We start from the raw sequence: 82268 nt of genomic DNA, 5'->3' as shown, positions 1-82268 counted from the left end.
TCATCGCGGGCGGTGCCGGTGACGACATCATCCGCGGCGATGCCGGCCAGGATCGGGTCGATGGCGGCCTTGGCGACGACATATTGACCGGTGGTGCCGGCAAGGATGTCTTCGTATTCAAGGCGAATTTCGGCCATGACACGATCGAGGATTTCCGCACCTGCGGGTTCAGCGGCGATCATATCGAGTTTGACCACTCGCTGTTCGCCAATTTCTCTGCCGTGCTCGCCGCCAGCGAGCAAGATGGAGATGATGTCGTCATCACTCTCGACAATGACAACAGCGTCGTTATCAAAGATGTCGTCCTCACGCATCTTCATGAGAGCGATTTCCGCTTTGTTTAACGCATGACAAGCAACACCAAGCCGCCGCGGTCACCAGCCGCGGCGGCACTCTCTTCGGCCCGCGGTGCATTTCTGGCCACTGCGGGCTTCAGTGGCGCCATCAATGTCTTGATGTTGAGCGGCTCTCTTTTCATGCTCCAGGTCTATGACAGGGTGCTCGCCAGTCGCAGCGTGCCCACGCTGTTGGCACTCGTCATCTTGATCGTCATACTTTACTGCTTTCAAGGTGCTTTGGAGATGCTGCGATCCCGCATCTTCGCAAGGATCGGCCGTTCGATCGACAGCCGGCTCAGCGCGTGTGCCTTCGATGCCTATGTCGAACGAGGGATGCCGGGCGGTGCCAAGGCATCATCCCACTCGCCCTTTCGCGACATCGAACAATTGCGCGGCTTTCTCTCGAGCGGCGGCCCATCGGCGCTGTTCGACCTGCCCTGGATGCCGCTCTATGCCGCATTGCTGTTCGGGCTGCATGCCTGGCTTGGCTATATCGGGCTCGCCGGCATCGTGACTTTGTCGATGCTGACATATCTGACCGACCGCTTCAGCGCTGAGCACCAGCGCCATGCAACACTCAAGAGCAACGAGGCAACTCAGCTGGCGGAGGCGGCGCGGCGCAATGCGGAAGCGGTGCTGCCGCTCGGTATGGCGGCTCACCTGCTGCAACGTTGGCATGGCGTCGCCCAGGAGGCGGCGGTCGCCCAATTGTCCAGCAGTGACGTGACGTCGCTCTTTGCCTCGCTGTCGCGATTTGCCCGCATGTCCCTGCAATCTCTCGTCCTGGCGCTGGGGGCCTATCTCGTCATCGTGGGCGAGGTGACCGGCGGCGTGATGATCGCCTCGTCCATTCTGCTCGGGCGTGCCCTGGCGCCGGTCGAATTGGCGATCGCGAACTGGAAAGGCTTCATCGGCGCCCGACAGAGCTATCGTCGGCTGCAGAATGACCTCAAGGCACCCGCACCTGCAGCCATGGTAGCTCTGCCGACCCCTACCCAACGCCTGGAAATCGACAAGCTGACGGTGACGGCAGAGGGCGTTGCTGAGCCAATTCTGCGCGATATCGGCTTCGCTCTCGCGGCAGGCGACGGGCTCGGCATCATTGGGCCGAGCGGATCCGGAAAGTCGACGCTGGCGCGCGCCCTCATCGGCATGTGGGCGCCGGCGCGCGGGACGATCCGACTGGATGGCGCCACCCTCGACCAATGGACGCGGGCGCAGGCCGGGCGATTCCTGGGTTACCTGCCCCAGCAGATCGAATTGCTGGCCGGCACGGTCGCCCAGAACATCGCCCGGTTCGACCCCACGGCCAGTTCCGAGGAGGTGTTGCGGGCGGCCGAGCTGGCCGGCGTCGATGATCTCGTTCGCCGGCTGCCCCAGGGCTTCGACACCCAGGTAGGGGACGGAGGCCAGCGTCTTTCTGCCGGTCAACGGCAACGTATCGCACTTGCAAGGGCTCTCTTTCGCGACCCCTTCCTGGTGGTCATGGACGAACCGAATTCCAACCTCGATACCGCTGGCGATGAGGCCTTGAGCCGCGCCGTCGCGTCGGTACGTCGGCGCGGGGGCATTGTCATCGTCATCGCTCACAGGCCGAGCGCCTTGGCCGAAGTCTCTCTCGTCCTGACCCTCGTTGACGGTCGTGGGCAGGCATTCGGCCCGAAAGACGAGGTCCTGCGCCAAGTGTTGGCGCAGCCCGTTCCCGGCAAGGCCAAAGCCGTGCAGGCGGCGGAGTAGCAACCATGATGGACCAATCCACCCAAGCCACGCGAAAGGCCAGCTCGGATGACCCATGGGCTATTCGCCGTCACGTGATCGCTGGCGTCGCGCTGATCTGCCTGCTGTTTGGCGTCATCGGCGGCTGGGCGGTTGCCAGCGACATTGCCGGCGCTGTCGTCGCGGCCGGGCAAGTGGTGGTGGAATCCAACACCAAGAAGGTTCAACACCGCGAAGGCGGCGTTGTGGCGGCATTGCTGGTGCGCGAAGGCGACAGGGTTGCCGCCGGACAGATCTTGTTGCGCATGGACGATACCTTGCCGCGCGCCAATCTGGAGGTTATCCGCAACCAGATCATCGAGTTGACTGCCCGCCGCCTGCGATTGGAAGCGATGCGGGACCGCATGGCAGAGATAGCTCTTCCGGACGGATTCTCGGTCCCGGGAGATCGCCCGAAGTTCGATGTCGCTCTGCACGCCGAGCAGATTCTGCTGGCTGCCCAACGCGATTTACGGGCCCAGAAACAGAAGCAGCTCAGGGAGCAAGTGGCTCAGATCCGCCAGGAAATGAAGGGATTGACGGCTCAGTCCGCATCACGCGATGCGCAATTGCAACTGATCAGCCAGGAGCTCGTCGGCGTGCAGCAGCTGGCGACCAAGAAGCTGGTGCCATTGACCCGCGTCATGGCGCTGGAGCGGGACGCTGAACGCCTCAATGGCGAAGGCGGCGAATTGACCGCCTCGATCGCGCAGTCCAGAAACAAAATCGCCGAAATCGAGATGCAGATGACGCAGATCGATGCCGACATGCTGGCGGAAACCCTGAGTGAACTGCGCGATGTGTCTGCCAAACTGTCCGAACTGGCGGAACGCCATGTCGCTGCCGAAGACCAGCTGCGCCATATCGACGTGCTGGCGCCCCGGGCTGGCTTCGTACAGGAATTGGCCGTGCACACGATCGGCGGTGTCGTCAATCCGGGCGAAACCATGATGCTGATCGTACCTGAGGAAGACCGTCTCATTGTCGAGGCGCGGATCGACCCTCAGCATATCGACCAGGTCGGATTGGGGCGCGAAGCCTTCGTGCGTTTCAGTTCATTCAGCCAGAAGACGACGCCCGAGCTGGTCGGCAAGATCTACAGTCTCTCTGCAGATGCCACGGTCGACCAGAAGACGGGGGCCAGTTTCTATCTTGCCCGCCTGCAGTTCGACCGCGACGCTTTGCCCGCCGACTTACGCGATCGCCTCGTGCCCGGCATGCCGGCCGAAGTCTATGTGCAAACAGGCCAGCGCTCTGTCCTGAGCTATTTTCTGAAGCCGCTCACAGACCAATTGGCGCGTACGTTCAGAGAAGAATGATATTGCGAGATCCGGTCAGCCGATCACTCTGCGTCCAATCTGTCTAACCCAAGTGCGCCCATCGGCTGCGTTATGAATATGTGCGAGCCATTTTTGGTTCTCTCGTACTCGCGGATTCGCACAATGTGGAAATGGACGAACAGTTTCGCAGGTCAATTTCGAGGGATCGGTCGACCGTGATTGGTCAAGTTGTCTTGTGTGCGGGGTCGGCGCGCAATTGTCCTGGTCGTACCCCGAATTGCCGAAGAAAGGCCCGGCTGAAGGCGCCTTCGGACTGGTAGCCGATGCCGGCCGCGATGCGGGCGATGGGCTCCGTGGTGTTGCGAAGCTTTTTTGCGGCCAGCCCGAGACGCAGCTCGGTCAGGAATTCAAGCGGCGCCATTCCCCCGTTGCGCCGAAAGGCACGGACCAGGGTGGCCCTCGACGTGCCGCCATGCGCTGCCAGACTGTCCAACGTCCACTCCGCCATTGGGTCCTGGATCAGGGCGCTGACCACGCGCCCTGTCGTCGGCTGGCTCAAGAGGGCGAGCATACCCTGTGCCGACGGTTGTCCCTCGATGTGATTGCGCAGCAGCATAGTGAACAAGGCGCTGGCAAGATCGCTGGCTATGGCCAGGGGACCGGGGCGCCCGGCGTCAAGCTCATCGCGAATGGCGCATACCATCTCATGAAGAAAGGGCAGTGCAGATTTCGCCTCAAGATTTATGACGATCGTTTCCGGCAGGGTCGCCAAAATCATATTTCTTGAAGTATTCTCGAAGTGAAGCAGGCCGCAGACGAGTTCCGTATCGACCGTCTCGCCGGCCGTTTCCTTCAACCGAACGGTATTCTGAAAGCTGGTCGAGATTTGGCTGAGCGACGATCCTTGCTTGCGGGCCCGCACGACATGCCTGTCGCCATGAGGCAGCAACAGGATGTTGCCGGCACGCAAAGGCAGAGATTTCTGGCCGGCAAGGTCGATGACGCATCCCCCGCGGGTCACGATATGAAACTGAGCCGTATTGCCTGCTGTCGGCGCGTGCGACGACTGCCATGATCCGCCGAAACGGCAAAACTCCTGAAGCTCCGGCCGTACACGCAGCAAAGGAGCCAAGCCGCTCAGCGCATCCACGAAACCGTTCTCCCCAAGGCAGATCCCAAAAATGATCCGTTCGGTTATAGCATTGCGCCGGACGGGCATCAACGAAGGGCAGTGCGCGTTCCAAATCCGGTATATCAGCAATGAGCTGATCCAACCAACCGGAGACAACATCATGTCAATGCTCGACTGGAACACCTATCGAAAGCAGATCTTTGCTGGTGTGGGCGAGATCAGCAAGCTCAGCCCCGATACCGTCAAGGGCTATATGACCCTTAGCGGAGCGGGCGCCAAGACCGGCCATCTCGATGCCAAGACCCGGGAGCTGATCGCCTTGGCTGTCGCCATCAGTCTTCGTTGCGATGGGTGTATCACCGTTCATAGCGAAGAAGCGCGAAAGCTCGGCGCTACCAAAGAGGAAATCAGCGAAGCGCTCTCTGTGGCCGTCACTATCAATGCAGGAGCGGCCATTGTCTACTCGACGCGGACTCTCGATGCATTCGCTGCCGCGAGCGAAGCGTGATCGAGATATATGGAGATCGTCATGAGGAACCTGACTCACCGCGCTCTCACGCTGATTGCCGATCCGGCCTCTGGCCGGGTCGGCGTGGGAGCCATGAAAATCGCTATCGCACTGATCTTTCTGTGGATTGGCGCCCTTAAATTCGTACCCTACGAAGCCGACAGCATCACGCCCTTTGTGGCCAACAGCCCTCTGATGTCGTTTTTCTATGCACATCCGACTGAATACAAGGCTCACCTCACGCGCGAAGGCGAGCTCAAACCGGAGCAGCGCGCTTGGCAGACGGCAAATAACACTTACGGCTTTTCTAACGGCCTTGGTGCGGTGGAACTCGTCATCGGCGGGCTCGTGTTGTCCGGCCTCGTGTCGCGGAAGCTCGGTTTCTTGGGCGCGCTGTTCGCATTCGCGACGCCCTTAGTAACCCTGTCATTTCTTGTGACGACACCAGAGGCCTGGGTGCCGGCTTTAGGTGACACGCAGCATGGAATTCCTTTTTTGTCCGGGGCAGGGCGATTGGTACTGAAGGATACGGCCATTCTGGCCGGCGCGTGGTGGATTCTCGTCGATACCGCACGCGGACTATTGGGCAAATCGGTCTAATGCTGCAGAAGGAGCCTGCTGGTGGCCACCTTGAAGTGGCCACCAGCGAAATTCCCGGCAGAGGTCTATCCGCGCGACGGCTTCTTGATTGCCATGGCCGAGAACATGCTGACCAGGGCGGCGAAGACGACATAGGCACAGAGATAGTCGGGACTGCCTTCTTTGGCCGTGATCAGGTAGGTCGCGATGATCGGCGTAATACCACTCGCGAAGATTCCTGAGAATTGATAGACGAAGGAAATGCCCGTGTAGCGCACGCGCGCATCGAAGAGATCCGAAAAGAGAGCTGCCTCGGGCGCATAGCACATGGCGTAGATGATGCCCAAGGGTATCACCAGCGCCAGGCCGATGATGACCGGCTCACCCGTGCTCATCATCCAGAAGGCCGGGAAGGTGCTGATCGCCAGCAGCAGGGCGCCGATCGCATAGGTCTTCGGCCGTCCCCAATGATCCGACAAGCGGCCGAAGATGGGTATGGCGATGATCATGACGAAAGCCGCACTCGTCACCAGCCACAAGGCCGTCGTGCGGGGCACCTCGACATATTTCGACAGATAGACGATCGAGAAGACCGCAAAGACGTTAAAGAACACACCGTCGATATAGCGCGCACCCATGCCCAGCAGGATGTTCTTCGGATAGTCGCGGATGAGTTCAAGAAACGGAATTTTTGCTTCCGTCTGGCTGGCTTTGACCTTGGTGAATTCGGGGGTCTCCATGATCTTCAGGCGGATATAGAGGCCGACGGCAACCAGCAGAACACTGGCCAGGAAGGCCACGCGCCAGCCCCAGGACATGAATTGCTCGTCGGGCAGCAAGGAGGCGATGGCCGTCACCCCTGAAGACAGGCAGAGGCCGATCGCCAGGCCAATTTGCGGCAGGCTCGCGTAGAAGCCCCGTTTATGCGCCGGTGCATATTCATAGGCCATGAGAACGGCGCCGCCCCATTCGCCGCCGATGCCGATGCCCTGGGCAATGCGCAACAGCAGAAGCAGGATGGGTGCCGCGACGCCGATCTGTTCATAGGTCGGCAGCAGGCCGATGAGGACCGTGGCGACGCCCATGATCATGAGCGTCATGACAAGCATGTTCTTGCGTCCGATCCGGTCGCCAAAATGACCGAAAATGACGCCGCCGAGCGGGCGTGCAACAAAGCCGATGGCGAAGGTCGTGTAGGCGAGCAAGGTCGAAACGACGGGATCGTCGGCCGGAAAGAACAGCTTGTTGAAAACGATGCCGGCGACAATGCCGTACAGAAAGAAATCGTACCATTCGATGGTGGCGCCGATGACGCTAGCAAATACCACCCGCCTCAATTGGCCGGGTGTCGGTTCATTGGTCTGCATGTTCCCCTCCCATACGTTTCATTGTTTGATGGCGTCTTGGTCGATATCCTCTTGAATGAGATCGGCAGCCTTTTCGGCGATCATGATCGTGGGAATGTTCGTGTTGCCTGAAACAAGGGTCGGCATGATCGAGCAGTCGGCGATCCACAGATTGGGGATGCCTTTGACCCGCAGCCGCGGGTCGACGACCGTCATCGCGTCCCCGGCAGGGCCCATGCGGCATGTGCCGGCCGGATGGAAAATAGTGGCGCCATGATTGCGGGCGAAGTCCAGCAGGTCGCCATCGGTCGCGCGGGGCGAGCCCGGCAGGACTTCCTCTGCAATGTAATCCGAAAGCGGTGCCGTGCCGGACAGCCGGCGTGCAAACTTCATCGCGGCGACGGCGCAGCGCTGGTCGTCTGCCGCGGTCAGATAGTTTGCCAAGATGCGTGGGGGCTGCAGCGGATCGGCAGAGGCAAGTGCAATTGTGCCGGTGCTTTGCGGGCGCAGCTGGCATACCGACAATGTGATGCCGGGAAAGTCGTGAACCTTGCCGCCCGCCATGTCCGCCGACAGGGTCGCAATATGGAACTGGATGTCGGGCGTGTGCGATTCCGGCAGCACCCGCGTGAACAGGCCGCACTGATTGATGCCGATGGCCAAAGGACCGCTACGATGGAGAAGCCATTCCAGCCCGATACGCATACGCCCGCCGAGGGATCGCAAGGCATCGTTGGTGGATATCGGCCGTTTCAGCCGATAGATAAGGCGGATCTGCAGATGGTCCTGAAGGTTGCCGCCGACACCCGGCAGATCCGCCAGCACGGGTAAGCCGAGCCCTGAAAGCTGCCCGGCCGGGCCGATTCCGGAGAGCATGAGTAGCTGCGGCGATTGCACAGCGCCCGCCGACAGGACAACACCGCGTCGCGCCCGAAGCGAATGCCGCCGGCCTTGCGAGATATATTCGACACCATTCGCACGCCGGCCGTCGAAAAGAATGCGAGTCGCCTGGGCATTGCAGTGAATAGATAGATTGTGACGATTGCGCGCCGGCCGCAGATAAGCCACGGCGCTGCTCATGCGCCAGCCATTGCGGGTGGTGAGTTGGTAGTAGCCCACACCTTCCTGACGCGCGCCGTTGAAATCCGCAGTGCGCGGCACGCCGCATTGGCCGGCGGCATCTATGACGGCTTCGACGATTTCATGCTTCTGCTTTATGCCGCTCACATGCAGGGGCCCGTCCTGCCCATGCAGCGGGTCATTTGGGAATGTCGGGTTTGTTTCGAGCCTCCGGAAGTAGGGCAGGACGCCATCCCATCCCCAGCCCGGATTGCCCAGGCTTTCCCAATGTGCGTAGTCTTCGCGTTGCCCGCGGACGACGATCAAGCCATTGATGGAAGACGAACCGCCGAGCACACGCCCGCGCGGCCAGTAGATGCGCCGGCCGGCCATGGTCTGCTCGGGTTCCGTATAGAACTGCCAATTTACCCGGGGGTCCCACATCGTCTTGCCGTAACCGATCGGCAAATGGATCCAGAAGTTTCGATCCGGCGGACCGGCTTCCAGCAAGGCGACCGTGTGCCGCCCGTTCTGCGACAGGCGATTGGCCAGCACGCATCCGGCCGATCCGGCCCCGACGACGATGAAATCGACTTCGTTCGCGACACTCATGGCGGTGTCTTCTCCCCTGACCTAAAACGCTGAAGAAGATCCTAAGCCGTGTCAACATAAAATGAGACAAATTGTCTCAATAAATGAGATTTTATTGCGCTAGCAGCGACAAAACTGGTCGGCAGGGCTATCCTGCGGGAAAATATCAATAAGGACCGGGGGAGATGCGTGGTCGAGAAGACACCTGAAATGCGCGAAGGTGGTTCTGCCGTGGACCGCGGCCTGGATCTGATCGAGGCGGTCGCCATGGCCGGCCGGGCGCTGACCGTCGCAGAACTGTGCGGCCTGCTAGATCTGCCCAAGCCCACGGTGCACCGACTTTGCCAGCGTCTCGCCGGGACCGGCTATCTGGCGCGCGAACCTGGCGGGCATCATTACGGTGTCGGGCCGCGGCTGATGCGGGTCGGGCTAGCCGTACAGCGGGGCGGGGCAGGGCCGGAACGTCGCGCCATTCTGAAAAGCGTCGTCGACGAGATCGGCGAGACCTGCAATTTCACAGCCCTGGCTGGTGACGAGGTCATTTATCTCGACCGCGTCGAGGCGCGCTGGCCACTGCGCCTCCACCTCGAACCCGGTTCGCGCGTGCCCTTGCATTGTACGGCGAGCGGCAAGCTGCTGCTGGCCTACCTTCCGGAACCGCGCCGGGCGCGGATATTGCGAGCCATCGATTTCTCGCCTTTCACGCCGGGGACGATCACCAGCCCGTCGGCTTTTGCCGCTGAGTTGGCGAGTATTCGCCGGCAGGGGTACAGCCTTGATCGCGAGGAGTTTCTGCTCGGCCTGGTCGCGATCGCCGTTCCCGTCAGTGATTCAAGAGGCGAAGTCCTGGCGGCCCTGGCCTGTCACGCGCCCAGCGCTCGCTTCAGTCTCGCCAGAGCGGTCGAGTGTTTGCCCATCCTGCGCCGCGCTTCTGCGCAACTGGCGGATACCTTGCCGGCATAGGGCGGAGCGCCATGGTGCGGCTCAGCATCCGGTCGCGACGGCAATCGCGTCGGCGGCTGCCTGCAAGGGTGCCAGATAGCGCTTCACCGCTTCTTTTTCCGATACGGCTTCAAGGAAGAAGGAGATGTTGAGCGCAGCGATCGGTTCGTTGCCAGCGCGCACGGGCACGGCAATCGCCGACACCATGCCGTCATAGGCGCTGCGGCAATAATCGGGATGCATGCTGCCATATCCGCGCCTGGCAACGTTCCGAAAGTAGGAATCGGCCGATTTCGGGTCGCGCGCCAGATCGTTCCAAGATTCCGGCTGATCGCTTAGCCGGGCAAGGATCTCGGCGCGCTTGGCGGGATCGATGAAGGCGAGATAGACCGTGCCGAGTGAGGTGCCGAGCAGCGGCGCGCGGAAGCCGCTGCGGCGATTGAAGGACAGGCGGCCATTGCCGCGGCTGGTCTCAACCACCACCATGCCGTCATTGTCGTAGATGGCAAGATCAGATGGCCAGACCACCTGCCGTTGCAGCGTCGCAAGAATGGGTGTTGCTGCCATGGCAAGGGATCTGCGCTGATCATAGCCCCGGCTGAGTTCAAGTGTCCGGCTGGTCGGCAGATAGAACGCGCGGCTTTCGTCTTTCACGATCATGCCGGCATGCTCAAGTGTTTCCAGCATGCGGACGACCGTGGCCGAACTTAGGCCGGATGTCTTGTGAATGCGGGCGAAAGTCGGCTGCTCCAGTCGATTGACGATTCCAAGTATGTCGAAAGCCCTGAGAACCGCCGTCACCGGCCTGAATGACGTCATCGTCCTCGTTTCCTTTTGCTCGCGCCCCACATCACCATCGACCGCCCGAGATTGACAGTCTTGGGCGGCTGGTGTTACCTCGATCTTCAAATAATGAACTATAACTTCACTAGATGAAGTAAACAAGTGCGACGCGGTGCTCGGCCGTCAGGGGGCGAATTTGGGAGATACAGCAGCACCGTTGGCCGGCATTACGGTCCTCGACCTCAGCCGGGTATTGGCTGGTCCCTGGGCCACGCAGATGCTGGGCGATCTTGGCGCCACCGTTATCAAAGTAGAGCGACCGGACGGCGGCGATGATACGCGCCTCTGGGGCCCACCCTTCCTGCAGGATGGGCGAGACGACAGCGACGCCGCCTATTACCTCTGCGCCAACCGTAACAAGTCGGCCATTGCCATAGATTTCTCGACTCCGGAAGGCGCTGCCCTGGTGGCCGACCTGGCCAAGCGGGCCGATATTCTGGTCGAGAATTTCAAATGCGGCACGCTCGCGAAGTATGGCCTGCACTATGCCGCCATGCAGGCGGTCAACCCGCGCCTGATCTATTGCTCCATCACAGGCTTCGGCCAGACCGGCCCCTATGCCCGGCGCGGGGGCTATGACTTTCTGATCCAGGCAATGAGCGGCCTGATGAGCGTCACCGGACGTGCGGACGGCGAAACCGGTGATGGCCCGTTGAAGGTCGGCATTCCGGTCTCGGACCTATTCACCGGCATATATGCGGCAAACGCGATATTGGCGGCGTTGCATCATCGACACAGCACTGGTTTGGGGCAGTTCATCGATTGCGCTCTCCTCGATTCCCAGCTTGCGGTCCTGGCCAATCAGGGGGCCAATTTTCTGCTGGGTGGGCAGGTGCCGATAAGACGCGGCAACGCGCATCCGAATGTCGTGCCCTACCGGGACTTTCCGACCGGCGACGGCACGATCGTCATCGCCGTCGGCAATGACGCGCAATTCCTCGCCCTTTGTCGATTGCTCGATCTCTCCGACATCGCGGCCGATCCGCGCTTTACGTCCAATGCGAAGCGCTTGCTGCATCGTGACGAGCTTGAGCTCCGCCTGCGGCGGGCAACCGCTTCCCGCTCGAGTGCCGATCTGCTGGCCGCCATGGAGGCGCATGGTGTGCCGGGCGGTCCGATAAACACGCTGAATGAGGTGGCGCGCGATCCGCAGGTAAAGGCGCGCGGAATCATCAAGGAGATGACGCGGGATGACGGCACAAAGATTCGTGCCTTCGGCTATCCGGTGCAGTTTTCACGGTCACAACCCGTCCATGACAAGGCGCCACCGCGTTTTGCTCAAGATACGGCCGACGTCCTCACGCGTCTGCTTGGGCTCAGCAAGGACGAGGTCGACGCCCTTGGCGCCAAGGGCGTGATCGCCATGGAACGTGACGCGAGGAATAAGGAATGAGCACCAAGCTGCTGATGCCGGGCTATTTCTGGCAGGATCTTGCCATCGGCGACCGCTTCCAAACTCTCAAGCGGACCGTGACGGAAGCCGATCTGGTCAATTTCATATCGGCGACCGGAATGCTCGAGGCAATTTTCATTGATGCGCATTACGACGGCGGGGCCATTGCCGGTCGGCCGGTTCCCGGTGCACTGACCTGCGCGCTGATTGAAGGAATGCAATTCCAGACCCTCTTGCAGGGGACCGGTCTCGCGATGCTCGAGATGAGCGTGAAGGCGACCAGTCCGGTCTGCGTTGGCGATACGATCGATGCCGTCATCGAAATCACAGACGTCCGCCCGACCTCCAAAGGCGGCCGGGCGGTGGTGAAATCCAAGGTCGAAATCTTCAATCAGCACCGCACCTTGGCAATGGTCTACGAAGTCGCGCGCTTGCTGATGGGGCGCGAATAGCATGGCCGGCAACGGCCCCAATCCACAGATTCCGCCGCGGGATGAAGCGCTGCGCGCCGACCTGCGTGCCTTTCTGGCTGAGTATCTTGCCGAAATTCCGCTGCCGCGGCGTGCCCGCTCCTGGATGGGTTTTGACGCCGACTTTACCCGGGAGCTGGGTGCCCGCGGCTATATCGGGCTTACATTGCCAAAAACCTATGGCGGCGGCGGTCGCTCTGCCTTCGCCCGCTTCGTCGTGGTCGAAGAGTTGCTGATCGCCGGCGCTCCTGTGATCGCCCATTGGATCGCAGATCGGCAGACGGCACCTTGCCTGCTGCGCTTCGGAACGGAAGAACAGCGACGGCGATTCATTCCCCCAATTTGCCGGGGCGAGCTTTTCTCCTGTATCGGCATGAGCGAGCCGGATACCGGGTCGGATCTCGCCAGCGTGCGCACAAGGGCCGAGCGCATGAATAAAGGATGGCGGCTCAATGGCCGCAAGATATGGACAACCAATGCGCATCGATCACATGTCATGCTGGCCCTCGTCCGTACCGCCGGTACGCGCGAAGATCGACACAAGGGACTGTCGCAGTTCCTGATCGACCTCAGCCTCCCCGGTATCTCCATCCGGCCCATTCGCGACCTGGCCGGCGACGATCATTTCAGCGAGGTGTTGTTCGACGACGTTCTCCTGCCGGATGACGCGTTGGTCGGACGGGAAGGTGCCGGCTGGGAGCAGGTCAATGCCGAACTGGCCTTCGAGCGGAGCGGGCCAGAGCGGTTCCTATCTTCCATGATTCTGGCGGATCAATGGCTGGCTCATCTAAGGTCAGTTAGCCGTGCGGATGCTTACGCCGAGCAGATTGTGGGCCGGATCGCCAGTCGGCTGGCGGCGTTGCGAACCCTTTCCCTCGCCGTCACGGCAAAGCTGGATCAGGGCGAAAGCCCGCTCGGCGATGCGGCGATCGTCAAGGATCTCGGCACCAGCTTTGAGCAATGGCTGCCCGAGGCAATCGCCAATGTGATCGGATCAGCGCCCGACGAACCCGCGCCGCACACACTCCTGCAGACCCTAGCCTATATGCAAAGCATGTCGCCCTCCTTTTCCCTGCGCGGTGGCACGCGTGAGATCCTGCGCGGCATGATCGCGCGTGACGCGGGGCTGCGCTGATGCACGACCTTGTGGCCGCCATCGCCGATCGATTGTTTTCGGCCTACACGCCGTCACTGGTGCGCGCCTTGCAAGGCGGTATCAAGGATCCGCTTTGGGCAGAGGTCGAATCTTCCGGCTTTCTTGACCTGCTGACCGGCGAGACTGTCGATGGCGAGGCTTTCTCTGCCCTCCTGCCTCTCCTACGCGCTGCCGGCTATCATGGCGTGCCGGCGCCCATTGGCGATACGGTCTTGCTGCGCGGAGCGCTGGGTGGCAAGGCGCCGGCAGGTTCAATCGCCATCGAGCGCCCGGGGCAGGCTTGCGGGTATTGCCCGGACTGGCTCGCCACAAGAGATGATGTCGGAATGTTTCTGAGATCGGCCGATGCGCAGGCGCTGGGCGGGCGACTCTCTCCCGGCATCGACTGTTTTGCGCTCGGTGCCCTGGCAAGCGCCATTAAGATGGCTGGAGCGATGGGTCGGATCCGCGACATGACCATCCAATATGCCAAAGACCGTCAGCAATTCGGTCGGCCGATCGCCGCCTTTCAGGCTATTCAGCAGATGATCAGCCGCATGATTGAGCAAGTGACCCTCGCTGAGGCGGCTGCCGGAATTGCCTGCAGCGCGCGGAACAGCGTGATAGATCTCGACCGAACCCGTATTGGTGTCGCCAAGACCGTCATTGGCGAGGCCGCGGTCTGTGTCGCAGAGATTGCCCATGCGGTGCATGGCGCGATCGGCATGGCGGATGAATGCGATCTCCATATTTACACGCATATTCTGCAGCGGGAGCGCTTGGCATTCGGCGGCGAACTCTATTGGGCGCGTTTGATCGGGCGTACCGTTCTCGCAGCGGATCAGCCCTACCTGCTTGATTTTGCCAGAAGACTTGAGGCGAGCCATGATGCCGGGGTTTGAATCGGGCAAAGAAGCATGTATGCAGTTGTTATCGTGGTGTGGCTGGCAGCGCTGTGGCGAGGAGACTTGAATGGATTTGCGCCAATTGCGCTATTTTGTTGCGATCGTGGAGCATGGTTCTTTTTCCAAGGCGGCCAATCAGCTGCGCGTGGCGCAACCGGCCCTCAGCCAGCATTTGCGGCATATGGAGGAAGAGCTCGGCGTGACCTTGCTGCATCGGGGCACGCGCGGTGTATTGCCAACCGAAGCGGGGGAGCGGCTGTTGCAGCGCGCCAAGGCGATCCTCACCGAATTCGGTGAACTGCGCGATACGGTGCGCGGCGAGAAAAGCGCTCCCGTCGGCGAAGTCTGCTTCGGCATACCCGGCACAGTCAGCGAGTTGCTCAGCGTGCCGCTGATCGAAGCCGCCCAGGCGCGCTATCCGACCGTGCGTATCCGCATCGCCGAGGCGATGAGCGGGTATATCCTGGACTGGCTGCGGCGCGGTGAGGTCGATCTCGCCATGATCTACAGCACATCGAACCCGGGCGGCCTTGCCATTCATCATGCCTTGACCGAGGAACTATGCCTTTTCGGCTCGACCGAGCTTGAGACTTGTCAGGTCGCGACCGGCAATCCGGTGACATTGGCCGAAGCCGCAAACCTAGATCTCATCCTTCCCGGCCCGGCGCACGGCCTGCGTGATCTCATTGAAGAGGCTGCCCTTTCCATCAATGCGCCGATCTGGCCGGCGATCGAGATCGATTCCTATGGGCAGATCAAGCAATTGGTGCAGCGGGGCCGCGGCTTCGGCATCCTGCCGCGCACGGCCATCGCGCGCGAAGTGAAGGCAGGCATGTTCAACAGCTGGCCGCTGACGGCACCGCCGCTGACACGCAAGGTGTTTCTTGCTTATTCGACTGAGCGACCTTTACCGGCGGCCGTCCGCGCCATCGGGCAGCTTGCCTGGGAAACATTGCGTCAATTGGTGCAGGACGGTGCCTGGGCCGCCAATCTTGCCGACGAGAGTAATCGGCCCTCGCTCTATCTGTGATTTAGATGTGCGGATAGTGGCGCCGGCGCAACCATCAGTACGCCACCATGTCTGCGGCCGTCCCGCCTGCACATAGAGCCATAATTTTGGCTTATGTGCCTTAGAACAAATCTGTTCATTTTCCTATTCCGGCCCGGTGTTATCGTGCCGGCAACAAAAAGTCAGTCCAAAAGGACGGCGATGTCAGGGGAGTTCAAGAGAATGCAGGGTTGGGCCGTCGTCGAGATTGGTGCGCCGCTCAAAGAGATCAGTGCGCCCACGCCTGAACCGCAGGGCAGCGAAATCCTGGTCGAGGTGACGCATTGCGGCGTGTGCCATTCGGACCTCTATTTCCAGGATGGCTACTACAATCTGGGTGGTGGCAAGCGTCTATCACTGGAAGATCGCGGCGTGAAGTTGCCGCTGGTTCTGGGGCATGAGACCGTCGGCCGCGTCGCCAAGCTGGGGCCGGATGCCAAGGGTGTCGCCGTCGGCGACCAGCGTATCGTCTATCCTTGGATCGGTTGCGGTGCCTGCAAGCGTTGCAGCAGTGGCAATGGCCATATCTGCCTGACACCCCGCACGATCGGCGTCTTTCGTGCCGGCGGCTACGGAACTCATGTGATGGTGCCGAGCAGCGAATTCCTGGTCGATCTCGGCGGCGTGGACCCGGCCGTGGCCGCGACCTACGCCTGTTCCGGCGTCACCGCCTATTCCGCCATCGCCAAGGTTATGCCGCTGGAGGCCGACGAACCGATCGTCCTCATCGGCGGCGGCGGGCTCGGCATTGCCGCCATCAAGATTCTGAAGGCGTTGAAGCATAAGGCCATCATCGTGGTCGATCAGGACAAGGCCAAGCAGCAGATTGCCTTGCAGGCCGGGGCCAGCGCTGCCGTCGGCGGCAAGGGTACGGATATCACGGCCGATGTCATCAAGGCAGCCGGCGGTTCAGTCATGGGCGTCATCGATTTCGTCAACAGCACGGATACCGCGCGGGTCGGCGTCGACGTCCTCAACAAGGGCGGAACGCTGGTTCTGGTCGGCCTCTATGGCGGTGATATCACCTTGTCCTTGCCGATGCTGCCGTTGAAGGCTCAATCGATCCGCGGCAGTTACGTCGGTAGCCTGCAGGAATTGCGTGAACTGGTCGAACTGGCCAAGACCGGCGGACTAGAACCGCTGCCGGTCGAACGGGTCGATCGGGCGCTTGCCAATGACGCCATTGATCGTGTTCGCCGGGGAGATGTCAAAGGGCGCCTTGTGCTTGCATCGGCACCCTTCTGAGCGCCTGACGGCCAAGTGAAAGCGATCGTAATGAACCTCCGCGGCAGCCTCAGGAAATTCAACCAGGAACGGATCGTCTTCAGTCTGGCGATCATCCTTTTCGTGACCTTTTCCCTCAGTCTCGATCGATTTCTGACGCCGGAGAACATCGTCTCGCTGCTGCGCAGCGTCGCCGTGCTGGGTGTGCTTGGGCTGGCCATGGTTATCGTCGTGCTGGGGCGCGGCATCGACCTTTCCTTGGTGGCAAACATGGCGATCTCGGTCGCCTGGACGTTCCAGCTGATCAATACCGGCATGGCGCTTGGCCCCGCCATGGCCATCGGTCTTGCCTTTGCCGTCGGCATGGGGTTGGCGAGCGGCATTCTGGTGGCTTATGCCGAGATTCCGGCGCTCTTCGCCACCCTGGCGATGGCGACTTTCATCTATGGCTTCGGCCGTGCCCATCTCATCACCGGCACCGACGTCGTCTACATGCCGCGCGATATCGGCTGGATCGCTGCCGTTGGGCAGGGCGGGCTGTTCAGCATCCCCATGCCGATCATCGTTGCTGCAGCCACGGCGCTCATTGCCTTCGGATTCCTGCGCTATACGAAGCACGGCCGCTTCATCTATGCGATGGGCGACAATTTCGCGGCAGCCCGGATCGGCGGCATCGCGGTCCGACCCATGCTCGTCTTCCAATATGTGCTGGCCGGCGGCATCGCCTATCTTGCCGGCATCATCACCGCGACTTCGGTCGAGGCGATGAACACGCGCATCGTCAATTCCAACATGATCTATGACGTCATCCTGGTGGTCGTGCTGGGCGGCGTCGGCCTCAGCGGCGGCAAGGGCGGGGTTCGCAACGTCATCGTCGGCACGCTGCTCATCGGCACGCTGCTCAATGGCATGACGATCATGGACATTCAATACACCGTTCAAAACGTCATCAAGAGTCTCATCCTGCTGCTCGCCATCATAACCGACAGTGTCGTCAATCCGCGTGACGAGCAGACAGGACAACAAGGGGATATCTAGCCCCAAATCTCGATCGCGGCATAAGCCGGCGATCAACAACTGGGAGGTTGCAATGGGTAGCTTCAAGTTCGCGCGCTTTGTCACCACGGCCTTGTTCGCGTCATTCCTCGGTTCCGCCGCCGCCATGGCGGACGATATGAATGATCCGTTCCGCCAGCCGGCGCTGGATGCGCTGAAGGGCAAGACGATCGCCTATCTGCCGATCTCGGCCGGTTTCGATCTTGCGCAGGCCTGGGGCGGCGTCACCAAGCTCGGCGCCGACCGGCACGGCATGAACTTCTCGGTGCAGGATCCCAACTGGAACACGGATGCGATGGCGCAGGCATTCACCTCGCTGATCGCCGATCATCCCGACGTCATCGTCACCCAGAATCCCGATCTGCAATCGCTGGCGCGCCTCCTGAAACAGGCCAATGCCGAAGGCATCTACGTCATTCAGGTGAACATGCAGGGTGCGGTGCAGACCGACGCCTTTGTCGGTCCCGACTTTATTGCCATGGGCGAGCAGGAAGCGAATCTGATGATCAAGGCCTGCGGCAAGGACAGCGGCAAGTCGGGCAAGATTTCCATCGTGCAGGGCGTCCTCACCGGCGGCGTCAGCTATTACCAGGTGCAGGGCATCATGAATGTGCTCAAGGATCATCCGGAGATTGAAGTCGTCTCCAGCCAGGCAGCTGATTGGGATGCCAGCAAGGCGCGCGCCATCACCGAAACCGTACTGCAGCAGCATCCGGATCTCTGCGGCGTCATCGACGTCTGGGACGGACAGGGCATCGGCACGGGCGCCGCGATCAAGCAGGCCGGCAAGCAAGGCCAGGTCTATTTCCTGACCTCGGGCGGCGGTGCGCAGAGCATGTGCGACGGCCTGGCGGATGGCACCTATTCCGCGGCGATCAACTACAATGCCGAAGGCATGGGTCGCGACATCTTCACGGCGATCAGCACCCTGCTGCAGGCCAAGCAGGAGCCGGGCGCCTTCAAGGCCCAGATCTATTCGCCGACGCGTCTGATGACCAAGGATGACGTGAAGCCCGGCACCTGCTGGGATCCCGAACAGTATGCCAAGCTCCTGCGCTAACTGTCCTGCGGGCGGCCGTCTCTGGCGGCCGCCCCTCTTTTCTATCCCGCCTTGGTACCGTTAGAAGAATAAGGGAAAGTCCGCTTTGGCCGCTTCCAGCAGTCTGGTGAAATGGCGCTATCGCCTGATCCCGGACCATATCATCGGTGAAATTCTGTCGAAGAAATGGATCGATAACGCGATTCCATTCATGGTTCTCCTGCTGGTGATCGCCGTCTTCGGCAGTCTCATTCCCAATTTCTTCACGGCCGGCAATCTCGCGATCAATGCGCGCCAGCTCGGCGAATTCGCCCTGGTCTGCCTCGCCATGATGACGGTCCTGATCGGCGGCGGTATCGACCTCAGCGTCGGTTCGAATTTCGCGCTGGGAAATTTCGTGGCTCTGGCCTTGCTCAATCTGGCTGGCTGGCCGATCGGATTTGTCATCCCCGTCGTCATCCTCATCTGCGGCACGGTCGGGCTGGTCAACGGCATCCTGGTCGGCTATCTGCGCCTGCGTGCGTTTCTGACGACTCTGGTGACGCTCATCATCGTCCGCGCCATCGTCGACATGCTGCTGCTGCGCTATGCCCAGGACATGTCCGTGGCCTTCGTCCAGTCCGATACCTGGGATTACATGGGGATGGGCAGCATCCTTGGCTTCCCATTCAGCTTCATCGTCCTCGTCGTCCTGACCCTCATCGGCCATATCCTGCTCACGCGCAGCCGGCCCGGCTGGCGCGCCATGGCCATCGGCGGGTCGCGGCGCTCGGCGCACAATATCGGTATCTCGGTGCGTCGCACCGTCTGCGCCACTTATGTGATATCCGGCATGCTGTGCGGCCTCGGTGGCCTCCTCTATGCAGCACGCCTGGGCGGCGCGGGCACAGATACCGGCATGGGTCTTGAAATCGCGGCACTCACGGCCGTGGTTCTGGGCGGTAACAGCCTGGGCGGCGGTCGTGGGTCGATTGCCAAGGCGATGATCGGCGCCGTTACGGTCCTGCTGATGACCAATGGCGTGATCAGGCTCGGCCTCAACAGCGGCTCAGGCCCGATGGTCCTGGGGCTGACGCTGATCTTCGCCGTCTTTGTTGATGTGAGGTGGCTGAAGAATCGCGACAAGATCCTGTCCAAGGTCTATGTCTCGCCGGCCTATATCGAATTGCCCAAGCCGGCCTCCACCGTGCCCGGGTCGGGATCGCCCTTTGCAGTCAATGACCGGCTGCGTCAGGTCGAAATCATCGGCTTGGGCCAGGTCGAGGCGCCGGAGGATGTGATCCTCGACGCCGATGACAATCTCTATTGCGGCACCCGGCATGGTGACATAGTCCGCTTCTTTGCGCCGACCTATGAGAAGCATGAAATCTATGCGCATATCGGCGGCCAGCCACTCGGCATGTCGATCGATCGCGATCAGAATCTGCTCGTTTGTGTGGGCGGAATGGGTCTCTACAAGGTGGCGCGTGACCGGACGGTCAGCAAGGTCACGGACGAGACGAACCGCTCGCTCCTTTCCATCATCGACGATTCACGGCTGCGGCTCGCTGACGATCTCGACATCGCGCCGGACGGCCGCATCTTCTTCAGTGAAGCGACTATCCGCTATGAAATGCATAGCTGGCCGGTCGATGCCCTGGAAAGCCGCGGCAATGGTCGCATCATCTGCTATGACCCGCGCAACGGCCAGACGAAGACGGTCCTCCGTGGCCTGATCTTCCCCAACGGCATTTGCCTGTCCTACGATAAGCAGTCGATCCTGTTTGCGGAGAGCTGGGCCTGCCGCGTCAGCCGCTACTGGTTTGACGGGCCGAAAGCGGGCAAGGTCGAAGTAGTGCTCGACAATCTGCCGGGCTATCCGGACAACATCAACCGTGGCTCCGACGGGACCTACTGGCTGGCCTTGCTCGGCATGCGCTCGCCGGCCCTGGACGTTGCCCTGCGCATGCCGGATTTCCGCCGTCGCATGGCACGCCGAATCGCGCCGGATGAATGGCTCTATCCCAACCTCAATACCGGCTGTGTTGTCCGTTTCAACGACAAGGGCGAGGTGCTTGAATCGCTCTGGGATATTGGCGGCGCCAATCATCCGATGATCACCTCAATGCGCGAGCATCGCGGCTGGCTCTATCTGGGTGGTATCGCCAACAATCGCATTGGTCGCTATCGCCTGCCCGATGCCGATCCGAACTGGACCGGCCCGCAGACCTATTGGGGGCAGCCATGATCGTCCAAGCTCTCAACGCTTGTCTTGATCGCTTCCTCGGGCGCGGCGATGCCTCGGTGACCGTGCCGCCGATGGACGGCGCGCTGAAACCGAACAATCTGCTCGACGAAGCGCAATCCGTCGCCATGTTGACCGAGCCGGACAATCTGTTGTTCCACGATGGCGCACTTGTCTGCTCCAGCGGCGCCGAATTGCTCAAGATCGATCCGGCCGCCGGTCGAACCGAGGTCCTGCAACGTTTCGATGGACCGGTCACGGCTATGGCCACGGGCGGCGCCGAACATTTGGCGGTAGCGACCGCCAGCGGTGAGATCCGGTTCTTCGGCGGCGCGGTGGGGCGCGTGCTCGGCAAGGCCGGCGAACAGCCACGGGCCTCTGTCACAGCCCTGGCGTTCCTCGATCCCTTGACCCTGCTGGTCTGTATCGGCTCTGCCGAAAATCCGATCGCCGCGTGGCAGCGTGACCTGCTGATGGGCGGGCGGTCTGGCTCGCTCTGGCGCTTTGATCTTGCGACCGGCCATGCCAAGAAGGTTGCCGGCAATCTGGCCTATCCAAATGGGATCTTTATCGAGTCCGGCGGACGACATGTTGTGATCAGCGAAAGCTGGGGGAAGCGCCTCCTCCGCATCGATATCGCCAACGGCCGCTCCGAGGTCGTGCTTGACGATCTTCCGGGCTATCCCTCCCGTATCTCTTCCTCCAGTCGTGGCGGTGCCTGGCTTACCGTCTTTGCGCCGCGCAGCCAGCTGATCGAATTCGTTCTGCGGGAACGAAAATATCGCAATGCCATGATGGCGGAAGTGCCGTCGGAGCTGTGGATCGCCCCGGCCTTGCGCAGTGGCATCTCTTTCCAGGAACCGATGCAGGGCGGCGCGCTTAAGCAGATGGGCATCCTCAAGCCATGGGCGCCGACGCGCTCCTACGGACTGGTCGTCGAACTCGATAGGCAATTTGAAGCGCTCCGCAGCCTCCATAGCCGCGCCGCGGGCCGACGGCACGGAATCACCAGCGCGGTTGAAATGGGTGGCGCCCTATGGCTGTCGAGCAAAGGCGGTGACGAAGTATTGAAATGCGATGTCGCGACGGTGCAGCCATGAACATGCAGCCATTGCTTGAGATGAAGGCTGTCTCCAAGGAATACCATGGTGTTCCAGCCCTGCGGGACGTGAGCTTTTCACTGATGCCGGGCGAGGTGCACGCGCTTCTTGGTGAGAACGGCGCGGGGAAATCGACCCTCACCAAGATGATCGCCGGCGTCACCGAGATCACCAGAGGCGAGATGATGTTCGGCGGCCGGGCTGTTTCCTTCGCCAACCCTGCCGAAGCACTCCGCCACGGCATTGCCATGGTGTTCCAGGAAACGAGCCTCATTCCCTCATTGACCGTAGCGCAGAATATCTATCTGGGGAATGAGAAGTTTCTCAACAGATTGCGCGGCATTTACATCGCGGCGCAGCAATTTCTGCAATCGCTGAACTTCGCCGTCGATCCGACCATGAACGTCTCAGCGCTGGGTGCGGCGCAGAAGCAGATGGTCGAAATCGCCCGTGCCGTTCATCACAAGGCCAAGGTCATCATCTTCGATGAACCGACGGCAACATTGACGCCGGAGGAGAAACACCATTTCTTCGCGCTGGTCGACCGCCTGAAGAAGAGCGGCGTCTCGATCATCTTCATTTCCCATGCGCTGGAAGAGGCGTTGGCGATCTCTGACCGCATCACCATTCTGCGCGACGGGCAGCATATCATTACCGATGATGCCAAGAAATTCGACCGCGACATGATCATTCGCGCCATGGTCGGACGCACTTTGTCCGACGAACTCTATGGTGGCGGCGCAGGCAAGCGGCAGGCGCGTCCCTATGGCCGCAAGGTGTTGAGCATCCAGAACCTGTCGATGGGGCGGATGGTGCGCAACACCTCCTTCTCCATCTATAGCGGGCAGATCACCGGCATCTTCGGTCTTATCGGTTCGGGCCGTACGGAAACGGCCAAGATCATCGCCGGTGTCGTCAAGCGCGACCTGTTTCATGGCGGAGAGGTGCGGCTGGACGGCAAGGCCGTGCGTTTCCGTGTGCCGCGCCCGGCGGTCAAAAGTGGCATCGTCTATGTGACTGAAGATCGCAAAATCGAAGGTTTCTTCGAAACCATGTCGATTGCTGAGAACATCTATACGAGCCTGCTGTCCGCAGACCTCAACAAAAGCATGATCGTCAGCCGCTCAGAAATGCTCAATCTTGCCAAGGAATGGACAACGACCCTGAAAGTGCGGGCGATCGACAGTTCGGCCCGGGTCATCGAACTCTCCGGCGGAAATCAGCAGAAAGTGGTGATTGCCCGCTCGCTGGTGCAAAAGCCGCGCGTCGTCATCTTTGATGAACCGACGCGCGGTGTCGATGTGGGTGCGATTGCCGAACTTCACCAGATCATCAAGGATCTCGCGGAATCGGGCATCGCCGTCGTCGTGATTTCGTCTTATCTGCCGGAAATCCTCAATCTGGCGGACCGCATCCTCGTGTCGCGCCAGGGCCGCATCGTGGAGGAATTCGCCGTTGAGGAAGCGACTGAAGAAAACATCATGTATGCCGCGGTGCACTGATGAAGGGGGAGCGGCACATCCGGCCGCTCCCGCGCCATGGCTCAGCCGTGCCGATTGACGATCGTCTTGGTCGCTGCGAATTCGTGCAGCGCCAGGAAGCCCTTCTCGCGACCATGACCGCTCTTGCCGGTACCGCCGAAGGGAAGCTCGACACCACCACCGGCACCATAGCCGTTGATATAGACCTGGCCGGCGCGGATTTTCCTGGCCATGCGCTGCTGGCGGCCACCATCGCGAGTCCAAACGCCGGCGAGGAGGCCATAATCGGTGCCGTTGGCAAGAGCCACCGCATCAGCCTCATCCTTGAACGGCAGGGCGGCGAGGACCGGACCGAATACTTCATCGCAGGCCAGACGATTGGCCCTCGGCACCGGGCCGAACAAGGTCGGTTTGATGTAGAAACCACCCTTGGGCGCGTCAGCGGCGATGCTGCCCTCAGCGATCACGGCGATGCCGTCCTGGCGGGCGAGGTCGATGAAGCGCTGGACGCGCTGCTGCTGCCTGGCATTGATGACGGGTCCGCAGTCGAGATCCATTTCCGGCGTGCCGGCGCGCAATTGTGCGAACCTCTCGGCGAGTGCGCTTATGAAGCGGTCGTAGATGCTCTCTTGCACCAGTACTCGGCTGCCGGCCGAACAGGTCTGGCCGGTATTCTGCACGATGGCCTTGCAGACGACTGGGATCGCAGCGTCGAAATCGGCATCTTCGAAGACGATCTGGGGCGATTTGCCACCCAGTTCCAAAGTGCAGGGCACATAGTTGTTGGCGGCCGCCTGCTGTACCAGCCGGCCGATTTCGGGCGACCCGGTGAAGGAGAGGAAGCCGATGCCGGGATGACCGGCAAGTGCCGCGCCTGCCTCGCTGCCGCGTCCGGTCACGATATTGATGCTGCCATCCGGAAACCCGATCTCGGTCGCCAATTCCGCAATACGCAGTGCCGAAAGGCACCCGTCTTCGGCCGGTTTCAGCACAACCGCGTTGCCCATCGCGAGCGACGGTGCCAGCGAGCGCCCGAACATCTGCGCCGGATAGTTCCAGGGCAGGATATGCCCGGTGACGCCAAAGGGCTCATGAACCACCGTCACCGTATAGCCGGCCATGAACGGAATGACCTCGCCATGCACCTTGTCGGCGGCAGTGCCGTAGAACTCGAAATAGCGAGCCGTCGTCTCGATATCAACGCGCGCCGTCGTCATCGGTTTGCCGGTATCTGTCGCCTCGGTCCGGGCGAGTTCATCGAGATGGTCAAGAATGCGCACGCCCAGGCGCGTGAGAAGACGACCGCGTTCGGTTGCGGTCAGGCGGCCCCAGGGGCCGTCGAACGCGCCCCGTGCGGCAGCGACGGCACGGTCGACATCGGTGGCTTTGCCGCAGCTGATGGTTTCGATGATCTCTCCGGTCGCAGGTGCCAGGACCGGCATGCTGTCGCCATCGGCGCTGGCAAGGCTGGTGCCGTTGATGAAGTGTTGTTTCATGGATGTTTCCTCGATGATCGAAGCAGTTGCCGCGGCGCATCCACGCTGCCGGACCTGTCTCGATGCTTGTTGGTCGTAACAGACGAGCGACAGAATGGACCGCATCCGCGCGTGGCGACAATGAACAAATTGCTATGCCTGCTAGAGCAGGGCGCTATGGCGCTGGGTGCAGCTCAGAACCTATCGAGTTAACGTTTCCATATATGTTTTATCGCGAAATCCTATTTGACTTCATGGGCGGATCAGCGAGTTTCAGGAGCGAAAATGGTAGCCGGATCTCTTATGACTCACGCTCTGAAAGACGTACTTGTTGTTGCGCTGGAACAGGCGGTGGCAGCCCCGATTGCGACCTCGCGCCTGGCGGATGCCGGTGCGCGGGTAATCAAGCTGGAACGGCCCGAAGGTGATTTCGCGCGCGGCTATGACGATTATGCGTTGGGCCAGTCTTCGTATTTTGTCTGGATGAACCGTGGCAAGGAATCCTGCCGCGTCGACCTCACCAAGGCCGAGGATCTGGCTCTGGTCGAGGCGATGATCGCCAAGGCGGATATCTTCATTCAGAACTTGGCGCCCGGTGCCACCGACCGGTTAGGCCTTGGCAGCAAGGATCTGCGTACACGCTTTCCGCGCCTGATCGTCTGCGACGTCAGTGGCTACGCGCCGGGCACGCCGAGCTATTTCAGAAAGGCCTATGATCTGCTGGTGCAGGCTGAAGTGGGCCTCGCTTATGTTACCGGCACGGATCTTTCCGGCCCCAGCCGTGTCGGCATTTCGATCTGCGATATCACCACGGGACAGGCTGCCTATGCCGCGATCCTCGAAGCGCTGATCAAGCGTGGCCATACCGGTCAGGGATCGCATTTGCAGGTGTCGCTGTTCGACACGATCGCCGACTATATGAATGTGCCTTATCTCACCCGACGCTATGGCGGACGCGAACCGTCGCGTCTTGGTCTGGCGCATCCATCGATCGCACCATATGGCAGCTTCCATCTGCAGAACGGTAACATCCTGCTGTCGATTCAGAGCGAGCGGGAGTGGAAGACGTTTTGCCTTGAGGTGCTGGGGGATGAAGCGCTCTACCGGGACGATCGCTTTGACAGCAACGTCAAGCGCGTGTGCAACCGGACGGAGCTTGATAGCCGCATCCAGGAGACCCTGTCGCAGCAATCGGCCGAGCATGTGACGAAGAAGTTGGCGGAAGCGAAGATCGCCTTCGGCATGGTCTCGACTATGGGCGATCTGCTGAAGCATGAAAGCGCCACCTTCCTGTCTATTGCGACACCGGCCGGCGAGGTCGAAGTGCTGGCGCCACCTGTGATCGTGGACGGTGGCAGGCCGGTGTTGGGCCGTGTGCCGGAACTGGGCGAGCACGATTTGCCCTTGCGGCGCGAGTTTACCCCGGCTGCTGTGGCGAACGTATCATGAGCGACGCAATGACCCTGACGGAAGGCCTTGTCGACTTGATCAGGAGCAAGCCGATCAAGCCTCGCGATCTCGACCAGGCGGCCTTGTTCGTCCTCGATACACTGGCCTGCGCTATCGGCGCGCGCAATTCGGTGCCGGCCAAAATCCTCGCCAAGGTCTCGCCACTTCGGCTCGATGATGTCGACAAGATGTCATTCTATCTGGGCGGCGTGTCGCATATCCTGGAGATGGACGACCTCCATCGCGCGTCGGTGACGCATCCGGGCAGCGTCGTCATACCGGCGGCCTGGGCCTATGCGCATCTCTCGGACATGAACGGGCGGGCATTTCTGCAAGCAATCCTTGCGGGCTATGAAGCCTGTTGCCGAATCGGCATGGCGGTCGGGAAGGAGCATTACCGCGTCTGGCACAATACGGCGACCTGTGGCCCCTTCGGGTCGGCGATGGCCGTGGCGCAACTGGCCGACCTCAACCGCGAGCAGACCGTCTGGGCGCTCGGCAATGCCGGAACCCAATCCGCCGGTTTGTGGGAATTCCTCGCCGCCGGTGCGATGAGCAAGCATCTCCATACCGCGCGCGGCGCCCAAGCCGGATTGATGGCCGCGCGGCTGGCGAAAGAGGGGTTTACCGGACCGGCCCGCATTCTTGAAGGTGAGAAGGGGTTCTTCAAGGGTCTGTGCTCCGATCCGGATCCGGATGCAGTGCTGCGTGATCCGGCGGCGGATTGGCAATTGGTGCAGACTTCGATCAAGCCCTGGCCCTGCTGTCGGCATACGCACCCCACGATCGACGCCGCCATTGCTCTCCACCACGAAATCGGCGGGCGAGAACTGGCACGGATTGAGGTTGGGACCTATCAGGCGGCCATTGATGTCTGCGATCGCCCGGAGCCGACCGAACCTTACGGCGCCCGATTTTCCCTTCAGCATTGCGTGGCGATTGCCCTGGCGACCGGCAAGGTCGATCCGTCATCTTTCGAACCTGCCGGCCGTGACTCGGTCAAGGATCTGCGCAATCGCGTGACGTTGCATGCCGATGCGCAGGTCGATGCTGCCTATCCGGATTCCTGGGGCACCATTGTCAGCGTCGAAACGACGGATGGCCAGCGCCTGCGGACGGCGCGTCGCGAATGCAAAGGTGATCCGGGCAATCCGGTCACGCCAGCTGATCTCAAGGAGAAGGCGTTGGGCCTGATGGAGACGGCCGACATTTCCACGGCGCAGGCCGAGGCCTTCATCGGAGCGGTGTTCGGATTGGTCGACGATCGCCCTGTCCGGCAACTGAGGTTGGAGGAATTGATCGTTTAGACCGCCGCTTTCTCGTTAACGGCCGCACATTCAAAGGGTCTCTCTCTTGGTACAGAACGAAGTAAATCACAGTGACATTCGCGCTTCGGTCCGCAAGCTGTGCGAACAGTTCCCGGGCGAATACTGGCGCCGTTTGGATCGCGACGCGGCCTATCCGAAGGAATTCATCGGCGCCCTGACGGAATCTGGCTTTCTGGCAGCGCTCATTCCGGAGGAGTTCGGCGGTGCTGGCCTGCCACTATCCGCAGCGGCAGCAATTCTGGAAGAAATCCAGCACGCTGGCTGCAATGGCGCCACATGTCACGCGCAGATGTACATCATGGGAACCGTCCTGCGGCACGGGTCGGACGCGCAGAAGGCGGCCTATCTGCCGCCCATCGCAGCGGGTGAATTGCGATTGCAGGCCTTTGGCGTGACGGAGCCGACCAGCGGATCGGACACCACCTCCCTGCGCACGACCGCCGTCCGCGACGGTGACCACTATGTCATCAACGGCCAGAAGATCTGGACCAGCCGCGCCGAGTATTCCGATCTGATGCTGCTGCTGGCGCGGACGACGCCAAAGGACAAGGTGGAAAAGCGCACGGAAGGGCTCTCGGTCTTCATCCTCGATATGCGCACGGCGCGGCAGCAGGGCCTGACGATCCGCCCGATCCGCACGATGATGAATCATTCGACCACCGAAGTCTTCTTCGACAATGTCCGCGTGCCCGCCGCCAATCTGGTGGGTGAGGAAGGGAAAGGATTCCGCTACATTCTTTCCGGTATGAACGCCGAGCGCCTGCTGATTGCAGCCGAATGCGTCGGCGACGCCAAGTGGTTCCTCGACAAGGCGACCGCCTATGCGCGGGAGCGCACTCTCTTTGGCCGGCCGATCGGTCAGAACCAGGGCATTCAATTCCCGCTGGCGCGTGCCTACGCCAATATGCGGGCGGCCGAATTGATGGTTCATGAGGGCATCCGCCTCTATGAAACCGGTGCCAATTGCGGCGCCGAAGCCAATATGGCCAAGATGTTGGCGGCAGATGCCTCGTTTGAGGCAGCCAACGCTTGCATCCAGACTTTCGGCGGCTTCGGCTTTGCCGAGGAGTACGATGTCGAGCGCAAGTTCCGCGAAACCCGGCTCTATCAGGTGGCGCCGATTTCAACGAATCTCATCCTCTCTTATCTCTCGGAACATGTGCTGCAATTGCCGCGGTCGTTCTGAGAAGTATGGGGGCGTACCGACATGTCATTGGACAGCATTGATTTCACGCCCTGGATCGGCAGATCCGTCGAGGAAACGGACATCATCACCCCGCGCCTCTTGGACGAGTACCGGGTGACATTCGATCCTCATCTCGCCAAGCTGCCGGGCCAGGAAGTGCCGCTTGGCTTTCACTGGTGCCTGTCGCCGTTCCTGGCACCTGCCGGTGATTTAGGTCCTGATGGCCATCCGGCCAAAGGCGGCTTCCTGCCGCCTGTGCCGCTGCCGCGTCGCATGTGGGCCGGCGGTCATGTCGATTTCCTGGCGCCATTGCGCAGCGGTGACCATGTCCGCCGCCGCTCGACCATTGCCAGCATCGATTTCAAGCAAGGCCGCAGCGGTGCGCTGTGCTTTGTCGGTGTACAGCACGAATATTTCACCGATCGCGGCCTTGCCATCTCGGAGCAGCACAATATCGTCTACCGCGAGGCCCCGTCGCCGGCCGCCAAGTCACTTGAACCATCGCTTCCCATGGCAAAGGCAGAACCGGTCCGTGGCGAAAGCCATGAATCCTGGCTGATCGAGCCGACGACAACTCTGCTGTTCCGCTATTCCGCCATCACCTTCAACGGGCACCGCATTCATTATGATCAACCCTATGCGACCACCGTTGAGGGCTATGCGGGGCTGGTCGTCCATGGGCCCATGCAGGCGACCCTGATGCTCAATCTCGCGGCATCGCAGCGACCGGCTCCGCCGCGCCATTTCAGCTATCGCGGCCTGGCGCCGCTGGTGGCTGGCAGGGCGTTCGACGTGAGGGCCGTATTTGATGGGGAGAAGGCGGATTGCCTGACGCAGGTGCCGGGTGGTCCGATCAATATGCAGGGAGAGGTCAAATGGTAGCCAACTTCCACCCCCCGATCGTCCCCCTGTTCGTGCCGGGCGACCGGCCGGAACGCTTTGCCAAGGCCGCGCAAAGTGGTGCCGATGCGGTGATCCTCGATCTGGAAGATGCGGTATCGCCGGATCACAAAGCCTTGGCACGGGCCAACCTCAGCAGGCATGACATTCGTGGCCTGCCGGTGATCGTCCGCATCAATGCCTGCGATTCCCCGTGTTTCGATGAGGATTTGGCAGCTCTAGGCGGCGTGCCCTTCTCGGCGATCATGTTGCCAAAGACGAATGGAGCGGTCGATGTGAGAGCCGTCCATGAAGGGCTCGGCCGCATCGTGCCAATCATTCCATTGATCGAAACAGCAGCAGGCCTGGCGAGTTTGCCGGAAATCATGGGCGCTTCGGGCGTGGCGATCGTCGCCTTCGGCGCCCTGGACTACGCTGTGGATCTTGGCTGCAATCCAAGCTGGGATTCACTGCTGATGGCGCGCAGCGAAATCGTCTTCAGGTCGCGACTTGCCGGCCTCGCTGCGCCCATCGACGGCGTCACCACTGTGCTGGATGATCCAGATGTCGTGCAGGCAGATGCCGAACGGGCCATCTCGCTTGGATTTGGTGGCAAGCTGATGATTCATCCACGTCAGATCGCGCCGGCCTTGAAGGCCTTCCTGCCCGATCAACAGGCCCTGGCGTGGGCGCGCCAAGTCATTGAATTGGCGGGCGAGGGCGGTGCCGTGCAGATGAATGGCATGATGATCGATCGGCCGGTACTGGAACGGGCCCGCCGCATCGTTTCTCTCTCATACAATTTCGGCGATCGCAGCTGAGCAGTTGGGCCGAAGCTCCAGCTATCCTCGCGTCAAGGTCGCGGATGCATTCCGGCGCACGGCCGGGCCGCATTCGTACCAATTCTTGCTGGCATTGGCGATCTTGACGACCGACAGCATCACCGGCACTTCAATCAACACGCCGACGACGGTCGCCAGCGCGGCACCTGAATGGAAGCCGAACAGGCTGATGGCAGTTGCCACGGCAAGCTCGAAGAAATTGCTGGCTCCGATCAACGCCGAAGGTGCGGCCACACAATGCGCCTCGCCGCTCCATCGGTTGAGGAGATAGGCAAGGCCGGCGTTGAAATAGACCTGGATGAGAATGGGGATTGCCAGCAAGGCGATGATTGCCGGCTGTGCAATGATCTGCTCACCCTGAAAACCGAACAGCAGGACAAGTGTCGTCAGGAGCGCCAGCAGCGAGATCGGCTGCAACACCGCCAACATGCGTTGCAGAGCCGGATCGCCGCCAGTGCCGAGCAGAGCGCGGCGGAGCAACTGGGCGATCGCTACCGGAATGACGATATAAAGGACGACCGAGAGCAGCAAGGTATCCCAGGGCACCGTGATCGCTGACAGGCCGAGGAGCAGCCCGACAATGGGTGCAAAGGCGAGAACCATGATGGTGTCATTGAGCGCCACCTGACTCAGCGTGAAATGCGGCTCGCCTTGGGAGAGATTGCTCCAGACGAAGACCATGGCCGTGCAGGGCGCCGCCGCCAGCAGAATCAGCCCGGCGACATAGCTGTCGATCTGATCGGCGGGAAGATAGGGCCGGAATAGCCAACTGATGAAGAGCCAGCCGAGGGCTGCCATGGAGAATGGCTTGACTGCCCAGTTGATGAACAGGGTGACGCCGATGCCGCGCCAATGTTCGCGTACGCGAGCGAGGGCCGCAAAGTCGATCTTCATCAGCATCGGAATGATCATCAGCCAAATCAGGAGTGCGACCGGCAGGTTGACCTTGGCGATCTCGGCCGACCCGATAGCCTGGAAAGCCGTCGGCAGAAAATGGCCGAGGGCAATTCCGGCGATGATGCATAGACCGACCCAGAGCGTCAGATAGCGTTCAAACAGGTTCACAGGCAGATCTTCCAATTGCCCCGAAGGGTCAGGCTGTTTGGGTGAAATTCCGGCCGATTTCGCTGAGGCGCTTCTGCAGGCTGAGCCTGTCCAGCGATTTCATCGGCAGGCTGGTAAAGATGCCGATCCGATTGGCCAGCAGTCGATAGGTGTCGGCAAAAGCAAGATGCCGCTCGGCCTCGCTGCCTTCTACTGCCGCCGGATCCGGCAACCCCCAATGGGCACTCATCGGCTGACCAGGCCAAACGGGGCAGACCTCATTGGCCGCGTTGTCGCAAACCGTAAAGACGAAGTCCATGATCGGCGCGCCGTCGGCGGCAAATTCATCCCAGCTCTTGGAACGCAATCCGTCGATCGGATGGTTCATCTTCCTGAGGAGGCTAATGGCGAATGGGTGCACCTCACCCTTCGGCTGGCTGCCGGCGCTGAAGGCCCTGAAACGGCCCTGGCCATCGCGGTTGAGAATGCTCTCAGCCAGAATGCTGCGGGCCGAATTGCCCGTGCAAAGAAAGAGTACGTTATAGACGCGCTCGGCCATATGGCACCTCAAAGATCGGATGGTTCAGGAACAGCAGGGCGACAGGGCTGCCGCTAGAAGCTTGTTGCAGTCTCTGGACTTGCCGTTGCAGCAATCCTTGACCAGGAACTCGAGCAGGCTCTTGATGCCGTCCAATTCGGCTGCGTAATAGATGGTGCGGCCGTCACGATCAGACCGCGTCAGACCCGCTCGCGTCAGAATGGCGAGATGCGTGGACATGGTACTGGCCGGTACGCCGAATTTCTCCGCCAAATCGCCGGCCGGCATGCCGTCCGGCAGGCACTGCATGAGCAGGCGAAACACGTCTAGCCGCGTTTCCTGGGCGAGGGCGGACAGGGCGGAAATTGCATTTTTCGTTTCCATAATTCGATAATCATAGAAATGTTGATATTCTGTCAAGGCGATCAATGTGAAGATTCCGTGACTGCCGGAAACGACAGGCGGTTATTTCGAAAATTATTGAAATACGTCTTGACGGACGCGCGTCGGATGGCCACTCTATTTCCATGAAAATCGAAATAGCAGCTCAGCAATTATCGTCCCTCGGCAACCCGATCCGGCTCGAACTTTATCGCGCCTTGGTTCGGGCCGGCGCTGATGGTCTCTCCTGCGGCGATCTCCAGGAAAAACTGGAGATTGCGGCATCGACCCTGTCGCATCATATCCGCCATCTGATGTCGGCCGGGCTCATCTATCAGGAGCGACAAGGGACGACCTTGGTATGTCATGCGCACTATCCGACCATGCAAAACCTAGTCGGCTACCTGGTCGACGAATGCTGCATGGACGCTAAGTGCAAGCCGAAAGGCAAGGCTGCCTGATCGGCTTTTTTTTACCCAGATATTTCGAATAAGTTGGAAATAGAGGAGATGCGAGATGACCACTCTCGAGAAACTTCCGGTCGCGATCATTGGTGCGGGCCCGATTGGCTTGGCCGCCGCGGCGCATCTTGCGGAACGTGGCCTTCCCTTCAAGGTCTACGAGGCCGGCGCGAGCGTCGGCGCCAACATCCGCAATTGGGGCCATGTCCGCGTCTTCACGACTTGGGAGCAGAATGTCGATACGGCATCTCGCCGGCTGCTGGAGCGCCATGGCTGGAACGTGAAGCGACCTGACGCGCTCCCCACGGGAGAAGAGATTGTGCGCGACTATCTGCAGCCCTTAGCTGATTTGCCCGAGCTCAAAGGCCAGATAGAAACGGGCGCCAGAATCGTCGCAATTTCGCGCGCCGGGCTCGATAAGGTGACGAGCAAAGGGCGCGAGACCAAGCCGTTCGAATTGCGTGTCGAGACGACGACCGGCAAACTGCGGGTTGATCTCGCCAGAGCCGTCATCGATGCATCCGGCACTTGGCAGAACCCGAACCCGCTCGGTGCCTCGGGCCTCAAGATCCAGGGTGAGGCGGCCTTTGCGGAGCGCATCGCCTATGGCATGCCGGACGTGCTTGGCGCTGGCAGAGCAGAATATGCCGGCCGGCGCGTGGCCGTGGTCGGTGGTGGCTATTCGGCGATCAATGTGTTGCTCGATCTCGTCCGGCTGGCGGAGGCCGAATCGGCAACGAAGGCGGTCTGGGTCGTGCGCGGCACGAACATGGACCGCATCTATGGCGGCGGCTCGGCCGATGAACTTGAAGCACGAGGCGCCCTTGGGACCAGGCTGAAGCAATTGGTTGACCAGGGGCGAATCGAGCTCATAACGGATTTTTCCGCGACGGCGCTTCGCGAACAAGCAGGTGGCTTGCAGCTGGTCGGAACCACAAGCAGCGGGGAACGGGCATTGGCGCCAGTGGACAGGATCATTGTCGCAACAGGACAGAGGCCAGACCTGGAAATCACGCGCGAACTTCGTCTGGAACTTGATCCATGGCTGGAAGGGGTGAAGGCTTTGGGACCGCTGATCGATCCCAATCTGCATTCCTGCGGATCAGTGCCGCCACATGGGCATAAGGAAACATCGCATCCCGAACCCGGCTTCTACACGATCGGTGTCAAAAGCTATGGCCGGGCCCCAACTTTCCTGTTGCTGACCGGCTATGAACAGGCGCGCTCCGTGGCGGCGGCTCTTGCCGGCGATATGAAAGCGGCGGACGACGTCCATCTTGTGCTGCCCGAGACCGGGATCTGTTCGACCGACAGTGCCGCCGACGCTAGCGGCTGCTGCGGCGGGCCGGCGCCGCTAGAAAGCAATGCCTGCTGTGTTGCCGACGTCGTCGCCAAATCGGCCGGCAAGGCCGGATGCGGTTGCGGTGCGGTTGCTTGAATAGGGACATCACAGACGCGGCGCGCATAAAGACCTCACCACGTCTGGTCGTACCGGTTCTCGGCGTGACCCAGATCATCGCTTGGGGTTCCTCCTATTATCTTCCCGCGGTTCTCGCAGAGCCCATCGCCAACGATACGGGGTGGTCCCTGTCCTGGGTTGTCGGCGGGCTTTCGCTGGGCCTGCTGACGGCTGGTCTGGCGTCGCCTTTCATCGGCCGGAAGATCAGGCAATATGGCGGGCGTCCGATCCTTGCCGTCAGCGCAACCCTGCTGGCTGTTGGCCTGTTCGGCCTGTCTGTTGCCCCAAGCTTGCCGGTGTTCCTCATAGCCTGGCTGATCATCGGCCTTGGCATGGGTGCCGGGCTCTATGATCCGGCCTTTTCTACCTTGGGTCATATTTACGGCCAGGGTGCGCGACCGATGATCGCGAGCCTCACTCTCTTCGGCGGCTTTGCCAGCACCGCCTGCTGGCCCTTTTCGGCCTTTCTGGTCTCGGAACTCGGTTGGCGAGGAGCTTGCGCGACCTATGCGCTCATTCACCTCGGCCTCTGCCTGCCGCTCTATCTTTTCGCCCTGCCGCATGGATCGGCCAGGCGCAACCTCTCAATGCATGCTGCCGATGCAACGGTCGTAGATGTTCCCGCATATCGGCCGACCCGCTCGACTTTCCTTCTGCTGGCGGCGACCATCATGATCGGCTCGACGGTATCGACCGTGATTTCAGTGCATCTGCTCACTATCCTGCAGGCGCGGGATATCACGCTCGCTGCCGCGGTTGCCTTGGGCACCTTGGTCGGTCCGTCGCAGGTCGGGGCTCGCTTCGTCGAGATGCTGATCGGGAAATACCATCACCCGATCTGGACCAAGCTGGCCTCGGTCTCGGCGGTGGCGATCGGTCTTGGACTGCTATGGGGCGGGCTGCCCTTTATCTTCCTGACCCTGATCTTCTACGGTGCCGGCATCGGCCTGGAATCCATTGCGCGCGCAACCTTGCCGCTGGTCCTATTCGGCCCTGACGACTATGCGCCGATCATGGGCAAATTGGCCCGCCCCAGCCTGATGGCCCAGGCCGCGGCGCCTTCGGTCGGTGCCCTGATGATCGAATATTGGGGCGCCCATACGGCACTCGGGATCGTCGTCGGCTTGGCGCTCTTCAATGTCCTGCTGGCGGGCGCTCTATTCGTTCGCACGCGGCGATAGGTCCTTTCACTCAGAGCCGGCCGCCTCTGCCACGATGATCGAGACATTGGCCTGTTCCAGCGCATCGCGCAGGGCAGCAGGCGGCTGCGCGTCGGTGATGAGGGTATCGATTTCCTCCAGCGTGCCGACACGCGCCATGGAAAGGCGGCCGAACTTCGAGGAATCGCACAGCGCCACGATCTGGGCGGCGCGCTCGATATAGACGCGCTTGATCTCGGTATCTTCCAGCGAATAGTCGAACAGGCCCTGGTCGGTCAGGCCTGAAAAGCCGATGAATGCCTGATCAAACCAGTAATGCCGCAACTGAGCGATGGCGATTGAGCCGTGGACCGACAGTTCTTTGGCACGCAACTGGCCGCCTGGCAGGTAGACTGCGGCCGGTCCCTCGGCCAGCAAAGTCGCAGCGCGGACATTGTTGGTGAAGATCTTGATATCGGCACGCGTCGCCAACTGGCGCGCCAGTTCCAAGGTCGTTGTGCCGACATCGATGCCGATCGTGGCGCCCGGGCGTACCAGCGCGGCGGCGGCGACGCCGATCCGGGTCTTGGCGTCGGCATTGCGCCGGCGTCTTGCCTCGAAGGTCGGTTCGTCGCTGTCGAAGCTCTCGGCGGAACTGAGCTTGCCGGCCAGCGCTCCGCCATGGGTCCGCACCAGCAGGCCCTGGCTTTCCAGCCGGGTCAGGTCGCGCCGCACGGTGATCTCCGACACGCCCAGTTCAGCCGCAATCTCACTGACGGTCGCAAATCCCCGGCGTTCGACAAAGTCGCGCAGCAATCCATCGCGGATTGTTATCTGCGCGCGCGCTGGGGCAGCAGTTTTAGCGGTCATTCGAATCGGGCACCAACATGATCATTTTCGATCATAGTAGCGGCGATTGTTGAAAAATCCAGTCTCGGGACTTGCCAAGGCGGACTCGCTTCAGTATTAATGATCGAAATCGATCTATAATGATCGAAAACGAAAGGCGTGATAGGGATGCTGAAGGAGTTGGCGGGCAAGCGTGCCATCGTCACCGGCGGTGCTACGGGTATCGGGCTGGCGATCGCGCGCCAGTTTCATGCTGCCGGCATGCGTGTGGCGATCGCCGATCTTGATGAAACCGGTGCCGTTGCCGCCGCAAGGGGGCTGGGTGACCAGCATATCGGTCTCAAGATCGACGTCCGCGACCGCGCCAGTGTGACCGCCGCCTTCGTAACCGTCATTGAGCGTTTTGGTGGTTACGATGTCCTTGCGGCGAATGCCGGCGTCTCGTCGATGAAACTCGTCACCGACCTCACGGACGAGGATTGGGACTTCAATTTCGACGTCAACGCCAAGGGCATCTTCCTCACGAACCAGGCAGCGGTGCGGCATTTCCTGGCCGAGAAGCGCCAGGGCGTCATCGTCAATACCGCGTCCCTTGCCGGCAAATGGGGTGCGCCATGGCTGGCGCACTATTCGGCCAGCAAGTTCGCGGTGGTCGGCTTCACCCAGGCCCTGGCGCGCGAGATGGCGCCGCATGGCATCCGCGTCAATTGCGTGTGCCCCGGTTTCGTCAAGACCGGCATGCAATCCCGCGAAGTCGAGTGGGAGGCCAAGCTGCGGCAGATGTCGCCCCAGGCGGTGATCGACGACTATATCAACCAGACACCGATGGGCCGCCTGGAGCAGCCGGAAGACGTCGCCAAGACCGTGCTTTTCCTGGCCAGCGATCTCGCCGGCTTCGTCACGGGCGAGGCGCTCAATGTCACCGGCGGCGTCAGGATGGATTGAGGCACATCATGCGACGGGGCTGGCGCCATATCGTTCCGCATATCGTGCTTTCGATCTTCTCGCTGTGCATTCTGCTGCCGCTGATCTGGATTTTGCGCGTCAGCCTCACCGACAAGCTCACCGCCTATAAGATTCCGCCCGAAATCGGTCATCTGGGGCTCGAAAACTATGTCGAAATCTTCTCGAAATATCCGTTTGAGCGCTGGTTTCTGAACAGTCTGATCGTGGCACTGGCTTCGACGGCCATTGCTTTGCCGCTGGCCACGGCCATGGCCTATGCCTTCGCGCGCTTCAATACGGGCGGCGCTTTCCTGCGTCTCGGTGTGTTGGCCAGCCAGATGCTGCCGCCGATCATCCTGGTCCTGCCGCTCTTCACCCTGTTTTTCAGTACCGGCCTGATGCAGACCCATTTGGGTCTCATCTTGTCGCATCTCACCATCAGCTTGCCGTTCCTTGCCTGGATGCTGGTCTCGTTCTTTGAAGGGGATTCGGCGAGTCTTGAAGAAGCGGCGCGCATCGACGGCGCCACGCGCTGGCAGGCCTTCATCAAGATTGCTGTGCCGGTGGCGGCACCCGGCATCCTCGCTGCCGGTCTCCTCGGTTTCATCCTCAGCTGGAATGAGTTCCTCTTCGCGCTTGTCTTGAGCGGTGCCGACAGCCAGACCCTGCCGATCGGTCTTGCCAGCATGGAAACCCATGCCGGCGTCGAGATCGCGCCGCTCGCCGCGGCGACCGTAGTCTCGTTGCTGCCGATCTTCGCGCTGCTGCCGTTCCTGCGCAAATATCTGATCAAAGGCTTGTCATTGGGTGCCCTGAAATGACGAGCCTGCGCGCCTTGTCGTGGGGCCTATAAAAGGGAGGTTGGATCATGCTCAAGAAACTGCTTCTGGGCTCGGTAATGGCCCTGAGCTTTGTCGGATCGGCCGCGGCCGAGACAGTGAACATCCTGATGGAAGGTGTCCCGGACACTGAATACGTCAAGGCGCTGGTGCCCGAATTCACCAAGGAGACCGGCATCGACGTCAATCTTGAAGTGGTCAACTATGCCGAAATGCACACCAAACTGGTGCCGCAGTTGGTGGCGCCCAAGGGCAGCTATTCAGCCATCGTGGTCGATTTCTATTGGGTCGGCGAGTTTGCCAAGGCGGGCTGGATGCAGCCGCTCGACGAGCGCATCAAGGCCGACAACTTCGACACGTCCGTCTATGTGCCGGCGTTGATGGACCTGGTCGGCAAGGTCGACGGCACCACCTATATGCTGCCTTTCTACAATTACGCGATGGGTCTCACCTATCGCACCGATCTTCTGGCCGATGCGAAGAACCAGGCCGGCTTCAAGGCCAAATACAATATGGACCTGCGCGTCCCCCAGACCTGGGACGAGTATCTCAAACAGGTCGAGTTCTTCACCAAGGATGGCTTTTACGGCGTGGTCAACCAGGGCCTGCGCCCTGATCCGATCGCCATGGAATGGTCGAACTATCTCTTTGCCAATGGCGGCGAGTATCACGACGCCAATTGGAAGCCTACGCTCAACACCGAGGCCGGTGTTAAGGCGCTGGAACAATACACCACCGCCATCAACAAATACGGTCCCGTCGGCTCGGCAAGCTTCGGCTTCGACGAGGCTTTCAACGTGATGGCCCAGGGCAAGGCCTATAGCTACATCACCTACAACTTCTTCCGCACATCCTATGACGACCCCAAGAAATCGGCCGTTGTCGGCAAGGTCGAAATCATGCCGGTGCCGGGCGTCTCGCCTGACAAAGGCGGCAGCTTGAACGGTGCCTGGGGCTGGGCCATTCCGAAATCGAGCCCGAATCCGGATGCGGCCTGGACCTTCCTGAAATGGGTCGAGTCGAAGGAGACCGCCAAGAAGCGCGCGCTTGCCGGCGGTTCGCCGACCCGCACGGACGTGTTCGACGATCCGGACGTGTTGGCCAAGTACCCCTATTATCCGGCGCTGAAGAAACTCCTGCTCACCAGCCACAATTTCGCGGTCTTCACCTACACCCCGCAACTGGTGGAAGTGCTTGGCCGCGAACTGAGCCTTGCCGTGGCCGGCGAGAAGAGCCCGCAAGACGCCTTGGCCGCGATCGAGGTCGAGTTCACCGAACTCGCCAAGAAAGACGGCAAGTTGCAGTAACGAGACGAAACGGGGAAGCAGGCATGATGGGCAGGATGGGACAAGCAGCCACCGCAGCCGACCGGCGTGACCGCCGGTTCGGCTACGCCATGGCGAGCCCCAGTCTGATCGTGCTGTTTCTCATCATCCTCTTTCCCGTTCTTTCGGCTCTGTTCACGTCTCTCCACGAATACACGCTGATTGCGCCGAACTTCGATACCTTCACCGGACTGACGAATTTCAAGCTGGCCTTGGCCGATGCCGAATTCCGTCACTCCGCCTGGCTGACCATGCGTTTCGTCATTGGCGTGGTGGTGCTGGAATTCATCATCGGCTTCGCCGTCGCTCTGATGCTCAACAAGGTCGAGCGCTTCAAGCCGGTCTATTACGCCATCCTGCTCTGTCCGTTGTTGATGAACCCAGTGATCGTCGGCCTCATCTGGCGCATGTTCCTGCATCCGAATCTCGGTATCGTGAACTATCTGCTGGGTACGATCGGCATCAGCCCGGTCAATTGGCTGGGCGACACCAAGGTCGCGATCTGGACGGTGATTCTGGTCGATATCTGGCACCAGGTCTCGTTCATGATCGTGCTGCTGTTGGCGGGCCTCTCCTCGCTCCCGAAAGAGCCCTACGAGGCGGCACGAATCGACGGCGCCAATGCCTTCCAGTGCTTCATCCATATCACCCTGCCGATGATGCGGACGGTGATCGTGGTGACGCTGCTCATCCGCCTCATCTTCGCAGTGAAGACCTACGATCTCATCTACATCATGACGCGCGGCGGCCCGGGCACGGCGACTGATTTCGTCAGCTATTTCATCTATCGGACGGCCTTCGTCAGCCTCAACATCGGCGAAGCATCCGCCATGTCGATCATCCTGCTGACGGCCATTCTCGGCCTCACGGCCTACCTCTATCGCTACATGCGTTCGCTGAATTAAGGATACGCTGTCCATGGCCGGCATTGAGCTAAAGAACATCAGCAAGGTCTATGGCGGCTCGGTCGTCGCCGTCGACGATATCAGTCTGGAGATCAAGGACGGCGAGTTCATGATCTTCCTGGGACCGTCGGGTTGCGGAAAATCCACCACCTTGCGCATGATCGGCGGGCTCGAATCCATTTCGAAGGGCGATCTCCTCATCGGTGGAAAGCGGATGAATGATGTCGACCCGGCCGACCGCGACATCGCCATCGTTTTCCAGAACTATGCGCTCTATCCCCACATGACGGTGGCTGGCAATCTCGGCTTCGGCCTGAAGCTGCGCGGCGTCGAAAGGGGCGAGATCGAGCGTCGCATCAAGGCGATTTCCACCATGATGGGCATCGAACCGCTGCTCGAACGCAAGCCGGCGCAGCTCTCCGGCGGCCAGCGCCAGCGCGTCGCTTTGGGGCGGGCCCTGGTGCGCGAACCGCAGGCCTTCCTGCTCGACGAACCGCTCTCCAATCTCGACGCCAAATTGCGCGCCGCCATGCGTACCGAGCTCATCAAGCTGCATCACAAGGTGGGTACGACCATCATCCATGTTACCCATGACCAGATCGAGGCCATGACCATGGGCCAGCGCATCTGCATCATGAAGGATGGCCATATCATCCAGGTGGGCGCTCCCTTGGAGGTCTATCGCAATCCAGCCAATACCTTCGTTGCGGGATTCCTGGCCAGCCCACCCATGAATCTGGTGACGGGCGGCCTGGAAAGCGCAGGGCAGGGTGGGCTCGACGCCATCGTTGGAACGGCCCGTTTTCCAATCCCACAGGCCTTCCGGCAGGGCTATGCTGGCCATGCCGGGAAGGCGGTAACCGTCGGCCTGCGCCCCGAGGATTTCCACCTCGTCCCCATGGGTGAACGGTCGACACCTGTCGCCGTCCAGGCCGTCGCCGTGGAATTGCTGGGTCCCGAAGTGATCCTGGTTGCGGAACTTGGTGGCGCGGGCGGACCGGAGATCATGGCCCGCATGCCGCGCGACTTCCTGGCGCGTCCGGGCGCTGCCCTCACGCTCCATTACGACCTCACCCAAATGCATCTCTTCGACGCGCAGACCGGCAATGTTCTGGCCCGTCCGCAAATTGCCTGACATTTTTTGAAAGCAGAGAGTCCAGCATGATCAAGACAACCTTCGGCAGTCATAAGCCTATCATCGCCATGATTCATTTCGGCCCCCTGCCGGGCTCGCCGCTCTATGACAAGGATGGCGGCATGCAGAAGCTGATCGATCTGGCGGCAGCGGATATTGCCGCCCTGCAGGATGGCGGCGTCGATGCCGTCATGTTTGGCAACGAAGGCGACCGGCCCTATCTTCTCAAGGCCTCGCCGCAATCCTTGGCGGCCATGTCCTTTGCCGTGGGGGAACTGAAGCGGACGATCAGGATCCCCTTCGGCGTCAACTACCTGTGGGACCCGGTCGCCAGCGTCGCCTTGGGCGTTGCCAGCGGCGCCCGCTTCGTGCGCGAGATCTTCACCGGTGTCTATGATTCCGACATGGGGCTGTGGGCGCCGGATGCGGCCAGCGCCGTGCGACTGCGCGCCGATTGCAATCGTGCCGATCTGAAGCTGATGTACAATATCAATGCGGAATTTGCCTCGCCCATCGGCGACCGGTCCATCGCCGCCCGTGCCAAGAGCGCCGTTTTTTCATCCCTTGCCGATATAGTGCTTGTTTCCGGCCCGATGACCGGTGAAGCGGTCGAAACCGGCAATCTGAAGAAGGTAAAGGACGTCCTGCCCGATACCCCCGTCTTTGCCAATACCGGCGTCAATATCGACAATGTGGCGGACATCATGAGCATCGCCGACGGCGCCGTGATCGGCACGCATTTCAAGGTTGATGGCGATACCTGGAAGGCGGTCGACAAGGCGCGCGTCAGTCGCTTCATGGACAAGGTGCGCAAGATCCGCTGAGATACCGGCATGACCTATCTCCTCGGCCTCGACATCGGCACGACGTCGACCATCGGCATCATCATCGATACCGACGGCAACTCACTGGCCGTCGAAAGCCGGCCGGTGACGCTTCATGCCGATCATGCCAATTGGTCCGAGGAAGATCCGGCACAATGGTGGGCGAATGTCGGCGAGATCTGCCGTGCTCTCCTCGCCAAGACCGGCATCGCTGCCGCCGATATCGCCGGAATCGGCGTCACCGGCATGCTGCCGACGGTGATCCTGCTGGATGAGGCCGGCCGGCCCCTGCGCCGCAGCATCCAGCAGAACGATGCCCGCGCCACCAGGCAGCTGGATCAGTTCCGCCAGGGCATGGATGAGGCGAGGTTCCTCGCGCTCTCCGGCACGGGCTACAGCCAGCAATTGGTCGGGCCCAAACTGATGTGGCTGCGCGAGCACGAGCCGCAGCATTTCGCCGGCACCCGTCAGGTCGTCGGGGCGTCCGACTACGTCACCAGCCAGCTTACGGGCACGATCCAGGTCGAGCATAATTGGGCGCTGGAATCAGGCTTTGTGGAAGTGGCAACCGGGCAATATCACCCCGACCTGATCAGCTTGTGCGGGATCGATCCCGCTCTGCTGGCACCGATCCGCAAGAGCCACGAGGTGGTGGGGAAGGTCACGCCATCAGCTGCTTCTCATACCGGTCTGAAGGCCGGAACGCCGGTCGTGGCGGGCTGTGCCGATCACGTCGCCTCGGCCTTCGTCTGCGGCGCTTCCCGCAATGGCGATCTGGTGCTGAAATTCGGCGGGGCCGGCGACATTCTCCTCTCTTCCGACAAACCGGTGGCGGATCGGCGCCTCTTCCTCGACTATCACATTGTTCCCGGGCTCTATTTCCCGAATGGCTGCATGGCATCGAGCGGCAGCTTCCTCAATTGGGTCGTAGCCAATTGGGGTGGCGGTGCCCGCAATGAGGCAAAGGCCGCTGGCCTTTCGACCCATCAATGGCTCGACCGGCAATCGGCCGAAATCGGCGCCGAGAGCAGCATTCTGTTCCTGCCCTATTTCCTGGGCGAAAAGACACCGCTCAACGATCCGCATGCGCGCGGTACATTGGTGGGGCTGGGGCTCAACCATGACATCCGGCATGTCTGGCGCGCCGCTCTTGAAGGTGTCGTCTTTGGTTTCCGCCATCATGTCGAGACCTTCCACGAACTCGGCCTTGCGACACATCGGATTTTTGCCGCCGATGGTGGTGCCGCCAGCGACCTGTGGCTGCAGATCGCGGCAGACAGCTTAGGGATGCCGGTGACGCGCATCGACCGCCACCCAGGGTCGTCGCTGGGTGCTGCCTTCGTCGCTGGGTATGGCGTTGGTCTCATCAAGGAATGGTCGGCGATCGAGCGTTACGTGGCACCCGGCCGCACTTTCATGCCGATGCCTGCCAGCCAATCCGTGCTCAATCGGAAATATCTGCTGTGGCGCGACCTCTATCGCCGCCTGCAGCCCTTCTACCCGGCCTTGGCGGACATCGCCCCGGCCTGATCTCGTGGCAGATCAAGCCGGGCGCAGATGTTTATAGATCGTCGTCCGTGACACGCCGAGGATGCGCGCCGCCTCGGCGATATTGGCGCCGCTCGTTTCATAGGTGTCGCGAATCTGCTGGCAGCGCAGGCTCTTGAGGGCATGGCCGGCGCAATCCGGGCAGACATCCTGCAACGGCGCCAAATCACCCAGGACGTTCGTCTCATCCAGATAATCGGAATCGGCCTGCACGACCGCCCGCTGCAAGGCGGCATTGAGCTCGCGGATGTTGCCTGGCCAAGGCAGCGCCCGCAGGCGTTCAATCGCAGCATCGGTGATCGCAACTTCCGGCGCAATCTTTTGCAGCAATTGATGCACGATGGCCGCGAAATCGGCACGCTGACGCAAGGCCGGCAGCTTCACTTCGATCGCATTGAGCCGATAGAGCAGATCGGCGCGGAACTGCCGCTGCGTCACCATTTCCTGGAGATTGCGGTTGGTGGCCGAGACGATCTGGACATCGACCGTGTGCACATTCTGCCCACCTACGGGCCGCACTTCCATCAGATCGAGGAAGCGCAGCAGCGAGGTTTGCGCCGCCAGCGGGATATCGGCCACTTCGTCGAGGAACAAGGTGCCCTTATGTGCCTGCCGGGCAAGGCCGATGGATCCTTCCGACCGCGCATTGGTGAAGGCGCCGCGCTCATGGCCGAACAGTTCCGCGATAAAGAGGCTTTCGCTGATGGCCCCGCAATTCACTGCGACGAACTCGCCCTTGCGCTCGCTTAAGGAATGAACATGGCGGGCCATCAGTTCCTTGCCCGTGCCGGTCTCGCCGCTGATATGGACCGGCATGCGTCTTTTGACGCTGGTTGCCAGCGTCGTCACCTGCCGACGCAGGCCCGGATCTTCCAGCACGAAGCCGATATCCGCGCTGGAGGGGACCGTTTCGGCCACGGCGCGCTTCTGGGCAAAGGCATGCACGACGCCGTTGCGGTTACCGATCTGGCGGCACACCATGAAGACCGTGCTGCCGGACCGGTCGCGCAAGCGAACGGTGCCGCCACGCAGCAGGCTGTCGAAGGCACTCCCTTGCTTGGCGTCGAACAGATCCTCGAACTTCTTGCCGACATTGGCGCCGAGGCCTGCCAGCAGCGCCTGGCTGGGCCGATTGAGCGAGCGGACGATGCCGTCGCGCGACAGCGCCAGCAGTCCGGCCGACAATGTGTCCAGATACTCGACGCGCGGATGGAAGGCGACGATCAGCAGATTTGATTGCTGTTGATAGATAAGGCTGTTCTCGATCTGCGCCGCCGCCATCCGCACCAGGGCGTGGGTATGCTGCTGCCTGGCATCATTGGCGCAAGAGGCATCCAGCAGGCCCACGATCTCGCCAGTGGAGTCGAGAATAGGCGCCGCCATGCAGCTCAGATGACCGTGATTGGTGAAATAGTGTTCGCGCCCATAGATGGCGATCGGCGCCCGTTCCAGCAGGGTCAGTCCCAGTGCATTGGTGCCGCGATTGCCTTCACACCAGATGCTGCCGGGAATGATCGAACGGCCAGCATCGCTTTCGGCGAATTGATGATCGCTGATCGTGTCCAGGACCACGCCCTCAGCATCGCCGAAGGCGATCATGAAGTTCGACCCGGCGATCTGCGAGTGCAGCAACTGCATTTCGGCGATGGCCATGCGCCGCAGCAGGGCGTTCCGGTCGCGCCGAAGCTGCAGGTCCTCGGCGGTCACGACAACCCCTTCGGGTTCCCGGCGCGGGTCAAGCCCGCTTTCCACGCAGCGTTCCCAACTGCGCGCTACCTGATCGGTAAGGACGCCGTTGGGGAATCGCTTCCCCTGTTCGAGGGCGCTCCGCGCGCGCTCGATGCCGGACATGATCGCCATTGACCCTCCCAGGGGGCATATGAAGGCTTCTTTGTTAGACTCAGGATCGGCTGAAAGCGGTCCTGGCGCAATATTCAGATTCTGAACACTTGTACGCTTGGCCTGTTCAGCAGCTGAGCGTGAGCAGTCGCGAAAAAACGCTCTATCCAATTGAAAATAATCGTAATTCATTGCTGGCACAGAGCGTGCTCTTAGGCTCCCGCCAAAATCCTGCAAGGGGATCAAGGAGGAGCATATGAAGGCACAGGTTCTAAGAGCGTATGACGACAATCTGACGGCGCCCAACTGGGTGAGCTACGAGGATGTGGCGGACCCGAAGCTGGTGAAGTCGACCGATGTCATCGTGCGCATCGGCGGCGCGGGCGTTTGCCGCACCGATCTGCACATCATCGAGGGCGTCTGGCGCCCGCACATGGACCCCAATGGCGACAAATTGCTGCCGCTCATCATGGGCCATGAAAATGCCGGCTGGATCGAGGAAATCGGCAAGGAAGTCGAAGGCTTCAAGAAGGGCGATCCCGTCATCGTCCATCCGAAGATCAGCAACGGCACCTGCCTCGCCTGCCGGCGCGGGCACGACATGCACGGGCCTGGTAAGTTCCCGGGCCTCGATTGCAATGGCGGCTATGCCGAATATCTGGCGACGTCGGAACGCAATATCATCCCATTGCCGCGCAGCCTGGCACCCAAGGAAGTGGCGCCTTATGCGGATGCGGGCCTTACCGCCTATCGCGCGGTGAAGAAGGCGGCGCAGCAGCTTCTGCCCGGCGAACGTTGCGTCATCATCGGTGCCGGCGGCCTCGGCCATATCGGCATTCAGTGCATGCGCGCCATGTGTGCAGCCGACATCATCGTCGTCGATCTCTCCGACGATTCCCTGCAGCTGGCCAAGAAATGCGGTGCCGACCATCTGGTCAAAGCCGACGGCAATGAGGTCGAGGCTGTGCTGGCTCTGACCGATGGCAAGGGTGCCGAAGCGGTGCTCGATTTCGTCGGAGAAAAGGGGACGACCACCAAGGGCCTCGCCATGACCCGGCCGATGGGCAGCTACTATGTCATCGGTTATGGCGAAGACATTCGCGTGCCCACCGTCGACATGGTCATCACCGAACGCAACATCATCGGCAATCTGGTCGGCACCTGGGCCGAGTTGACCGAGTTGATGGCCTTGGCCGATCGCGGCCTCGTCGAATTGGCGACGGCCGAGTATCGCCTCGCCGATGCCAACAAGGCCCTGCAGGACCTGCATCACGGCCGCATCCATGGACGGGCGGTGCTTATCCCCTGAGCCCGCCGGTAACAGACGACCCAACAACAAGAAGCAAAACTTGGAGGAAAAGTAATGAAGACGATTGCGCGACTGCTTTCGACGACATGCGCCTTTGCCTTGCTCGCCGGGACCCTGGCTCCGGCAATGGCAGACGATATCGATTACACCCCCTATGGCGATTACGGCGCCTATGGCAAGGCGGCGGATGTGCCTGGCGCCTGCTCCTATGCCGATACGGATAAGAAGGATTATTCCGGCCGCAGCCTGAAGATCATCACCCATGCCGTGCCGGTCATCGGCGAACCGACCGATCTGCATGCCAAGCAGTTCGAAGCTTTGACCGGCGCCAAGGTCGACGTGGTCCACGTCCCCTTCGGCGACCTCTATCAGCGTATCATGATCCCGTTCCAGACCCATCAGGCGGCTTATGACGTGATGTTCTATGCCTCGCTCTGGATCGGCGATCTGCACAACTTCCTGGCCCCCGTGCCGGACAGCTACAAAGAAGTCAGCGGCCTTAAGGACGTCACCAAGAATTACCAGGACGTGGCGACCTGGGGCGACCAGATGGTGCAGTACCCGATGGATGGCGACCGCCACTATCTCAAATATCGCGCCGATATCTTCAGCAATCCGGAATTCCAGGCCAAGTTCAAGAAGGATACCGGCAAGGACCTCGCCGTTCCCACCACCTGGGAAGAATACAACGAAGTCGCCAAATACTTCTCCGGCTGGGATTGGGCCGGCGATGGCAAGGACCATTTCGGGTCGGCCGAAGTGACCAAGCGCGACGATCTCATGTTCTCGGCCTTCATCAGCCGCGTTGCTGCCTTTGCCAAGAACCCGAACGTGAAGGGCGGCTTCTTCTTCGATCTCGCGACGATGGAACCGCAGGTCAACAATCCGGGCTGGGTCAAGGGCCTGGAGATGTTTATCGACGCGCAGAAGAGCTTTCCGCCGGGCGGCGCCAATTTCGGCCTCGGCGACGAAATCTTCTCCTTCGGCGGCGGCCAGACCTTGATGAGCTACAGCTGGGACGATGCCTTCATCCAGGCCCAGGAAGCGAAGAGTCCGATCCGCAACAAAGTGATGGCGGCACCGCTGCCCGGCTCCCATGAGGTATGGAACCGCACGACGAAGAAGTGGGACCATTTCGATGAAGCCAACCGCCCGCCTTACATCACCTGGGGCTGGACTTCGGCGGTGAACAAGGAATCGAAGAACCAGGACATCGCCTTCGACTTCCTGTGCTTCTTCTCCAACGAAGCCAATGCCAATCTCGATCTCCAGATCGGCCGCTTCGGCGTCAATCCCTATCGCAACGGCCATTTCGACGCCAAATTCTGGCAGGAAAAGCTTGGCTGGGACGAGAAGGTGGCGACCGGCTATGTCGAAACTCTGTCCAGTATGGACGACAGCACCAACCGCGTCTTCGACCTGCGCGTGCCCGGCGTGAACCAGTTCATGTCGACACTTGCCAACGGCGTCGCCGAAGCCATGGCCGGCCAGAAGTCCGCCCAGGAGGCGCTCGACGGTGTTGCGGCACAGTGGCGGGAAATCGTCGAGAAGATCGGCACCGACAAGGTCCGCGAGGCTTATGCCAACGTTGTCGCCCTGGAAGACAACGGTCGTTGATGTCTCGGGCCGGGTGCCTTCGGGCACCCGGCCCATACTTTTCCTGACAAGGTTCCCTCTATGACCGGTACCTGGTTCCGTGGATACAAACTGGCCTTTCTTCTCCCCGGCCTGTTGATCCTGCTGGCGATCATTCTATTTCCGTTGCTGTTCACGATCCGCGTCAGCCTGTCCGGTTGGGACGCAATCACGCCCGAACTCAATTTCGTCGGCGGCAAGAACTACGCCAATGTCTTTGGTGACGTCCGCTATTGGCAGGCGCTCGGTCGCCTCGGCCTCATGGCCACGGGTACGGTGCTCATTGAATATGTGCTGGGCTTTGCCATGGCCTTGCTGGTCTGGCGCAATATCCGAGGTCAACGCCTGTTTCGCGTTCTTTTCCTGATGCCGATGATGACGACGCCGGTGGTGATGTCGGTCGTTTGGCGCACGATCTTTCATGAATCGCTGGGGCCAGCCAACGACCTCCTCGGCCTCATCGGCCTTGGCCCCTATCAGTGGCTGACTTCCAGCGCCATGGCTGTTGTCAGCGTGATGGTGGTTGAAGTCTGGCAATGGACGCCGTTCATTTTCCTGCTGCTGCTGGCCGGCCTGCTGAGCCTGCCGCGCGAGCCGTTCCTGGCCGCCGCGATCGACGGTGCCGGCCCGGTGCGCACCTTTTTCAATGTCACCCTTCCCATGCTGATGCCGGTCTCGGTCGGCGCCATCATCATCCGCCTCATCGAGGCTTCGAAGTTGATGGAAACGGTCTATGTGCTGACCTCCGGCGGACCGGGCACGGCAACCGAGACGTCCGGCTACTACATTTATATCCGCGGCCTGCGCGATTTCGAGATCGGCTATGCCTCGGCCCTCTCCATCACCTATCTCGTCATCATGATCATCACCTTGACCATCGCCACCAAGCTGCTGGTGCGCTTTGTCTTGGAGGGGCGCAAATAATGCCGATGCTCTATCGCCTGATTAAATACACAGCTATCTTCGCCTGGTCGGCCTTCGTGGTGGCGCCGTTCTTTTGGGCGCTCAGCACCAGTTTCAAGACGGCCAATGGCGTCACCGGCGGTCCCACCTATATACCCTGGATGCAATTCGAGCCATCAACGGAAGGCTGGCGCAATCTTTTCGGCGGCGCTGGCGGCATCGACATCGTCGACCCCTATTGGGACAGCGTCGTCGTGACTCTGGGCGCCAGTGTCATCAGCCTTGTCCTCGGCACTTTCGCGGCTTATGGCCTGTCGCGTTTCCAGTATCGCTGGGGCTTCGTGCGCAATGCCGACTTGACCTTCTTCTTCATCTCTCAGCGCATCATGCCGCCCATCGTGCTGGCAATTCCCTTCTTCCTGATGCTGCAATTCCTGGGCCTGCTCGATTCCAAGCTTGGCCTCATCATCGTCTATATCGCCTTGTTGCTACCGATCGCCGTCTGGGTGTTGATCGATTTCTTCAACAATATCCCGCGCGCCATCGACGAAATGGCGATGCTCGACGGCTGCACGCCCTTCGGCGCTTTCTTCCGCGTCATTCTGCCCAACAGCATTCCGGGCCTGGTCGTCGCTGGCATGTTCTGCATCATCTTCGGCTGGAACGATTTCTTCTTCGCCTTCACGCTGACCTTCACGGATACGCAGATTCTCCCCGTTGCGGTGGTGGCGCTCAATTCCTCAGTGACACCGTGGTGGAGTCTTTCGGCATCGGCCCTCATCTCGGTGGCGCCACTGGTACTTATCGCCTTCCTGGTTGAACGCTTCCTGTCCCACGGCAGTCTTGCCGGCGCCATTCGCTGAAGGTTGGCTCGCATGTCGCTGAAGATCACTGATCTCACCGTTATCCAGGATAACGTCACTTTTCTGGGCGGGATCTCCACCAGCTTTCCGCGCGGTCGTCTGACCACGATCCTGGGGCGGACACTCGCCGGCAAGACCACTTTGTTGCGCAGCCTGGCCGGGCTGCAAATGCCTGATCGGGGCCACATTGAGCTTGACGCAAAGTCGATCGACAAGCTGCCTGTCTGGCAACGCGATGTGGCCATGGTCTACCAGCAATTCATCAACTATCCGCACCTCACCGTTTTCGACAACGTGGCATTCCCCCTGCGTCGCAAGGGTGTGGCGACAGGAGAAATCCGGTCACGGGTGGCGGCGGCGCTGGAGCGCGTCGGCCTCAGCGATTTCAGCGAGCGGCGACCGTCGCAGATGTCGGGCGGCCAGCAGCAACGGGTGGCGCTTGCCCGCGCGCTGGTCCGCCGCAGCAATGTCCTGCTCCTTGATGAGCCGCTGGCCAACCTCGACTACAAGCTGCGCGAACAGTTACGCGAGGATTTCCGCAGCCTGTTCGCCGACCAGCAGGATGCCATCATCGTCTATGCGACCACCGAACCTGCCGAAGCGATGATGCTTGGCGATCAGGTCGTTGTCATGCATGAGGGACGGGTCCTCCAGATCGGCGCCCCGCATGAGATCTACGAAAGACCAGCCACGGTTGACGTCGCACGCATTGTCGACGATCCGCCGATGAACATCGTTCCGGCCGTGGTCCGGCAGGGCCGGCTGTGGCTTGGAACCGAATTCGCCCTGCCCCTGCCGACGCATATGGGTGGCCTTAGCGACGGCGTTTATAAACTCGGCATCCGCGCGCAAGATGTCTATCTGGTTTCGGAAGGGGGTGTCGGGGCCAGCCTTGCCTTCTCGGAAATTTCCGGCTCTGAGACATTTCTCTATGTCGACAGCGCTTTTGGGGAACTCGCCGTCCAGATGGCGGGCATTCACGACTTGACCCTGGGCGCCGGCTTGCGGGTCGGTTTCGCGCCGGAGCGTCTGCTCCTCTTCTCTGCAGACGGGAAGTTGCTGACAGGCGTGCCAGGAGGACATCATGGCTGAAATCTCTCTGGCCGGCATCGGGCACCGCTATGCCTTGCGCAACTATGCGCTGGCGCCCCTCGACATGATTTTCGAGCATGGCCGGACCTATGCGCTGTTGGGACCATCCGGTTGCGGCAAGACGACCATGCTCAACATCATCTCTGGGCTTCTCAAGCCCAGCGACGGTCGGGTCCTGATTGACGGTCGCGACGTTACGCGCACGGAAACTGCTGCGCGCAATATCGCCCAGGTCTTCCAGTTTCCAGTCATCTATAGCGCCAAGAGTGTTGCCGAGAATCTGGCCTTTCCCCTGGTTTGCCGGGGTTGGGCATCCGACCGGATCCGCGCGCGGGTAGGCGAGATTGCCGAACTGCTGGGCCTGACCGCCACGCTCGGTAAGCGCGCCAATAACCTCACCGCCGATCAGAAGCAGCTTATTTCGCTGGGACGCGGGCTGGTTCGCGATGATGTCGCAGCTTTGCTGATGGACGAACCGTTGACGGTGATCGATCCGCAGAGCAAATTTGCCCTCAGGCGCAAGATAAAATCGATCATCGAGCAGGCGAGGCTGACGGTCATCTATGTCACCCATGACCAGAACGAGGCCATGACCTTTGCTCATGAAGTTCTGGTGATGAAGGATGGTGCGGTCGTCCAGCGTGGCACGCCAGACGAACTGTTCGAACGGCCGCGCACGGCCTATGTCGGCTATTTCATCGGCTCTCCGGCGATGAATTTCCTGGAAATTGAGAATGTGGCGGGTCGCCTTTCCGTCAGCGGGCTTGCCTTGCCGGCGGTGCCGAGCCTGATCGAGGCCCAGCGCCAGGCGGCGGGCTGCAAGCTGCAATTGGGGCTGCGACCAGAGCATATCCAATTGGCTGATGCCGCCGAGACCGGGCAGTTCCCGGCCGAAATCGTCGCCGTGCGCGACCATGGCAGCAATCGGGTCGTCCTCCTGCGTGTTGGAAAATCGACCGCCAGCATGAAGGTCGGTCGGGATGTCGATTTGCCGGTGGGCAAGGTCTGGCTGAAGGTGGCGCCGGAAAAGATGCGCATTTATGCCGACGGCATTCTGCTCGCTTGAGCCGGCGGGGGTAGGGCATTGGCCAGCCGGTGGAATGCGCTATAGTCTCGCCCGCATAGAATGGGGCGGGCGGCATGCATGGGTTGGACTTGCTGTGGCATGAAATTGACCGATTTCTCGGCGGTTTAGCGGATGCCGATGGCGGCGTTGCACGGACACGCATGCGCTTGGGCGAAATGGCGGACCTGCGCAGATTGCCGGCGACCATACCACCTGCGTCGCCCACATGCGGATCTTACAAGGAAGCTCTGGCGGCGGCTGTTATCGGACCGGCGGCAGAACTGGCGCAGGCTCTGGGCAACATCGACCTTCATTGGATCAGCTATAACGCCTATGCGGCGGATACGATCGGAACGCTCTTCCCCCGCCGCCACGCCTATACCAGCCTGATCGCGGCGGCCGATCCGGATTGGGCCCGTGACTTCGATATCGGCTTCCTGCTCATCGCCCCGGGCACGCTCTACCGCGATCATCACCATCTGGCGTCGGAACTCTATGTGCCCTTAACGGGTCCGACCTATTGGCGGTTCGGCACCACGGCTCCGTGGGCTGAGAAGATGCCGGGCGAGACCGTCTGGAACCCGCCGCACCGTGTTCACGCAACCTTGGTGCGCGACATGCCGTTGCTGTGCCTTTACGCCTGGACCGAGAATGTCCATGCACCGGCAAAGGTCGAGTTTTCACCCGACTGGCGGGAAATCGAAGCGGCGCTGGCTCATCAGGAAGGGGTGATCCTGTGAAGACCGTCACCGATTCGGTGTCGCACGGCCGATTCCGGCGGTTTTTTGAACGTGCAGCACCATTTTTCGCCTATGCTGCCCTGCGCTTGCGCGCGTCACGATAGATACGAGGTTTCAACTCAATGCATATTCTCATTATCGGCGCCGCCGGTATGGTCGGGCGCAAGCTGACCGACCAGCTCGCCGCCAGTGGCGGCCTGGATGGCAAGGCGGTCGAGAAGCTGACCTTGGTCGATGTCGTTCCACCCAGCATGCCGGAAGGCTTCACCGGCACGACAAGGACGCTGACGGCGGATCTCTCGCGGCCGGGGGAAGCGGAGAAGCTGATCGCTGAACGCCCGGACGCCATCTTCCACCTCGCCGCTATCGTTTCAGGTGAGGCGGAGGCAGATTTCGAGAAAGGCTATCGCATCAATCTCGACGGCACGCGCTATCTCTTTGAAGCGATCCGCTTGCAAGGTGCGCGCCAGCCCTATCGCCCGCGTCTGGTCTTTACCTCCTCGATCGCTGTCTTCGGCGCACCCTTTGCCGACAAGATCGACGATACGTTCCTTAGCGCGCCGCTGACCTCCTATGGCACGCAGAAGGCAATCGGCGAATTGCTGTTATCGGATTATTCGCGCCGCGGCTTCTTCGACGGCATCGGCATTCGCTTGCCCACCATCTGCATCCGACCCGGCAAGCCCAACAAAGCCGCCTCCGGCTTCTTCTCGAACATTCTGCGAGAACCCCTGTCGGGCCAGGAAGCAATCCTGCCGGTGGCCGATTCCGTCCGCCATTGGCACGCCAGCCCCCGCGCGGCGGTTGGTTTCCTGCTGCATGCGGCCACACTCGATCTTGAGCGCGTTGGCCCCCGGCGCAACCTTAGTCTGCCGGGTCTCTCGGCTACGGTCGGCGAGCAGATCGAGGCCCTGCGCCGCGTCGCCGGTGAGAAGGCGGTGAAGCTCATTCGCCGCGAGGCGGATCCGACGATCCAGAAAATTGTCGCCGGCTGGCCCAGCGATTTCAACCCGGCCCGCGCACTGGCCCTTGGCTTCCGTGCCGAAAGCTCGTTTGATGAGATCATCCGCGTGCATATCGAGGATGAACTCGGCGGCAAGCTCGTCTGAAATCCAATACCAAGAGGATCGTTATGACCATCAAGACGGCAATCGTCACCGGGGCCGGAACAGGTGTCGGCAAGGCCATCGTCAAAGCGCTGCTCGGGCAAGGCTACAAGGTCGCCATGATCGGCCGCCGGCGCGACGTGATCGAAGCTGCGGCAAAGGAACTGGATCCGACCGGCGCCAATACCATGACCGTCCCGACAGATATCGGCGACCCGGTCGCGGTTGCCGGCATGTTCGATCAGGTCAAGGCGAGTTGGGGCCGGCTGGATCTGCTGGTCAACAATGCCGGCATTGGCGCCCCCGCGATCCCGCTCGAGGAATTGTCGGCCGAGCAATGGCTGGCGGTGGTGGCGGCCAATCTCAACGGGGCCTTCTTCTGCACCCAGCAGGCCTTCAAGATCATGAAGGCGCAGTCTCCGCGCGGTGGCCGCATTATCAATAATGGCTCGATTTCGGCCACCACGCCGCGCCCCCATTCGGCGCCCTATACGGCGACCAAGCATGCGATCACCGGGCTCACCAAATCCACGGCGCTCGACGGCAGGCCTTTTGATATCGCCTGCGGCCAGATCGACATCGGCAATGCGGCGACCGAGATGACACGGAAGATGGCAACAGGCGTGCTGCAGGCCAATGGCTCGACGGCGATCGAAGCCACGATGGATGCCAAACATGTCGGCGATGCCGTCGCCTATATGGCGAGCCTGCCGCTAGATGCCAATGTCCTCACCATGACGGTGATGGCGACGCAGATGCCCTTCGTCGGTCGCGGCTAGAGCCAGCCGCTAGACTCTGGCTCGCCAGCCGAGGCCGGCGAGCGTGCCGGCCGCCGGCCGGTATTCGCAGCCGACGAAGCCGGCATAGCCCAGCCCGTCCAGCTCACGCAGCACGCGGAAATCGTCGAGTTCACCGCTGCCGGGTTCATGACGCGTCGGCACGGCGGCGATCTGCACGTGACCAATGAGCGGGAATAGGCTCTTCATCCCGATCAGCACATCGCCATGCATGATCTGGCGGTGATAGATGTCGAATTGCAGGCGCAGATTGGGACGCCTGAGCTCGCCGATCAGCTCGGCGGCAAGATTGAAATCATTGAGAAAATAGCCCGGCATGTCGCGCTGGTTGATCGGCTCGATGAGAATATCGATGCCTTGCGGTCCCGCTTGATCGCAGGCAAAGCGCAAGGCATCGGCGTATGCCGACCGCGCATCCGGGGCCTTGCGATCGGCAATGCCGCTCATCATGTGCAACCGCTTCACGCCGGTCGCCGCTGCATAGCGCAAGGCGAGGGCGACACTGGCACGAAATTCATCGCTGCGCGCCGGAATCGCGGCCATGCCGCGATCGCCCGCGACCCAATCGCCGGGCGGCAGGTTGAACAGCGCCTGGGCAAGCCCATTCTTGTGCAACATTGCGCCGATCGCCTCGGCTGAGTGCTCGTAGGGAAAGAGGTACTCGACCGCCTCGAAACCGGCGTCGGCTGCGACCTGGAAACGGTCCATGAAGGACCATTCGTTGAACATCATGCTGAGATTGGCGGCGAGCCGGATCATGCGGAAGAATCCATCAGTCCAGGGTCGATTCTATATCGCCCAGACTATATCACTCGCATGTGGCGCGGCGGGAGAAAAGGGTCGCGTCGGTAGCCGCCCTACGCCTTCCCCGACCGCCCGATCACGGCACCCAGCACCTCATCGATGCGATCGCGGGCGCGTTCGCATTCCTTGCGTGTACCGGAAAGGAACAATCTCCCGCTGGCGCCGATCATCTGCACGTCAACGAGGGTGATGCCGGGCGCGACCTTCTCCGCCTCATTGGCAGCGACCGAGGCAAAGAGCGCCGGCTCCAACTCATAGAGCAGCAGAGATTTGCCCGGCAGCAGCATCGATGCCTCGCGCGTGCGATTGAGGATGATCGCATGCTGGTCCGACACATCGTCAATGATGTCGGCGTAGAGTGTCCGGGGTTTCAACTGGTCTTCGGGCTTGTGGCCGATGCCTTTGAGGATCGCCTCGCCGGCGAAGTTGAGATGCGCGAGATCCGCCGCATGCAGCTCCAGGATGCCGTATTGCCGCTCGGTATAGAGCAAGCCCGGCTCCATGTCCGGCGCGGTCTTTAGTGCCAGATCGCAGATCCGGTGAATGGCCAAAGCCGGCGCCACCTCGATGATCAAGCTATGCTCGCCCTGCATCGGCGGATAGCCGCGCGCCCGCGTGGGCGTCGACATATATGCCGCGAACTGGCGGGCCAGGTCTTTCACCAGCAGATAGACGCGAAGCTCGGTCATAAATTGATTCCGGAAGGCGTTAGAGCAACGTCAACACATCTGCCGTCATGCCCGCACTCAGTCGGGGCATGACGGTCAAGCTTGCGTCGATCAGTTACTTCCCGCTGGCGGTCGAGAAATGCTTGCCAAGGTCGGGATGCGGGCGCGGGATGACGTGGACGGAGACCAGCGTACCGACGCTGCTCGCTGCTTCGGCACCGGCTTCAGTCGCTGCCTTCACGGCACCGACATCGCCATTAATGATGACGGCAACGAGGCCGTCACCCACTTCTTCGCGGCCGACCACCGTGACATTGGCGGCTTTGACCATGGCATCGGCCGCGGCCAGGGCCGCGACGAAACCCTTGGTCTCGATCATTCCGATAGCGTTCGACATGGTTCTCTCCTTGCTTTCAACAGTGTTGGCTATTTCGATTTGGATTTCGACGTCTCGTCGAGCGAGCCGATGATGAGTGCGTCTATGGGTATCTTGCCGCCGCCCAGCCAGGAGGCGGCGGTGGAACCGGTGACGATGAGGACATCCTCGCCCTCGCCGCAGCCCAGCACGTCAAAGGCGATCATGCGCCCGCCGCCGGGGCTTTCCACTTCCAGGAACGCCCCCGAGGGGATGTGCTCGATTTTCTTGGTGGCCCAATATCGGCCCACGACCCGACCGCGAATCATTGCCCGATCCTTTCGACGCTGATGTTGCGCGCCTTGGCCTTGTCGCGGGCCAAGGGGGTGATACTGACGCCCGGCCCCAGCAGCAGGCGCGAGACATTCTTGCCGAGCTTGGCGATGGCGCCTTCCGTAACGACGCCCTTGTCGACGCGATGACTTTGCCCGGACGGCGCAGCCGTCGTTGGCGCAGCAGAGCTTGCCAGATGGAACGGATGCCGCCCGGCCAGAATGGCAGTGCGCACCTGCGGATCGTCAGCGAGGCGCAAGACGTCCTTGGCAAAAGTCGCGAGATCGGCATCCCCAGCAATGCGCACCGAGGAAGGTGTGGCGGCGGGCGACTTACCCGACTTCATCGCCTTCACTTCCTCGGCGATGACTTCTCGGATCAGGTTGCGGATGAGGCTCTTATCCATCTGGCTCATCCTTGCAAGGCGGCCAAGGCCGCTTCAGCGCCCATGCGCACATTGGATTCTTCACCGGAGAGGTAGACCCGGCCGGTGGCGCCGAACATGCGATAGTCGATCACTTTGATATCCGCCGTTTTTTCCGCCTCATTGGTGGCCAGGATGGCATAGGAGGCGGGCTGCATCTCGAGGACGAAGAGCGATTCGCCGGGCAGGATCATCGAACCCGATTTGTTGCGGTTGATGAGGAAAGCGTGGCCATTATCGATCCGGGTCACGATCTTGGAAGCGAGAATCTGCGGTTTCATCGCCTGTTCGGTTCGTGCCTCGAGCTCATCCAGCACAGCCTCGGCGGCCGACTTGACGGCGGCCGTCGAACGGGAATGGAATTCGAGATAGCCGAACTGGCGTTCCACCACCAGCATGCCACCGCTCACCTCGGCATGCTTGAGGGCGGTATCGGTCAGCGCCTCGATATCGAGCCCGGGGGCCACTTCGATGATCTGGGCGGCCATATGGGTGCGTGGCAAGCGCCCGCGCATGCCGCTCGCCATATAGCAGAGCGTCTGCGGCTGCAGCTGGTCGATGAAGATGAAGGAGCGCAGATCGGCCATGATATCAGTGCTGCCTTCTCATGACCGGAGCGCCCCGCGCAGTTCTTCAAGGACCATGCGCCGGATTTCTTCGCGCAAGATGGCGACCTCGTCGGTCGATCCACTGTTGGAAAGAGGCAAGGGCAGGGGATCCTGCGCCGCATCGGCCCCTTCCTGCAGGCGACCCAGTGAAATCGGCGCCTCCAGACCCAGTGCCAGAGCGGGGCCGCCGGCATTGGCGTCGAGTCCGCTGAAATCGCCGAACACTTCCTTGGGATCGTCGTTATAGGCGATCCGTGTCCAGTTGATGAGGTGTTGCGGTCCCACATTCTCGCCGATCGAGGAGGACCCGAAGAAGCCGGTGCCGATGGTGAAGGCCGGTGCCAGATGCGTGCCATAGCCGGCGGCACCCAGGCTGCATGGCGCGTTGACGGCGACGCGCAAAGCCTTCACCGCCGCGCCATATTTCAGGATGGTCGGTGCATGGCGGCTGTGGATGGCAGCGGAATGACCGGCACCTGACAGGCGGATGAGCGCGCGGGCCTGGGTAATGCCGGCATCGGCATGCGGCACTCGCAAGAAGCCCAGCACAGGGCAGAGCTTTTCCTTGGAAAGCGGCTCGTCGATCCCGACGCGGTCGATTTCGGCGACAATGATCTGCGTATTCGAAGGTAGGCGAATGCCAGCCTGCGCGCCGATTTCGACCGCAGACTTGCCCAGGACGGCCGTGTTGAACGAGCCCAGGCCGAACAGCAAGTCGCGCAAGGCCACGACTTCCTCGGGCTTCGCGATATAGGCGCTCGCCGATTTCAAGGATTGCAGCAGCCGGTCGGCGATGCTATCGATCGCAACGACGACGCTTTCATTCGTACAGAGGATCGAATTGTCGAATGCCTTCGACATGACGATACGCTTGGCCACTTCATTGAGGTCGGCGCTGTCGTCAACCAGGACCGGCGCATTGCCGGGACCGACGCCGATCGCCGGATTGCCGGAACTATAGGCCGAGCGCACCATGGGTGTGCCGCCGGTCGCCAGGATGACGCCGACGCGCGGGCTTTTCATCACATAGTCAATCAGCGGCAGATTTGGCTGCTCGATGATCTGGATGATGCCGGTGGGTGCACCGGCCTGTTCTGCGGCTTCGGCCATCAGTTTGGCAGCCTTCACCGAACAGCCCTTTGCCATCGGGTGCGGCGACAGGATGATGGCGTTGCGGGTGAAGAGCGCCATCAGCACCTTGTAATAGACGCTGCAGACCGGGTTGGTCGAGGGCGTCAGGGCGAAAATGACGCCGGCCGGCTTGGGCAGTTCGACCATCTTCAGCGCAGGATCGATCTTGGCCGAACAAAAATCCTCTTTCGAATAGAGCTCGAAAAGACCGCGTGAGGTCAGTTCGTTCTTGATCTTCTTATGGGCGGCGACACCGAAGCCGGTTTCCTTGACCGCCGCTTCGGCGAGTTCCCCGGCATGGGCATAGGCGACATCGGCGGCGGCGCGGGCGATCTTTTCGACCTTTGCTCGGTCGAAGCGCGCAAAGGCCGCCGCGGCCCATTCCGCCATTTGCAGCATGAGGTCGGCGGTACCGGTGGCGCGTTTGTCGCCGGCGAGGATTTCTTCAATGATGGCAGTCATATCGCGGCGCTCCTCAGGCGGCCCGATGGGCGCTGCGACCTTTGCCCATGCATTCGGCATAGGCGAGACCGATGCTGCGTTCGACCCGCTCCAGCACCTCGGCGCAGAGATCGGCGGTCATCAACACACCGGGCTTGAATTGCAGCACGCGCGGATCGAGCGTCGAGAAGATCGCCCAGACGCCGTTTTCATAGAGATGCTTCATCACCGGTTTGGCGCCCTCGGGGAAATCGAATTCCAGCCCCATGACGACGCCACATTGGCGCAAGCCCACGAAGAAGCTGGGATAAAGCCGCATGATCTCGTGAAGACCGTTGCGGAACGTCTCGGAGATATAGTTGACCATCGGCTTCACCATCGGACGTTCGAGGATTTCTAGCGTCTTCATGGCAACCAGGCAGCCGAGCTCGGCGCCGCCCATGGTCGACATATGGGCAAAACCGTCCTGTTTCAGCCAGCCGGCATAGGGCTCGCGCACCACGACGCAGGCGATCGGATACATACCGCCGGAAATGCCCTTGCCGGTCACCATGATGTCCGGCTGGATGCCATAGCGCTGATAGCCCCACATTTCGCCGCAGCGCATCAGGCCCGTCTGCACTTCATCCGCGACATAGAGTGCGCCATAACGCTCGCACAACTTCTTCACTTCCGTGAGGTAGCCGGGCAGCGGCATCGGAAAGCCGTAGGTCGCGGGAATCGTCTCCATGATGAGGCAGGCGACGTCTTTGCCTTTCAGCGCATCTTCCATCGCGTTGAGATCGTTGAAAGGCACATGCACGAAATCTTCCGGCTGGTCGGACAGAAAGATCTTCTTGAAGCGATCAGCGCCGGCGGCGACGGCGAGGCCGGTATGGCCATGATAGGCATTGATGATCGAGACGATCTTGCGCCGCTGTGTGGCGTGGCGCGCGGTCTTGAGGGCGATGTCGATGGCTTCGGCGCCGCCTGAGGCATACATGGTATAGTGCATGTCGCCGCCGCAGATGCGCGCCAGCCGCTCGGCCAAGGCCGTGCGGCCCATATTTGGGAAGTGGTGATTGCCCATGTCGAAGCGCTGCATGCCGCGATTGAGCACCTCGATCAGTTCCGGATGCCGATGACCGATATTGTAGGTGCCACCGTTGAGATGGAGATCAATAAGACGCCGCCCATCCATGTCCCAGAGCAGGTAGCCCTCACGCCGATCGATCACCAGATCGACGCCCATATCCTGCCAAGCCTGGGTCTTGCCTGGATTCCAGAATTGCTTCGACTTGGCGATGAACTCGCGCTTCTCGGGACTCTCTGGGTAATCGACCATCGGTAACTCCTGACCCGTCGGGGTTCAGCTGTATTGGCTCAGATAACGTTCAGCGAGTTCGCAGGTGCCGGTGCTGTAACCGGGGCCCTCGGTGCGGGCGAGATCCGTTTCGGCATGGCTCCCCATCCAGGCAAAGAGCGTCATGCGACGCAGCAGGATGAAGGTCCACAATTCGTCATCGTCCGTCTTCGGCAGCGCGCGCTGGCGGCGATAGCCTTCCTTCCAGGCTTCCATCAGTTCCGGCACATCGGCGCGGTCCTCGAAGAAACTCACCGCGCTTGCTGCGTCATAGAGAAACCAGCCGAGGCCGCAATCGTCGAAATCGATGACGCGCACATCGCCATTGTGAACAAGCAGGTTGGCGAGGCGGAAATCGGCATGGATGAGGCCGTAACGGTTCCGGGCCTGTCCGAAAGCCGTCAGCCGCTTCTCCATCAGATCGACCGCGCGCTGCAACAGCCGGGCGCGGTCCGGCGTGCAATCCGGCCCGTCCTGCCAGGCACCCCAATTGGCGGTCTTCCCCAGGGAATGTTCAAAGTCCCAGGAAAGGCGCTCGAAATAGGGGGGGCGCGTCCAGGTTTCGCTGTGATTGTGGCAGCGCGCCGTTACCTCGCCCAATTGACGGAAAGGCGGAATGAGATTGTCCTGCGGCGGCTCGGTCCCGTCGATGAATTCGAACAGCACGCAATTGCGCGGCGTGGCGAGGGCCGGATGCGCCACGGTCTGGATATCGGCGCCGTCGGTGCCGGGAATGGCCTGTGGCGTCTTCACACCCGCTTGCGATTGCAGGGCGCGCATCCAGGCAAGCTCGCTGCGGATGCCGTCGACGCTGTGATAGCCTTCCCGATGCACGCGCAGGATGACCGGACGCGCGGTGCCCCGGGGCGTCACGCGATAGGTCCAATTTTCCGAATGATTGATCAGCTTCAGCTCGGCGCCAGCCAACCCCCAGCGGGGCAAGGCGGCAGCAGCCAGCTCATCGATCGCGCGCAACAATTGTTCTGTCGTGAGCATGCCGCTCATTTATTTCCCTGCTCCCAGATGGTGGTCAGGCTCTTCACCCAGGATCGTTAACTAAAGTCCGGGCATGCCGCTTGACGGCGGCAGGCGCATTTCCATCCAAGTGCAGGCTAGGGTGCGGGCGCCAAGCCTCGCTTGACCCGTGACGGGGCGATCTTGACAGCTGATCAGCTTTGCACCCTTGAAGCCGCGCCATGCGCCATGCCATCATCAAGCATCCACAGTCTGGTGCGTGACGTTTAGCCGGGGATTTCCGATGGCTGCCGCTTTGCTGGATCACAAGACCGAGACGCGCGAAAGCGGGGCACCGATCGTCCTTGCCGCGGCTGCCACCGGCTTGGTGGACTTCATCGAGCGTCAGCGCGGTGATGTGGATTCGATCTTCGGCAATTCCGGCATTGCACCGGATATGGCCGGATCGCCCACCCTGAAACTAAAACTCGCTTCTTATTGCCGCCTCTTCGAGCAAGCGGCCAAGCAGATCCAGGGCGACAAGTTCAGCCCGGGCAATTTCGGTCTGCATTTCGGCCAGCAATTCCAGCCGCGCGACCTCGGCATGTGGGGCTATGCAGCGATCTCATCCCCAAATCTGGGGGCGGCTCTCGAAAATCTGGTGCGGCTTTTCCACTACCACCAGGAATCCTCAGGGATGCAGCTGGTGAAGGGCACCGACGGGCTGATGCGGCTCGAATACCAGATCTTTTCCTCGGAAATCGTCGAGCGCCGGCAGGATGCGGAACTCTCGCTCGGCATGTTCGCCAATGTCATCCGCGATTGCTGCGGGTCGAAATGGACGCCGGTCGAGGTGCATTTCGAGCATCCGCGCCCGGAATTCTGGAAGGAGCACGAGGCGGCCTTCGATGCGCCGGTCTATTTCAGCCAGCCGACCAATGCGCTGCTGTTCCGTCCCGAACTCCTCGAGCGGTCGATGCCGGGCCGCGATTTGCAGCTTCTGACCATGATGCAGACCTGCCTCGAATCTCTGGGTTCGCATCGGCAGGGGACCGACGGTATGGTCGACCGGGTCAAGACGGCGATCCGCGTGAGCCTGCCCGGCGGCTACCCCAGCCTCGATCAGATCGCTCATTCCCTGCGCGTGCCGGCCGCTGTGGTGCAGCGGGAACTCGCTGAACAGGGGCTCACCTATAAGGATGCGGTCGAAACGACACGGCAGAGCCTTGCCCAGATGTATCTCGATCAGCGCCAGCTACCGCTGACCGAGATCGCCCTGCTGCTCGGCTATTCGGAGCTCTCCGCCTTCACCCGCGCCTTCACCCGCTGGACGGGTGTCAGCCCGCGCGCCTATCGGAAGCAGGGGCACTGACCTTTACATCTGCGACAGCGCGTCCTGGCTCTCGGGCAGGATCTGGCCGCCATCGACGATGATCGTTTGCCCGGTGATGTAGCCGGCCTCGCGCGAGGCGAGGAAGAGGGCGGCATGGCCGATATCCTCGACATTGCCAAGCTTGCCCATCGGCACGGCCGCGGCCATGCCCTTCACATAATCCTCGCCAAGCTCGATGAGGCCTTCGGTCATCACATTGCCCGGCAGCACGGCATTGACCGTGATCCCATATTTGGCGACTTCCATGCAGGCCGTGCGCATGAAGCCCAATTGCCCGGCCTTGGTAGCGCCGTAATGGGTCCAGCCGGGAAAGCCGGTGACCGGCCCGGTGATAGAAGAGGTGATGACGATGCGTCCCTCGCCCGATTTCTTGAGGTAGGGGATACAGGCCTTCACGGAAAGAAACGTGCCCTTGAGATTGGTTGCCTGCACCTCATCCCAGGTCTCCGGGGACATATCCTCGATCTTCACCTGCGGGAAAACGCCGGCATTGGCGCAGAGCACATCGACGCCGCCGTAACGATCCGCTGCTGTCTTGGCCATCTTCTCCATGTCGGCAAGCTTGGTAACGTCGGCGGAAAAGCCACTTGCCGTCCAGCCGGAATCGACGAAATCCTTCGCCGTTGCTTCCGCCGATTTGAGGTCGCGTCCCACCACCAGCACCTTGGCACCGTGGCGCGCGAAGACGCGGGCGATGCCCTTGCCGATGCCCTTGCTGGCGCCGGTGACGATGACGGATTTCCCCTGGATTGATTGCCCCAACATGGCGTGTTTCCTCCGCTTTCTCTCAGGTCTCGGACGGCGCGCTGGCGCGGCGCCGGCGCAGGATCAGGATGATGGCATAGCCGGCGAGCAGCAGGGTCGCCGCACCGAAGGTCGAAACGGTACCGAGCACCGGCACGCCCGGGGTATAGCCGGCAACCATCTTCGCGTAGAGATATTCCGGAATCGTTGTGTCGGCGCCGGTCGTGTAAAGCGACAGCGGGAAATTGCCCCAACTCAGAAGGAACGCGAAGAGGGCACCCGAGAAGATGCCGGGGAACAGCACCGGCAAGGTCACTTCGCGGAACACCTGCCAGCGCGTGGCGCCGAGATCGAAAGCCGCTTCTTCCAAGGCCGGATCGAAGGAATAGACCTGAATCGAGATGACCAGCGTGCAGACGGGGATGATCCAGACGAGATGCGCAAAGACCGCCGTCTGCCACGACATGGTGAGGCCCAAGGCGTTGAACCAGAGCAGCAGCGCCAGCCCCAAGACCGATTGCGGGAAGAAGATCGGCAGCAACACGATTTTCTGATAGATCGACCGGCCCTTCCAGTCATAGCGCGCAAAGGCCAGCGCCCCGAAGAGCGCGATCACGACGGCAATCACCGTGACGCACAGCGCAATCGAGATCGAGGTCTTGAAAAGCTGATGAATTTCCAGCGAGTCGAAAGTCTTCTGCCACCAAGCGACACCCCATTTGTTGATGGGGAAGATGAAATAGCGGCTTGATGTAAGGGAGGCGAGCAACAGGCAGAGCCCCGGCAGATACATGAAGACGACGATCGCCGCCGTCCAGGCCCAGATCAGCGACGTCCGCCAGCGGGGGGTAAGACCATCCATCGCCTATCTCCGCCCCAGAATGGCATCGAGATCGAAGCGGCGCAGCACGAACAGCACCATGCTGCCCACCACCAGCATCAGCAGCACGGCAAGGGCGGCGCCCAGCGGCCAGTTCTGCGCATAGGTGAAGGCGATCTCGATATCATGGCTGATCGGTATGATTTGCTGCCCGCCCAGTACCTTGGCTTCGGCGATGGCGCCCACCGCCAGCACGAAGGACAGCAGGAAGCCGATCATGATGCCCGGCATGGAAAGCGGCAGTTCCACCTCTTTGAACACCTGCCAGCGCGTAGCGCCCAGATCGAAGGCGGCGTCCCGCGTCTGGTCCGGCACCATCGAGACGCCGAGCGTCATCGGGAACAGCATGAACGGCAGATAGACATAGACCATGCCGAAAACGATGATGCCGCTGGTGAAAAGCCAGCTATCCGGTTCGATGCCGAACCAAGCCTTGAGCGTGCCCAGCAGCACGCCGTTCTTGATAAAGAACAGGACCCAGCCGTAGAGACGGACATTTTCCGAGACGAACAGCGGAATGGTGAAGAGCAGCGTCACCAGCGTCGAATATTTGCCGAAGACGCGCGCCAGGCCATAGGCGATCGGATAGCAGATGAGGGCCAGGATCAGTACCGTGACAGCGGCGAGGCCCAGCGACCAAAGGAAGGAGAGATAGCTCGTCGAATTGAATATCTCGATATAATTGTCGAGGCTCCAGCTTTGCCAGATCGAGAAGGTTCGTGCCGGCGTGAAACTGAAGCCGATGACGGCCGCCAGGGGCGCGGCAAAGCCGATAAGCAGGAAGAGGATCAGCGGCAGAGCATGTCGCGTACCCGGTCCGAAAATCTTGAGCAGGGTCATGGCGAGGCCCCGCTCAATCCGTTACCAGGATGCCGTCCTTGGCATCCCAGCCGATGAGGACCTGGTCGTCGAGCTTGCCGCCGAATTGCTGCTGGCGCAGTTTTTCGACGATGAAGACATGCTCGCCCACGCGCACCTGGTATTGGATGCGCGAACCCAGCACATATTCATTATAGAGGCGACCTTCCAGGCAGTTCTGCGCCTCGGCCCGATGGCTCAGGAAGCGCAACGATTCCGGACGCACCACCAGATGCCCATTGGTGAAGCCCGCCGGCACAGTCTGGCTCACGAAATCCACGTCGAACTCCGCAGCATGGACGCCGCTGGCACCGTTTGCTGTTACGGCCATGACGTTCACATCCCCGATGAATTCGGAGACGAACTTGGTTTCCGGCGCGCTGTAGATCTGCTGTGGCGAACCGACCTGGACCAATTGCCCCGTGCGCATGACGCCGATGCGGTCGCTCATCACCATCGCCTCTTCCAGGCTGTGGGTGATGTAGATGAAGGTCTTGCCGGTTTCGCGGTGAATGTCCTTGAGTTCTTTTTCCAGTGTTTTCCGCAGCTTGTAATCGATGGCCGACAACGGCTCGTCGAAGAACAGGATGTCCGGGTCATAGGCCAGCGCCCGGGCGAGCGCCACGCGCTGCCTCTCGCCGCCAGAGCATTTGGTGACACTCTTGTCGTAGTAGTTTTCCGGCAAGCGCAGCTGCGCCATCAGCTGCAGGGCCCGCGTCTTGCGCTTATCGGGTGCCACGCCCTTGATCTTCTGGGAAAATTCGATGTTCTGCCCGACGGTACGATGTGGGAAGAGGGCCAGCGACTGGAACACCATGCAGGTCGGCCGCTTGTTGGCGGGCAGATCGTTGATGCGGGCGCCTCGCAGCAAGATGTCGCCGCCCGTGGCGCTTTCCATGCCCGTCAGCATGCGCAGCAAGGTTGTCTTGCCGCTGCCCGACGGGCCGACGATGGTGAAGAATTCGCCCTCGGAGATGTCGAGGCTGATTCCTTTGACGGCCGTGAAGTTGCCGAAGGTCTTGGTCAGATTGCGCAATTGCAGAATGGGCGATCGGCCGTTCATGGTCCTTGGGAATCCGGATCGTGATGAAATGGAGGGGGATCAAGACGGGATCGCCCGGCATCTACGCACCGGGCGATCCGACGTCGTGGTGGCAGCAGCCGATTGATCAGCCGCCCGAAGCTTCGCGCTTGGCAGCGGTCATGATGTCGAGCAGCTTGTCGTAGTCCGGCACAATGTCGTATTCGACCGAACGCGCCATTTCCTCTTCCAGGCTGTCATACTGGATCGCATCGAGTTCTTCCTTGGTGAAGAGACTGAAGCAATCCGGATTGCCCATCTGGGCCACCGGGTTGAACGTGCCCTCGGCGAAAGCGACCGTATGGGCGACTTTCGGGTCTTGGACATATTCCAGGAACTGCACGGCAAGCGGCGAGACGTCTGGATTGTTGACCACCGAGGTGATCTCGATCCAGGAAATGCCGCCCTTGCCGCCAGCGAGCGGCCCCTTTTTCGGCGTGATGGCGCGGATATTGCCGGCGCCATCGGCGCGGGCTGGCGAGGCGGAGTAGGTACCGCCGGTCATGTGGAAATCGATCTCGCCCGAGACAAGGGCCTGGTTCATGGTCGCGATGTCGCCCACCACCTTGGCGCCCTTGAAGACGCGCTTGGCGGTTTCCGTGAACTTGGCGATTTCCTCCGGCGTATGCTCCTTGAAGGGATCGAAGCCGGCGATGCAGCACAGGTTGAAGACGTTCCAATCATCGGATTCAAGCACGCCGTACTTGCCGGCATTGCCCGCGTCGTTCCACAGATCCCAGCCCTGATCCTCGGCGGTGGCGCGGCTCACTTTGTCGGTGTTGACGACGAAGCTGTAGGGACCGTAGCGCTGTGCCATGCCGATGAGCTGGCTGCCACTTTCGTCCATGGCCCACGCATAGGGCGGCTTGAAGGCGGGGGCCATCTTCTCGAAATAGGGTTCCATTTTGGCCCGGTCGAGCGGCTGGATCAGCTTCTCCGGAAACATGATCTTGCGTGCCCAGGGATTGTTGACGTTGATCAGGTCCCAGACATTGGTTTCGCCGGCACGCAGGCGGTTGATCATGGTGGGGTCGTTGGTGAGCGATTCCGCCTTCACCGTGGCGCCGTTGGATTCGCGGAATGGATCCAAGACTTGCGCCGAGTTATAGCCTTCCCAACACAGGATATTGAGTTCCTTGGAGCGATCGGCATAGGCCGAGCGCAGGCCCGCTACGCCGCTGGTGGCAAAGGCCGCGGCCATCAGGGCCGAATTCTGCATGAAGTTGCGACGTGACTGCTTGAAGCTGCTCATCTGTCCCTCTCCGTTGGCCCGGTCGATTGTTGCCGGTGCCGCTTCCCTGTTGACCAAGCTGGAGCACCGGTCCGCAAAACCCGGCCGGACTCCATCGAATGTGGTGTGCTCATTCTGTCGCTTGCTTGCCGCAAGTCGTCTTAAAGTCGGTCACGCTAGGGACGATAGGGCGCCCCTACCACCCGGTCTTGACATTTAGGCTGTTAATCTTGACAGCCTTGATTGCCGGCGGCCCTCAGTGTCGGCGCTGGCCTCAGCTTAACGCCAACCAATTCCGCGTGAGCGTATCGCAGGCGCGAACATAGTCGCCGAAATGGATCTCGAACTGGCGGTCGAGATCGGTCAGCAATCTTGGCTCATCCCGGCAGAAATCCGCGCCGAACATCCGGATCCAATCGCGCACGATGTCGATCGTGACCTCGACATGGAATTGCACGCCATAAGTCTTGGCGCCGACGCGGAAAGCCTGGATAGGACAGGCGCCGCCGGTCATCAGCGGTACAGCGCCCGGTGTGTTGCGTGTCGCTTCGTAATGGTTTTCAAAGACCGTTACCGGCTCGGCAAAGTCCCGGAACAGCGGGTCGCTGCGTCCTTCCGGCGTCAGCGCCAATTGATAGAAACCGGATTCCAGTTTTCCCATGCGATAGATCTCGCCACCGAAGGCATGGGCGATGATCTGGGCGCCCAGGCACACGCCCAGCACCGGCCGTTCCACCGCTGTGAAGGCCCGTATCAGGGCCATGGTCTCGGTGAGGAAGGGATAGAGATGCTCATCCTTGGCGCTCATCGGCCCGCCCAGCACGATCAGACCGGCATAATTGGCGGGACCCTGTGGCAAGCCGGGATAGTCCATCGGGGAATAGGTGGCAAAGCGGGCCACCGGGAAGACGGCGTCATAATGGACACCCTGTGCGATCAGCGCCTGGCCGAGAATACCCGGCGGGGCCACCAGTTCCGGAACGATGATCAGGATGCGTTTCATGTGAGTTTCATCATCGCTTTGAGTTCGTCGGCGGTCATGACATGGCAGTAGATCATGTTGATGATCGCCAGTTCCTGTTCGTGCAGCGTATCTGAGCCGGCGGCGCAGCAATCCTCCAGCACCACGACCTGGAAGCTTTCGTCGGCGAGGCTCCGCACGGTCGAGGAGACGCATTGGTCGGTGAAGATGCCGGCGCAGATGACGTTTCTGATGCCCAGATTGTGCAGGATTAGGCGCAGGTTGGTGCCCGTGAGCGCGCTGTCGGTTGTCTTGGTGACGACAATCTCGTCGCCTTGGGGCTCCAGTTGCGGCACCAGTTGCGACGCATGCTCGTTCTTGGGCAGCAGCAGATTGTTCCAGCCGGGCATCTTCTGGCTCAACGACCGGTCGCGGCCATCCTTGGTCCGGCAGGCGATGCGCGCAAACAGGCATTCGATACCGTGCTTGCGCGCCAGGCGCAGCAGTTCCGCCGTGCGCGGGATGACCATGCCGTTCATGCGTTCGTGAAACGGCGTCCAGGCGTCGAAATGCGCCTTGCCGGCAGCATCGAGCGTGGCTCGCTCCGGCCGTTCCAGATAGGTGTTCTGCACATCGATGACCAGGAGCGCCGTCTCGGCGGGCTTGAAGGCAAGATCGTCGGGCTCCGGCGCGCCTTGGTAATAGAAGGATCGGTGTCGCGTCTTCCAGTTCATGACTTTGCTCGTAGTAGAGCGGTGCTCAGCATGATCATTTTGGGCGATCGGCAATGTAGATCATGCTGAGCAGTCGCTTTTGGCTAATTGAGAAGACTAGACAATGCCCAGTGCAAGCGAGGTGCGGCACACATGGGTATCCGGGCCGCCGGGTCCTTTGAAGATGTCGTGACGGATTGCGGTAATTCTATAGTTGGGCGTACCGGCTGGATCGGCAACATCGAAATAGTCGCCTACATTTGCCGCCATGAAAGGCGATCCTTGTTTCAATGCGAGAACGGTGTGCCCAGGATGCCCCGGTCCCGCAGGAACCGCGGCAATCAACTCATATATTATCATCGAATGCCTCCATCCATGTATCCAATGCGTGCATGTGTGTTCAGTATGCACGTAAGAAGGATATCACGCGGAGAGGGGGCCGCATATCCATCAGCGTCGTTCAAAACCGGAAGGTAAAGAGGCCACGTTTTTCGTAAACTTCCGCTGCTTCCTCAACAAAGGTGGCCATCTTTTCCGCCTTATAGATCGTACGCAAGATCTTGGCGGCATCCAGCAGATCGGCCTTTGTCTTGGCGCGGCCCGGACGCAGCAGTTCGTAGACCTGCAGCAGGAACTCCTGCGGCACTGCCACCAGTTCGGCGGCGCGCTCGAAATTGCGCCCCAGGGTCGGCCGGCCGGCCAGGGTTGCCACGCGCGCCTGGTCCTTGAGTGCCTGGGGGGTGATGCGCAGATCTTCCAATGTCACCTCGCCGGCCATGACGGCATCGAGCGTGAGTTCTTCCAGCGCCTTGCCGCGCGCGGTTTTGACCAGGTCGGGCCGGTTCTCGGCGAGTGGATAATCGGCAACATCGTCGATCCGGGCCATTATTGAACCTCCAGGAAGGCGATCTCGATTTCCTCAGGCTTGGCGCCGTCCTGCGCGAGCGAGGTCTCGATCGCATAGATAAGGGCCACCTGGGCATGGAAGCGGGCTCCCATGGCCTCGCCCTCGGTCGGCACCACGACCGGCTCCGGCAATTCGCCCTTGGCGTAAGCGGTCGCGTTCTGCCCAAGCTTTCGGTAATGCGCAAGCGACGTGATCGGCGCGTTGGAGAACAGTTCCAGATTGTGATGGGGCAGGCGGTCGGCCTGGTGGATGACGGCGGTCCCCTTGGCCTGGATGCCGATGCCGATACCGGAGCCGGCGAGGCGCGCTGCACTCAGCCCCAGGAACGAGGTATCGGCCGTGTGTCGCATGCGCACGATGCGGGCAACGCCGCCCTTTTCGGCAATACCCTCGCTCATCGCCCGCAGCACGGCGGAAAGCGGATGGCCGGCCAATGTCCGGAAGAGCTTCAGACCGAAGGCTGGGCTGACGCCAATGACGATCTCGTTTTTCGGCCCGCTCGTTGCCGCATCGCCCAAGGCTCGGTAGCGGATGCGCCGGTTCTCGGCACCGGCGAAGGTGGCTTCTGTGCGCAAGACCTCCTCGCGCGTCAGCACATCGCGGATAGCGGCCAGTTCCTGGCGGCGCTGGCCGCTCAGCCGATAGCCGGTGCCGGGTCCGCCATAGTCGTTGGGATCGTTGACGGCGCTGATGACATGTCCCTGGCGTACCACCGCCGCCGTCTGCAGATAATCGCCCGACACCCGCAGGCGCACGACATTGAGGAGATTCTGTGCTTCCTCCCGGAAGCCGCGCACGGCCAGCGCCTTGATGACGTCGAGCACGTTGATCCCGCGCGCCTTGATTTTCTCGCTGATGAGGGTGACGTCGCGCGGCAGATAGCTCTCGGTCTCGTTGGAGCCGGAGGCCACAACGACGCTGCGCTTCATTGCAGCGCTCGGCGTGCCAAGGCCCAACTCCTCGAACACCGCGCCCAGCGCATCGGTCGCCCGCCGGCGCAGTTCCAGGGCGCGGGATTCGCCGACCGAGGTCAGCCCGCCATCGGCCTCGAAATCGCGCTGCAGCACCAGAAAATCCTCCATCTCCTCGCCATTGAAGGAGGAGGGGTTGAAGGAATTGTCATAGGCGAGGATCGACCCCATGCCGGAGCAGATGAAATCGGACCCGGCGATGAGGAAGGGCAGGATCTTGGCTCCCACCCGGATTTCCGATTCCGAATGCCGCGCATCATTGCCGGTGGCGCATTCGAGGTCGAGCCAGACAGCGATGAGATTTTCCGCCATCAGCTCCCGGACACCGCCCGGCATGGTCGAGGCCAGGGGGGCCCCATCGATGCCGCCATTCTGCGTCCCCTGCACGCCCATGGCACGCTGCAGGCACAGGCAGCGGGCTTCCAGATAAAGGAGGGACTTCGATTCATGGAATCCCATCAGCAGTTCGGATGCGGCCCCTGACGTGCAGCGCATCTTGATGCCGCGGCTGGCATAGGCAGCGGCCAGGAACGCTTTCGACCAGGGCGTGTCGTCGCCGTCGGTAAAAGCGCGCTCCGTCCCATAGACGGAAACCGTCTCGGCATAGGATGTGAAGCCCGCCATGCCGATCTGCAATTCCTCGGATTCTTCGCTGGAACATTGAAAAAGCGTGCCCCAACGGCCGACCGAGGCACCCACGGCGCAGGCCAGAGCGTTCGACCAGGCATTCCTCGCGACGCGCATGGTCGTCTCGACCTCGTCGAAGCCGAAAGCGACCGCCGTCGCGGCATCCGCCGCCAATTGCAGCGGGTCGTCCTTGGCATTGGTGACATGGCCCTGATTGCCGGGCGTCTTGCGGGTGCGCATCTTCGAGAAAGCGAAAGCGAGCTCGATCGCCGAGAGCTGTGCCACCACCTCGGCAAGCTTAGCGGGGGTGAGGCCATGGGCAAGGCGCGCCAGTTCGGTCCGTGGCACGGCAATGTCGACCAGCATGCGGGCGATGTCGGCAGAGGGGATCGCCATCGCTTGCGGGGCGAGGTCGAGATCGAGATGATGATGAGCGACGAAATGATCGATCATGTCGAATTCGGCCGCCGGGATGCCGTCCATCGACACCACCCTGCCCTCTGCAATGGCCAGGCCGGGCTTGGGGTCCTTGGCACCCTTGAAGGCGGCAAAGCCGTTCTCGGGGTCCTCCACCGCGAAACGATCGAGGCGCAGAGGCCGTTCGTCCCAATCGGCAAAGCGCCGCCAGCGATTGGCGTTCTGTTGCGGGCGCTCGCTCATGCTTTATTCTCCCAGCCTGTTCCTTGGGCAGATTTCTGTGATTTTACGGACAGGCTAATATCACGGCCCGCCGCCGGCTTGACCGAAAACCCACCATGTTTGACAGCGTCTTCTTCAGGAGAGCCTTGCTGCCTTGCAGCATGGCTGGCACCATGCCATCATTCCTGACCCTTATCGATGACAGCCAGCCATCAGGGACGGTTTCATGATCCAATTGGGCGGACGGGCGAATTCAGACGCGGGCAGTGCCGACAAGGCACCGGTCGTGCTCTCCGCCGCCGCCGCCGGTCTGGTGGAATTCATCGACGCCCAGGGCGGGGATGTGGATTCCATCTTCGGCAATTGCGGCCTGGCGCCGGAAATGACCGCGGCCCCGACCCTGCAATTGCGCCTTGCCGCCTATTGCGCCCTGTTCGAGGAGGCCGCCCGCCAGACCGGCCGTGACAATTTCGGCCTCTGGTTCGGCCAGCAATTCTCCCCGCGCGATCTGGGGATGTGGGGCTATGCCTCCTTGTCCTCGCCCACCCTCGGCAGCGCTCTCGAAAATCTGGTCGGCTTGTTCCGTTTCCAGCAAAGCTCGTCCGTGATGTCGCTGCGGCGCGATGGGGACAAGCGCATGCGCCTGGAATATCAGATTATTTCCCCCTCGATTGTGGCCCGGCGCCAGGATGCCGAGCTCTCTTTGGGGCAATTCACCAACATCATCCGCGAATGTTGCGGCAAGCATTGGTCGCCGCTGGAAATCCAGTTCGAGCATCCACGGCCCCCCGATTGGCGGCAGCATGAGATGGCGTTCGGCGCGCCGGTTTTCTTCGGCTGCGCCACCAATGCCATCATCTTCGATGCCGATCTGCTCAGCCGGCCGATGCCGGGCCGCGACCTCAAACTCCTCACCATGATGCAGACCTGCCTGGAATCGCTGGGGTCCCGCGATCGGCCGGATTCGCTCATAGACCGGGTGCGCGGTGCCGTGCGGCTGCGTCTGGCCGAAGGGGCGCCGACGCTGGAACAGGTGGCTCACACGCTGCGTCTCAGCCCGCATGCGATCCAGCGTGCCCTGGCCGATGCCGGCATGGGCTATCGCGAGGCCGTCGAAGTGACCCGTTTCGACCTCGCCCGGCATTATCTGCAGCAAAGCCAGCTGCCCTTGAGCGAGATTGCCTTATTGCTCGGCTATTCCGAGCTTTCCGCCTTCACCCGTGCCTTCACGCGCTGGGCCGGGACGAGCCCGCGCGTCTGGCGCCAGGCGATGTTGAAGCACTAACGCCCCAGCAGGTTGGCCTCGACCGTCTTCAGATGCGCCAGCGTCGCCGCGCGCGCCGCTTCCGGATCGCGGTTGAGGATCGCCGTCACGATCGCGTCGTGCTGCTGGCAGTAATTCTGCCGCCGCTCCTCCGAAAAGGAGCGCTTCTTCATGTCGAACCAGGGCGATTGATTGCGCAGGACATGGAGGAGATCATAGATGCCGCGCAGCAATTCGTTGCGTGAGCAGGCAAAGATGCGGTGGTGCAGGGCTGAATCCCACTGCTCGAACGTCATGATGTCGGTGGCGGCATTGGCCTCGCGGTGCGCTTCCTCGATGCCGGCGAGTTGTGCCGCGCTGGCATTGATCGCGGCATTGGCCGACGACAAGGGTTCCAGCAGCAGGCGCAGTTCCATCATGTCGGCGGGGCTCGCCCCTTCCATGCCGGCAACGATCTCGCTCAGGGAATGCTTGGCGCCGTTGGCGACGAAGGTGCCGCGCCCGACATGGCGCGAAATCGTTCCCTGATCGCGCAGCATGTCCATTGCGCGGCGGATCGTGTTCCGGGCTACGCCGAAATCGGCGGCGAGGTCGCGCTCCGGCGGTACCTGGCGCCCATCGGCCCATTCGCCGGCGTCGATGCGCTGCTGCAAGCTGCGGGCAATATCGGCGGCAATCGGTTTCGGCATGGTCTTGCTCGTTTGATCCAATGTTGAGCCAATTAGCATGATTCAGGCCACTCGTCCACGGAAAATGCGAATTGGTCTTGCCAGTGGCGCCTAAAAGCTCTTAACTTGAACCAATCAGACGCCGAATGGCTCAAATAGGTTCCGGGGAGGAATTCATGCGCATTGCCACATTCTCCGTGGGCGGTGAACGCCGCGTCGGTCTGGTCGATCTGGCCGCCGGCGAAGTCCGGCCGTTCGATCTGCCGGTCGATGCCGCGCGCGAAGGCATCCTGGCGCTCATCGAACGCGGCTCGGTCCCGGCAACCCTGTCGCCGATCGCCCTCGACCGGGTCGCATTGGAAGCGCCCATGCCGCGCCCGCGCCGCAACATCTTCTGCGTCGGCAAGAATTATCACGAACATGCCCACGAATTCGCCAAGAGCGGCTTCGATTCCAGTGCTGCGGCCGGCGCCGTGCCGAAGGAACCGATAATCTTCTCCAAGGTGCCGGAGACGGTCATTCCGAACCAGGCCAAAGTGCTGATCGATGCCAAGGTTTCGACCGCCATCGACTACGAGGCGGAACTGGCCGTCATCATCGGCAAAGGCGGGCGCGGGATCTCCAAGGAAAAGGCGCTCGACCATGTCTGGGGCTATACCATCGTCAACGATGTGACGGCGCGCGATCTCCAGGGACGCTACAGCCAGTGGCTGGTGGGCAAGTCGCAGGACACCTTCTGCCCGATGGGTCCCTGGGCCGTGACCAAGGACGAGATCGACATCGGCAATACGGCCATTCGCTGCTTCGTCAACGGGGATCTGCGGCAGAATTCCAATACCGGCCTGCTGATCTTCGACGTGCCGACCCTGATCGCCACCATTTCCGCCGGCTTGAGCCTGAAACCGGGCGATATCATCGCCACCGGCACGCCGGCCGGTGTCGGTATCGGCTTCAACCCGCCGCGTTACCTGAAATCCGGCGACGTCGTCCGGGTTGAAATCGATGGAATCGGCGCGCTCGAGAACCGTTTCGAGGATATTGCCGCATGAGCAGCGTCGATCTCGGCCAGATCACGGCGGAGGTGGCCGGCGAGGGTTTCCCCGTGGTGATGATCCACGGGCTTGGCGGCACCAGCAACACCTTCCAGCCCCTGATGAATGCGCTGGCCGGCTTTCGCGTCATCCGGGTCGATCTGCCAGGTGCCGGCCGGTCGCGTGTGCCGCATGACGATCTCAGTATTGAGAAATTCACCAACGCGGTGCTTTCGGCGGCGAAAACGCTGGGTGTCGAAAAGGCGCATTTCGTCGGCCATTCCATGGGTACGCTGATCTGCCAGCAGATTGCGGTCGAACATGGCGCCTGCGTGCAGTCGCTGTCCCTCTTCGGCGCCCTGGTGGAACCGCCGGAGGCCGCCCGCACCGGGCTGATGGCGCGGGCGTGGCTGGCACGCGAGCAGGGGATGGAGCCGATTGCCGAGCAGATCATTAACGCCACAGTCTCGGCGGAAACGAAAGCAACCCGGCCGGCCGCCATTGCCTTCGTGCGCGAGACCATCATGCGCCAGGACCCGCTGGGCTATGCCAAGCATTGCGAGGCGCTGTCTAAATTTCAGGCAGTCGATCACAAACGCATCAAGGCGCCGACTTTGCTGGTGACCGGCGATTCCGACGTGGTAGCGCCGCCCAGCATGGCGCAACTCATCGGCGACCGTGTTGCGGGGGCCAGCATGCATCTGCTCGACCGTTGTGGCCACTGGGCCACAGTCGAGAAACCCGCTGAATGCAGCGAAAAGATTGCTAATTTCCTGAGGCGCGTCTGACGGGAGATGTGCTTAACTTAAGTGCTTGCAGTTGATCCCTTAGAGAAGAGCATCCGGCGCCACAGCGCCGAGAGCCACGAGGGGCGACAACGAAAGTCTGGGAGGGCTTGATGGCGGACAATGGCAGCTCCAGCAATCGCTGGGGATCGAACGGGCGGGACTCTGACTCCGTTCTTTTCACGAATGTGCGCATCCTCGACGGGTCGGGTGACTATCCCTATACCGGCGAAGTGCTGGTGCAAGGCAACCGCATCAAGCAGGTGACGAAGGGCAGCTCGCGCTTCGGCAGCAGCGCCGGCGGCACGATCGGCGGCGGTAGCACCACCATCGACGGCATGGGCGCCACTTTGATGCCGGGTCTCATCGACGCACATCTCCATCTTTCCTGGAACAATGCGCCGGGCATTGATCCCATTCAGAAAATGCCGGTAGAGGAGCATACGCTCGTCACCGCTGAAATGGCCAAGGTGGTGCTCGATGCCGGCTTCACCGCCGGGCGCGGCGCCGCTGCGGCCAAGCCGCGCCTGGACGTCGCGGTGCGCGACTTCATCAATGCCGGGCGAATTCCCGGTCCGCGCTACACGGCATCCGGCCCTGAAATCACCACGGTCGGCGGTCTTGGCGACTTCACCTTGCCGCACATGCCGCATCCGGGCCTCAATCTCGGCATGGTGATCTCCGGGCCGGAAGAGGTGCGCGCCACCGTCCGCATGCTGATCAAATACGGCGTCGATACCATCAAGCTCAACCTCTCCGGCGAGGAGATCACCGGCATGGGCGCCGAGGAAACGCCGATGTCGGAAGAAGAGGTGGCGATGGCGGCGCAGGAAGCGCGCGCCCGCAACAAATGGCTCTCGGCGCATGCGCGCTCGTCGAAATCGGTGCAGCAATGCATCCGCCACGGCATCCAGATCATCTATCACGCCTCCTTCTGCGACGAGCAGACGCTCGACATGCTGGAAGCGGCCAGGGACAAGCATTTCGTGGCACCTGGAATCGCCTGGCTCATCGGCACGGCCAGGAATGCCGGCGAATATGGCATCAAGCCGGGTTCGGAAATCTCCATGCTCTATGAACGGGAGCTTGAGCGCGCGATCGACACGATGAAGAAGATGCATCGCCGCGGCATCCGCGTCCTCATCGGCGGCGATTACGGCTTTGCCTGGACGCCGCAAGGCACCAACGCCAAGGACCTCGAATATTTCGTCGACATGCTGGGCTTCTCGCCGATGGAAGCCATCATCGCCGGCACCCGCTATGGCGGCGAGATCATGGGCATGGGCCACGAATTGGGGCAGATCCGCGAAGGCTATCTGGCCGATCTGCTGCTGGTCGATGGCGATCCGGCCGCCAATGTCCGCGTGCTGCAGGACAAGGACCGGCTGCTTGCCATCATGAAGGACGGCAAGTTCCACAAGCGGCCGCAGACGCAGGAACAGCGTCGGCGCTTGACGGCCTGAGGCGTCCTTCGTGAAGCATCCCGTCGCCATCGTTCTCTATGTCGTGCTGGCAGCCCTGGTCCTGTGGCTGTTCCTGGCGCTGTGGCCGGCATGGCTGGTGGCGCTCATCGGGCCGAAGAAGGTGTTGGTCAACACCATCTTCAACGGTGTTACCGTGGCCGGCCTCTATTTTCTGGTAGCAAGCGGCTTCACTCTCGTCTTCGGGTTGATGCGCAACGTCAATCTGGCGCACGGCTCGCTTTATCTTTTTGGCGCCTATATCGGCTATGACGTGGCCGATTGGTCGGGGTCGTGGCTCCTGGGCGTCGCCGCCGGCTTCCTGGGGGCTGCCATAGCCGGCGTGCTCATGCAGGTCTTTGTCTTCCGCCGCATGGAAGGTGACGACCTCCGGCAGACGCTGGTGACGATCGGCATCTCCATTGTCGGGGCCGATCTGATGCTGGCGTTCTGGTCCGGCAACACCTACCAGTTCACTATTCCCGCCTGGATCGACGGCGCCGTGGCAACGCCGATCGTGACCGCCGTCAAGTCGAACGGCACCTCGGTCGTCATGATGTATCCGCTCTATCGGCTGGTCGTGCTGGCGGCGGCGGTGGCCATCGGCATTGCGCTGTGGCTGCTGCTCAACCGCACGCGCATCGGCATGATGATCCGCGCCGGTGTCGATGACCGCGCCATGCTCGCGGCCAATGGCGTTAATGTCCACATGGTCTTCGCCATCGTCTTTGCGATCGGGGCGGGGCTTGCCGGTTTTGCCGGTGTTGTCGGCGGCACGGCCCTTTCCATCGCCCCCGGTGAAGACGTGCGCTATCTGCTGGCTTCTCTGGTGGTGGTCATCGTCGGCGGCATGGGCTCGATCACGGGGGCGGCCATCGGTGCCCTCATCATCGGATTGGCCGAACAGATCGGCCTTGCCTATTTCCCGACCTATGGCGTCGTGCTCACCTTCGTCATCATGGTGCTGGTGCTGGCCGTGCGGCCGCAAGGCATCATGGGGCGGCCGGCATGAGGAATCTGGCCGGCATGAGGAATCTGGCCCGCATGAGGAATCTGGCATGAGCATTCTTGATGCGATTGCCGGCCCCGGTGCCGCGCCGACCGCGCGTTTCCGGCTCGATGCGGGTCATGTCCTCCTTGGCATCGCCTTGCTGCTCTATCCCTTCGTTGCCTCGCCCTTCTTCACCTTCCAGGTCGGCGCCTACACGCTCATCATGGGCACCATCGCCCTCTCCCTGATGGTGCTGGCCGGTTACGGGGGCATGGTCAGCCTCAGCCAGATGACCGTGGCCGGCATCGCCGGCTACACCTTTGCCATCTTCGGCATCAATTCGTCCGGTGTCATGGGCCTGGGCTGGCCCTGGTGGCTGGCGGCCCCCATCGCCATTGCCATGGGTGCCTTGGCCAGCACGCTGATCGGTGCGCTGGCCGTGCGCACCGCCGGCATCTACATGATCATGATCACGCTGGCCATCGCCACGGCCTTCTTCTATTTCGCGCGCCAGAACTATGCCCTGTTCAACGGCTTCAACGGTTTCCACGGAATTCCGGCGCCGGAATTCTGGGGCATCAACTGGCGCGATCCCATGCCCTTCTATTACCTGTCGCTGGCCGTCGCCGCCTTCTACTACACCGCCGTCATGTATGCGCACCGCTCGACCTTTGGACTCAGCCTGCAGGCTATCCGCGACAATCCGCGCCGCGTGCGCGCCATCGGTTTCGATGTCGCGGCGCACCGCATCTTCGCCTTCTTCCTGGCCGGGATCATCGCCGCCACCTCCGGCGTGCTGCTGGTCTGGTTCAACGGCCAGATCACACCCGGCACACTCGACGTCAATGCCGCCGTCAATGTGCTGGTCATCGCCGTCGTAGGCGGCATCCGCCGGCCGATCGGCCCCTATCTCGGTGCGCTGCTTTTCGTGCTGCTGCAGAACTTCGCCATCGACCTTCTCAATCCGGAACGGTTCAACACGGTGATCGGCCTCGTTTTCCTGGCGGTCATCTTCTTCTCACCCGACGGCATCCTGGGCCTGTGGGAAAGGCTCAAGGCTGTCGATGTCAACAGATCGCTGCGTCCATCCTCCCGGCGCAGCCAAGGGAACTGAAGCTGGGGGGACAAAAGACATGAAAAACAAACCAACTGGAGGAAACGCGATGCTTAGCAGAAGACATGTCCTGGCGGCGGCGGTGGCTCTCACCGCCCTGATGCCCCAGGCCCAGGCCGAAGATGTCATCAAGATGGGCGCCCTGGCGACCCTCGAAGGCCCCTTCACGGTGCTCGGCGAAGACGGCATGCGCGGGCTGAAGCTCGCCTTGCAGGAAGTGAACTACACCGTCGCGGGGAAGAAAATCGAGCTGCAGACCGGCTCGTCCGACGCCTCGCCGGAAAGCGCCTTGAAGGCCACCCGCAAGCTCGTCGAGCAGGGCGGCGTGCAGGTTCTGGTCGGGCCGCTCTCCGGTTCCGAAGGCATCGCGGTCAAGGATTACGCCAAGACCCAGCCCAACGTCACCTTCATCAACGGCTCGTCGGCGGCGCAGGACACCACTCTGTTCGGCCCGGCGGAGAACTTTTTCCGCTTCTCGACCGACGGCGTGCAGTGGATGGCGGGCCTTGGCGAATATGCCTACACCGAAAAGGGCTACAAGACGGTGGCCGTGGTGGCCGAGGATTATTCCTTCCCCTACAGCCAGGTCGAAGGCTTCATGCTGCCCTTCTGCAAGGCGGGCGGCAAGGTGCCGACCAAATTGTGGGTCCCCATCGGCAACAAGGATTTCTCCTCGGTCATTGCCTCGATCCCCGATGATGTCGACGCGATCTATGTGGCCCTCGGTGGGGCCGACGCCATCAACTTCCTCACCCAATACCAGCAATCGGGCGGGCAATCGCCGCTGATCGGCGGCTCGATCACCGTCGACCAGACGGTGCTCGGCTCCAAGGGCTCGATCCGCGACGCCGTGATCGGCACCATCGCGGCCGGCCCCACCGCCGATACCTGGGACGATCCGCGCTGGACCAAGTTCACCGAGGATTACAAGAAGGCGTTCCCGGACGGCTTCCCGGCGCCCTCGCTCTTCGCCCATGCCTATTACATCAACGCCAAGGCGGCGATCCTGGCGCTGGAGAAGGTCGGTGGCGATCTTTCCGACGGCGGCAAGAAGTTCCGCGAAGCCCTTGCCGGCCTCACTTTCGAGACGCCGACGGGTCCGGTGAAGCTCGACCATAACCGCAACGCCGTGGCCGACATCTTCGTTACCGAAGTGGTCGACGATGGCGGCACCTTGCGCAACAAGGTCATCAAGATCGCGCAGGGCGTCAATCAAACGCTGGGCGAGCCGGAGGAGGAATTCCTCAAGATCGGCCCGGCCACGCGCGACAACCCGGACTGCAAGTAAGACTGGACGGGTGAGGGCATCGAAGATGGCGGAACCTGCCGACAATCTGCTGGGAGAGAGCGGCGCTTATGCGCTGGAGCTCTTCGGCATCGGCCGCCGCTTCGGTGCCCTTGCGGCCCTGTCCGACATCACCATGACGGTGCGTGCGGGCGAGCGCCGCGCGGTGCTGGGCTCCAACGGGGCCGGCAAAACCACCTTGTTCAACGTCATCACCGGCGATTTTCCGCCTTCGGCCGGCTATATCCGCTTCTTC

The 82268-nt window shown here is 61.4% G+C and carries 79 protein-coding genes; 50 read left to right on the top strand and 29 right to left on the bottom strand.

The window, feature by feature from the left end:
* The first annotated feature begins 2 nt into the window (after nt 1-2).
* The 3 genes from ACE3OO_RS19525 to ACE3OO_RS19515 are packed head-to-tail and all read left to right on the top strand — an operon-like array spanning nt 3 to nt 3412.
* The gene (locus ACE3OO_RS19525; protein WP_374305605.1) at nt 3-344 is read left to right on the top strand and encodes a hypothetical protein; all 342 of its coding nucleotides are present in this window, start codon (nt 3-5) and stop codon (nt 342-344) included.
* Between the two features lie 3 nt (nt 345-347).
* The gene (locus ACE3OO_RS19520; protein ID WP_374305603.1) at nt 348-2075 is read left to right on the top strand and encodes a type I secretion system permease/ATPase; all 1728 of its coding nucleotides are present in this window, start codon (nt 348-350) and stop codon (nt 2073-2075) included.
* A gap of 5 nt (nt 2076-2080) precedes the next feature.
* The gene (locus tag ACE3OO_RS19515) at nt 2081-3412 is read left to right on the top strand and encodes an HlyD family type I secretion periplasmic adaptor subunit (protein WP_374305601.1); all 1332 of its coding nucleotides are present in this window, start codon (nt 2081-2083) and stop codon (nt 3410-3412) included.
* A 184-nt stretch (nt 3413-3596) separates the two neighbouring features.
* Here ACE3OO_RS19515 and ACE3OO_RS19510 read toward each other — a convergent pair whose 3' ends face one another.
* On the bottom strand, nt 3597-4523 hold the full coding sequence (locus tag ACE3OO_RS19510) for an AraC family transcriptional regulator (RefSeq protein ID WP_374305599.1): 927 nt from the start codon (nt 4521-4523) through the stop codon (nt 3597-3599).
* Between the two features lie 148 nt (nt 4524-4671).
* On the opposite strand from ACE3OO_RS19510, the gene ACE3OO_RS19505 reads away from it, so the two are divergent.
* Both ACE3OO_RS19505 and rclC read left to right on the top strand, forming a co-directional pair.
* On the top strand, nt 4672-5013 hold the full coding sequence (locus tag ACE3OO_RS19505) for a carboxymuconolactone decarboxylase family protein (RefSeq protein ID WP_374305609.1): 342 nt from the start codon (nt 4672-4674) through the stop codon (nt 5011-5013).
* Nucleotides 5014-5034: 21 nt separating this feature from the next.
* Nucleotides 5035-5613 carry a reactive chlorine resistance membrane protein RclC gene (gene rclC, locus ACE3OO_RS19500; RefSeq protein ID WP_374305597.1) on the top strand — a complete coding sequence of 193 codons (579 nt, stop codon included), beginning with the start codon at nt 5035-5037 and terminating at the stop codon, nt 5611-5613.
* 65 nt (nt 5614-5678) lie between these two features.
* On the opposite strand, the gene ACE3OO_RS19495 is transcribed toward rclC, so the two are convergent.
* Together ACE3OO_RS19495 and ACE3OO_RS19490 are read right to left on the bottom strand one after the other, a co-directional pair.
* Nucleotides 5679-6959 (bottom strand): MFS transporter, encoded by a 1281-nt coding sequence (locus ACE3OO_RS19495; protein WP_374305595.1) that lies wholly within the window; start codon nt 6957-6959, stop codon nt 5679-5681.
* Between the two features lie 18 nt (nt 6960-6977).
* Nucleotides 6978-8609, bottom strand: a complete 1632-nt coding sequence (locus tag ACE3OO_RS19490; protein WP_374305593.1) for a GMC family oxidoreductase — start codon at nt 8607-8609, stop codon at nt 6978-6980.
* Nucleotides 8610-8777: 168 nt separating this feature from the next.
* On the opposite strand from ACE3OO_RS19490, the gene ACE3OO_RS19485 reads away from it, so the two are divergent.
* Nucleotides 8778-9551, top strand: coding sequence for an IclR family transcriptional regulator (locus ACE3OO_RS19485; RefSeq protein ID WP_374305591.1), 774 nt, complete (start codon nt 8778-8780; stop codon nt 9549-9551).
* A 21-nt stretch (nt 9552-9572) separates the two neighbouring features.
* Here ACE3OO_RS19485 and ACE3OO_RS19480 read toward each other — a convergent pair whose 3' ends face one another.
* Nucleotides 9573-10439: a helix-turn-helix domain-containing protein gene (locus ACE3OO_RS19480; RefSeq protein ID WP_374305589.1), complete on the bottom strand. Its 867-nt coding sequence runs from the start codon at nt 10437-10439 to the stop codon at nt 9573-9575.
* A gap of 91 nt (nt 10440-10530) precedes the next feature.
* Here ACE3OO_RS19480 and ACE3OO_RS19475 point away from each other — a divergent pair, with 91 nt between their 5' ends.
* The 11 genes from ACE3OO_RS19475 to ACE3OO_RS19425 all read left to right on the top strand — a co-directional run bounded on the left by ACE3OO_RS19475 (nt 10531) and on the right by ACE3OO_RS19425 (nt 23469).
* Nucleotides 10531-11766 carry a CaiB/BaiF CoA transferase family protein gene (locus ACE3OO_RS19475; RefSeq protein ID WP_374305587.1) on the top strand — a complete coding sequence of 412 codons (1236 nt, stop codon included), beginning with the start codon at nt 10531-10533 and terminating at the stop codon, nt 11764-11766.
* Nucleotides 11763-12218 (top strand): MaoC family dehydratase, encoded by a 456-nt coding sequence (locus ACE3OO_RS19470; RefSeq protein WP_374305585.1) that lies wholly within the window; start codon nt 11763-11765, stop codon nt 12216-12218. The genes ACE3OO_RS19475 and ACE3OO_RS19470 overlap by 4 nt, the downstream gene beginning before the upstream one ends.
* Nucleotide 12219: 1 nt before the next feature.
* On the top strand, nt 12220-13371 hold the full coding sequence (locus ACE3OO_RS19465; protein ID WP_374305583.1) for an acyl-CoA dehydrogenase family protein: 1152 nt from the start codon (nt 12220-12222) through the stop codon (nt 13369-13371).
* Entirely contained in the window at nt 13371-14273 is a 903-nt protein-coding gene (locus tag ACE3OO_RS19460; protein WP_374305581.1) for an acyl-CoA dehydrogenase family protein, read from the top strand. The genes ACE3OO_RS19465 and ACE3OO_RS19460 overlap by 1 nt, the downstream gene beginning before the upstream one ends.
* Before the next feature lie 70 nt (nt 14274-14343).
* Nucleotides 14344-15306: a LysR family transcriptional regulator gene (locus ACE3OO_RS19455; protein ID WP_374305579.1), complete on the top strand. Its 963-nt coding sequence runs from the start codon at nt 14344-14346 to the stop codon at nt 15304-15306.
* A 201-nt stretch (nt 15307-15507) separates the two neighbouring features.
* Nucleotides 15508-16569: an alcohol dehydrogenase gene (locus tag ACE3OO_RS19450; protein WP_374305577.1), complete on the top strand. Its 1062-nt coding sequence runs from the start codon at nt 15508-15510 to the stop codon at nt 16567-16569.
* A gap of 30 nt (nt 16570-16599) precedes the next feature.
* Complete coding sequence (locus ACE3OO_RS19445) at nt 16600-17586, top strand: ABC transporter permease (protein ID WP_374305575.1); 987 nt, start codon at nt 16600-16602, stop codon at nt 17584-17586.
* A 52-nt stretch (nt 17587-17638) separates the two neighbouring features.
* A complete protein-coding gene (locus ACE3OO_RS19440; RefSeq protein ID WP_374305573.1) occupies nt 17639-18664 on the top strand; it encodes a sugar ABC transporter substrate-binding protein in 1026 nt (341 codons plus the stop codon).
* Nucleotides 18665-18749: 85 nt separating this feature from the next.
* The gene (locus tag ACE3OO_RS19435) at nt 18750-20870 is read left to right on the top strand and encodes an ABC transporter permease (protein ID WP_374305571.1); all 2121 of its coding nucleotides are present in this window, start codon (nt 18750-18752) and stop codon (nt 20868-20870) included.
* A complete protein-coding gene (locus ACE3OO_RS19430; RefSeq protein WP_374305569.1) occupies nt 20867-21967 on the top strand; it encodes a hypothetical protein in 1101 nt (366 codons plus the stop codon). Before ACE3OO_RS19435 ends, ACE3OO_RS19430 begins: the two co-directional genes overlap by 4 nt.
* Complete coding sequence (locus tag ACE3OO_RS19425) at nt 21964-23469, top strand: sugar ABC transporter ATP-binding protein (RefSeq protein ID WP_374305567.1); 1506 nt, start codon at nt 21964-21966, stop codon at nt 23467-23469. The genes ACE3OO_RS19430 and ACE3OO_RS19425 overlap by 4 nt, the downstream gene beginning before the upstream one ends.
* Nucleotides 23470-23510: 41 nt before the next feature.
* Here ACE3OO_RS19425 and ACE3OO_RS19420 read toward each other — a convergent pair whose 3' ends face one another.
* On the bottom strand, nt 23511-25049 hold the full coding sequence (locus ACE3OO_RS19420; protein ID WP_374305565.1) for an aldehyde dehydrogenase family protein: 1539 nt from the start codon (nt 25047-25049) through the stop codon (nt 23511-23513).
* Nucleotides 25050-25208: 159 nt separating this feature from the next.
* Between ACE3OO_RS19420 and ACE3OO_RS19415 the strand changes: the two genes are divergently transcribed.
* Genes ACE3OO_RS19415 through ACE3OO_RS19395 form a run of 5 tightly spaced genes read left to right on the top strand, consistent with a single transcriptional unit; the run spans nt 25209 to nt 30586 of the window.
* On the top strand, nt 25209-26372 hold the full coding sequence (locus tag ACE3OO_RS19415) for a CaiB/BaiF CoA transferase family protein (protein ID WP_374305563.1): 1164 nt from the start codon (nt 25209-25211) through the stop codon (nt 26370-26372).
* Nucleotides 26369-27679, top strand: a complete 1311-nt coding sequence (locus ACE3OO_RS19410) for an MmgE/PrpD family protein (RefSeq protein WP_374305561.1) — start codon at nt 26369-26371, stop codon at nt 27677-27679. Before ACE3OO_RS19415 ends, ACE3OO_RS19410 begins: the two co-directional genes overlap by 4 nt.
* Nucleotides 27680-27725: 46 nt before the next feature.
* Nucleotides 27726-28886, top strand: a complete 1161-nt coding sequence (locus ACE3OO_RS19405; RefSeq protein ID WP_374305559.1) for an acyl-CoA dehydrogenase family protein — start codon at nt 27726-27728, stop codon at nt 28884-28886.
* A gap of 21 nt (nt 28887-28907) precedes the next feature.
* Nucleotides 28908-29768, top strand: coding sequence for a MaoC family dehydratase N-terminal domain-containing protein (locus ACE3OO_RS19400; RefSeq protein WP_374305557.1), 861 nt, complete (start codon nt 28908-28910; stop codon nt 29766-29768).
* Entirely contained in the window at nt 29762-30586 is an 825-nt protein-coding gene (locus ACE3OO_RS19395) for a CoA ester lyase (protein ID WP_374305555.1), read from the top strand. The genes ACE3OO_RS19400 and ACE3OO_RS19395 overlap by 7 nt, the downstream gene beginning before the upstream one ends.
* A 21-nt stretch (nt 30587-30607) precedes the next feature.
* Here ACE3OO_RS19395 and arsB read toward each other — a convergent pair whose 3' ends face one another.
* Genes arsB through ACE3OO_RS19380 form a run of 3 tightly spaced genes read right to left on the bottom strand, consistent with a single transcriptional unit; the run spans nt 30608 to nt 32618 of the window.
* Nucleotides 30608-31720 (bottom strand): ACR3 family arsenite efflux transporter, encoded by a 1113-nt coding sequence (gene arsB / locus ACE3OO_RS19390; RefSeq protein ID WP_374305607.1) that lies wholly within the window; start codon nt 31718-31720, stop codon nt 30608-30610.
* Nucleotides 31701-32210: an arsenate reductase ArsC gene (locus ACE3OO_RS19385; protein WP_374305553.1), complete on the bottom strand. Its 510-nt coding sequence runs from the start codon at nt 32208-32210 to the stop codon at nt 31701-31703. The genes arsB and ACE3OO_RS19385 overlap by 20 nt, the downstream gene beginning before the upstream one ends.
* A gap of 24 nt (nt 32211-32234) precedes the next feature.
* The gene (locus ACE3OO_RS19380) at nt 32235-32618 is read right to left on the bottom strand and encodes an ArsR/SmtB family transcription factor (protein ID WP_374305551.1); all 384 of its coding nucleotides are present in this window, start codon (nt 32616-32618) and stop codon (nt 32235-32237) included.
* 98 nt (nt 32619-32716) lie between these two features.
* Between ACE3OO_RS19380 and ACE3OO_RS19375 the strand changes: the two genes are divergently transcribed.
* The 3 genes from ACE3OO_RS19375 (at nt 32717) to ACE3OO_RS19365 (ending at nt 35671) form a co-directional block, all read left to right on the top strand.
* A complete protein-coding gene (locus ACE3OO_RS19375; RefSeq protein ID WP_374305549.1) occupies nt 32717-33031 on the top strand; it encodes an ArsR/SmtB family transcription factor in 315 nt (104 codons plus the stop codon).
* Between the two features lie 55 nt (nt 33032-33086).
* Nucleotides 33087-34469 (top strand): FAD-dependent oxidoreductase, encoded by a 1383-nt coding sequence (locus tag ACE3OO_RS19370; protein WP_374305547.1) that lies wholly within the window; start codon nt 33087-33089, stop codon nt 34467-34469.
* A 65-nt stretch (nt 34470-34534) separates the two neighbouring features.
* Nucleotides 34535-35671 carry an MFS transporter gene (locus tag ACE3OO_RS19365; protein WP_374305545.1) on the top strand — a complete coding sequence of 379 codons (1137 nt, stop codon included), beginning with the start codon at nt 34535-34537 and terminating at the stop codon, nt 35669-35671.
* Nucleotides 35672-35677: 6 nt separating this feature from the next.
* On the opposite strand, the gene ACE3OO_RS19360 is transcribed toward ACE3OO_RS19365, so the two are convergent.
* A complete protein-coding gene (locus tag ACE3OO_RS19360) occupies nt 35678-36499 on the bottom strand; it encodes a DeoR/GlpR family DNA-binding transcription regulator (protein WP_374305543.1) in 822 nt (273 codons plus the stop codon).
* Nucleotides 36500-36646: 147 nt separating this feature from the next.
* Here ACE3OO_RS19360 and ACE3OO_RS19355 point away from each other — a divergent pair, with 147 nt between their 5' ends.
* The 7 genes from ACE3OO_RS19355 to ACE3OO_RS19325 are packed head-to-tail and all read left to right on the top strand — an operon-like array spanning nt 36647 to nt 43981.
* Complete coding sequence (locus ACE3OO_RS19355; protein ID WP_374305541.1) at nt 36647-37423, top strand: SDR family NAD(P)-dependent oxidoreductase; 777 nt, start codon at nt 36647-36649, stop codon at nt 37421-37423.
* Nucleotides 37424-37431: 8 nt separating this feature from the next.
* A complete protein-coding gene (locus tag ACE3OO_RS19350) occupies nt 37432-38244 on the top strand; it encodes a carbohydrate ABC transporter permease (RefSeq protein ID WP_374305539.1) in 813 nt (270 codons plus the stop codon).
* Between the two features lie 47 nt (nt 38245-38291).
* The gene (locus tag ACE3OO_RS19345) at nt 38292-39569 is read left to right on the top strand and encodes a sugar ABC transporter substrate-binding protein (RefSeq protein ID WP_374305537.1); all 1278 of its coding nucleotides are present in this window, start codon (nt 38292-38294) and stop codon (nt 39567-39569) included.
* A gap of 35 nt (nt 39570-39604) precedes the next feature.
* Entirely contained in the window at nt 39605-40492 is an 888-nt protein-coding gene (locus tag ACE3OO_RS19340) for a carbohydrate ABC transporter permease (RefSeq protein ID WP_374305535.1), read from the top strand.
* Nucleotides 40493-40505: 13 nt separating this feature from the next.
* A complete protein-coding gene (locus tag ACE3OO_RS19335) occupies nt 40506-41627 on the top strand; it encodes an ABC transporter ATP-binding protein (RefSeq protein WP_374305533.1) in 1122 nt (373 codons plus the stop codon).
* Between the two features lie 26 nt (nt 41628-41653).
* Nucleotides 41654-42451, top strand: coding sequence for a BtpA/SgcQ family protein (locus tag ACE3OO_RS19330; RefSeq protein ID WP_374305531.1), 798 nt, complete (start codon nt 41654-41656; stop codon nt 42449-42451).
* A gap of 9 nt (nt 42452-42460) precedes the next feature.
* A complete protein-coding gene (locus ACE3OO_RS19325) occupies nt 42461-43981 on the top strand; it encodes an FGGY-family carbohydrate kinase (protein WP_374305529.1) in 1521 nt (506 codons plus the stop codon).
* A gap of 12 nt (nt 43982-43993) precedes the next feature.
* On the opposite strand, the gene ACE3OO_RS19320 is transcribed toward ACE3OO_RS19325, so the two are convergent.
* Nucleotides 43994-46084, bottom strand: coding sequence for a sigma-54-dependent Fis family transcriptional regulator (locus tag ACE3OO_RS19320; RefSeq protein ID WP_374305526.1), 2091 nt, complete (start codon nt 46082-46084; stop codon nt 43994-43996).
* Nucleotides 46085-46094: 10 nt separating this feature from the next.
* Between ACE3OO_RS19320 and ACE3OO_RS19315 the strand changes: the two genes are divergently transcribed.
* The 9 genes from ACE3OO_RS19315 (at nt 46095) to ACE3OO_RS19275 (ending at nt 55331) form a co-directional block, all read left to right on the top strand.
* The gene (locus tag ACE3OO_RS19315) at nt 46095-47147 is read left to right on the top strand and encodes an NAD(P)-dependent alcohol dehydrogenase (protein WP_374305524.1); all 1053 of its coding nucleotides are present in this window, start codon (nt 46095-46097) and stop codon (nt 47145-47147) included.
* A gap of 126 nt (nt 47148-47273) precedes the next feature.
* Nucleotides 47274-48764, top strand: a complete 1491-nt coding sequence (locus tag ACE3OO_RS19310; RefSeq protein WP_374305522.1) for an ABC transporter substrate-binding protein — start codon at nt 47274-47276, stop codon at nt 48762-48764.
* Nucleotides 48765-48824: 60 nt separating this feature from the next.
* Nucleotides 48825-49706: a carbohydrate ABC transporter permease gene (locus tag ACE3OO_RS19305; RefSeq protein ID WP_374305520.1), complete on the top strand. Its 882-nt coding sequence runs from the start codon at nt 48825-48827 to the stop codon at nt 49704-49706.
* The gene (locus ACE3OO_RS19300; protein WP_374305518.1) at nt 49706-50548 is read left to right on the top strand and encodes a carbohydrate ABC transporter permease; all 843 of its coding nucleotides are present in this window, start codon (nt 49706-49708) and stop codon (nt 50546-50548) included. The genes ACE3OO_RS19305 and ACE3OO_RS19300 overlap by 1 nt, the downstream gene beginning before the upstream one ends.
* 12 nt (nt 50549-50560) lie before the next feature.
* Complete coding sequence (locus ACE3OO_RS19295; protein ID WP_374305516.1) at nt 50561-51640, top strand: ABC transporter ATP-binding protein; 1080 nt, start codon at nt 50561-50563, stop codon at nt 51638-51640.
* Entirely contained in the window at nt 51633-52706 is a 1074-nt protein-coding gene (locus ACE3OO_RS19290) for an ABC transporter ATP-binding protein (RefSeq protein ID WP_374305514.1), read from the top strand. The genes ACE3OO_RS19295 and ACE3OO_RS19290 overlap by 8 nt, the downstream gene beginning before the upstream one ends.
* Before the next feature lie 74 nt (nt 52707-52780).
* Nucleotides 52781-53446, top strand: coding sequence for a dimethylsulfonioproprionate lyase family protein (locus tag ACE3OO_RS19285; protein WP_374305512.1), 666 nt, complete (start codon nt 52781-52783; stop codon nt 53444-53446).
* Nucleotides 53447-53568: 122 nt separating this feature from the next.
* A complete protein-coding gene (denD, locus tag ACE3OO_RS19280; protein WP_374305510.1) occupies nt 53569-54555 on the top strand; it encodes a D-erythronate dehydrogenase in 987 nt (328 codons plus the stop codon).
* Nucleotides 54556-54578: 23 nt separating this feature from the next.
* Nucleotides 54579-55331, top strand: a complete 753-nt coding sequence (locus ACE3OO_RS19275) for an SDR family oxidoreductase (RefSeq protein WP_374305508.1) — start codon at nt 54579-54581, stop codon at nt 55329-55331.
* 9 nt (nt 55332-55340) lie between these two features.
* Here the strand turns inward: ACE3OO_RS19275 and otnI are convergent, their stop codons facing one another.
* From otnI to ACE3OO_RS19230, 9 genes are all read right to left on the bottom strand, one after another.
* Nucleotides 55341-56108 carry a 2-oxo-tetronate isomerase gene (otnI, locus tag ACE3OO_RS19270; protein ID WP_374305506.1) on the bottom strand — a complete coding sequence of 256 codons (768 nt, stop codon included), beginning with the start codon at nt 56106-56108 and terminating at the stop codon, nt 55341-55343.
* Between the two features lie 98 nt (nt 56109-56206).
* On the bottom strand, nt 56207-56842 hold the full coding sequence (locus ACE3OO_RS19265; protein ID WP_374305504.1) for a microcompartment protein: 636 nt from the start codon (nt 56840-56842) through the stop codon (nt 56207-56209).
* 94 nt (nt 56843-56936) lie between these two features.
* Nucleotides 56937-57218: a BMC domain-containing protein gene (locus tag ACE3OO_RS19260; protein WP_320502228.1), complete on the bottom strand. Its 282-nt coding sequence runs from the start codon at nt 57216-57218 to the stop codon at nt 56937-56939.
* Between the two features lie 29 nt (nt 57219-57247).
* Nucleotides 57248-57505, bottom strand: a complete 258-nt coding sequence (locus ACE3OO_RS19255; protein ID WP_374305502.1) for a EutN/CcmL family microcompartment protein — start codon at nt 57503-57505, stop codon at nt 57248-57250.
* The gene (locus ACE3OO_RS19250; RefSeq protein WP_374305500.1) at nt 57502-57915 is read right to left on the bottom strand and encodes a hypothetical protein; all 414 of its coding nucleotides are present in this window, start codon (nt 57913-57915) and stop codon (nt 57502-57504) included. Before ACE3OO_RS19250 ends, ACE3OO_RS19255 begins: the two co-directional genes overlap by 4 nt.
* A 5-nt stretch (nt 57916-57920) precedes the next feature.
* Nucleotides 57921-58520 carry a BMC domain-containing protein gene (locus ACE3OO_RS19245; protein ID WP_374305498.1) on the bottom strand — a complete coding sequence of 200 codons (600 nt, stop codon included), beginning with the start codon at nt 58518-58520 and terminating at the stop codon, nt 57921-57923.
* A gap of 18 nt (nt 58521-58538) precedes the next feature.
* Nucleotides 58539-60134, bottom strand: a complete 1596-nt coding sequence (locus tag ACE3OO_RS19240; protein ID WP_374305496.1) for an aldehyde dehydrogenase family protein — start codon at nt 60132-60134, stop codon at nt 58539-58541.
* 13 nt (nt 60135-60147) lie between these two features.
* A complete protein-coding gene (locus tag ACE3OO_RS19235) occupies nt 60148-61437 on the bottom strand; it encodes an aspartate aminotransferase family protein (RefSeq protein ID WP_374305494.1) in 1290 nt (429 codons plus the stop codon).
* Nucleotides 61438-61461: 24 nt separating this feature from the next.
* The gene (locus ACE3OO_RS19230; RefSeq protein ID WP_374305492.1) at nt 61462-62460 is read right to left on the bottom strand and encodes a phosphotransferase enzyme family protein; all 999 of its coding nucleotides are present in this window, start codon (nt 62458-62460) and stop codon (nt 61462-61464) included.
* Nucleotides 62461-62638: 178 nt separating this feature from the next.
* Between ACE3OO_RS19230 and ACE3OO_RS19225 the strand changes: the two genes are divergently transcribed.
* A complete protein-coding gene (locus tag ACE3OO_RS19225) occupies nt 62639-63781 on the top strand; it encodes an AraC family transcriptional regulator (protein ID WP_374305490.1) in 1143 nt (380 codons plus the stop codon).
* Nucleotides 63782-63784: 3 nt separating this feature from the next.
* On the opposite strand, the gene fabG is transcribed toward ACE3OO_RS19225, so the two are convergent.
* The 9 genes from fabG to ACE3OO_RS19180 form a co-directional block, all read right to left on the bottom strand.
* Nucleotides 63785-64567 (bottom strand): 3-oxoacyl-ACP reductase FabG, encoded by a 783-nt coding sequence (fabG, locus tag ACE3OO_RS19220; RefSeq protein WP_374305488.1) that lies wholly within the window; start codon nt 64565-64567, stop codon nt 63785-63787.
* A 22-nt stretch (nt 64568-64589) separates the two neighbouring features.
* The gene (locus ACE3OO_RS19215) at nt 64590-65408 is read right to left on the bottom strand and encodes an ABC transporter permease (protein WP_374305486.1); all 819 of its coding nucleotides are present in this window, start codon (nt 65406-65408) and stop codon (nt 64590-64592) included.
* A 3-nt stretch (nt 65409-65411) separates the two neighbouring features.
* Nucleotides 65412-66266 (bottom strand): ABC transporter permease, encoded by an 855-nt coding sequence (locus ACE3OO_RS19210; protein ID WP_374305484.1) that lies wholly within the window; start codon nt 66264-66266, stop codon nt 65412-65414.
* A gap of 13 nt (nt 66267-66279) precedes the next feature.
* A complete protein-coding gene (locus ACE3OO_RS19205; RefSeq protein ID WP_374305482.1) occupies nt 66280-67347 on the bottom strand; it encodes an ABC transporter ATP-binding protein in 1068 nt (355 codons plus the stop codon).
* Nucleotides 67348-67453: 106 nt separating this feature from the next.
* Nucleotides 67454-68617, bottom strand: a complete 1164-nt coding sequence (locus ACE3OO_RS19200) for a PotD/PotF family extracellular solute-binding protein (RefSeq protein ID WP_374305480.1) — start codon at nt 68615-68617, stop codon at nt 67454-67456.
* A 253-nt stretch (nt 68618-68870) separates the two neighbouring features.
* Nucleotides 68871-69599 carry a type 1 glutamine amidotransferase gene (locus tag ACE3OO_RS19195; protein ID WP_374305478.1) on the bottom strand — a complete coding sequence of 243 codons (729 nt, stop codon included), beginning with the start codon at nt 69597-69599 and terminating at the stop codon, nt 68871-68873.
* Nucleotides 69596-70291: a cysteine hydrolase family protein gene (locus tag ACE3OO_RS19190; RefSeq protein WP_374305475.1), complete on the bottom strand. Its 696-nt coding sequence runs from the start codon at nt 70289-70291 to the stop codon at nt 69596-69598. The genes ACE3OO_RS19195 and ACE3OO_RS19190 overlap by 4 nt, the downstream gene beginning before the upstream one ends.
* 439 nt (nt 70292-70730) lie before the next feature.
* Nucleotides 70731-71156 carry a diol dehydratase small subunit gene (locus ACE3OO_RS19185; protein ID WP_374305473.1) on the bottom strand — a complete coding sequence of 142 codons (426 nt, stop codon included), beginning with the start codon at nt 71154-71156 and terminating at the stop codon, nt 70731-70733.
* Nucleotides 71156-73435, bottom strand: coding sequence for a propanediol/glycerol family dehydratase large subunit (locus ACE3OO_RS19180; protein ID WP_374305471.1), 2280 nt, complete (start codon nt 73433-73435; stop codon nt 71156-71158). Before ACE3OO_RS19180 ends, ACE3OO_RS19185 begins: the two co-directional genes overlap by 1 nt.
* Nucleotides 73436-73640: 205 nt before the next feature.
* Between ACE3OO_RS19180 and ACE3OO_RS19175 the strand changes: the two genes are divergently transcribed.
* A complete protein-coding gene (locus tag ACE3OO_RS19175; RefSeq protein ID WP_374305468.1) occupies nt 73641-74699 on the top strand; it encodes an AraC family transcriptional regulator in 1059 nt (352 codons plus the stop codon).
* Here ACE3OO_RS19175 and ACE3OO_RS19170 read toward each other — a convergent pair.
* The gene (locus tag ACE3OO_RS19170) at nt 74696-75367 is read right to left on the bottom strand and encodes a FadR/GntR family transcriptional regulator (RefSeq protein ID WP_374305466.1); all 672 of its coding nucleotides are present in this window, start codon (nt 75365-75367) and stop codon (nt 74696-74698) included. The two genes, ACE3OO_RS19175 and ACE3OO_RS19170, sit on opposite strands and share 4 nt — an antisense overlap.
* Nucleotides 75368-75522: 155 nt before the next feature.
* Here ACE3OO_RS19170 and ACE3OO_RS19165 point away from each other — a divergent pair, with 155 nt between their 5' ends.
* The 7 genes from ACE3OO_RS19165 to ACE3OO_RS19135 form a co-directional block, all read left to right on the top strand.
* Complete coding sequence (locus ACE3OO_RS19165; protein ID WP_374305464.1) at nt 75523-76395, top strand: fumarylacetoacetate hydrolase family protein; 873 nt, start codon at nt 75523-75525, stop codon at nt 76393-76395.
* The gene (locus ACE3OO_RS19160) at nt 76392-77165 is read left to right on the top strand and encodes an alpha/beta fold hydrolase (protein ID WP_374305462.1); all 774 of its coding nucleotides are present in this window, start codon (nt 76392-76394) and stop codon (nt 77163-77165) included. The genes ACE3OO_RS19165 and ACE3OO_RS19160 overlap by 4 nt, the downstream gene beginning before the upstream one ends.
* Nucleotides 77166-77275: 110 nt before the next feature.
* A complete protein-coding gene (locus ACE3OO_RS19155; protein ID WP_374305460.1) occupies nt 77276-78625 on the top strand; it encodes an amidohydrolase family protein in 1350 nt (449 codons plus the stop codon).
* A 10-nt stretch (nt 78626-78635) separates the two neighbouring features.
* On the top strand, nt 78636-79634 hold the full coding sequence (locus tag ACE3OO_RS19150; RefSeq protein WP_374305458.1) for a branched-chain amino acid ABC transporter permease: 999 nt from the start codon (nt 78636-78638) through the stop codon (nt 79632-79634).
* Nucleotides 79635-79680: 46 nt separating this feature from the next.
* Nucleotides 79681-80727 (top strand): branched-chain amino acid ABC transporter permease, encoded by a 1047-nt coding sequence (locus ACE3OO_RS19145; protein ID WP_374305456.1) that lies wholly within the window; start codon nt 79681-79683, stop codon nt 80725-80727.
* A 49-nt stretch (nt 80728-80776) separates the two neighbouring features.
* Nucleotides 80777-82015, top strand: a complete 1239-nt coding sequence (locus tag ACE3OO_RS19140) for an ABC transporter substrate-binding protein (protein WP_374305453.1) — start codon at nt 80777-80779, stop codon at nt 82013-82015.
* A 25-nt stretch (nt 82016-82040) separates the two neighbouring features.
* Nucleotides 82041-82268: ATP-binding cassette domain-containing protein (locus ACE3OO_RS19135; RefSeq protein ID WP_374305451.1), on the top strand; the 228-nt coding region annotated here is incomplete at its 3' end.

It is taken from the genome of Ferrovibrio sp. (genome assembly GCF_041906005.1).
Taxonomy (GTDB): domain Bacteria; phylum Pseudomonadota; class Alphaproteobacteria; order Ferrovibrionales; family Ferrovibrionaceae; genus Ferrovibrio.
Note: the sequence above shows the minus strand (reverse complement) of the source record. Positions and strands in the feature narration are given on the sequence as shown.

Excerpts from the sequence above, each read along its gene's own strand:
- ACE3OO_RS19520 (WP_374305603.1), top strand. The coding sequence starts at position 348 with ATGACAAGCAACACCAAGCCGCCGCGGTCACCAGCCGCGGCGGCACTC.
- ACE3OO_RS19515 (WP_374305601.1), top strand. The coding sequence starts at position 2,081 with ATGATGGACCAATCCACCCAAGCCACGCGAAAGGCCAGCTCGGATGAC.
- ACE3OO_RS19505 (WP_374305609.1), top strand. The coding sequence starts at position 4,672 with ATGCTCGACTGGAACACCTATCGAAAGCAGATCTTTGCTGGTGTGGGC.
- rclC (WP_374305597.1), top strand. The coding sequence starts at position 5,035 with ATGAGGAACCTGACTCACCGCGCTCTCACGCTGATTGCCGATCCGGCC.
- ACE3OO_RS19495 (WP_374305595.1), bottom strand. The coding sequence starts at position 6,959 with ATGCAGACCAATGAACCGACACCCGGCCAATTGAGGCGGGTGGTATTT.
- ACE3OO_RS19490 (WP_374305593.1), bottom strand. The coding sequence starts at position 8,609 with ATGAGTGTCGCGAACGAAGTCGATTTCATCGTCGTCGGGGCCGGATCG.
- ACE3OO_RS19470 (WP_374305585.1), top strand. The coding sequence starts at position 11,763 with ATGAGCACCAAGCTGCTGATGCCGGGCTATTTCTGGCAGGATCTTGCC.
- ACE3OO_RS19465 (WP_374305583.1), top strand. The coding sequence starts at position 12,220 with ATGGCCGGCAACGGCCCCAATCCACAGATTCCGCCGCGGGATGAAGCG.
- ACE3OO_RS19460 (WP_374305581.1), top strand. The coding sequence starts at position 13,371 with ATGCACGACCTTGTGGCCGCCATCGCCGATCGATTGTTTTCGGCCTAC.
- ACE3OO_RS19455 (WP_374305579.1), top strand. The coding sequence starts at position 14,344 with ATGGATTTGCGCCAATTGCGCTATTTTGTTGCGATCGTGGAGCATGGT.
- ACE3OO_RS19450 (WP_374305577.1), top strand. The coding sequence starts at position 15,508 with ATGCAGGGTTGGGCCGTCGTCGAGATTGGTGCGCCGCTCAAAGAGATC.
- ACE3OO_RS19445 (WP_374305575.1), top strand. The coding sequence starts at position 16,600 with ATGAACCTCCGCGGCAGCCTCAGGAAATTCAACCAGGAACGGATCGTC.
- ACE3OO_RS19440 (WP_374305573.1), top strand. The coding sequence starts at position 17,639 with ATGGGTAGCTTCAAGTTCGCGCGCTTTGTCACCACGGCCTTGTTCGCG.
- ACE3OO_RS19430 (WP_374305569.1), top strand. The coding sequence starts at position 20,867 with ATGATCGTCCAAGCTCTCAACGCTTGTCTTGATCGCTTCCTCGGGCGC.
- ACE3OO_RS19425 (WP_374305567.1), top strand. The coding sequence starts at position 21,964 with ATGAACATGCAGCCATTGCTTGAGATGAAGGCTGTCTCCAAGGAATAC.
- ACE3OO_RS19420 (WP_374305565.1), bottom strand. The coding sequence starts at position 25,049 with ATGCGGTCCATTCTGTCGCTCGTCTGTTACGACCAACAAGCATCGAGA.
- ACE3OO_RS19415 (WP_374305563.1), top strand. The coding sequence starts at position 25,209 with ATGGTAGCCGGATCTCTTATGACTCACGCTCTGAAAGACGTACTTGTT.
- ACE3OO_RS19410 (WP_374305561.1), top strand. The coding sequence starts at position 26,369 with ATGAGCGACGCAATGACCCTGACGGAAGGCCTTGTCGACTTGATCAGG.
- ACE3OO_RS19400 (WP_374305557.1), top strand. The coding sequence starts at position 28,908 with ATGTCATTGGACAGCATTGATTTCACGCCCTGGATCGGCAGATCCGTC.
- ACE3OO_RS19395 (WP_374305555.1), top strand. The coding sequence starts at position 29,762 with ATGGTAGCCAACTTCCACCCCCCGATCGTCCCCCTGTTCGTGCCGGGC.
- ACE3OO_RS19385 (WP_374305553.1), bottom strand. The coding sequence starts at position 32,210 with ATGGCCGAGCGCGTCTATAACGTACTCTTTCTTTGCACGGGCAATTCG.
- ACE3OO_RS19375 (WP_374305549.1), top strand. The coding sequence starts at position 32,717 with ATGAAAATCGAAATAGCAGCTCAGCAATTATCGTCCCTCGGCAACCCG.
- ACE3OO_RS19370 (WP_374305547.1), top strand. The coding sequence starts at position 33,087 with ATGACCACTCTCGAGAAACTTCCGGTCGCGATCATTGGTGCGGGCCCG.
- ACE3OO_RS19360 (WP_374305543.1), bottom strand. The coding sequence starts at position 36,499 with ATGACCGCTAAAACTGCTGCCCCAGCGCGCGCGCAGATAACAATCCGC.
- ACE3OO_RS19355 (WP_374305541.1), top strand. The coding sequence starts at position 36,647 with ATGCTGAAGGAGTTGGCGGGCAAGCGTGCCATCGTCACCGGCGGTGCT.
- ACE3OO_RS19350 (WP_374305539.1), top strand. The coding sequence starts at position 37,432 with ATGCGACGGGGCTGGCGCCATATCGTTCCGCATATCGTGCTTTCGATC.
- ACE3OO_RS19345 (WP_374305537.1), top strand. The coding sequence starts at position 38,292 with ATGCTCAAGAAACTGCTTCTGGGCTCGGTAATGGCCCTGAGCTTTGTC.
- ACE3OO_RS19340 (WP_374305535.1), top strand. The coding sequence starts at position 39,605 with ATGGGACAAGCAGCCACCGCAGCCGACCGGCGTGACCGCCGGTTCGGC.
- ACE3OO_RS19335 (WP_374305533.1), top strand. The coding sequence starts at position 40,506 with ATGGCCGGCATTGAGCTAAAGAACATCAGCAAGGTCTATGGCGGCTCG.
- ACE3OO_RS19330 (WP_374305531.1), top strand. The coding sequence starts at position 41,654 with ATGATCAAGACAACCTTCGGCAGTCATAAGCCTATCATCGCCATGATT.
- ACE3OO_RS19325 (WP_374305529.1), top strand. The coding sequence starts at position 42,461 with ATGACCTATCTCCTCGGCCTCGACATCGGCACGACGTCGACCATCGGC.
- ACE3OO_RS19315 (WP_374305524.1), top strand. The coding sequence starts at position 46,095 with ATGAAGGCACAGGTTCTAAGAGCGTATGACGACAATCTGACGGCGCCC.
- ACE3OO_RS19310 (WP_374305522.1), top strand. The coding sequence starts at position 47,274 with ATGGCAGACGATATCGATTACACCCCCTATGGCGATTACGGCGCCTAT.
- ACE3OO_RS19305 (WP_374305520.1), top strand. The coding sequence starts at position 48,825 with ATGACCGGTACCTGGTTCCGTGGATACAAACTGGCCTTTCTTCTCCCC.
- ACE3OO_RS19300 (WP_374305518.1), top strand. The coding sequence starts at position 49,706 with ATGCCGATGCTCTATCGCCTGATTAAATACACAGCTATCTTCGCCTGG.
- ACE3OO_RS19295 (WP_374305516.1), top strand. The coding sequence starts at position 50,561 with ATGTCGCTGAAGATCACTGATCTCACCGTTATCCAGGATAACGTCACT.
- ACE3OO_RS19290 (WP_374305514.1), top strand. The coding sequence starts at position 51,633 with ATGGCTGAAATCTCTCTGGCCGGCATCGGGCACCGCTATGCCTTGCGC.
- ACE3OO_RS19285 (WP_374305512.1), top strand. The coding sequence starts at position 52,781 with ATGCATGGGTTGGACTTGCTGTGGCATGAAATTGACCGATTTCTCGGC.
- denD (WP_374305510.1), top strand. The coding sequence starts at position 53,569 with ATGCATATTCTCATTATCGGCGCCGCCGGTATGGTCGGGCGCAAGCTG.
- ACE3OO_RS19275 (WP_374305508.1), top strand. The coding sequence starts at position 54,579 with ATGACCATCAAGACGGCAATCGTCACCGGGGCCGGAACAGGTGTCGGC.
- otnI (WP_374305506.1), bottom strand. The coding sequence starts at position 56,108 with ATGATCCGGCTCGCCGCCAATCTCAGCATGATGTTCAACGAATGGTCC.
- ACE3OO_RS19265 (WP_374305504.1), bottom strand. The coding sequence starts at position 56,842 with ATGACCGAGCTTCGCGTCTATCTGCTGGTGAAAGACCTGGCCCGCCAG.
- ACE3OO_RS19260 (WP_320502228.1), bottom strand. The coding sequence starts at position 57,218 with ATGTCGAACGCTATCGGAATGATCGAGACCAAGGGTTTCGTCGCGGCC.
- ACE3OO_RS19255 (WP_374305502.1), bottom strand. The coding sequence starts at position 57,505 with ATGATTCGCGGTCGGGTCGTGGGCCGATATTGGGCCACCAAGAAAATC.
- ACE3OO_RS19250 (WP_374305500.1), bottom strand. The coding sequence starts at position 57,915 with ATGGATAAGAGCCTCATCCGCAACCTGATCCGAGAAGTCATCGCCGAG.
- ACE3OO_RS19245 (WP_374305498.1), bottom strand. The coding sequence starts at position 58,520 with ATGGCCGATCTGCGCTCCTTCATCTTCATCGACCAGCTGCAGCCGCAG.
- ACE3OO_RS19240 (WP_374305496.1), bottom strand. The coding sequence starts at position 60,134 with ATGACTGCCATCATTGAAGAAATCCTCGCCGGCGACAAACGCGCCACC.
- ACE3OO_RS19235 (WP_374305494.1), bottom strand. The coding sequence starts at position 61,437 with ATGGTCGATTACCCAGAGAGTCCCGAGAAGCGCGAGTTCATCGCCAAG.
- ACE3OO_RS19230 (WP_374305492.1), bottom strand. The coding sequence starts at position 62,460 with ATGAGCGGCATGCTCACGACAGAACAATTGTTGCGCGCGATCGATGAG.
- fabG (WP_374305488.1), bottom strand. The coding sequence starts at position 64,567 with ATGTTGGGGCAATCAATCCAGGGGAAATCCGTCATCGTCACCGGCGCC.
- ACE3OO_RS19215 (WP_374305486.1), bottom strand. The coding sequence starts at position 65,408 with ATGGATGGTCTTACCCCCCGCTGGCGGACGTCGCTGATCTGGGCCTGG.
- ACE3OO_RS19210 (WP_374305484.1), bottom strand. The coding sequence starts at position 66,266 with ATGACCCTGCTCAAGATTTTCGGACCGGGTACGCGACATGCTCTGCCG.
- ACE3OO_RS19205 (WP_374305482.1), bottom strand. The coding sequence starts at position 67,347 with ATGAACGGCCGATCGCCCATTCTGCAATTGCGCAATCTGACCAAGACC.
- ACE3OO_RS19200 (WP_374305480.1), bottom strand. The coding sequence starts at position 68,617 with ATGAGCAGCTTCAAGCAGTCACGTCGCAACTTCATGCAGAATTCGGCC.
- ACE3OO_RS19195 (WP_374305478.1), bottom strand. The coding sequence starts at position 69,599 with ATGAAACGCATCCTGATCATCGTTCCGGAACTGGTGGCCCCGCCGGGT.
- ACE3OO_RS19190 (WP_374305475.1), bottom strand. The coding sequence starts at position 70,291 with ATGAACTGGAAGACGCGACACCGATCCTTCTATTACCAAGGCGCGCCG.
- ACE3OO_RS19185 (WP_374305473.1), bottom strand. The coding sequence starts at position 71,156 with ATGGCCCGGATCGACGATGTTGCCGATTATCCACTCGCCGAGAACCGG.
- ACE3OO_RS19180 (WP_374305471.1), bottom strand. The coding sequence starts at position 73,435 with ATGAGCGAGCGCCCGCAACAGAACGCCAATCGCTGGCGGCGCTTTGCC.
- ACE3OO_RS19175 (WP_374305468.1), top strand. The coding sequence starts at position 73,641 with ATGATCCAATTGGGCGGACGGGCGAATTCAGACGCGGGCAGTGCCGAC.
- ACE3OO_RS19170 (WP_374305466.1), bottom strand. The coding sequence starts at position 75,367 with ATGCCGAAACCGATTGCCGCCGATATTGCCCGCAGCTTGCAGCAGCGC.
- ACE3OO_RS19165 (WP_374305464.1), top strand. The coding sequence starts at position 75,523 with ATGCGCATTGCCACATTCTCCGTGGGCGGTGAACGCCGCGTCGGTCTG.
- ACE3OO_RS19160 (WP_374305462.1), top strand. The coding sequence starts at position 76,392 with ATGAGCAGCGTCGATCTCGGCCAGATCACGGCGGAGGTGGCCGGCGAG.
- ACE3OO_RS19155 (WP_374305460.1), top strand. The coding sequence starts at position 77,276 with ATGGCGGACAATGGCAGCTCCAGCAATCGCTGGGGATCGAACGGGCGG.
- ACE3OO_RS19145 (WP_374305456.1), top strand. The coding sequence starts at position 79,681 with ATGAGCATTCTTGATGCGATTGCCGGCCCCGGTGCCGCGCCGACCGCG.
- ACE3OO_RS19140 (WP_374305453.1), top strand. The coding sequence starts at position 80,777 with ATGCTTAGCAGAAGACATGTCCTGGCGGCGGCGGTGGCTCTCACCGCC.